The 114,292-nt window shown below is 73.0% G+C and carries 106 protein-coding genes and 5 tRNA genes (1 of these 111 cut by a window edge); 25 read left to right on the top strand and 86 right to left on the bottom strand.

Annotation, left to right across the window (positions count from 1 at the left end):
* From ruvB to pdxT, 5 genes are all read right to left on the bottom strand, one after another.
* A protein-coding gene (gene ruvB, locus E4P39_RS10500; RefSeq protein ID WP_135136465.1) for a Holliday junction branch migration DNA helicase RuvB crosses the window boundary here: on the bottom strand, positions 1-901 show its 5' portion. The gene continues 233 nt to the left of window position 1, outside the view; 901 of the gene's 1,134 nt are visible here — the first part of the coding sequence; its start codon is at positions 899-901; its stop codon lies off the left edge, out of view.
* A 157-nt stretch (positions 902-1,058) separates the two neighbouring features.
* The gene (ruvA, locus tag E4P39_RS10495; RefSeq protein WP_135136464.1) at positions 1,059-1,691 is read right to left on the bottom strand and encodes a Holliday junction branch migration protein RuvA; all 633 of its coding nucleotides are present in this window, start codon (positions 1,689-1,691) and stop codon (positions 1,059-1,061) included.
* On the bottom strand, positions 1,688-2,290 hold the full coding sequence (gene ruvC, locus E4P39_RS10490) for a crossover junction endodeoxyribonuclease RuvC (RefSeq protein WP_245159759.1): 603 nt from the start codon (positions 2,288-2,290) through the stop codon (positions 1,688-1,690). The genes ruvA and ruvC overlap by 4 nt, the downstream gene beginning before the upstream one ends.
* Before the next feature lie 75 nt (positions 2,291-2,365).
* Positions 2,366-3,118 carry a YebC/PmpR family DNA-binding transcriptional regulator gene (locus tag E4P39_RS10485; protein WP_135136463.1) on the bottom strand — a complete coding sequence of 251 codons (753 nt, stop codon included), beginning with the start codon at positions 3,116-3,118 and terminating at the stop codon, positions 2,366-2,368.
* Entirely contained in the window at positions 3,115-3,780 is a 666-nt protein-coding gene (gene pdxT, locus E4P39_RS10480) for a pyridoxal 5'-phosphate synthase glutaminase subunit PdxT (RefSeq protein WP_135136462.1), read from the bottom strand. The genes E4P39_RS10485 and pdxT overlap by 4 nt, the downstream gene beginning before the upstream one ends.
* 123 nt (positions 3,781-3,903) lie before the next feature.
* Here pdxT and E4P39_RS10475 point away from each other — a divergent pair, with 123 nt between their 5' ends.
* From E4P39_RS10475 to E4P39_RS10460, 4 genes are read left to right on the top strand one after another with little or no spacing between them, the layout of a single operon-like run.
* Complete coding sequence (locus E4P39_RS10475) at positions 3,904-4,416, top strand: pyridoxamine 5'-phosphate oxidase family protein (protein ID WP_135136461.1); 513 nt, start codon at positions 3,904-3,906, stop codon at positions 4,414-4,416.
* Between the two features lie 48 nt (positions 4,417-4,464).
* On the top strand, positions 4,465-4,854 hold the full coding sequence (locus E4P39_RS10470) for a nuclear transport factor 2 family protein (protein WP_135136460.1): 390 nt from the start codon (positions 4,465-4,467) through the stop codon (positions 4,852-4,854).
* Positions 4,851-5,378: a dihydrofolate reductase family protein gene (locus tag E4P39_RS10465; protein WP_135136459.1), complete on the top strand. Its 528-nt coding sequence runs from the start codon at positions 4,851-4,853 to the stop codon at positions 5,376-5,378. Before E4P39_RS10470 ends, E4P39_RS10465 begins: the two co-directional genes overlap by 4 nt.
* Before the next feature lie 5 nt (positions 5,379-5,383).
* A complete protein-coding gene (locus tag E4P39_RS10460) occupies positions 5,384-6,496 on the top strand; it encodes an endonuclease/exonuclease/phosphatase family protein (RefSeq protein WP_135136458.1) in 1,113 nt (370 codons plus the stop codon).
* Positions 6,497-6,571: 75 nt separating this feature from the next.
* Here E4P39_RS10460 and pdxS read toward each other — a convergent pair whose 3' ends face one another.
* The 9 genes from pdxS to E4P39_RS22900 all read right to left on the bottom strand — a co-directional run bounded on the left by pdxS (position 6,572) and on the right by E4P39_RS22900 (position 15,789).
* Positions 6,572-7,462, bottom strand: a complete 891-nt coding sequence (gene pdxS / locus E4P39_RS10455; protein ID WP_135136588.1) for a pyridoxal 5'-phosphate synthase lyase subunit PdxS — start codon at positions 7,460-7,462, stop codon at positions 6,572-6,574.
* Positions 7,463-7,559: 97 nt separating this feature from the next.
* Complete coding sequence (locus E4P39_RS10450) at positions 7,560-8,108, bottom strand: hypothetical protein (RefSeq protein WP_135136457.1); 549 nt, start codon at positions 8,106-8,108, stop codon at positions 7,560-7,562.
* Positions 8,109-8,119: 11 nt separating this feature from the next.
* Positions 8,120-9,331, bottom strand: a complete 1,212-nt coding sequence (locus tag E4P39_RS10445; RefSeq protein WP_135136456.1) for a glycosyltransferase family 4 protein — start codon at positions 9,329-9,331, stop codon at positions 8,120-8,122.
* A complete protein-coding gene (locus E4P39_RS10440) occupies positions 9,331-10,311 on the bottom strand; it encodes a phosphatidylinositol mannoside acyltransferase (RefSeq protein ID WP_135136455.1) in 981 nt (326 codons plus the stop codon). The genes E4P39_RS10445 and E4P39_RS10440 overlap by 1 nt, the downstream gene beginning before the upstream one ends.
* On the bottom strand, positions 10,308-10,931 hold the full coding sequence (gene pgsA / locus E4P39_RS10435) for a phosphatidylinositol phosphate synthase (RefSeq protein ID WP_135136454.1): 624 nt from the start codon (positions 10,929-10,931) through the stop codon (positions 10,308-10,310). The genes E4P39_RS10440 and pgsA overlap by 4 nt, the downstream gene beginning before the upstream one ends.
* Positions 10,932-11,483, bottom strand: coding sequence for an HIT domain-containing protein (locus E4P39_RS10430; protein WP_209306470.1), 552 nt, complete (start codon positions 11,481-11,483; stop codon positions 10,932-10,934). It lies immediately after the preceding gene.
* Positions 11,480-13,579 carry a threonine--tRNA ligase gene (gene thrS / locus E4P39_RS10425; RefSeq protein ID WP_135136453.1) on the bottom strand — a complete coding sequence of 700 codons (2,100 nt, stop codon included), beginning with the start codon at positions 13,577-13,579 and terminating at the stop codon, positions 11,480-11,482. Before thrS ends, E4P39_RS10430 begins: the two co-directional genes overlap by 4 nt.
* A 59-nt stretch (positions 13,580-13,638) precedes the next feature.
* The gene (locus tag E4P39_RS10420; RefSeq protein WP_167761750.1) at positions 13,639-14,718 is read right to left on the bottom strand and encodes a CapA family protein; all 1,080 of its coding nucleotides are present in this window, start codon (positions 14,716-14,718) and stop codon (positions 13,639-13,641) included.
* Between the two features lie 27 nt (positions 14,719-14,745).
* Complete coding sequence (locus tag E4P39_RS22900; protein WP_245159758.1) at positions 14,746-15,789, bottom strand: HNH endonuclease; 1,044 nt, start codon at positions 15,787-15,789, stop codon at positions 14,746-14,748.
* Between the two features lie 193 nt (positions 15,790-15,982).
* Between E4P39_RS22900 and E4P39_RS10405 the strand changes: the two genes are divergently transcribed.
* Positions 15,983-16,648, top strand: a complete 666-nt coding sequence (locus tag E4P39_RS10405) for a DUF4190 domain-containing protein (protein ID WP_209306469.1) — start codon at positions 15,983-15,985, stop codon at positions 16,646-16,648.
* 60 nt (positions 16,649-16,708) lie between these two features.
* Here the strand turns inward: E4P39_RS10405 and E4P39_RS10400 are convergent.
* The 4 genes from E4P39_RS10400 to E4P39_RS10385 all read right to left on the bottom strand — a co-directional run bounded on the left by E4P39_RS10400 (position 16,709) and on the right by E4P39_RS10385 (position 18,843).
* A tRNA-Val gene (locus E4P39_RS10400) sits at positions 16,709-16,780 on the bottom strand.
* A gap of 25 nt (positions 16,781-16,805) precedes the next feature.
* Complete coding sequence (locus tag E4P39_RS10395; RefSeq protein ID WP_135136450.1) at positions 16,806-17,183, bottom strand: PGPGW domain-containing protein; 378 nt, start codon at positions 17,181-17,183, stop codon at positions 16,806-16,808.
* A 158-nt stretch (positions 17,184-17,341) separates the two neighbouring features.
* A complete protein-coding gene (locus E4P39_RS10390; protein ID WP_245159757.1) occupies positions 17,342-18,193 on the bottom strand; it encodes an anti-sigma factor in 852 nt (283 codons plus the stop codon).
* Complete coding sequence (locus E4P39_RS10385; RefSeq protein ID WP_245159756.1) at positions 18,190-18,843, bottom strand: sigma-70 family RNA polymerase sigma factor; 654 nt, start codon at positions 18,841-18,843, stop codon at positions 18,190-18,192. Before E4P39_RS10385 ends, E4P39_RS10390 begins: the two co-directional genes overlap by 4 nt.
* 160 nt (positions 18,844-19,003) lie before the next feature.
* On the opposite strand from E4P39_RS10385, the gene E4P39_RS10380 reads away from it, so the two are divergent.
* From E4P39_RS10380 to E4P39_RS10360, 5 genes are all read left to right on the top strand, one after another.
* The gene (locus E4P39_RS10380; RefSeq protein ID WP_135136448.1) at positions 19,004-19,471 is read left to right on the top strand and encodes an SsgA family sporulation/cell division regulator; all 468 of its coding nucleotides are present in this window, start codon (positions 19,004-19,006) and stop codon (positions 19,469-19,471) included.
* A gap of 97 nt (positions 19,472-19,568) precedes the next feature.
* A tRNA-Gly gene (locus tag E4P39_RS10375) sits at positions 19,569-19,640 on the top strand.
* A gap of 41 nt (positions 19,641-19,681) precedes the next feature.
* Positions 19,682-19,752, top strand: a tRNA-Cys gene (locus E4P39_RS10370).
* A gap of 54 nt (positions 19,753-19,806) precedes the next feature.
* Positions 19,807-19,878: transfer RNA gene (locus tag E4P39_RS10365), tRNA-Val, on the top strand.
* A 118-nt stretch (positions 19,879-19,996) separates the two neighbouring features.
* Positions 19,997-20,776 (top strand): alpha/beta hydrolase family protein, encoded by a 780-nt coding sequence (locus tag E4P39_RS10360; protein ID WP_135136447.1) that lies wholly within the window; start codon positions 19,997-19,999, stop codon positions 20,774-20,776.
* Between the two features lie 16 nt (positions 20,777-20,792).
* On the opposite strand, the gene coaE is transcribed toward E4P39_RS10360, so the two are convergent.
* On the bottom strand, positions 20,793-21,389 hold the full coding sequence (gene coaE, locus E4P39_RS10355) for a dephospho-CoA kinase (RefSeq protein WP_135136446.1): 597 nt from the start codon (positions 21,387-21,389) through the stop codon (positions 20,793-20,795).
* Between the two features lie 179 nt (positions 21,390-21,568).
* On the opposite strand from coaE, the gene E4P39_RS10350 reads away from it, so the two are divergent.
* Positions 21,569-21,841: a hypothetical protein gene (locus E4P39_RS10350; RefSeq protein WP_135136445.1), complete on the top strand. Its 273-nt coding sequence runs from the start codon at positions 21,569-21,571 to the stop codon at positions 21,839-21,841.
* 123 nt (positions 21,842-21,964) lie between these two features.
* Here E4P39_RS10350 and rpsA read toward each other — a convergent pair whose 3' ends face one another.
* On the bottom strand, positions 21,965-23,443 hold the full coding sequence (rpsA, locus tag E4P39_RS10345) for a 30S ribosomal protein S1 (protein WP_135136444.1): 1,479 nt from the start codon (positions 23,441-23,443) through the stop codon (positions 21,965-21,967).
* A gap of 220 nt (positions 23,444-23,663) precedes the next feature.
* Here rpsA and E4P39_RS10340 point away from each other — a divergent pair, with 220 nt between their 5' ends.
* Entirely contained in the window at positions 23,664-24,518 is an 855-nt protein-coding gene (locus tag E4P39_RS10340) for a class I SAM-dependent methyltransferase (protein ID WP_135136443.1), read from the top strand.
* Here the strand turns inward: E4P39_RS10340 and E4P39_RS10335 are convergent, their stop codons facing one another.
* Positions 24,519-24,944: a GNAT family N-acetyltransferase gene (locus tag E4P39_RS10335; protein ID WP_280790847.1), complete on the bottom strand. Its 426-nt coding sequence runs from the start codon at positions 24,942-24,944 to the stop codon at positions 24,519-24,521.
* Between the two features lie 109 nt (positions 24,945-25,053).
* Positions 25,054-27,795 (bottom strand): DNA polymerase I, encoded by a 2,742-nt coding sequence (polA, locus tag E4P39_RS10330; protein ID WP_135136442.1) that lies wholly within the window; start codon positions 27,793-27,795, stop codon positions 25,054-25,056.
* A 107-nt stretch (positions 27,796-27,902) separates the two neighbouring features.
* On the opposite strand from polA, the gene E4P39_RS10325 reads away from it, so the two are divergent.
* The gene (locus E4P39_RS10325; protein WP_135136441.1) at positions 27,903-28,307 is read left to right on the top strand and encodes a PaaI family thioesterase; all 405 of its coding nucleotides are present in this window, start codon (positions 27,903-27,905) and stop codon (positions 28,305-28,307) included.
* Positions 28,308-28,313: 6 nt separating this feature from the next.
* On the opposite strand, the gene E4P39_RS10320 is transcribed toward E4P39_RS10325, so the two are convergent.
* Complete coding sequence (locus E4P39_RS10320) at positions 28,314-28,934, bottom strand: GNAT family N-acetyltransferase (RefSeq protein WP_167761747.1); 621 nt, start codon at positions 28,932-28,934, stop codon at positions 28,314-28,316.
* Positions 28,935-29,187: 253 nt separating this feature from the next.
* On the opposite strand from E4P39_RS10320, the gene E4P39_RS10315 reads away from it, so the two are divergent.
* The 3 genes from E4P39_RS10315 to E4P39_RS10305 are packed head-to-tail and all read left to right on the top strand — an operon-like array spanning position 29,188 to position 31,777.
* Entirely contained in the window at positions 29,188-30,084 is an 897-nt protein-coding gene (locus E4P39_RS10315) for an ABC transporter substrate-binding protein (protein ID WP_209306468.1), read from the top strand.
* A gap of 2 nt (positions 30,085-30,086) precedes the next feature.
* Positions 30,087-30,995 (top strand): amino acid ABC transporter permease, encoded by a 909-nt coding sequence (locus tag E4P39_RS10310; RefSeq protein ID WP_245159755.1) that lies wholly within the window; start codon positions 30,087-30,089, stop codon positions 30,993-30,995.
* A gap of 29 nt (positions 30,996-31,024) precedes the next feature.
* Positions 31,025-31,777, top strand: a complete 753-nt coding sequence (locus E4P39_RS10305) for an amino acid ABC transporter ATP-binding protein (protein WP_135136583.1) — start codon at positions 31,025-31,027, stop codon at positions 31,775-31,777.
* Between the two features lie 88 nt (positions 31,778-31,865).
* Here the strand turns inward: E4P39_RS10305 and E4P39_RS10300 are convergent, their stop codons facing one another.
* From E4P39_RS10300 to E4P39_RS10275, 6 genes are all read right to left on the bottom strand, one after another.
* Positions 31,866-32,582, bottom strand: a complete 717-nt coding sequence (locus E4P39_RS10300; protein ID WP_209306467.1) for an ABC transporter ATP-binding protein — start codon at positions 32,580-32,582, stop codon at positions 31,866-31,868.
* A complete protein-coding gene (locus E4P39_RS10295; protein WP_135136437.1) occupies positions 32,582-33,406 on the bottom strand; it encodes an ABC transporter ATP-binding protein in 825 nt (274 codons plus the stop codon). The genes E4P39_RS10300 and E4P39_RS10295 overlap by 1 nt, the downstream gene beginning before the upstream one ends.
* The gene (locus E4P39_RS10290; protein WP_135136436.1) at positions 33,399-34,583 is read right to left on the bottom strand and encodes a branched-chain amino acid ABC transporter permease; all 1,185 of its coding nucleotides are present in this window, start codon (positions 34,581-34,583) and stop codon (positions 33,399-33,401) included. Before E4P39_RS10290 ends, E4P39_RS10295 begins: the two co-directional genes overlap by 8 nt.
* Positions 34,580-35,569: a branched-chain amino acid ABC transporter permease gene (locus tag E4P39_RS10285; protein ID WP_135136435.1), complete on the bottom strand. Its 990-nt coding sequence runs from the start codon at positions 35,567-35,569 to the stop codon at positions 34,580-34,582. The genes E4P39_RS10290 and E4P39_RS10285 overlap by 4 nt, the downstream gene beginning before the upstream one ends.
* Before the next feature lie 91 nt (positions 35,570-35,660).
* Positions 35,661-36,821 carry a branched-chain amino acid ABC transporter substrate-binding protein gene (locus E4P39_RS10280; RefSeq protein ID WP_135136434.1) on the bottom strand — a complete coding sequence of 387 codons (1,161 nt, stop codon included), beginning with the start codon at positions 36,819-36,821 and terminating at the stop codon, positions 35,661-35,663.
* Positions 36,822-37,012: 191 nt separating this feature from the next.
* A complete protein-coding gene (locus tag E4P39_RS10275; protein ID WP_135136433.1) occupies positions 37,013-37,612 on the bottom strand; it encodes a response regulator in 600 nt (199 codons plus the stop codon).
* A 74-nt stretch (positions 37,613-37,686) separates the two neighbouring features.
* Between E4P39_RS10275 and E4P39_RS10270 the strand changes: the two genes are divergently transcribed.
* The 3 genes from E4P39_RS10270 (at position 37,687) to E4P39_RS10260 (ending at position 40,435) form a co-directional block, all read left to right on the top strand.
* Positions 37,687-37,760, top strand: a tRNA-Leu gene (locus E4P39_RS10270).
* Between the two features lie 126 nt (positions 37,761-37,886).
* Positions 37,887-39,476, top strand: coding sequence for an aminotransferase class V-fold PLP-dependent enzyme (locus E4P39_RS10265; RefSeq protein ID WP_245159754.1), 1,590 nt, complete (start codon positions 37,887-37,889; stop codon positions 39,474-39,476).
* Positions 39,477-39,523: 47 nt separating this feature from the next.
* A complete protein-coding gene (locus tag E4P39_RS10260; RefSeq protein ID WP_245159753.1) occupies positions 39,524-40,435 on the top strand; it encodes a DMT family transporter in 912 nt (303 codons plus the stop codon).
* An 11-nt stretch (positions 40,436-40,446) separates the two neighbouring features.
* Here E4P39_RS10260 and E4P39_RS10255 read toward each other — a convergent pair whose 3' ends face one another.
* From E4P39_RS10255 to E4P39_RS10175, 16 genes are all read right to left on the bottom strand, one after another.
* Complete coding sequence (locus tag E4P39_RS10255; protein WP_135136432.1) at positions 40,447-41,325, bottom strand: acyl-CoA thioesterase II; 879 nt, start codon at positions 41,323-41,325, stop codon at positions 40,447-40,449.
* Positions 41,322-42,752, bottom strand: coding sequence for a pyruvate kinase (pyk, locus tag E4P39_RS10250; protein ID WP_135136431.1), 1,431 nt, complete (start codon positions 42,750-42,752; stop codon positions 41,322-41,324). The genes E4P39_RS10255 and pyk overlap by 4 nt, the downstream gene beginning before the upstream one ends.
* Positions 42,753-43,006: 254 nt before the next feature.
* Entirely contained in the window at positions 43,007-44,494 is a 1,488-nt protein-coding gene (locus E4P39_RS10245; RefSeq protein WP_135136430.1) for a glutamate synthase subunit beta, read from the bottom strand.
* 104 nt (positions 44,495-44,598) lie between these two features.
* A complete protein-coding gene (gene gltB, locus E4P39_RS10240; RefSeq protein ID WP_245159752.1) occupies positions 44,599-49,293 on the bottom strand; it encodes a glutamate synthase large subunit in 4,695 nt (1,564 codons plus the stop codon).
* Positions 49,294-49,646: 353 nt separating this feature from the next.
* Positions 49,647-50,591: a prolipoprotein diacylglyceryl transferase gene (lgt, locus tag E4P39_RS10235; RefSeq protein WP_135136429.1), complete on the bottom strand. Its 945-nt coding sequence runs from the start codon at positions 50,589-50,591 to the stop codon at positions 49,647-49,649.
* The gene (gene trpA / locus E4P39_RS10230) at positions 50,588-51,412 is read right to left on the bottom strand and encodes a tryptophan synthase subunit alpha (protein ID WP_135136428.1); all 825 of its coding nucleotides are present in this window, start codon (positions 51,410-51,412) and stop codon (positions 50,588-50,590) included. The genes lgt and trpA overlap by 4 nt, the downstream gene beginning before the upstream one ends.
* A gap of 37 nt (positions 51,413-51,449) precedes the next feature.
* The gene (gene trpB / locus E4P39_RS10225) at positions 51,450-52,799 is read right to left on the bottom strand and encodes a tryptophan synthase subunit beta (RefSeq protein WP_135136427.1); all 1,350 of its coding nucleotides are present in this window, start codon (positions 52,797-52,799) and stop codon (positions 51,450-51,452) included.
* 43 nt (positions 52,800-52,842) lie between these two features.
* Positions 52,843-53,652 carry an indole-3-glycerol phosphate synthase TrpC gene (gene trpC, locus E4P39_RS10220; protein WP_209306466.1) on the bottom strand — a complete coding sequence of 270 codons (810 nt, stop codon included), beginning with the start codon at positions 53,650-53,652 and terminating at the stop codon, positions 52,843-52,845.
* Between the two features lie 208 nt (positions 53,653-53,860).
* Entirely contained in the window at positions 53,861-54,523 is a 663-nt protein-coding gene (locus E4P39_RS10215; RefSeq protein WP_135136425.1) for a Trp biosynthesis-associated membrane protein, read from the bottom strand.
* Between the two features lie 103 nt (positions 54,524-54,626).
* Positions 54,627-56,123: an anthranilate synthase component I gene (locus tag E4P39_RS10210; RefSeq protein WP_135136424.1), complete on the bottom strand. Its 1,497-nt coding sequence runs from the start codon at positions 56,121-56,123 to the stop codon at positions 54,627-54,629.
* A complete protein-coding gene (gene hisI / locus E4P39_RS10205; protein ID WP_135136423.1) occupies positions 56,120-56,485 on the bottom strand; it encodes a phosphoribosyl-AMP cyclohydrolase in 366 nt (121 codons plus the stop codon). Before hisI ends, E4P39_RS10210 begins: the two co-directional genes overlap by 4 nt.
* Positions 56,486-56,511: 26 nt before the next feature.
* The gene (locus tag E4P39_RS10200) at positions 56,512-56,952 is read right to left on the bottom strand and encodes a hypothetical protein (RefSeq protein ID WP_135136422.1); all 441 of its coding nucleotides are present in this window, start codon (positions 56,950-56,952) and stop codon (positions 56,512-56,514) included.
* Between the two features lie 477 nt (positions 56,953-57,429).
* Positions 57,430-59,118, bottom strand: coding sequence for an FAD-binding dehydrogenase (locus E4P39_RS10190; RefSeq protein ID WP_245159751.1), 1,689 nt, complete (start codon positions 59,116-59,118; stop codon positions 57,430-57,432).
* A gap of 10 nt (positions 59,119-59,128) precedes the next feature.
* Positions 59,129-59,632, bottom strand: a complete 504-nt coding sequence (locus E4P39_RS10185; RefSeq protein WP_135136421.1) for a hypothetical protein — start codon at positions 59,630-59,632, stop codon at positions 59,129-59,131.
* 101 nt (positions 59,633-59,733) lie between these two features.
* The gene (locus E4P39_RS10180; protein WP_245159750.1) at positions 59,734-61,554 is read right to left on the bottom strand and encodes an ABC transporter ATP-binding protein; all 1,821 of its coding nucleotides are present in this window, start codon (positions 61,552-61,554) and stop codon (positions 59,734-59,736) included.
* Entirely contained in the window at positions 61,551-63,326 is a 1,776-nt protein-coding gene (locus E4P39_RS10175; RefSeq protein WP_167761746.1) for an ABC transporter ATP-binding protein, read from the bottom strand. The genes E4P39_RS10180 and E4P39_RS10175 overlap by 4 nt, the downstream gene beginning before the upstream one ends.
* Positions 63,327-63,438: 112 nt before the next feature.
* Between E4P39_RS10175 and E4P39_RS10170 the strand changes: the two genes are divergently transcribed.
* A complete protein-coding gene (locus E4P39_RS10170; protein ID WP_135136420.1) occupies positions 63,439-64,050 on the top strand; it encodes a TIGR03085 family metal-binding protein in 612 nt (203 codons plus the stop codon).
* 4 nt (positions 64,051-64,054) lie between these two features.
* On the opposite strand, the gene E4P39_RS10165 is transcribed toward E4P39_RS10170, so the two are convergent.
* The 7 genes from E4P39_RS10165 to E4P39_RS10135 form a co-directional block, all read right to left on the bottom strand.
* Positions 64,055-66,667, bottom strand: a complete 2,613-nt coding sequence (locus E4P39_RS10165) for a polynucleotide kinase-phosphatase (RefSeq protein WP_135136419.1) — start codon at positions 66,665-66,667, stop codon at positions 64,055-64,057.
* Entirely contained in the window at positions 66,664-68,103 is a 1,440-nt protein-coding gene (locus E4P39_RS10160) for a 3' terminal RNA ribose 2'-O-methyltransferase Hen1 (RefSeq protein ID WP_135136418.1), read from the bottom strand. Before E4P39_RS10160 ends, E4P39_RS10165 begins: the two co-directional genes overlap by 4 nt.
* 77 nt (positions 68,104-68,180) lie before the next feature.
* Positions 68,181-68,552 (bottom strand): DUF6188 family protein, encoded by a 372-nt coding sequence (locus E4P39_RS10155; RefSeq protein ID WP_135136417.1) that lies wholly within the window; start codon positions 68,550-68,552, stop codon positions 68,181-68,183.
* Positions 68,549-69,346 carry an imidazole glycerol phosphate synthase subunit HisF gene (hisF, locus tag E4P39_RS10150; protein ID WP_135136416.1) on the bottom strand — a complete coding sequence of 266 codons (798 nt, stop codon included), beginning with the start codon at positions 69,344-69,346 and terminating at the stop codon, positions 68,549-68,551. Before hisF ends, E4P39_RS10155 begins: the two co-directional genes overlap by 4 nt.
* Complete coding sequence (locus tag E4P39_RS10145; protein ID WP_135136415.1) at positions 69,343-69,735, bottom strand: RidA family protein; 393 nt, start codon at positions 69,733-69,735, stop codon at positions 69,343-69,345. Before E4P39_RS10145 ends, hisF begins: the two co-directional genes overlap by 4 nt.
* Positions 69,732-70,463 carry a bifunctional 1-(5-phosphoribosyl)-5-((5-phosphoribosylamino)methylideneamino)imidazole-4-carboxamide isomerase/phosphoribosylanthranilate isomerase PriA gene (gene priA, locus E4P39_RS10140; protein WP_135136414.1) on the bottom strand — a complete coding sequence of 244 codons (732 nt, stop codon included), beginning with the start codon at positions 70,461-70,463 and terminating at the stop codon, positions 69,732-69,734. Before priA ends, E4P39_RS10145 begins: the two co-directional genes overlap by 4 nt.
* Before the next feature lie 45 nt (positions 70,464-70,508).
* Positions 70,509-71,363: a hypothetical protein gene (locus E4P39_RS10135; protein WP_135136413.1), complete on the bottom strand. Its 855-nt coding sequence runs from the start codon at positions 71,361-71,363 to the stop codon at positions 70,509-70,511.
* Between the two features lie 256 nt (positions 71,364-71,619).
* Here E4P39_RS10135 and E4P39_RS10130 point away from each other — a divergent pair, with 256 nt between their 5' ends.
* A complete protein-coding gene (locus E4P39_RS10130) occupies positions 71,620-72,219 on the top strand; it encodes a nitroreductase family protein (RefSeq protein WP_135136412.1) in 600 nt (199 codons plus the stop codon).
* 19 nt (positions 72,220-72,238) lie between these two features.
* Here the strand turns inward: E4P39_RS10130 and E4P39_RS10125 are convergent, their stop codons facing one another.
* Together E4P39_RS10125 and E4P39_RS10120 are read right to left on the bottom strand one after the other, a co-directional pair.
* Positions 72,239-72,787: a dihydrofolate reductase family protein gene (locus tag E4P39_RS10125; protein WP_135136411.1), complete on the bottom strand. Its 549-nt coding sequence runs from the start codon at positions 72,785-72,787 to the stop codon at positions 72,239-72,241.
* 123 nt (positions 72,788-72,910) lie between these two features.
* Complete coding sequence (locus E4P39_RS10120; protein ID WP_135136410.1) at positions 72,911-73,405, bottom strand: histidine phosphatase family protein; 495 nt, start codon at positions 73,403-73,405, stop codon at positions 72,911-72,913.
* Positions 73,406-73,467: 62 nt separating this feature from the next.
* Here E4P39_RS10120 and E4P39_RS10115 point away from each other — a divergent pair, with 62 nt between their 5' ends.
* A complete protein-coding gene (locus tag E4P39_RS10115) occupies positions 73,468-74,532 on the top strand; it encodes a molybdopterin-dependent oxidoreductase (RefSeq protein ID WP_135136409.1) in 1,065 nt (354 codons plus the stop codon).
* A 16-nt stretch (positions 74,533-74,548) separates the two neighbouring features.
* Here E4P39_RS10115 and E4P39_RS10110 read toward each other — a convergent pair whose 3' ends face one another.
* From E4P39_RS10110 to hisH, 3 genes are all read right to left on the bottom strand, one after another.
* Positions 74,549-74,785: a hypothetical protein gene (locus E4P39_RS10110; protein WP_135136408.1), complete on the bottom strand. Its 237-nt coding sequence runs from the start codon at positions 74,783-74,785 to the stop codon at positions 74,549-74,551.
* Positions 74,786-74,798: 13 nt separating this feature from the next.
* Positions 74,799-77,147: a M20/M25/M40 family metallo-hydrolase gene (locus E4P39_RS10105; RefSeq protein ID WP_209306465.1), complete on the bottom strand. Its 2,349-nt coding sequence runs from the start codon at positions 77,145-77,147 to the stop codon at positions 74,799-74,801.
* 81 nt (positions 77,148-77,228) lie between these two features.
* A complete protein-coding gene (gene hisH / locus E4P39_RS10100; RefSeq protein WP_135136407.1) occupies positions 77,229-77,867 on the bottom strand; it encodes an imidazole glycerol phosphate synthase subunit HisH in 639 nt (212 codons plus the stop codon).
* 211 nt (positions 77,868-78,078) lie between these two features.
* Between hisH and E4P39_RS10095 the strand changes: the two genes are divergently transcribed.
* Complete coding sequence (locus tag E4P39_RS10095) at positions 78,079-79,284, top strand: HNH endonuclease signature motif containing protein (protein WP_135136406.1); 1,206 nt, start codon at positions 78,079-78,081, stop codon at positions 79,282-79,284.
* A 45-nt stretch (positions 79,285-79,329) separates the two neighbouring features.
* Here the strand turns inward: E4P39_RS10095 and E4P39_RS22310 are convergent, their stop codons facing one another.
* The 4 genes from E4P39_RS22310 to hisD form a co-directional block, all read right to left on the bottom strand.
* Positions 79,330-79,506, bottom strand: coding sequence for a hypothetical protein (locus E4P39_RS22310; RefSeq protein WP_167761744.1), 177 nt, complete (start codon positions 79,504-79,506; stop codon positions 79,330-79,332).
* A 3-nt stretch (positions 79,507-79,509) separates the two neighbouring features.
* A complete protein-coding gene (gene hisB, locus E4P39_RS10090) occupies positions 79,510-80,106 on the bottom strand; it encodes an imidazoleglycerol-phosphate dehydratase HisB (protein ID WP_135136405.1) in 597 nt (198 codons plus the stop codon).
* Between the two features lie 78 nt (positions 80,107-80,184).
* Positions 80,185-81,291, bottom strand: coding sequence for a histidinol-phosphate transaminase (locus E4P39_RS10085; RefSeq protein WP_135136404.1), 1,107 nt, complete (start codon positions 81,289-81,291; stop codon positions 80,185-80,187).
* Positions 81,291-82,592: a histidinol dehydrogenase gene (gene hisD / locus E4P39_RS10080; protein ID WP_135136403.1), complete on the bottom strand. Its 1,302-nt coding sequence runs from the start codon at positions 82,590-82,592 to the stop codon at positions 81,291-81,293. Before hisD ends, E4P39_RS10085 begins: the two co-directional genes overlap by 1 nt.
* A 152-nt stretch (positions 82,593-82,744) precedes the next feature.
* Here hisD and E4P39_RS10075 point away from each other — a divergent pair, with 152 nt between their 5' ends.
* Entirely contained in the window at positions 82,745-83,581 is an 837-nt protein-coding gene (locus E4P39_RS10075) for an LON peptidase substrate-binding domain-containing protein (RefSeq protein WP_135136402.1), read from the top strand.
* 4 nt (positions 83,582-83,585) lie between these two features.
* Here E4P39_RS10075 and E4P39_RS10070 read toward each other — a convergent pair whose 3' ends face one another.
* The 14 genes from E4P39_RS10070 to E4P39_RS10005 form a co-directional block, all read right to left on the bottom strand.
* A complete protein-coding gene (locus E4P39_RS10070) occupies positions 83,586-84,248 on the bottom strand; it encodes a DUF2567 domain-containing protein (RefSeq protein WP_167761742.1) in 663 nt (220 codons plus the stop codon).
* Positions 84,249-84,339: 91 nt separating this feature from the next.
* Positions 84,340-87,900: a DNA polymerase III subunit alpha gene (gene dnaE / locus E4P39_RS10065; protein WP_209306464.1), complete on the bottom strand. Its 3,561-nt coding sequence runs from the start codon at positions 87,898-87,900 to the stop codon at positions 84,340-84,342.
* A gap of 355 nt (positions 87,901-88,255) precedes the next feature.
* On the bottom strand, positions 88,256-88,693 hold the full coding sequence (locus tag E4P39_RS10060) for a GNAT family N-acetyltransferase (RefSeq protein WP_135136400.1): 438 nt from the start codon (positions 88,691-88,693) through the stop codon (positions 88,256-88,258).
* Positions 88,690-89,472 (bottom strand): CPBP family intramembrane glutamic endopeptidase, encoded by a 783-nt coding sequence (locus E4P39_RS10055; RefSeq protein WP_135136399.1) that lies wholly within the window; start codon positions 89,470-89,472, stop codon positions 88,690-88,692. The genes E4P39_RS10060 and E4P39_RS10055 overlap by 4 nt, the downstream gene beginning before the upstream one ends.
* A gap of 37 nt (positions 89,473-89,509) precedes the next feature.
* Positions 89,510-90,457, bottom strand: a complete 948-nt coding sequence (locus tag E4P39_RS10050) for an RluA family pseudouridine synthase (RefSeq protein ID WP_135136398.1) — start codon at positions 90,455-90,457, stop codon at positions 89,510-89,512.
* Positions 90,458-90,503: 46 nt separating this feature from the next.
* Positions 90,504-91,073 (bottom strand): signal peptidase II, encoded by a 570-nt coding sequence (gene lspA / locus E4P39_RS10045; RefSeq protein WP_245159749.1) that lies wholly within the window; start codon positions 91,071-91,073, stop codon positions 90,504-90,506.
* A 134-nt stretch (positions 91,074-91,207) separates the two neighbouring features.
* Entirely contained in the window at positions 91,208-92,569 is a 1,362-nt protein-coding gene (locus E4P39_RS10040; protein ID WP_135136397.1) for a GH32 C-terminal domain-containing protein, read from the bottom strand.
* Complete coding sequence (locus E4P39_RS10035; RefSeq protein WP_135136396.1) at positions 92,569-93,897, bottom strand: glycoside hydrolase family 36 protein; 1,329 nt, start codon at positions 93,895-93,897, stop codon at positions 92,569-92,571. The genes E4P39_RS10040 and E4P39_RS10035 overlap by 1 nt, the downstream gene beginning before the upstream one ends.
* 54 nt (positions 93,898-93,951) lie before the next feature.
* On the bottom strand, positions 93,952-94,887 hold the full coding sequence (locus E4P39_RS10030) for a carbohydrate ABC transporter permease (RefSeq protein ID WP_135136395.1): 936 nt from the start codon (positions 94,885-94,887) through the stop codon (positions 93,952-93,954).
* A complete protein-coding gene (locus E4P39_RS10025; RefSeq protein WP_135136394.1) occupies positions 94,884-95,867 on the bottom strand; it encodes a sugar ABC transporter permease in 984 nt (327 codons plus the stop codon). The genes E4P39_RS10030 and E4P39_RS10025 overlap by 4 nt, the downstream gene beginning before the upstream one ends.
* A gap of 86 nt (positions 95,868-95,953) precedes the next feature.
* The gene (locus tag E4P39_RS10020; RefSeq protein WP_135136393.1) at positions 95,954-97,264 is read right to left on the bottom strand and encodes an ABC transporter substrate-binding protein; all 1,311 of its coding nucleotides are present in this window, start codon (positions 97,262-97,264) and stop codon (positions 95,954-95,956) included.
* A 109-nt stretch (positions 97,265-97,373) separates the two neighbouring features.
* On the bottom strand, positions 97,374-98,522 hold the full coding sequence (ugpC, locus tag E4P39_RS10015; protein WP_135136392.1) for a sn-glycerol-3-phosphate ABC transporter ATP-binding protein UgpC: 1,149 nt from the start codon (positions 98,520-98,522) through the stop codon (positions 97,374-97,376).
* A 191-nt stretch (positions 98,523-98,713) separates the two neighbouring features.
* Positions 98,714-99,352: a hypothetical protein gene (locus E4P39_RS10010; protein ID WP_135136391.1), complete on the bottom strand. Its 639-nt coding sequence runs from the start codon at positions 99,350-99,352 to the stop codon at positions 98,714-98,716.
* A gap of 5 nt (positions 99,353-99,357) precedes the next feature.
* Entirely contained in the window at positions 99,358-100,869 is a 1,512-nt protein-coding gene (locus E4P39_RS10005; RefSeq protein ID WP_135136390.1) for a potassium/proton antiporter, read from the bottom strand.
* A gap of 186 nt (positions 100,870-101,055) precedes the next feature.
* Here E4P39_RS10005 and ileS point away from each other — a divergent pair, with 186 nt between their 5' ends.
* Entirely contained in the window at positions 101,056-104,208 is a 3,153-nt protein-coding gene (gene ileS, locus E4P39_RS10000; protein ID WP_209306463.1) for an isoleucine--tRNA ligase, read from the top strand.
* 83 nt (positions 104,209-104,291) lie between these two features.
* Here the strand turns inward: ileS and E4P39_RS09995 are convergent, their stop codons facing one another.
* The 11 genes from E4P39_RS09995 to E4P39_RS09945 all read right to left on the bottom strand — a co-directional run bounded on the left by E4P39_RS09995 (position 104,292) and on the right by E4P39_RS09945 (position 114,171).
* Positions 104,292-104,837 carry a hypothetical protein gene (locus E4P39_RS09995; RefSeq protein ID WP_135136389.1) on the bottom strand — a complete coding sequence of 182 codons (546 nt, stop codon included), beginning with the start codon at positions 104,835-104,837 and terminating at the stop codon, positions 104,292-104,294.
* Between the two features lie 146 nt (positions 104,838-104,983).
* Complete coding sequence (locus tag E4P39_RS09990; protein ID WP_135136388.1) at positions 104,984-105,706, bottom strand: DivIVA domain-containing protein; 723 nt, start codon at positions 105,704-105,706, stop codon at positions 104,984-104,986.
* 94 nt (positions 105,707-105,800) lie between these two features.
* Complete coding sequence (locus tag E4P39_RS09985; protein WP_245159748.1) at positions 105,801-106,070, bottom strand: YggT family protein; 270 nt, start codon at positions 106,068-106,070, stop codon at positions 105,801-105,803.
* Positions 106,071-106,154: 84 nt separating this feature from the next.
* The gene (sepF, locus tag E4P39_RS23190) at positions 106,155-106,877 is read right to left on the bottom strand and encodes a cell division protein SepF (protein ID WP_135136386.1); all 723 of its coding nucleotides are present in this window, start codon (positions 106,875-106,877) and stop codon (positions 106,155-106,157) included.
* 65 nt (positions 106,878-106,942) lie between these two features.
* A complete protein-coding gene (locus E4P39_RS09975) occupies positions 106,943-107,692 on the bottom strand; it encodes a YggS family pyridoxal phosphate-dependent enzyme (RefSeq protein ID WP_135136385.1) in 750 nt (249 codons plus the stop codon).
* Between the two features lie 125 nt (positions 107,693-107,817).
* The gene (gene pgeF / locus E4P39_RS09970) at positions 107,818-108,549 is read right to left on the bottom strand and encodes a peptidoglycan editing factor PgeF (protein ID WP_135136384.1); all 732 of its coding nucleotides are present in this window, start codon (positions 108,547-108,549) and stop codon (positions 107,818-107,820) included.
* Between the two features lie 46 nt (positions 108,550-108,595).
* Entirely contained in the window at positions 108,596-109,873 is a 1,278-nt protein-coding gene (gene ftsZ, locus E4P39_RS09965; RefSeq protein ID WP_135136383.1) for a cell division protein FtsZ, read from the bottom strand.
* A 344-nt stretch (positions 109,874-110,217) separates the two neighbouring features.
* A complete protein-coding gene (locus E4P39_RS09960) occupies positions 110,218-110,823 on the bottom strand; it encodes a peroxidase-related enzyme (RefSeq protein ID WP_135136382.1) in 606 nt (201 codons plus the stop codon).
* Positions 110,824-110,844: 21 nt separating this feature from the next.
* The gene (locus E4P39_RS09955) at positions 110,845-111,648 is read right to left on the bottom strand and encodes an FtsQ-type POTRA domain-containing protein (RefSeq protein ID WP_135136381.1); all 804 of its coding nucleotides are present in this window, start codon (positions 111,646-111,648) and stop codon (positions 110,845-110,847) included.
* A complete protein-coding gene (gene murC / locus E4P39_RS09950; RefSeq protein ID WP_135136380.1) occupies positions 111,645-113,099 on the bottom strand; it encodes a UDP-N-acetylmuramate--L-alanine ligase in 1,455 nt (484 codons plus the stop codon). Before murC ends, E4P39_RS09955 begins: the two co-directional genes overlap by 4 nt.
* Before the next feature lie 13 nt (positions 113,100-113,112).
* Positions 113,113-114,171, bottom strand: coding sequence for a UDP-N-acetylglucosamine--N-acetylmuramyl-(pentapeptide) pyrophosphoryl-undecaprenol N-acetylglucosamine transferase (locus E4P39_RS09945; protein WP_245159771.1), 1,059 nt, complete (start codon positions 114,169-114,171; stop codon positions 113,113-113,115).
* Between the last annotated feature and the right edge of the window lie 121 nt (positions 114,172-114,292).

The following is a 114,292-nucleotide window of genomic DNA, read 5'->3' as shown; positions in this document are numbered from 1 at the left end:
GCGTGGACACGCCGACGGGTCCGCCACCGAAGCGCGTCACCAGCGCCTCGAGCACCGCCCGGTCGAGCCGGTCCAGACCGAGGACGTCGACGTCGTACAGCGCCAGCGCCGCCTGGGCCACCTCACGGGTCACCCGGCCGTCGGCCTCCACCTCGGCGTAGTCCCGGACCCGGCGCAGCAGCCGGTTCGCGATGCGGGGTGTCCCGCGGGACCGTCCGGCGATCTCCGCGGACCCGTCCTCGCTGAGCTCGACACCCAGCAGGCCGGCGCTGCGGCGCAGCACCTGCTGGAGGTCGGCCGGCTCGTAGAACTCCATCTGGCCGACGAAGCCGAATCGGTCGCGCAGCGGACCGGTGAGCAGTCCCGCGCGGGTCGTGGCGCCCACGAGGGTGAACGGGTTGATCTCCAGCGGGATCGCGGTGGCGCCCGGACCCTTCCCGACGACGACGTCGACCCGGAAGTCCTCCATCGCCATGTACAGCAGTTCCTCGGCCGGCCGGGCGATCCGGTGGATCTCGTCGATGAACAGCACGTCGCCGTGGCCGAGGTTGGAGAGCATGGCGGCGAGGTCGCCGGACCGCTCGATGGCCGGCCCGCTGGTGATCTTCACGGCGGTGCCGAGCTCGGACCCGATGATGAGGGCGAGACTGGTCTTGCCGAGCCCAGGCGGGCCGGAGAGCAGGACGTGGTCCGGCGGCCGCCCGCGACGCTTGGCCCCCTCGAGCACGAGGTCGAGCTGCCGGGCCACCTTGGGCTGGCCGATGAACTCGCGCAGGGAGTGCGGGCGCAGCGCCGACTCGACGACGCGTTCCTCGTCCCCGGCCTGCGGGGAGACGGCCCAGTCCTGCCCCAGTTCGCCGTCCACCTCCCCGGTCATCGCCCGGTCGAACGGGGTGCTCATGAGCTCATCCCTCCGCTCCCGCGGGGCGCTCCGCTCCTCGCTCGCTCTGACACCGGTCGCCTCCGCGGTCGCTCCGCTCCTCGCTCGCTGGCGCTCGCTGCGATGCTCACTCCCGGTCGGCTCCGTCGCTCGCTGCGATGCTCCCGCCCCTGTCCGCTCACGATCGTCCCAGCAACTGCAGGGCCTGCCTGAGCAGGACGGCGACCTCGACGCCCCCGGTGACGGCGATCTGCTCGTCCGCCACCGGCACGAGCTGGGCGACCGCGCCGTCGGCCTCGCGCAGGCTCCAGCCGAGCTGCACGAGGGCGGCGGCGAGCTGGTCCCGCCAGGGTGCGACCGGCGTCAGGGGCGGCAGGCCGGCGGGCGCGTCGAGCGAGGTGTCCGTCGTCGTGACACCCAGCCGGTCGCGCAGCTCGAGGACCAGCCGCTCGGCGCCCTTCTTGCCGATGCCGGGCACCTGCATGAGGGCCTTGAGGTCGCCCATCGAGACCGCGCGGCGGACCTCCCGGGGCGGGTGGATCGCGAGCACGGCCTGCGCCAGGCGGGGTCCGACACCGTTCGCGGTCTGCAGCAGCTCGAACAGCTGGCGCTCGTCGTCGTCGGCGAAGCCGTAGAGGGTGAGCGAGTCCTCGCGGACGATCAGGCTGGTCGCCAGCCGCGCGTGCTCGCCCACCTGCAGCCGGGCGATCGTGGCCGGCGTGCACTGGACGGACAGCCCGATGCCGCCGACCTCCACGACGGCACCGTCGGGCGACACGGCGGCGACCCGGCCGTTCACGCTGGCGATCACTTGGCCACTCCTGTCCAGCGGGGCAGCGTGCGGGTGGTCACGGGGGCCCCGATGCCCCGTGCCAGTGCGGCGACGCGGAGCCGGTCCTGCGCCGGGCCACGCCAGACATGGCAGACGGCGAGCGCGAGAGCATCCGCTGCGTCGGCCGGCTTGGGCGCGGCGGACAGGCCCAGGACCCGCGTGACCATCATCGTGACCTGATCCTTGTCCGCGCGGCCGCTGCCCGAGATCGCCGCCTTGACCTCGCTCGGGGTGTGCCAGGCGACGGGCCGGTCGGCCTGGGCGGCGGCGAGCGCCGCGACTCCTGCGGCCTGCGCCGTCCCCATGGCCGTGCCCTTGTTGTTCTGCGTGAAGACGCGCTCGATCGCGACGACGTCCGGCCGGTGCTCGCGGACCAGCGCCGTCACGGCGGTGTGCAGCTCGAGCAGCCGGAGTTCCAGGTCGAGTTCGGCCATCGTCCGGATCACCCCGACGCCGACGGCGGCGGGACGGGCCCCGGGAGAGCCGTCGACGACGCCCCACCCGCACCGGGTGAGGCCCGGGTCGATGCCGAGCACCCGCATGAACGTCTCCTCGTGACCGAACTGATGTTCGACCACGCTAGACGGCGACACCGACGTCCGCCCGGCACAACACGCCCGCCCGGGGGCCAAAAGCGTGCTTGTGGCCCTCGATCAGCCGATGAGCTCCATGACCTCGTCGGACACGTCGTAGTTGGCGAAGACGTTCTGGACGTCGTCGCAGTCCTCAAGGGCGTCGATGAGCCGGAAGACCTTGCCCGCGCTGTCCTCGTCGAGCTCGACGACGACGCTCGGGACGAAGCCGGCCTCGGCGGAGTCGTAGTCGATGCCCGCCTCCTGCAGCGCCGTGCGCACCGCCACCAGATCGGTCGGCTCGCAGACCACCTCGAAGGTGTCCCCGAGGTCGCGGACCTCCTCGGCCCCGGCGTCCAGCACGGCCATCAGCACGGCGTCCTCGTCGACCCCGTCGGCCTGCGGCACCACGATGACGCCCTTGCGGGAGAAGAGGTAGGACACCGAGCCCGGGTCGGCCATCGACCCGCCGTTGCGGGTCATGGCCGTGCGGACCTCCATGGCCGACCGGTTCTTGTTGTCGGTCAGGCACTCGATGAGGACGGCGACCCCGCCGGGGGCGTAGCCCTCGTAGGTGATGTTCTGGTAGTCCACCCCACCGGCCTCGAGGCCCGCGCCCCGCTTGACCGCGCGGTCGATGTTGTCGTTGGGCACAGAAGACTTCTTCGCCTTCTGGACGGCGTCGAACAGCGTCGGGTTGCCGGAGAGGTCGCCGCCGCCGGTGCGCGCCGCCACCTCGATGTTCTTGATCAGCTTCGCGAAGAGCTTGCCGCGCTTGGCGTCGATCCCGGCCTTCTTGTGCTTGGTCGTCGCCCACTTGGAATGGCCACTCATGAGCGGTGTCCTCTCTCGTCGCCGGCGCGCTCGCCGGCCCTCTCGGCCAGGTGGCGGCGGACGATGTCGACGAACAACGCATGCACCCGGCGGTCCCCGGTCAGTTCGGGGTGGAAGCTCGTGGCCACCAGGTCGCCCTGGCGGATGGCGACGATCTTACCGTCGGCCGGACCGCCCACGACCCGGCCGAGCACCTCGACCCCGTCGCCCGCCTCCTCGACCCAGGGGGCCCGGATGAACACCGCGTGCACCGGGCCGCCCTCGAGCCCCTCGAAGGCGAGATCGGACTCGAAGCTGTCGACCTGCCGGCCGAAGGCGTTCCGGCGGACCGTGACGTCCATGCCGCCGACGGTCTCCTGGTCCGGTGGTGCGTCCAGGATGCGATCCGCCAGCAGGATCATCCCGGCGCAGGAGCCGTAGGCGGGCAGTCCGTCGCGAACCGCCGACCGCAGCGGCTCCAGCAGGCCGAAGCGGGCGGCGAGCTTCACCATGGTCGTCGACTCACCGCCGGGGATCACCAGCCCGTCGACGGCGGCCAGCTCCTCCGGCCGCCGCACGGTCACCGCCTCGGCGCCCTGCTCCCGCAGCGCGGCCAGGTGCTCACGGACGTCGCCCTGCAGGGCGAGCACCCCGATGACGGGCCGGACGGTTTCGCTGGACACGACGGACCAGGCTACGGCGGGCCCGAGCCGGGTGGAGGTCCTCCCCTCGGGGTCCGGGGCCCGGGCGCCCCGACCCGACGGTCCCGCCGATGAATCGCCGCTCCTCCGGAGGTCAGAAGCAGCATGCAACCCGTACCCGAGCAGGACGTCCGTTTCGGCGATCCGGAGTCCCCGCCGACGCCATGGGGGGACGTCCGCCACGTGCTCGAGACCGCCGAGCTCTTCTGGATCTCCACGGTTCGCCGGGACGGCCGTCCGCACGTCACCCCGCTGCCGGCCGTCTGGGACGACGGCCGGCTCCACTTCTGCACGGGACCGGCGGAACAGAAGGCGGTGAACCTTGCGGGGAATCCGCACGTGGCGCTCACCACGGGCACGAACCGGTGGAAGGAGGGACTCGACCTGGTGGTCGAGGGCAGCGCCGTCCAGGTGACGGACGACGCCCGGCTGCGGACCCTCGCCGACCTGTGGCGCAGCAAGTACTCCGGCGACTGGGACTTCACCGTCGAGCACGGGGCGTTCCAGCACGAGGACGGCGGATCCGCCGTCGTGTTCGAGGTCGCGCCCACGAAGGTGCTCGCGTTCGCCAAGGGCCGGTTCGCGCAGACGCGGTACCGTTTCCCGACCGGCACCTGAGCTCACGAACCCCGTTGCGTCGCCGCCCGCACGTGGCAGCGTGGCCCCGTGGATCGCGACGGGGTGATGCGGTGGGTGGCGGACTACGAGCGCGCGTGGCGCTCCGGGGACGTCGCCGCGGTTCCTCGCCTGTTCACCGAGGACGCGAGCTACCGGACCTCGCCGTACGCGGAACCCCGGGTCGGCCACACCGCGATCCAGGCGTTCTGGCTGGACGACGAGGGCCGGACGTTCTCGGTGTCCGCGGAGCCGGTCGCCGTCGAGGGACGAGACGCGGTGGTCCGGTTGGAGGTGGAGTACCGCGATCCGGTCGCGCAGCAGTACCGGGACCTGTGGGTGCTGCGCTTCGCGCCGGACGGCCGCGTCGACGACTTCGAGGAGTGGGCGTACTGGCCGGGCAAGCCGTACTCCGCGGGCGCAGAGGCGGCCGGGGAATGACGACGGTCTTCGCCGGCGTGGCGGCCAGCCTGGACGGCTTTCTCCAGTCGGCGTCCGGCGACCTGTCCTGGATCGACGACGCCATGGCGCCGGGCGAGGACTACGGATTCGCCGCGACCGAGGCGCGCACCGGCGCGTACGTCATCGGCGCCGGCACGTACCGGGAGATGGGCCGCGCGGCCGGCGGCGGGGTACCGACGTACGTGGTGACCCACGACGCCGCCCTCGCCAGAGGCCGGAACGTCCGCCCGTACGCCGGGGACCTGGCGCGCTTGATCGACACCGTGCGGGCCGAGCTCGATCCCGGCAAGGACATCTGCGTCTTCGGCGGGGGACAGCTGGTCACCCAGCTCCTCGAGCTGGGCCTGATCGACGAGCTGGGGCTGGCGATCGTCCCCGTCGTCCTCGGGAGCGGTGTGCCGTTCTTCGGCGCGATGGGGTCGAGCACGAAGCTCGAGCTGATGGAGTGCCGCCCGTTTCCCTCCGGGATCGTGCTCCTGAACTACCGGGTGGTCCGGCCCTGAGCCGGATGCCCGTGCCGGAGTGGAGCATCATCCGCCGCGCTCCCCGCCGCTGGCCTGCCCTCGTCGTGGCGGTCCTCGCCACGCTCCCGGCCTGCTCCGCCGTGGCGGTCGACGGCTCCGGACCGCCGGTGACCGTCATGACCCGCAACCTCTACCTCGGCACGGGTCTGAACGACATCGTCGGGGTGTCGTCCCTGGTCGAACTCGTGACGGTGGCCGACGAGGACTGGGCGCACGTCGTGGCGAACGACTTCCCGACGCGGGCGGGGGCGCTGGCCGAGGAGATCGTGTCCGCCCGTCCGGACGTCGTCGGCCTGCAGGAGGTCACGCTGTACCGCGACCAGACGCCCGGCGATCTCCGGACGCATCCGGATCCGAACGCGACCCACGTCGTCCTCGACCTGCTGGCGGTCCTCGAGACCGAGCTGGACGCCCGCGGAACCCCGTACACGGCGGTGGCCACGTCGACCAACGCCGATCTCGAGGTCTCCCGGAGCGGCGTCGACGGCGGCCTCGTCGACGTACGGATCACCGACCGGGACGTGCTCCTCGTGCGCGCAGACGTGGCCGACCGGGTGCGCAATCCCCTGCAGGGTCACTACACGGCGGTCCGGATGCTGCCGTCCTGGCCGGAGCCGATCGCCTCGACCCGTGGCTGGGTCTCGATCGACTACTCGCCGGACCGGCGGGCGACGGTGCGGGTCCTGACGACGCATCTCGAGGTCAGCGGCCCGCGCGCCGGCCGGATCCAGGAGCGGCAGGCCGAGGAGCTGCTGACGCTCGTCGCGGCGAGTCCCCGTCCCGTGATCGCTCTGGGCGACTTCAACGCGCCGGTCGACGGTTCGGGCACGGACACCTACGCCCGCCTCACCGAGGTGCTCGACGACGCGTGGGGAAGCGCCCGGCCCGCGGACCCGGGTCCGACCTGCTGCCACGCCGAACTCCTCGACAACGCGGTCGGACAGGCCGACGACCGGTTCGACCTCGTGCTCGTCCCCGAGGGGTGGCGGATCCGGAGCGTGGCACGCACCGGCGCCGAGCCGTTCCGGACGGCCCCGCCGCCCCTCTGGGCGTCGGACCACGCCGGCGTGACGGCGCAGGTCACGATCCCCCGCTGAGTGCCTGTCGCGACGCCGTCGTCACGCCATCGCTACGCCGTCGCCGCCCCGAGGGCGGTCACGACGCGGCCGAGGTCACCAGCCGCGCGTGGCGTACCGCTCGCTCTCGGGGAGCGTGGAGACGTTGATGCCGACCATCGGCTCGCCGAGGCCGCGGGAGACCTTCGCGATCACGTCGGGGTCGTCGTGGAACGTCGTCGCCTGGACGATCGCGGCCGCGCGCAGCGCCGGGTCGCCGGACTTGAAGATGCCCGAACCGACGAAGACGCCCTCGGCGCCGAGCTGCATCATCATCGCGGCGTCGGCCGGGGTGGCGATGCCACCGGCGGTGAAGAGCACGACCGGCAGCTTGCCGAGCCGGGCCACCTCGGCCACCAGGTCGTACGGGGCGCGCAGCTCCTTGGCCGCGACGAACAGCTCGGTCTCGTCGAGGGTGCCCAGCGCCTTGATACCGGCGCGGATGGACCGCATGTGCCGGGTGGCCTCCACGACGTTGCCGGTGCCCGCCTCGCCCTTCGAGCGGATCATCGCCGCACCCTCGGAGATGCGCCGCAGCGCCTCGCCCAGGTCGGTGGCGCCGCAGACGAACGGCACGGTGAACGCGCTCTTGGCGATGTGGTGCGCCTCGTCGGCCGGGGTGAGCACCTCCGACTCGTCGATGTAGTCGACGCCGAGCGCCTGCAGCACCTGGGCCTCGACGAAATGCCCGATGCGCGCCTTGGCCATGACCGGGATGGAGACCGCACCGATGATGCCCTCGATCATGTCGGGGTCGCTCATCCGGGAGATGCCGCCCTCGGCCCGGATGTCGGCGGGAACCCGCTCCAGCGCCATGACGGCGACGGCGCCGGCGTCCTCGGCGATCTTGGCCTGCTCCGGCGTGACGACGTCCATGATCACGCCACCCTTGAGCTGCTCGGCCATGCCGCGCTTGACGCGGTCGGTGCCGGTGCCGGTGGAGGAGATGCTTTCGGGGGTCTCGGTGTGCGGGGTCTCGCCTGGCGTGGCCACGGGATGCTGCCTCAATGATCGACGGATAGCGGTAGCTCCATGGTACGGCCGCTCAGCGCCGCTGATTCCTGGCACCGTCCAGGCCGGGAGCGACGCCGTCGGCACGTTCGTCGATGTCGAAGAAGCGGGGCAGCGGATGGGAGGCGTGCAGCCGCAGGAGCCGGGGCAGCCGGCCGCGGCGCAGCGCCTGCAGGTCCCGCACGGCGTCGTTGTAGAACCGCCGGGCGAGGCCCACCCGGGTGGTCGTGCCGGTGAGGTCGCTCAGCAGCGCCGTCGGGACGCCCGCGGAATCGGCCGGCAGCTCGCGCAGCTCCCGGCCGAGGATGTTCTCGGCGAGTTCCCGGTCGCCGTCGGCGGGCGCTCGTGCGTCCGCCGCGAAGGCCGCGAGGTACTCCGCCCGCTCCTCCCCCACCGCGGCCGGGTAGTGGCGCGCCAGCTCCTCGGCCAGTCCCGCCCGCCGCTGCAGTTGGGTGTCCAGGGCCGTCCAGGCCTGCGCGACCCGCGCCTCGAGCCGGCGCAGCCGGGTGAGCGTCCAGGCCGTCCATGCGGCGAGGAGCAGGAACACCACGGCCACGACCAGCAGCCAGGCGTCGGGTGTCACGGGAGGTCAGGCTACTGCTGCCCCCGCCGCAGACCGGGGAACCAGGCTGCGGTCCCAGTCGGGGGGTCGTCGGAGAAGTCGTCCTCCTCCCCGGCCATCACCTCGCCGCCGCCGGCGGGGACGACGGTCTCGTAGACGGTCAGGATGCGCCGGGCCAGCACGTCCCAGTCGTACCCGGCCGCCACCGCCGCTGCGCGCCCGGTGAGCTCCGCCCGCCGGGCGGGGTCCGCGAGCAGGTCGCACAGCGCCCGCGCCAGCGCCGCGGGATCGCCGCGGCGGACGAGCACGCCGGCGTCCCCGTGCTCGAGCACGCGGGCGAACGCGTCCAGGTCGCTCGCGACGATCGGCGCCCCCGCGGCGAGCGCCTCGATGAGGACGACGCCGAACGACTCACCCAGCAGGTTGGGCGCGCAATAGATGTCCACCGACCGCAGGAACGCGGCCTTGTCGTCCTCCGACAACTCGCCGAGGAGTGCCACGTGGGCCTGCAGGTCCTCGCCGATCAGCTGCCGCGCCTCCGCCGGGTCCCCCCGCCCGGCGACGAGCAGCTGGGCCCCCGGGTACCTGCGGACGACGATGCGCATGGCGTCGAGCAGCACCGGCAGGCCCTTGCGCGGCTCGTCGTAGCGGCCCAGGAAGCCGATGGTCGGCCCGTCGACCCCGCGGGTGTGCCCCGGCAGCGACGGCCCCTCGGCGAACGCAGCGACGTGCACGCCGTTGGGGATGATCACCGCGTCCCCGCCGAGGTGCTCCACCTGGACGCGGCGGGCGAAGTCCGACACGGCGATCCGGCCGGCGATCTTCTCCAGCCACGGCCGGGCCATGGGCCCGACCGCCGCCAGCCACTTGGACCGGGTGGTGGCCGCGTGGAAGGTCGCCACGATCGGCCCCGTGGCGATCATGCAGACCAGCAGCGAGACCGACGGCGAGGCCGGCTCGTGCACGTGGACGACGTCGAAATGCCCCTCCCGCAGCCACCGGCGCACGCGGGCGGCCGAGACGGGGCCGAACTGCATGCTGGCCATCGAGCCGTTGTAGGGCACGGGTACGGTGCGTCCGGCCCAGGTGACGTGCTGGGCCGGCAGCGACTCCTCGCGCTCCGCGGGCGTCAGCACCTCGACGTGGTGCCCCAGCCCGCGCAGCGTCTCGGCGAGGTCGCGGACGTGGTACTGGACCCCGCCGGGGACGTCCCACTGGTACGGGCACACGAGGCCGATGCGCATCAGGCCGGCTCCCGCCGGCTCCGGGCGGGCGGATCGGGGGGCACGTCGGCCCAGATCCGCCCGAGCATGTGCCAGTCCTCCGGCCGCCGCGCGATGCCGGCGGTGAACGCGTCGGCGACCGCCTGCATCGCCGTCGACACGCGGTCCCGGAGCCGGCCCGGGCCCTGCACCGGGACCTCCGGGCAGAAGTGCACCGCCCACCCCGTGTCGGTGAAGGAGCAGACGACCGGCACGAGCGCGGCGCCGGTCTGTGCCGCCAGGAGGGCAGGCCCGGTGGGCAGGGTGGCCGCGCGACCGAAGAAGGTGACCGGCGTGCCCGTGCGGCCGAGGTCGCGGTCGACCAGCAGGCAGACGGTGCCGCCGCCGGCCACCCACTCGGTGAGCACCGAACTGCTGGGCCGCGGGCCACCGGTCAGCGGGACCACGCGGATGCCGAGGAACTCGCGGTAGGCGACGAACCGTTCGTAGAGCGACTCCGGCTGGAGCCGTTCGGCGACCGTCATGAACGGACCGCCGAGCCAGTCGACCAGCCAGACGGCGGCGGCGTCCCAGTTGCCGCTGTGCGGCAGCGCGAAGACGATCGGCCGGCCCTCCGCGCGGAGCCGGTCGACCGGCTCCTGGCCGAAGGTGACGGTGTTCCCGACGATCCGGCCGGGCTCGATCACCGGCAGCCGGAAGGCCTCCTGCCAGTAGCGCGCGTAGGAGCGCACGGCCCGGGCGGTCAGCGCGTCGAGGTCCGCCTCGCCCAGCGTGCCGCCGGTGGCGACCCGCAGGTTGGCCCGGAGCTGGCGCACGCCGCGGCCGTCCCGGCCCGCGGCCCAGCGGCCGGCACCGTCGAAGGCCGCCCGGGCCACCGACTCCGGAAGGAGCTTCACCGCCCCCCACCCGGCGGCGAAGCCGGCGTCGGTGAGCCGGGCGGTGAGCCGGGACCGCAGGCCGGGGGCGACCCCGACGGGGCCCGGCACGGCGGCCTCGCTCATGGCGTCTGCGGCGCGAGAGGTCCGGAGCCGGCCTGCCGGACGACGAGGAACCGCTGCCCGACGGTGATCGCGCTGACCACGAGCAGCACCCACAGCGCCACGTGCAGGGCGTACGGGATCCCCAGTCCGCTGAACCCGGTGCCCACGAGGACCAGGATCAGCCGCTCGGTGCGCTCGGCGACGCCGACGTCGCAGGAGAGCCCGACACCCTCGGCCCGCGCCTTGATGTAGGACGTGAGCACCCCGAGCACGAGGCAGAGCAGCGCGAGCAGGACGATGAGCCGGTTGTCCCCCGCCCCGGAGAACCACCACACCAGCGCACCGAAGATCGCCACGTCGGCCGCGCGGTCGCCGGTGGAGTCGAGGACGGCGCCGAACAGCGAGCCACCGCCGCGCGCCCGCGCGAGGGCACCGTCGAGCATGTCCAGCAGCACGAAGACCGTGACCGTGAAGGCGCCCCAGAACAGCTGCCCGGTGCCGATCAGCCCGACGGCGCCGGCCACGGCCCCGAGCGTGCCGGTGATGGTGATGGCGTCGGGCGTGACACCCGACCGGGCCAGGCGCCCGATCACCGGGGCGACGATCTTGGCGACCACGGGCCGCGCGGAGCCGCTGATCACTCAGGCCTCCCCGACCGCGACGGTCTGCGGCGACCAGGCGGCCGCCAGCAGCGCACGGGTCTCGGCGAGCACCTGCGGCAGGACCCGGGTCAGGCCGATGACCGGCATGAAGTTGGTGTCCCCGCCCCAGCGCGGGACGGCGTGCTGGTGCAGGTGGTCGGCGATGCCCGCGCCGGCCACCGATCCCTGGTTCATCCCGATGTTGAAGCCGTGCGCCCCGCTGACCGCGCGCACGGTGCGCATCGCCGTCTGCGTGAACGAGCCCAGCTCGGCGACCTCCTCGTCGGTGAGGTCGGTGTAGTCGGGCACGTGCCGGTACGGGACGAGCATCAGGTGGCCGGCGTTGTAGGGATAGAGGTTGAGGACGGCGTAGACCGACGTCCCGCGGGCCACGATCAGCCCCTCCTCGTCGCCCATCGTCGGGATCACGCAGAACGGGCAGTCGTGCGCTCCCGTCGGCTTGCCCTCGCCGCGGATGTAGGCCATGCGGTACGGCGTCCAGAGGTGATCGAAGACCGTCGCGGGACCGCCGTCGTCGTTGGGGGTGGTCAACGCTGCTCCGCAGGGGAACCGGCCGCCTCCGGCGACGGATTCGCCACCTGGATCTCGGCGGTGGGGTCGGTGTTGTGCCGTGCGGCCACCCACGCGGCGATCTGCTCGACGGCATCGGCCACCGGGACGCCGTTGCGCTGCGACCCGTCGCGGTAGCGGAAGGAGACCGCGCCGGCGTCGGCGTCGGTGGCCCCCGCGAGCAGCACGAACGGGATCTTCTGCTTGCTGGCGGTGCGGATCTTCTTCTGCATGCGGTCGTCGGAGTCGTCGATCTCGACCCGGAGGCCCCGCGCGCGCAGCTGCTCGGCGACGTCGAGCAGGTAGGGCACCTGCTCGTCGGTGATCGGGATGCCGACCACCTGCACCGGCGCCAGCCAGGCCGGGAACGCCCCGGCGTAGTGCTCGGTCAGGACGCCGAAGAACCGCTCCATCGAGCCGAACAGTGCGCGGTGGATCATGACCGGCCGCTGACGCGAGCCGTCGGCGGCCGTGTACTCGAGGTCGAACCGCTCGGGCAGCATGAGGTCGACCTGGATGGTCGACATCTGCCACGACCGGCCGATCGCGTCGCGGGCCTGGACCGAGATCTTGGGCGCGTAGAACGCTGCGCCGCCCGGGTCGAGCACGAGCTCGAGCCCGCTGGCCTCCGCGGCCTCCCTCAGCGCGTCGGTGGCACGCTCCCAGTCCTCGTCGCTGCCGATCGACTTCTCCGGGTTCCGCGTGGACAGCTCCAGGTGGAAGTCGTTCAGGCCGTAGTCGGCGAGCAGGTCCAGCACGAACTGCAGCAGCGACCGGATCTCGTCCTGCATCTGCTCGGGGGCGCAGTAGATGTGGGCGTCGTCCTGGGTGAACCCGCGGGCCCGGGTCAGCCCGTGCACGACCCCGGACTTCTCGTACCGGTAGACCGTGCCGAACTCGAACAGCCGCAGCGGCAGGTCCCGGTAGGACCGCCCGCGGGTCCGGTAGATCAGGTTGTGCATCGGGCAGTTCATCGGCTTGAGGTAGTAGTCCTGCCCCTGCCGGCGGACGTGGCCGTCGGCGTCCCGCTCCTCGTCGAGGTGCATCGCGGGATACATGCCGTCGGAGTACCAGTCCAGGTGACCGGAGGTCTGGAACAGCTGACCCTTGCTGATGTGCGGGCTGTTGACGAAGGAGTAGCCGGACTCCTCGTGCCGCTGGCGGCTGTAGTTCTCCAGCTCCCGCCGGATGACCCCGCCCTTGGGGTGGAAGACGGCCAGCCCGGAGCCGATCTCGTCCGGGAAGCTGAAGAGGTCCAGCTCGGCGCCGAGACGCCGGTGGTCGCGGCGCTCGGCCTCGGCCAGCCGCTCGAGGTGGGCCTTGTGGGCGTCCTTGCTCTCCCAGGCGGTGCCGTAGATGCGCTGCAGCTGCGGGTTCTTCTCGCTGCCGCGCCAGTAGGCGGCGGCCGACCGGGTGAGGCTGAACGCCGGGATGGTGCTGGTGCGCGGCAGGTGCGGGCCGCGGCACAGGTCGGTCCAGACGCGGTCGCCGGTGCGGGCGTCGAGGTTGTCGTACATGGTCAGCCCGCCGGAGCCGACCTCGACGGAGGCGCCATCATCCGAGGACGCGGCCTCGCCGCCCTTGAGCCCGATCAGCTCGAGCTTGTACGGCTCGTGCGCGAGCTCGGCCTTGGCGTCGGCGTCGCTGATCTCGCGACGGGCGAAGTTCTGCCCGGCGCGGACGATCTCCTGCATCTTCTTCTCGAGGGTGGTGAGGTCCTCGGGTGTGAAGGGCCGCTCCGGGTCGAAGTCGTAGTAGAAACCGTTCTCGACCGGCGGGCCGATGCCCAGGCGGGTGCCGGGGAACAGCTCCTGCACGGCCTGGGCCAGCACGTGAGCGGCCGAGTGCCGGATGACGGCGCGCCCGTCGGGACTGGCGGCCGGGACGGGTTCGACGTCGGCGTCGGCGTCGGGGGCCCAGGTGAGGTCCTTCAGGTCACCGGTCGCGACCTCCCGCACGACGACCGCGCCGTCCGGGCCCTTGAGCGGCACCCCGGCGTCCTTGAGCGCCTGCATCGCCGTGGTCCCGGCCGGCACCCCGATCGGGGCGGCGACGGTCGGCGAAGGCGCGGTGGACACAGGAACTCCTGGAGGGTCGGTGCGGAAACGGCCCCCCGAGCGTAGTGCGCCCCCTGCGGTCAGCCCGGGACGATGCCCAGTCCCGCCGCCACGGCTCCCCGCCGGTCGAGGACGGCGGCGACGCGCTCGAAGGTCGCCGGGTCGGCGGGCTGCACCGTCACCTGGTCCGGGGCCAGCACGATCGACAGTGGCACCGCCTCGGCCGACGTGACGGTGAACCGGCCGTCGTCCCCGCGGGTGAAGGTGAACCGGGCCAGCACCGAGTCCTCCGTCGGATAGCCGCGGGTGGCGTGCTCGGCGACGTGGTTGCCGAGGCCGTAGGCGGCCCACTCCCCCGCGATCGCCTCGATGGGCTGCACGACGTGTGCGTGGTGACCGAGGACGAGGTCGACGTCCGGCGAGGCGAGCAGGCTGCGGACGGCGGACTCCTGCGCCGGTGTCGGATCGCTGTCGTACTCGAGGCAGCAGTGCAGGCTGGCGACGACGACCTCCGCGCCGGCGTCCCGCGCCCGGGCAGCGGCGGCCAGCATCGCGCTCACGTCGGGCACGTCGGCGACGTCGACCGACCATTCCCGGTCGGCCGGGAGCGGCACGCCGTTGAGGCCGAACGTGGCCGCCACGTGCCCGACCCGGATGCCGTCGACGTCGACGATGCGCGGCTCGGTGCTCTCCGGCTCCGTGCGATAGGTGCCGGTCGCGGCGATCCCCGCCGCGTCGAGCGCCTCGAGCGTGCGCGCGAGCCCGTCGGTGCCGTCGTCCAGCGAGTGATTGGAGGCGGTGGAGCACAGGTCGTACCCCGCCCCGGCCAGCGCGTCGGCGATCTCCGGCTGGACGGCGAAGCTCGGATAGCCGCGGTACGGGCCGCCGGGCGGTGCGACCGGCGTCTCCAGATGGCAGATGGCCAGGTCGGCCGCGCCGATCATCGGGGCGACGGCGGCCAGCACGCCCGAGAAGTCGTAGGTACCGTCGCCCTGCCGTGCGCCGGAGGTGAGCGCGCGGTCCTGGTGGATCAGCACGTCCCCGGTCGCGACCAACGTGAAGCTGTCCGGAGCAGCGGGCACCGACGACGGGTCCGCGGAGGACCCGGCCGCCCCCGCGCAGGCGGTCAGCAACAGGACGGCCAGGACTGCCGGAACCACGGTGCAGGTCCTCGGCACGGCGGGCGATCAGAGCAGGACGGGGTCCCCGACGGCCACCACGCCGCCGGAACGCACGTTCGCGTAGACGCCGAGACAGTGCTTCGGCGTCCGTGTCACCTCCAGGACGACCTCGCCCACCGACACGAGGCGCCCCACCCAGGCGCGCTCGTCGTCGCCGTCCGGCAGGGAGAGCAGGAGGTTGGCGCGGGGATCGTCGGCCGAGCAGCCCTCCGGGACCTCACCCGCCGCGGCCCGGTCGATGGCCTGCCGGGAGACCAGGTGGACAGCAGCGACGTCGGCGGCGGACCCGCCCGATGCCGGCTGCAGCCGCACCGGACGGCCCAGGGCCGCCCCGATGGCCCGCTCGTCCGCCGGCAGGTCGCCGGTGGGCACGAGCGTCGCCAGCACCGGGGAGTGCTTGGCCCGGACCGGCTCGCCGGAGTCGGCGGCGACGACGGAATGGGCGCGGTCGCCGCGGGGCCCGGCCGGACCGATCTCGACGGTCGCCACCGGAGTCCCGGCCAGGGACTTCACGGGGTAGACCCAGACCTGCTCGAGCCGTCCGACCACTCGCCGTCCCGCGTGCACCACGTCCACGACGCTACCCACCGCCCTTGAGCTGCGGTCCGCGGTCGGTCCGAGGGCCGGCGCCCGCGGAGCGGAACTCTGCGCCGGGCGGGACGCCGAGATCAGGGCCGGGCCGGCGGCCCGTCGTCGCAGCCGCCGCAGCTGAGCGTCGAGGTAGGGGCGCGCCCGGCGCTGCCCGCCCTCCCGGCCGATCGCCTCGGCGAGGCGGGCCAAGGAGCGTTCGAGCCGCTGCCCGTCCGGGCGCCACCCGCGGCCGAGGCATTCCTCCAGCCACTCCACCGGGCCGCGATGGCCGCGTTCTGAATTGCACCGGCGGCAGGCCGCGACCTCGTTCTCCAGCCAGGACGGCCCGCCCTTGAGCCGGGGGACGACGTGCTCGGTGGTGGGTGCGACCAGCCCGCTGAAGCCGCGACCGCACCAGATGCAGGTGGGCCCGTCCCGCTGCACCGCCGCCCGGAGCCGGTCGGCCCGGTTGAGTGCCATCGCCTCCATCGTCCATGCCGAGGCGGTGCGGCGCATGCGCCTCGCGGGTCCGCTGGAGCGGGCGGGACGAGCGGGAGCCTCGATCCGGACAACTCGGCCTGTTGCGGAGCCGCGCGACACCGGTCCCCACCTACCGTCCCGGCGACATCCCATGCCGGCCACGTCGGCCGGCGCACCCTCGGAGGACAGCAACGTGACGCAGCAGACGCCGTACGAGTCGGCAGTTCAGGAGCAGCCGGCATACGGCCAGGGCGCTCCCGCCCACGCGCCCGGCCCGCAGAAGACCAACACGATGGCCATCCTCGGCCTGATCTTCGCCTTCGTCTTCAGCCCGCTCGGCATCGTGTTCAGCGCCATCGGCCTCAGCCAGATCAGGAAGCGCCGGGAGGGTGGCCGCGGACTCGCCATCGCCGGGCTGATCCTGTCGATCGTTTTCCTGCTCATCACGCTGGCGCTCGTCGTCTTCGCGTTCGCGATGGTCCAGGAGGCCGCGGAGACGGTCGCGGCCGAGGAGACGCAGGCCGCTGCCGTGGCCGAGGGACCGGGCGAGGACCCCCAGGGGGTCCTCGCGGCGTGTGAGGTCATCGCCCCGGCCCTGATCGGGTTCGACTCGAACGTGGCGACGATCAGCACCCCCGAGGAGTACGCGCTGCTCGTCACCGACGTGCGCACCACGATCGAGGGCGCGGCAGCCACCACCTCGGACGCCGCGTTCGTCCAGGACGTGCAGACGATGTCGGCCAACCTGCAACTGACCGCCGATGCCGTCAGCAGCGGCGAGGACCCCTCGTACCTGGATGCTGCCCTGACCGAGGACGACGCCCGCGTGGGTTCGGCCTGCGCCGCAGCCGGCTACTGACGCCCGTACGTCGAACGCCGGGCCGGCTCCGTCACGGAGCCGGCCCGGCGTTGCGTCGGGTGGGCGATACTGGGTTCGAACCAGTGACCTCTTCGGTGTGAACGAAGCGCTCTACCACTGAGCCAATCGCCCGAGCGGGTCCGATTGTGCCAGACGCTCAGCGCCAGAGCGGGACCCACCCCGGCACCCAGCCGGGCACGCCGGTCACGTGCAGGGTCACCACGAGGATGCCGTAGACGAACGCCGCCGTCGCCAGCCCGATGAGCACCCGGACCCACACCGGCCGGCCCTTCACCCAGTCCGTCCAGCGCTTCACGTGCCGCTTGGTGAACTCGAGCAGACGCTCGGCCAGCAGGAACTCGGTCGCCAGCACGAACAGGCCGGCGATGACCGTCAGCCAGCCCGGACCGGGCAGCGGGATGGTGACGAGGCCCAGGGCGACGATCGCGCCGCCGACGATGCCGACGCACACCCGGTAGCCGTGGTCCAGGGTGCGGCGCGACGCCAGCCGCCGTCGCCACCTCGACCGTGCCACCCGTTCCCGGAGGCTGTGCACGTCGTCCGCCTCGTACCGAGCGCGCCGCGCCTCGCTGCTCTCCCGTCCGGGACGAGCCGTGCCGCTCCCCCGCCCAGGACGCGCCGAGCTGCTGTCGGGCTGGGGACGCGTCGTCGAGGCGGCGGTCTCCGGCTTGCTCAGCTGGCCACCTCCCCGGTCGCGACGACCACCGTCGGTTCCGGCGGGGCCTCCTGACCGGGTTCGAGGCTGATGCCGTACATCGAGAAGCCGTCGAGGTCGGTCGACCGGGAGCCTACGGGCCGCACGTCCATCTGTGACCGGGTGACGTCGAAGGTGCCGAGAGGTGTCGGCGACCCCTCCCCCATCCCCCACACCACGTAGGTCGTCGCGTCGGCGTCGTTCACCGACAGCCCGTTGGTGACCACCTGCAACTCGTCGTCGCGCGCCACCACGGTGGCGACCGTGCCGCCCTTCGGGTCGACCTGCTGAAGAGGGGCGATCGTGGCCTGGCCGGGGCTCAGAAGGACGGCCATCACCTCCTCCTGCGACGCGACGGTCTCCTCGAGGCGTTCCTGGGACGACGCGAGGAAGACGTTCCACAGCCCCAGGCCCACGATCGCCGCGATCGCCGCGGCGACGAGGGAGGCCGGCAGCGCGCGGCGCCACCGGGAGCGTTCCCCACGGGGGTGCAGCGAGCGCACGGGTGCCGGCTCCTGGGCACCGCTCGGGGCGCCCTGCGACGGCGCCGCAGGAACGGCTTGCGCGGGCAGCTGTTCCGTCGTCTCCACGGCCGCGAGCAGGCGGGAGCGGAGATCCTGGGAGGGCTCGGCCTGCGGGAGGTCCAGGGCCATCGAACCCATCACCTCGGTCGTCTCGGCCACGGTGGCGGAGCACCGGGCGCAACCGGGCAGGTGGAGGGCGAACACCGCCTCGTCCTCCGGCTCGAGGGCGTGCAGGGCCCAGCCGACCGCCAGTTCGTCGAGGGTCTCGTGGTCGGGCATGGGCTCCCCGCCCCGGTTGCCGGTCATCGGGTCTGCCCGTCGACGGAGGACGCCCGGCCGAGCGCACCACCGGCCGGACCGGCACCGCTCGCGTCGCCGAGGGCGGCCTTCAGCCGGCGCATGCCCACGAGCATCCGCGTCTTCACCGTGCCCAGTGGTGCCCCGGTCAGCGCGGCCACCTCCCGCTGGGTGTAGCCGCCGTAGTACGCCAGGGTGAGCGCCTCACGCTGGGGCTGGGACAGCGACCCGAGGGCCGTTCGCACCTGTTCGGCGACCACACGCGTCCAGGCCTCCTCTTCCACGTCCCGTGTCGCCACCGGCTCATGCAGCGCGAGTTCCTCTTCGGCCAGGGTCTGCCGACGGCGCTGGGACTCCTCGCGTCTGACGGCGTCCACCGCCTTGTGGTGGACGACGGCCAGCAGCCAGGAGGAGAAGCTTCCCCGCGCCCGGTCGTAGGCGGCCGGATCGCGCCAGACGCTGAGGAACGCCTCCTGCAGCACGTCCTCCGCGAGCGACTCGTCGGCCAGGATGCGACGCGCCAGCGCGAAGGCCGGACGCCGGAACCGTTCGTAGAGATCGGCGACGGCCGTCCGGTCGCCCGCCCGGATGCGCCGGAGCAGTTCGGCGTCCGCGGCGGGGTCCTCGGGACGCCGCACCGGGGGACTCACGGCTCCCATGGTCACATGCGTCCTTCGCAATCACCCCGCCGTACGGTTCACCTACCCCTGGTTCGGGCATTGCCGGGGAGACGACGTGGCCGGCCGTGTGGCCGGTGTGACTGGTGTGAAGGAAGTGCAATGGGACGTACCCGATCGACGCGAAGGTCGTTGACCTGACATGCCGAGCCGATGGACTACCGGGTACTCCTGCCCCGTCACCCTTCAGCTGGTCGGTCCGCAGTCGTGGACCGAGGTGCCGGCGTTGCTCTGCTACGACGCGGCCGACCCGTTCGCCGTCCGGATCGCCTTCGGTGACGTCGGCGACGGGAACGGCGTCGTGGACCCGGACGACGGCGGCATCGCCTGGCTGCTGAGCCGCGAACTCCTCCAGACCGGCCTCGAGGGGCCCGCCGGCGAGGGCGACGTCCGGCTGTGGCCGGCGCACGCCTCCACCGACGTGCTGTTCCTCCACCTGCGGGCGCCGTCCGGAGAGGCACTGTTCGAGCTGTCCCGGGCGGCCGTCGCGGCCTTCCTCCGGCACACCGAGGCACTCGTGCCGTCGGGCACCGAGAGCGCACTGCTGGACCTCGACGACGAGCTGCACGTGCTGCTCACCAACGGCGGGACGGACTCACCGGGCCGCTGACCTGGCTCTTCGCGGCGACGGGCGGAGATCCGGGACGCGCGGAGACACCCCCCTGGTTGGAGCGGTCCGGCACGTCGGTTAGAGTTCTGCACACAGCGCGGATGTGGCTCAGTGGTAGAGCATCACCTTGCCAAGGTGAGGGTCGCGGGTTCGAATCCCGTCATCCGCTCGGAACCTCGGGCCCTGGTCGAGAGACCCGGGCCCGTGTGCGGTGGAGTGGCCGAGAGGCGAGGCAACGGCCTGCAAAGCCGTCTACACGGGTTCAAATCCCGTCTCCACCTCGTCTCCTCCGCGGAGCACGAGCGTGGAGGTGGGTCCGGTCGCACGACCGGGAAGGGCGATTGGCGCAGCGGTAGCGCGCTTCCCTGACACGGAAGAGGTCACTGGTTCGATCCCAGTATCGCCCACAAGCAGAGCCCCAGGTCACCGACCTGGGGCTCTCGCCGTTCCGGGCCCCGGTGCCGCGATCGCCGTCGCCCCGGATTCCACGTGCGTCGGCTCCCCCGCCCCGGGCAGGATCAGCGGATGGTCCACCTGCGCTGCGACTTCTTCTCCGAGGCGTTGAGCCTGAGCACGTCGATGACAGTCCTGCTGCCGCAGCGGACCACGACGCAGATCGGCATGGAGGGCGCCACGTCGGACGGCCCGCCACCCGTCCTGTACCTCCTGCACGGCCTCAGCGACGACGACACGATCTGGCTGCGCCGTACGTCCATCGAGCGATACGCCGCCCCGCTCGGACTCGCGGTGGTCATGCCGCAGGTGCACCGCAGCTTCTACACCGACCAGGCCTACGGCGGCCGCTACTGGTCCTTCCTCAGCGAGGAGCTCCCCGAGCTGGTCGGCTCGCTGTTCCGGGTCTCGGACCGCCGGGAGGACACGTTCGTGGCCGGCCTGTCGATGGGCGGGTACGGCGCGCTCAAGTGGGCACTGCGGCAGCCCGAGCGGTTCGCGGCCGCCGCGAGCCTGTCGGGTGCCGTCGACGTCGCGGGCCTGCGCACCGGACGGGAGCGCCCCGAGGACCCGCGGATGTTCGAGCGCATCTTCGGGAACCGGGGACCGACCGCGGAGGACGACCTCCGCCGGCTGCTCGAGGGGGCTGACGTCGACGACCTGCCGGCGCTCTACATCTGCTGCGGCACCGAGGACATGCTGATCGAGGACAACGTCGCCTTCCGGGACGAGCTCGTCGCCGCCGGAGCGAAGGTGGCGGCCGACTTCGGGCCGGGCGACCACGACTGGGCCTACTGGGACGACCGCATCCAGGACGTCCTCGCCTGGCTGCCGCTGGACACCCGCGCCTGAACCCGCAGGAGGGGGCTCAGCCGACGGCCGGCTCGACCCGCTCGGCCCAGAAGCGGTCCACCTGGGCCGCCAGCTCCGCCTCGGTGCCGCTGTTGTCCACCACGACGTCGGCCACCGCACGGCGCTGCTCGTCGTCGGCCTGGGCCGCGATGCGCGCCCGGGCGTCCGCTTCGCCGAGTCCGCGCCGGACCAGGCGCTGGACGCGGGTCTCCAGGTCGGCCTGGACCACGAGCACGAGGTCGTAGGAGCCCGTCTGACCGGACTCGACCAGCAACGGGACGTCGTGCACCACGACGGCGTCCTCGGGCGTCGCCGCGGCCAGCTCCGCGGACCGTGCCCGCACCAGCGGGTGGACGATGCCGTCGAGCCGCTTGCGGGCAGCCGGGTCGGCGAAGACGACCGCGGCCAGGCCAGGGCGGTCCAGGGACCCGTCGGCCGTCAGCACCTGCTCTCCGAACGCCTCGACCACCGCGGCCAGGCCGGGTGTTCCGGGCTCGACCACCTCGCGCGCGATCCGGTCGGCGTCGATCACGACGGCCCCCCGCTCGGCCAGGAGCGCCGACACGGTGCTCTTGCCCGATCCGATCCCGCCGGTCAGCCCGATGCGCAGCACGTACGGACAGTAGCCATCGGGGCCGACGGCGCCTGCGTCGAGCGGGCGGTCCAGCCGAACGTGGTCACAGAGCGGTAACGCACGCCCGACGCGCCCGGCGCGTCGCACCAGTCACACCAGTCACACGACCTAACGTCCGACGCGGCGATCTTCCCCCGCCGAGAGAGGCAGACCCGATCATGTCCCGTTCCACTCCTGCTGGCTCCCCGTCGACCAGCGCAGCCCGCCGCGGTGCCGGCCGGCACCGCCTCGGCTCGCCCACCGGGGTGCGCGTCGCCGACCTGCCGGCCGTGCGCGAGCGGATGCAGTTCCAGCGCCCGGCGCCCGCCCACCGCAGCTCGTTCCTCCAGTGGCTGTTCCAGGTCCCGCCGACCGGCCGGCACACGTGGAGCTTCCTCGCCGGCGCCGGTGGCCGCCCCCGCACGGCGTTCGCGATCATCCTCAGCCTCTGAGCGACGCAGAAGGGGCCCCGGACGTCGTCCGGGGCCCCTCTCGCGTGCCCTCGACACAGGCATGAAACACAGAGGCCCGGAACCAGAACGGTTCCGGGCCTCTGTGGTTCAGATCGTGTGCGCTTACTCTCCGCCGGCCAGCTTGGCCCGCAGGGCGGCGAGCGCCTCGTCACTGGCGAGCGTGCCACCGGCGCTGACGCCGGCGGACTCGCCACCGGCGGCGTCGGCGTCGTCGCTGGAGTAGTTCGTCCCAGCGGCGGCCTCGGCGTCGGCCTCCTTGGCGGCCGCGATCTGCTTGCGGTGCGCCTCGAAGCGGGCCTGGGCGTCGGCGTAGGCCTTCTCCCACTCCTCGCGCTGGGCGTCGAAGCCCTCGCGCCATTCGCCGGTGTCGGAGTCGAAGCCCTCCGGGTAGAGGTAGTTGCCCTCGGCGTCGTACGAGGCGGCCATGCCGTAGGCGGCCGGGTCGAACTGCTCCTCGTCGCCGACGACGCCCTCGTTGGCCTGCTTGAGCGACAGCGAGATCCGACGGCGGTCGAGGTCGATGTCGATGACCTTGACCAGGATCTCGTCGCCGACCTGCACGACCTGCTCGGGGATCTCCACGTGGCGCTCGGCCAGCTCGGAGATGTGCACCAGGCCCTCGATGCCCTCGTCGACGCGCACGAACGCGCCGAAGGGGACGAGCTTGGTGACCTTGCCCGGGACGACCTGACCGATCTGGTGGGTCCGGGCGAACTGACGCCACGGGTCCTCCTGCGTCGCCTTCAGCGACAGCGAGACCCGCTCACGGTCCAGGTCGACGTCGAGAACCTCGACGGTGACCTCCTGGCCGACCTCGACCACCTCGGACGGGTGGTCGATGTGCTTCCAGGACAGCTCGGAGACGTGCACCAGACCGTCGACGCCGCCGAGGTCCACGAACGCACCGAAGTTGACGATCGAGGAGACGACCCCCGTGCGGACCTGGCCCTTGGCGAGCTTGTTGAGGAACTCGCTGCGGACCTCGGACTGGGTCTGCTCCAGCCACTGACGACGGGAGAGGACGACGTTGTTGCGGTTCTTGTCGAGCTCGATGATCTTCGCCTCGAGCTCGCGGCCCACGTAGGGCTGCAGGTCGCGGACGCGGCGCATCTCGACCAGCGAGGCGGGGAGGAACCCGCGCAGGCCGATGTCGAGGATGAGGCCGCCCTTGACGACCTCGATGACGGTGCCGACGACGACCTCGTCGGCCTCCTTCTTGGCCTCGATCGTGCCCCAGGCGCGCTCGTACTGTGCGCGCTTCTTGGAGAGGATCAGCCGCCCTTCCTTGTCCTCCTTCTGGAGAACCAGGGCTTCCACCTCGTCGCCGACCTTGACGACCTCGTGCGGGTCGACGTCGTGCTTGATGGAGAGTTCGCGCGAGGGGATGACGCCCTCGGTCTTGTAGCCGATGTCCAGCAGCACCTCGTCCCGGTCGACCTTGACGATGACGCCTTCGACGATGTCGCCGTCGTTGAAGTACTTGATCGTCTGGTCGATCGCGGCGAGAAAGTCCTCGGCCGAGCCGATGTCGTTGATCGCGATCTGGGGGGTGCTGGAAGGACGGACCTGGGTGGAGGTCATGTGGTTGGTAGCTCCGGACGGGGGATGTGTAGGGACAGGACCACCCGCGGCCGGACGACCGCGGGGATGAACAGCGGGGAGAGCCGGCGCGTGCGTTCCCCTGTGGGGAGGAACGCGACAGACCTCTGGCGCACTCCCCATGGTACGGACGATCGGATCGCAGGGTCCACCTGGGTCGGCGGGGCCTCGGGGGCGGTCGGCGTGTCACGATCGGCGTGTCATGAGCGCCCTCCCACCCTCCGGTTCCGGTCTCCCGCTCGGCAGCGACGGCTATCCGGCGGCGGGGGGCGTGGCCCGCCGCCCGGCCGGGGACGCCGAGTCGATGCGGGCCAATCGCCGCTGGTGGGACGCGGCGGCTCCCGCCTACCTGGCCGAGCACGGCGACGACCTCGGCGACGCGGACTTCCTCTGGTGCCCTGAGGGGCTTCGCGAGGCCGACGCCGGGCTGCTCGGGGATGTCCGCGGCCGGCGGGTCCTCGAGCTCGGGTGCGGGTCGGCGCCCTGCGCGCGCTGGCTGCGGCGAGAGGGCGCCGACGTCGTGGCCCTGGACCTGTCGGCCGGGATGCTGGCCCGCGGAGCGGAGCTGAACCGGGCGACCGGGATCGACGTCCCGCTGGTGCAGGCCGACGTCGGCGCCCTCCCGATCGGCGACGGTGCGGTGGACATCGCCTGCTCGGCGTTCGGCGGGCTGCCGTTCGTCGCCGACGTCGAGGGCGCGCTGCGGGAGGTGGCGAGGGTGCTGCGGCCCGGCGGCCGGTTCGTGGCCAGCGTCAACCACCCGATGCGCTGGCCGTTCCCCGACTCCCCCGATCCCGAGGACCTGCAGATCGCCTCCTCCTACTTCGACCGGACCCCGTACGTGGAGACGGACGACGAGGGGGGAACGGTCTACGTGGAGCACCACCGGACCGTCGGTGACTGGGTGCGCGCCGTGGTCGGCGCGGGCCTGGTGCTCGAGGACCTCGTCGAACCCGAGTGGACGCCGGGCCGGACGGAGAACTGGGGCCAGTGGTCCCCCGCCCGCGGCGCGCTCGTCCCCGGCACGCTGATCCTGGTCTGCGCGAAACGGGACTAGCTACCAGAGGTCGCCGTCACGCCAGCCGCAGATCAACTCGACCGCCGGGTCGAGGTCGACGGTCACCGGCAGGACGAACAGGGAGCCGTCCTCCTCTGGGGTGGCCACCGCACCCGTCGGTGTCAGCGCGGCGCTGCGTCCCTGCCACAAGGTCCAGCCGCGGGAGAGGTACAGCGCCGCGCCGGCATCGGACGCGCTGAGCACCCCGAGGTCGTAGCCACCACGGATGATCTGCTCGAGCTCCGCCATGACCGCCGAGGCCAGCCCCCGCCGCCGGTAGGGTCCGGCCACCGCAACGGCCTCGACGTACCCGGCCCGCAGTGCCCGCCCACGGTGCAGCATGCGGCGCTGCACCACCGAGCCGTGCGCGACCAGCCTCTCCGCGTCGAACGCCAGGCGTGCATGCCTCCGAGGCCGTGGTCCCAGTCGGCGTCGGAGAACTCGCCGTCGAATGCCTCGTCGAGGAGCCGTCGGGCGGCGGCCAGGGTCGACCGGTCGAGCTGCCCGGTGTGGGCGAGGATGACGGTCGGCACGGTCAGTGCGCTGCGGCGTCCCAGCTGGGGCCGAATCCGACCGACACCTCGAGCGCCACCGACAGCTCCGCGGCGCCGGCCATCTCGCGGCGGACCAGCGCCTCCAACGCCTCCCGCTCGCCGTCGGCCACCTCGAGCACGAGTTCGTCGTGCACCTGCAGGACCATCCGTGAGCGCAGCCCTTCCGCGGCGATCGCCTTCTCCACGTTGAGCATGGCGACCTTGATGACGTCGGCGGCCGAGCCCTGGATCGGCGCGTTCAGCGCCATCCGCTCGGCCATCTCCCGCCGCTGCCGGTTGTCGCTGGTCAGATCCGGCAGGTAGCGGCGGCGGCCGAGGGTGGTCTCGGTGTAGCCGGTCTGCCGTGCGTCGTCGACGACGCCGTCCAGGTAGTCGCGGATGCCGCCGAAGCGCTCGAAGTAGGCGTGCATCTGGCCGCGCGCCTCCTCGGGCGTGATCCGCAGCTGTTGCGCCAGCCCGTAGGCGGAGAGTCCGTAGGCGAGGCCGTAGCTCATCGCCTTGATCCGGCGGCGCATCTCGGGGTCGACGTCCTCGATCGGGATGTCGAACGCACGGGAGGCGACGAACGAGTGCAGGTCCTCCCCCGACGTGAACGCCTCGATCAGTCCGGCGTCCTCCGACAGGTGGGCCATGATCCGCATCTCGATCTGGCTGTAGTCCGCCGTCATCAGCGACTCGAAGCCCTGGCCGACGACGAACGCCTGCCGGATCCGGCGCCCTTCGGCGGTGCGGATCGGGATGTTCTGCAGGTTCGGATCGGTCGAGGAGAGCCGGCCGGTGGCCGCGATGGTCTGCTGGAACGTGGTGTGGATGCGGCCGACGTCGTCCACCATCGGCAGCAGGCCGTCGATGACCGTGCGCAGCCGCGTGACGTCGCGGTGGCGCAGGAGGTGCTCCATGAACGGGTGCCCGGTCTGCTCGAACAACCACGTCAACGCGTCGGCGTCCGTCGTGTAGCCGGTCTTGTTCTTCTTCGTCTTGGGCAGGCCCAGCTCGTCGAAGATCACGGTCTGCAGCTGCTTGGGCGAACCGAGATTCACCTCCCGGCCGATCACCGCGTAGCACTCGGCCGCGGCAGCGGCGACGCCGTCGGCGAACTCGCGCTGCAGCTCGCGGAGGTAGTCGACGTCGGCGGCGATGCCGCGCGCCTCCATGGCGGCCAGCACGCGGGTGAGCGGCAGCTCCAGCTCCGTGAGCAGCCGGCCGGCGCTGCGCTCCTCGAGCATCGGCTCGAGGGCGGCCGCGAGGTCCTTGACCGCGGCGGACTTCAGCAGGTCGACCGCGGCGGCCTCCGCGGCCAGGTCGTCCTCCGAGGGGCCCAGACCGTCGAGGGTGAGCTGGGCCTCCTCGGCGGCGGCGTCCTTGAGCTCGCGACGCAGGTAGCGGACGGCCAGGTCGGCGAGGTCGAAGGACCGCTGGCCGGGCATGGCCAGGTAGGCAGCCAGGGCGGTGTCGCTGGTCTCGCCGGCCAGCTCCCAGCCCCGCGCCCAGATGGCCAGCAGTGGGCCCTTGACCTCGTGCACGGCCTTCGCCACGGCGGGGTCGGCGAGCCACGCCGCCAGCGCCTGCTCGTCGGCGACGTCCAGAGCCGGGCCGAGGTCGACGAACGTGGCGTGCCCGTCGGCGGCCGCGAGCGCGATGCCGTCGAGGGACCCGGTGCCGCGGCCCCACGAGCCGCGGAAGATCAGGCCGGTGCGGCCGGTCGCCGTGTGCTCCCGGAGCCACGTGCCGAGCTCGCCCTTCGGCGGTGCATCGATGGCGACGGCGAAGCCGCCCTCGACCTCGGGCTCGGCGCTGGTGAGCGTGGCGAACAGCCGGTCGCGGAGCACCCGGAACTGCAGGTTGTCGAAGAGGGTGTGGACCTCGTTGCGGTCCCACGGCTGGACGGCGAGCTCGGCGGGGCCGATCGGCAGCGGGACGGAGCGGTCGAGCTCGGTCAGCCGCCGGTTCTGCATCACCGAGGAGAGGTGCTCGCGGAGCTTCTCCCCGACCTTGCCCTTCACGGTGTCGACCTGGTCGACGAGCGCGTCGAGCGAGCCGTACTCACGGATCCATTTGGCCGCGGTCTTCTCCCCCACGCTCGGGATGCTCGGGAGGTTGTCGCTCGGGTCGCCGCGCAGCGCCGCGAAGTCGGGGTACTGCGCCGGGCTGAGCCCGTACTTGGTCTCCACCTCCCCGGGCGTGAAGCGGGTCATGTCCGACACCCCCTTCCGGGGGTAGAGCACGGTGACGTGCTCGTTCACCAGCTGGAGCGCGTCCCGGTCGCCGGTGGCGATGAGCACGTCCATGCCCTGTTCCACCGCCTGCACGGTGAGCGTCGCGATGACGTCGTCCGCCTCGTAGTTCTCGGCCGTGATGACCGGGACGTGCAGTGCCGCGAGCACCTCCTGGACGAGGCTGACCTGGCCGCGGAAGTCCGTCGGGCTCTCCGACCGGTTGGCCTTGTACTCGGCGAAGATCTCGCTGCGGAAGGTCTTCCGGCCGACGTCGAAGGCGACGGCGAGGTGCGTCGGCTGCTCGTCGCGCAGGATGTTGATCAGCATCGACGTGAAGCCGTAGACGGCGTTGGTCGGCTGCCCCGTGGTCGTGGAGAAGTTCTCGACCGGGAGGGCGAAGAACGCCCGGTAGGCCAGCGAGTGACCGTCGAGCAGCAGGAGCCGCGGGCGCGGCCCCGAGCTGGTGGGGGCGGTCGAGGGGGCGGGAGCGGAGACCGGAGCGGACATCGCAGCCGATCCTAGGTGCGGGGACCGACGGACCGGATCTGCCCGGGTCGAGGGCCGGTCGGGTCGCGCCGGATCGGTCGGGTCAGCGCACTGGCTACCGTGCCGGGGTGAGCACCCTTCCCCCGTCCTGGGCCCCGGCGGGCGCGAGCAGTCCGCTCGACGACAAGCTGGGCATCGAGATCATCGACTTCACTCCGGACCGGCTGGTGGCGACGATGCCGGTCGAGGGGAACCAGCAGCCCTTCGGGCGGGTGCACGGCGGCGCCACCTGCGCGCTCATGGAGACGATCGGCTCGTGGGCCGCTGCCCTCGGAGCCGGCCCCGAGCGCAAGGCGGTCGGCGTCGAGCTGAACGCCAGCTACATCCGGCCGGCGACCTCGGGCGTCGTCACGGCGGTCTGCACTCCGGTGCGACGCGGCCGCACCCTGGCCACGTTCCTCATCGACGTCCGCGACGACCAGGGCCGGCCGACCGCCAGCGGCCGGCTGACCTGCATGATCCTGCCGGCCTGAGGGGGCTCACCCCTCGGCGGCGACCCCGACACCGCGCAGCGTGCGCGGGGCGGGACGACGGCGCGAGCTGAGTGCCCGTCGCGGCGCCGGGACCGGCAGGCCGCTGCGCTGCCACGCCGCGAGGGACCGGGTGAGCGAGTCCAGGCCCACGATCCGGCGCGTCGTCAACGGGGCGAAGCCCATCCGGGCGAAGAACCGCTGCCGTTCCGCCTCGTGGCCGGCCACCGCCGCCACCACGTGCGCCGCGCCGGTCTCCTCGGCATAGCGGGCTGCGGCCGCGAGCAGCACCGCGCCCGCCCCCCGGCGCCGGTGCTCGCGGTGGACGACGAAGGTGTCGACGGTGACCTGCGGATTGCCGAGCACCAGCGAGAGCGGGTCGAGGCCCAGGACGGCGAGTCCGACCGGAACCTCGCCGCCGGCGCCCCCCGCCGCCGGGTTCGGGCCGGGCAGCACGGCGAGCACGACGCGGTGCTCCGGGTCCTCGAGCAGCCGGCGGAAGCCCGAGGCCGCCGCGTTGAGGCGGGTGTGCCCGGCGAGGACGTCCTCGGCGTGCGCGTCGGCCCGGTGCTGGCGCACGAGCGCGAGCACCGCCGGCAGATCGGCGACCCGCGCCGTGCGCGTGTGCACCCGAGACCGCGACGAACCGGTTCCTGGCACGAGGAGCCCTCCCCTGGACGGTGTGTGGAGAGTGCACCGCTGACCAGCCGCGATCACGGCGACGCGCCGGAAGAGCACGGACCGTGATCACATCGGGGACCGCCGGCCGGTTCCCGCCCCCGGCATGGTGACGGTCGTGCAACACGATCGAGCAGCCAGCTACCTGCAGGCAGCAGCGGGGGGTTACTTTCCCAGGAACGAACCCCCTCGAAGGAGCTGCACCGTGTCGACCCGATCTCTGCGCGTCTGGGGCCTGCTGGCCGCTGGAGCCCTCAGCGTCACCAGCCTCGCCGCGTGCGCTGACAACACCGCGTCCGAAGGATCGGGTGCGCCCAGCGCGGCGGTGACACAGGACGAGGAACTCGCCGGGCTGGTGCCCGACGGGATCGCCGAACGCGGCACTCTCACCGTCGGTACGGACCCCACCTACGCGCCCAACGAGTTCCAGGACGACGCGAACAAGATCGTCGGGTTCGACATCGACCTGTTCGACGCCGTCGCCGGCAAGCTCGGCCTGACCGCGGAGTACCAGGCGTCGACGTTCGACAACATCATCCCGAGCGTGCAGAGCGGCAGCTACGACGTCGGGGTGTCCTCCTTCACCGACAACGCCGAGCGCGAGGAGGTGGTGGACATGATCACCTACTTCGAGGCCGGGACGCAGTGGGCCCAGGCCGCCGGCGGGGACGTCGACCCGGAGAGCCCCTGCGGCCTCACCGTCGCGGTCCAGACCGGGACCGTGCAGCTGGAGGAGCTCACCGCCCGGTCCGAGGAGTGCACCGCAGCGGGCGAGGAGGCGATCGACATCCTCCAGTTCGACGACCAGGGTCAGGCCACCAACTCCGTCACGCTCGGCCAGGCCCAGGCCGTGCTGGCCGACTCCCCGGTCATGGCCTACGCCGTCCAGCAGAGCAACGGTGCCCTGGAGCTGACCGGCGAGGTCTACGACGCGGCCCCCTACGGCTACGTGGTGGGCAAGGAGAGCGGGCTGAGCGAGGCCCTGCAGGCCGCAGTGCAGTCGCTGATCGAGGACGGCACCTACGCCGAGATCCTGGAGACCTGGGGGTTGTCCGACGGGGCGGTGTCCGAATCGGAGATCAACGGCGCCTCCGGGACCTGACGGTGACTGATCCGAGCACCCCCATCAAGGCGGTTCCACTTCGCCGGCCGGGCCGCTGGATCAGCGCTGCAGTCCTGGTCACCCTGCTGTTCCTCTTCGCGTGGGGAGCGGCGACGAACGACGCCTACGACTGGCCCACCTACGGCAAGTACCTGTTCGACCAGCGGATCTCCGCGGCCGCACTGGTGACGCTGGAGCTCACGGTCATCGCGATGGTGATCGCCGTCGTGCTGGGGGTCCTGCTCGCGGTCATGCGCCTGTCGGACAACCCCGTGCTGCGCGGGCTGTCCTGGCTCTACCTGTGGTTCTTCCGCGGCACCCCGGTGTACGTGCAGCTGGTGTTCTGGGGCCTGATCACCTCGATCTACCAGCAGGTGCGGATCGGGATCCCGTGGGGGCCGAGCTTCGTCACCTTCGACGTCCGCGAGGTCGGCTCCGCCTTCATGTTCGCGTTCATCGGCCTCGGCCTCAACGAGGCCGCCTACATGGCCGAGATCGTCCGGGCGGGCATCCGGTCGGTCGACGAGGGGCAGACCGAGGCTGCCTCGGCCCTGGGGATGACGTGGCTGCAGACGATGCGGCGGATCGTGCTGCCCCAGGCCATGCGGGTGATCATCCCGCCGACCGGCAACGAGGTCATCAGCATGCTCAAGACCACCTCGCTGGTGGTCGCCATCCCGCTCACGACGGAGCTGTACTCACGGGCCCGTGCCATCGCCACGCCGATCTTCCGGGTCATCCCCTTGTTGCTCGTGGCCGCGACCTGGTACCTGGTGATGACGTCGGTGCTGATGGTCGCCCAGTACTACCTGGAGCGGCACTTCTCCCGCGGGTCGTCGCGCACCATGTCCAGCCGGCAGCTGGCCGCTCTGGCCAAGGCCCAGGAGCAGCCTCCGGGAGGCGGATCGTGACCGAGCCCGAGCAGTCGCGGCCCACCCCGATGGTGTCGGCGCAGGGGGTGCACAAGAGCTTCGGCGCCCTGGAGGTGCTCAAGGGCATCACGCTGGACGTCGCACCCGGTGAGGTGATGTGCCTCGTCGGCCCCTCCGGTTCCGGGAAGTCGACGTTCCTGCGGTGCATCAACCACCTGGAGACGGTGAACGCCGGCCGGCTGTACGTGGACGGCGTGCTGGTCGGCTACCACGAGCGCCGCGGCAAGCTGCACGAGATGCACCCCCGGGACGCCGCCCGGCAGCGGCGCACCATCGGCATGGTGTTCCAGCGGTTCAACCTCTTCCCGCACATGACTGCGCTGGAGAACATCGCCGAGGCCCCGGTGGTGGTCCAGGGGCGGCGCAAGGCCGAGGCAGCGACTCAGGCCCGGGACCTGCTGGCCCGCGTCGGACTGGCCGACAAGGCGCAGGCCTACCCGGCGCAGCTGTCCGGCGGTCAGCAGCAGCGGGTGGCGATCGCCCGGGCGCTGGCGATGCAGCCGCGGCTGATGCTCTTCGACGAGCCCACGTCCGCCCTCGACCCGGAGCTGGTCGGCGAGGTGCTGGACGTGATGCGGCAGCTGGCCGACGAGGGCATGACGATGATCGTGGTCACGCACGAGATGGGCTTCGCGCGGGAGGTGGGCGACCAGCTCGTCTTCATGGACGCCGGCGTCGTCGTCGAGGCCGGCCCACCGAGAGCGGTCCTGGCCGATCCGCAGCACGAACGGACGAGGGCCTTCCTGTCGAAGGTCCTCTGAGTGCGACGGGCCGGCCGACCTCAGGAGTGGGAAGGCGGGTGTCCGGACCGGACCGCTGACCGCCCCGATCCGTAGCGACGACGCCCGCTCAGACGTCGCCCCCGAGGTAGGCCGCGCGCACGCTGTCGTCCGCGGCCAGCTCCCGGCCCGAGCCCTCACGCACGACCTCACCCGTCTCGAGGATGTAGGCGCGGTCGGCGATGCGCAGCGCCTGCGCGGCGTTCTGCTCGACCAGCAGGATCGTCGTCCCCTGCTCACGGATGTCGGTGATGATCGCGAAGATCTGCTGGATGAGCTTGGGCGCGAGCCCCATCGAGGGCTCGTCGAGCAACAGCAGCTTCGGTCGCGACATGAGCGCCCGGCCGATGGCCAACATCTGCTGCTCACCGCCGGACATGGTCCCGGCCGCCTGATCGCGACGCTCCTGGAGACGCGGGAACAACGTGAAGACCCGCTCCAGGTCGGCCGTCCGGGTCTTCGCCCGGTCCGGGCGCGCGTACGCGCCCATGTCGAGATTCTCCACCACCGACATGCCCGGGAAGATGCGCCGCCCCTCCGGGGACTGGCTGATGCCCAGCGGTACCCGGGCGTGCGAGGGCATCGTGGTGATGTCCTTGCCCGCGAAGGCGACCGTGCCGGCGCGCACCTTCCGCAGGCCGGACAACGTCTTCATCGTCGTGGTCTTGCCGGCACCGTTCGCCCCGATGAGCGTGACGACCGACCCCTCCTCGACCGAGAAGCTGATGTCGCGGATGGCCTCGATGCGGCCGTAGTTGACGCAGAGCCCTTCGACCTCGAGCAACATCAGGCGGTCTCCTCCGTGTCGGCCTCGGTGCCCAGGTAGGCAGCGATGACCGCCGGGTCGTCGCGGACGTCCGCGGGTACGCCCTCGGCGATCTTGCGGCCGAACTCCAGCACGGTGACGCGGTCGCTCACACCCATGACCAGGCCCATGTCGTGCTCGATGAGCAGCACCGTCAGGCCGCTGTCGCGCACCCGGCGGATGAGGTTCATCAGCTGCGCCTTCTCCGCCGGGTTGAAACCGGCGGCCGGCTCGTCGAGGCAGAGCAGCTTGGGCTTCGTCGCCATCGCGCGGGCGATCTCGAGGCGGCGCTGCTCGCCGTAGGACAGGTTTCGCGCGAGCTCGTCGGAGCGCCGCTCCAGCCCCATGAAGCGCATCACCTCACGGGCCGTCTGCTCTCCCTCCCGCTCCTCCCTGCGGTGGCGCGGGGTGCGGAGGAGCGCATCGATGACGTTCGTGCGGTGGTGCGCGTCGGCGCCCACCAGCACGTTCTCCAGAGCCGTCATGTTGGGGAACAGCCGGATGTTCTGGAAGGTCCGGGCGATGCCGAGCCGGGTGATGGCGAACCGTTTGCGGTTGCCGAGCGGTTCACCGGCGAAGCGGACCAGCCCGGAGGTGGGGTGGTACACGCCGGTCATGACGTTGAAGCAGGTGGTCTTCCCGGCCCCGTTCGGCCCGATCAGCCCGAGGATCTCCCCCTCGCGCACCTCGAAGCTCACGTCGTCCAGGGCCTTCAGCCCACCGAACTGAAGACTGACGTTCTCCAGCGACAGCAGCGCGGACGACGTCGACGTTCCCGGCCCGCCGTCCGTCGGGGTCTCAGGCACGGGCGGTCCCCTCCTCCAGTGCGTCGAGTTCCTCTTCCACCGCTTGCACGCGCCGAGTTCGGCGCGGCGGGAGCAGACCCTGTGGCCGGAAGTTCGCCAACAGCAGCAGCGCGAGCCCGAAGACGAGCAGGCGCCATTCCTCGAAACCGCGGAACCGCTCGGGCAGGTACGCCACGACGGCGGCGCCCAGGATCACGCCCCACCGGTTGCCGGCACCACCGACGACGACCGCGGCGAGGAAGAGGATCGACAGCAGCAGGGGGAAGGAAATGGGATTGATGAAGCCCTGCCGGGAGGCGAACAGCGCGCCGGAGAGACCACCGATGAACGCGCCGGTCGCGAACGCCAGCAGCTTGAACCGGAACGTCGGGACGCCCATCAGCTCGGCGGCGTCCTCGTCCTCCCGGGTCGCCTCCCACGCGCGGCCGATGCGCGACAGCCGCAGCATCCGGTCCGCCCCGAGCACGAGGAAGATCAGGGTCAGCGCCAGCCAGTAGTACGGCGCCTGATCCGCGACGCCGAAGACCAGGAACTTCGTCGTGTTGTCCAGGTCGACGAAGGCCGTGAACCCGTCCCAGGACAGGTTGGGTATCTCGAAGAGCTCGAGACTGGGCGGCCGTGGGATCTTGGTGATCCCTCGCGCCTCACCCAGCCAGGCAGAGTTGAGCGCCGTCAGCCGGATGATCTCACCGAACCCGAGGGTGACGATCGCGAGGTAGTCGCCCCGCACCCGGAGCGTCGGCGCGCCCAGCAGGACGCCCGAGATCGTGGTGATGATCACCGCGAGGGGGATCAGCATCCACCAGGACAGCTGGGCCTGGAACGAGCCGAGGACGGCGACGGTGTAGGCGCCGACGGCGTAGAAGCCGACGTAGCCGAGGTCGAGCAGGCCGGCGTACCCGAGGACGACGTTGAGCCCCAGTGCGACCAGGACGTAGCTGGCCACGGTGAACAGGACGGCGCCGAAGTCGGTGTCCGGGGTGCTGAGGATCGGCAGATCCAGCAGCGGGAGCGCGTACAGCAGGAGCACCAGCAGTGCCATGAGCAGCACCTTGACCGGCGTGGGAAGCGCACCCAGACGGCGCCCGAGAGCCCCTCGGTCCCAGCCGCGCCTCTTCTGCGCAGCCGCCGGCTTGCGGGCGGCGGTCGCTCCGGCGGGAGTGGTCTTGTCGGTCATGCGCGGGCCCTCCCCAGGCTCTCGCCCAGCAGGCCGGTCGGGCGGAACAGCAGGATGACGACGAGCAGCAGGAAGGCGACGACGTCGCGCCATTGCGATCCCACGAGCGCCGAGCCGTAGTTCTCCGCCAGACCGAGCACGAAGCCGCCGAGCAGAGCGCCGCGGACGTTGCCGATGCCGCCCAGGACAGCGGCGGTGAACGCCTTGACGCCGAGCAGGAAGCCGGCGTCCCACCGGGTGACGCCGAAGCGCATCAGGTAGAGCAGCGCCGCCGCCCCCGCCATGACGCCGCCGACGAGGAACGTGGCCCGGATGACGCGGTCGCGGTTCACGCCCATGAGCGCCGCGGCCTCCGAGTCCTGCGCGACCGCCCGGATGCCGCGCCCCGTCCGGGTGCGCCGGATGAACTGGTCGAGTCCCACCATCATGAGGATGGCGCCGACGATGATGATCACGTCCACGTTGGAGACGGTGTAGCGCCCGATGGAGAACAGACCCTGGGTCTCCAGCGGATTCAGGAACCGGGTGTTGTCGCGCGCCGAGCGCACGAAGGGGTCCAGCGCGTCCCGGAGGCCGAAGAAGTCCACCACCCGGTCGCGGAGACCCATCAGCTCGGCGAGGAAGAAGCTGGCCCCGATCGCGCTGATCAGCGCGACCAGTTTCGGCGCCTCCAGCCGGAGAAGCCGGCGGTAGGCGACCCGCTCGAGGAGCAGCGCGATCCCACCGCTCACCGTCATCGCGGCGAGCAGCGCCAGCAGGAGCACCCCGATGGCGGTCAGCACCGGCCCACCCGGCGCGACGCCGAGGGCGACCGTGACCCATACGGCAGCGAAGCTGCCGTACATCCACACCTCGGAGTGCGCGAAGTTGATCAGCTGGAGCACGCCGTAGACCAGCGTGTAGCCGAGCGCGACGAGGCCGTAGACGGCGCCGAGCACCAGACCGGTCACGGTCAGCTCGACGATGTTGTTCAGGAGGAAGGACACAGGGCCTCCGGGCCGGAGAGAGGTGCGGCCGGGTCGCCCGTGACAAGGCGACCCGGCCGCACCCTAAGGGTCAGCGTCGATGAGGAACCGACTAGCCGACCTCGACCTCCTGATCGGCCACGATCTCGCCGCCTTCGACCTTGTAGGCCCAGACCGAGATGTCGGCCACCTCGCCGGTCTCGTCGAACTTGATCGGCTTGGTGATGCCGTCACCCTCGTACTCGTTCACCCACGTGAGCAGGGACTCGCGGTCGGTGTTCCCCTCGAGGATGCCCTCCAGGAAGACGTTGGCGGCGTCGTACGCCTCCGCCGAGTACGTCGCCGGAGCGGTGCCGAACGCATCCTCGAACGCGGTGAAGAACTCCTGCTGCTCCTCCGGCGGCAGGCACGGGCACGTGATGATCGTGCCTTCCGCGGCGTCGCCGGCGGCCTCGATGAAGCCCGGGTCCTTCACGCCGTCGGCCACCACGAAGGTGGCCTGGACGCCGGCGCCGCGCATCTGCTGGACCAGCAGTCCGGCCTCCGCGTAGTAGCCGCCGAAGAAGACGGCCTCGGCGCCGGAGTCGCGGATCGCGGTGATGGTCGCCGAGAAGTCGGTCTGCCCGGTCTGGATGGTGTCGGTGCCGACGACGACGTCCCCGAGGTCCTGGGCGACGATCTCGGCCAGGCCCGCGCCGTACTCGGACGCGTCGTCCACCACGAACACGCTCGCGCTCTGCAGCACCTCGCTGATGTAGGAGGATGCCGCGGGGCCCTGGCTGGCGTCATTGCCCAGGATGCGGTGGAAGGTGTCCCAGTCGTTCTCCGCCAGGGCCGGGTTGGTCGCCGACGCGGTGATCGTGGGCAGGCCACCCTCGGCGAAGATCGGGCCGGCGGAGTTGGACTCCCCCGAGAAGGCGGGGCCGACGACGCCGAGAACGGTGTCGTCGCCGATGGCCTGGGTGGCCAGGCCGGTGGCCTGGTTCGGGTCGCCGGCCGAGTCGTACTCCTCCAGGGTGACCTGGCAGTCCGCGTTCGCCTCGTTGTGCTGGTCGACCGCCAGCTGGACCCCGTTGCGGATGTTGATCCCGAGGTTGGCCGCGGCGCCCGTCAGGGCGCCGAAGAAGCCGATGGCGACGTCTTCGCAGGTGCCCGCCTCGGCGGCGGCGCCGCCGCCGGAGCCCTCGTCCTCGCCGCCGGTCGTGCCGCCGCAGGCGGTGAGCGCCAGCGCGGCCGCCAGCAGGGGTGCCCCCGTCTTCACCAAGAAACGCACGTGTCCTCCTGTACCGGGTCGGCGCTCCGCTCGTCGGCGCGCCAGACATCGCGCCGCCCCGACAGGGCGGCGCGGCAACACTAAGGGCAAGCGACGAAGCTTGGCGGACCGCTTGTGATTCGTGACCGTCTCGTGATCGCCCGCCTCCGTCGGGCTCCGTCGGACGGGTGACGGTCCCGCCACCTCGCCCCTCAGGCGGAGGACGACTCCGGCGCCGGATCCGGCGCGATGATGGACTGCGCCACTGCCTTCATCGAGGTGCGCTGGTCCATCGCGGTCCGCTGGATCCTGCGGAAGGCCTCGGCCTCGGTGAGCCCCTGGTCCGTCATGAGCAGGCCCTTGGCCTTCTCGATGACCTTGCGGGCCTCGAGGCGCTCCTCCAGGGTGCGCACCTCGCCGTCCAGCGCAGACATCTCGGCGAATCGCCCGCGGGCCACCTCGATGGCCGGTACCAGGTCGTTCTTCGAGAAGGGCTTCACCAGATAGGCCATGGCTCCGGCGTCCCGCGCCCGCTCCACGAGCTCGCGCTGGCTGAACGCCGTGAGGACGATGACGGGGGCGATCCGCGCCGAGGCGATCTGCTCCGCGGCCGACAGCCCGTCGAGCACCGGCATCTGGATGTCCAGGATGACCAGATCGGGGGTCAGCTCCTTGGCCAGGTCGACGGCCTGCTGCCCGTCCCCCACCTCGGCGACGACGGCGTAGCCCTCCTCCTCGAGCATCTCCTTGAGGTCGAGGCGGATGAGCGCCTCGTCCTCCGCGATGAGGACCCGGATCGTCTCGCTGCTCACGGGGCGGAGCCTAGCGACGTCGGGCCGCTGCCACCTCCCCGCTAGGCTTCCCGGGCAGCCGGGCTCCCCGGCGCGCCCCCGTACCCCAATCGGCAGAGGGAGCGGATTCAAAACCCGCGCAGTGTGCGTTCGAGTCGCACCGGGGGCACTGGATTTCTCGCGGTCCGGAGGACCGCACCGCGGCCAGGTGCCGTTCCCCTCTTGCGTGGAGCCCTTTCCAGCGCTCGTCCCGGGACCCTCCGGGCCCCACTCGTCGCGCCGATACGGTGACGGGGTGACCGAGCCTGCGCCGCACATGACGCCCGAGCAGTTCCGGCAGCACGGCCACGCGGTCGTCGACTGGATCGCCGACTACTGGTCCCGGGTCGGCAGCTTCCCGGTGCGGTCACAGATCTCCCCCGGCGAGGTCCGCGCCGCGCTGCCGCCGGCTGCCCCGGAGAACGGTGAACCCTTCTCGGCGGTGCTGGCAGACCTCGACCGCGTCGTCCTACCGGGCGTCACCCACTGGCAGCACCCCGGGTTCTTCGGCTACTTCCCGGCGAACACGTCCGGGCCTTCGGTGCTCGGCGACCTGGTGAGCGCCGGGCTCGGCGTCCAGGGCATGTCCTGGGTGACCAGCCCCGCCGCCACCGAGCTCGAGCAGCACGTCCTCGACTGGCTCGCCGGCCTGCTCGGCCTCCCGGAGTCCTTCCGCTCGACCGGAACCGGCGGCGGGGTGGTCCAGGACTCGAGCTCGGGCGCCAACCTGGTCGCCCTCCTGGCGGCGCTGCACCGCTCCAGCCGCGGCGCGACCCTGCGGCACGGCGTCGAGCCCGAGCGGGCCACGGTCTACGTGTCGGCCGAGACCCACTCCTCCATGGAGAAGGCCGTCCGCATCGCCGGCCTCGGCAGCGACGCCGTCCGGATCGTGGAGGTCGACGGTGACCTCGCCATGCAGCCGGGTGCGCTGACCGCGCGACTCCAGCGGGACATCGACCGCGGCTACACCCCCGTGCTCGTCTGCGCGACGGTCGGGACGACGTCGACGACCGCGGTCGACCCGCTCGCCGAGATCGGGCCGATCTGCCAGAGGTACGGCGTCTGGCTGCACGTCGACGCGGCCTACGCCGGCGTGAGCGCGATCGTCCCCGAGTTGCGCCCGCTGCAGGCCGGCGTGGAGTGGGCGGACAGCTACACCACCGATGCGCACAAGTGGCTGCTCACCGGCTTCGACGCCACCCTATTCTGGGTCGCCGACCGCGCGGCTCTCACCGGTGCGCTGTCCATCCTCCCGGAGTACCTGCGCAACGCCGCCACCGACGCGGGCGCCGTCGTGGATTTCCGCGACTGGCAGATCCCGCTGGGCCGCCGGTTCCGCGCCCTCAAGCTGTGGTTCGTGCTGCGCTGGTACGGCGCGGAGGGTCTCCGCGCCCACATCCGCTCGCACGTCGCGCTGGCGCAGGAGCTGGCCGGCTGGGCGAGCTCCGACGAGCGGTTCGACGTGGTCGCCCCCCATCCCCTGTCGCTGGTCTGCCTTCGCCCCCGCTGGGCCGACGACGTGGACGACGACGTGGCCACCATGACCCTGCTGGAGCGCCTCAACGACGGGGGCGAGGTCTTCCTCACGCACACCACGGTCGGCGGCCGGGCCGTCCTGCGGGTGGCCGTGGGATCGCCGGCGACCACGAGAGAGCACGTCGAGCGCGTCTGGACGCTGCTGCGCGAGGGGCACGACTGGCTGGCCGCCGACTTCGCCGCCGCAGCGGCCGAGCGGCAGGCGGAGCGGGCCCGCGCCGCGGCGGAGCAGGAGGCCCAGCGCGGCCGCGTCGAGGAGACCACCGCCGAACCGGACCGCAGCACCGCCCCGGACCCCAGCCTGGCCTGAGCGGAGGCACGGGTGCTGGACCGGCGCGAGATCCGGCCGGTCGGCCGGTGACCGTCCCCGCCCCCTCCCTGGGGCAGCGGCTCGGCCTGCCCGTGCTGTTCGTGGTGCTGTGGAGCACCGGGTTCGTCGGCGCCAAGTACGGGCTCCCCTACGCGGAGCCGTTCACCTTCCTGGGCCTCCGGCTGGTCGTCGCCGCGGCGCTGCTGGCCGCGCTGGCGCTGGCGATGCGCTCCGCCCTGCCCGCATCCCGGGCCGAGCACCGGCACGCGGCCGTCGCCGGGATCCTGCTGCACGCCGGGTACCTCGGCGGTGTCTTCTACGGGATCTCACTCGGCATCCCGGCGGGTGTGTCCGCAGTCATCGTCAGCCTCCAGCCGGTGCTCACCGCACTGCTCGCCACGCGGCTGCTGCACGAGCGCCCGAGCCGCCGGCAGTGGTTGGGTCTCGTGCTCGGCGTCGTGGGGGTCGCACTGGTGGTCGGACCCGGGATCGCGGCCTCCCCCGCGTCGGAGGCCCCGCTCCCGGTTGCGGGTCTGGTCTCGTGCCTCGTCGCCCTCGCCTCCGGCACGGCCGGCACGCTGTACCAGAAGCGGCACGGGGACGACGTGCCACTGGTGTGGGGCACGTCCGTCCAGTACGCCGCGGCCGCCGCCCTGCTGCTGGTCATCGCGGTCGGCACCGAACGGATGTCGATCCGGTGGACCGGGGACTTCGTGCTGGCCTTCGCCTGGCTGGTGCTGGTCCTGTCCCTCGGTGCCGTGCTGTTGCTCCTGCTGCTCCTCCGCCGGGGGACGGCGGCGGGCGTGTCCAGCCTCTTCTACCTGGTGCCACCCGCCGTCGCCGTGGAGGCCTACCTGCTGTTCGGTGAGGAGCTGACCGCGCTGTCCCTGATCGGGATCGGGATCACGGCGGCCGGCGTCGCGCTGGTCGTCCTGCCGCCACGACGGGGCGGCGGCTGAGCCGGCAGCGCTCAGTCCTTGTGCGACCGGAGGAGCCCCTCCTGCGCCACGGTGGCCACGTGCGTGCCGTCGGCGGCCCAGATCTGGCCGAAGCAGAGCGCCCGGCCCGCTGACGCCGCCGGGCTGTCCGTCGCGTACAGGAGCCAGTCGTCGGCGCGGACCGGCTGGTGGAACCACAGGGCGTGGTCGAGGCTCGCGCCCAGGAAGTCGCCCCAGCCCCCGCCGAGCCGCGCGAAGCCGGCCGACAGGAGCGTCAGGTCGCTGACGAACGTCAGGGCCGCCGCGTGCACCCCCGGGTCGCTGCCGAGCTGTCCGGCGACGCGGAACCACGTGTACGTCGTGGTCGCGGGTGGGGACTTCGGTGGCGCCGCGAACGGGTCCTCCATGAACCGCTGGTCCACGACCAGACCCATCGCCTCCATCCAGGAGGCACGCTCGCCGTGCCGGGCCACGATCTCCGCCGTTCCGGGGAGGGTCTCCGGGCGGGGGACGTCGGGCATCGGCAGGCAGTGCTCCGCGACGGCCTGCTCACCGGCGTGGTAGTCGGCCGTCAGCGCGAAGATCGCGACGTCCTCACCCTTGCGCCGCTGCCAGGCGACGACCCGGCGGGTGGTGAAGGACCGGCCGTCGCGGATGCGGTCGACGGCGTAACGGATCTCCTCCTGCGGATCGCCCGGTCGCAGGAAGTAGGAGTGCAGCGAGTGCACCCCGCGCTCGACGGGAACGGTCCGGCCGGACGCCGCGAGGGCCTGCCCGGCGACCTGGCCACCGAAGATCCGCTGGCGCTCCGTGCTGGGCGTCTGCCCGACGTAGAGGTCGGTCTCGCGCTCCTCCAGGTCGAGGACGGCGAGGAGGGCCGCAGCCTGGCTGTTCCCGGACCCACCCGTCACGAGTCGGTGCCGACCTCGTGCACGCGGATGAGGTTCGTCGAGCCGACGGTGTTGGGCGGGCTCCCGGCGACGACGACGACCCGGTCGCCCTCCTTGAGCCGGCCGATCGAGAGCAGCGAGAAGTCGACCTGCGCCACCATGTCGTCGGTGTGGTGGACCGACGGCACCAGGAACGTCTCCACGCCCCACGACAGCGCGAGCTGGCTGCGGACCCGGGCGTCGATCGTGAACGCGAGGAGCGGCTGCCCGGGGTGCAGCGCCGCCAGCTGGCGGGCGGTCTTGCCGGTCTGGGTGAAGGTGGCCAGCGCCTTGACCTCGAGGTCCTCGGCCACGTCCTTCGCCGCGCGGACGATCGCCGCCGACCGGGTCCGCAGGCGGCTGTCGGTGCGCCGGCGCGGGGGCACCGGGACCCGCCAGGTGTCTGTCTCGACGGCCTGGATGATCCGCTCCATGGTGCGGACGACGCCGACCGGATGGGCGCCCACCGAGGTCTCCCCCGACAGCATCACGGCGTCCGCCCCGTCGAGCACGGCGTTGGCCACGTCGGAGGCCTCGGCCCGGGTGGGTCGCGAGTTGGTGATCATCGACTCGAGCATCTGGGTCGCGACGATCACCGGCTTGCTGCGCTCGCGGGCGGCCTGGACGGCCCGCTTCTGCACGAGCGGCACCTGCTCCAGGGGCAGCTCCACCCCGAGGTCGCCGCGGGCGACCATGATGCCGTCGAAGGCGTCGACGATCGCCTCGAGGTTCTCCACCGCCTCCGGCTTCTCCAGCTTGGCGATGACCGGGACCTCGATGTCCTCCTGCCGCATGATGTCGCGGACCAGCTCCACGTCCGCGGGCGAGCGGACGAAGGACAGCGCGATGAAGTCGACCGACAGGTGCAGGGCGAACCGGAGGTCCTCCTCGTCCTTCTCCGACAGCGCGGGCACGCTCACGGCCACGCCGGGCAGGGACAGGCCCTTGTTGTTCGAGACCTCGCCGCCCTCCACCACGAGGCAGAACACGTCCGGCCCCTTCACCGACACCACGGTGAGCGCGATCTTCCCGTCGTCGACGAGGAGCCGGTCCCCGAGACGGACGTCGTTGTGGAGGTCCTTGTACGTGGTCGACACCCGGTCGGCGGTGCCCACCACGTCCTCGACCGTGATGCAGACCTGGTTGCCGGTCGCCCACATCACCGGTCCGTCGGCGAACGTGCCCAGCCGGATCTTGGGGCCCTGCAGGTCGGCGAGGATCGCTACGGCGTGGCCGGTCGCGTCGGAAGCCTCGCGGACCCGCCGGTACGCGGTGGCGTGGTCCGCGTGGGCGCCGTGGCTGAAGTTCAGCCGGGCGACGTCCATCCCGGCTTCCACGAGGGCGGTGATCTGCTCCGAGGAGCTGGTCGCGGGTCCGAGGGTGCAGACGATCTTCGCGCGGCGAGACATGACGAGAACGCTAGTGGGGTGGGCTCGGTCTCACCGGACGGCCCCACGTGCCGACAGCGCTGGTCGCGCCGAGTGGGGCCCGCAGGGTCCCGCGCAGGCGCGACGGACTCGCTCAGCGCAGCCGGGTCCCGCCGAGTGGGGCCCGAAGGGTGCCGCGCAGGCACGACGCAGCGGCTCACCGCAGCCGGGACGGCAATGGGCCGCGGTGCGATCCGGAGGATCGCAGTGTCATTGCGATCCGGAGGATCGCAGTGTCATCGCAGCGCGACGGCCGTGGGCGTCACCGGGCGCGGCAGCATGGAGTTGCCGGTCAGCCAGACGTCGGCGGCGGCCGCGGCGGCGCGGCCCTCGGCGATGGCCCACACGATCAGCGACTGACCGCGACCGATGTCGCCGGCCACGAAGACCCCGGGCAGGGTGGCCATGAACTCCTTGTCGCGGACGACGTTGCCCCGGCCGTCGACCTCGACACCGAGCGCGTCCACGAGGCCCTCCCGCTGCGCCCCGGTGAAGCCCATGGCGAGGAAGACCAGATCGGCCGGGAGCTCCCGCTCGGTGCCCTCGACCTTCTGGAACCGGCCGTCGACCCGCTCCACGTCGTGCAGGAGCAGGGCCCGCACGTTGCCCGAGTCGTCGCCGAGGAACCGCTCGGTGTTGACCGAGTAGAGCCGCTCCCCGCCCTCTTCGTGGGCGCTCGAGACACGCATGATCATCGGATAGGTGGGCCAGGGGTTGGTCTCCGCCCGGCGGTCCGGCGGGGTCGGCATGATCTCCAGCTGGGTCACCGACGCGGCGCCCTGCCGGTGCGCGGTGCCGAGGCAGTCCGCCCCGGTGTCACCGCCACCGATGATCACCACGTGCTTGCCGTGCGCGTTGATCGGCGGGTCGTCGAGCTCACCGAGCGCCTGCAGGTTGCCGTAGGGCAGGTAGTCCATGGCCATGTGGATGCCGGCGAGGTCCCGGCCGGGGACCGGCAGGTCACGGCCGACGGTGGCCCCGCCCGCGAGGACGACGGCGTCGAACTCGGCTCGCAGCGCGTCGGTGGACAGGTCGCCGTCGTTGTCGCCACCGACGTCGACGCCCGTCACGAAGCGCGTGCCCTCGGCGCGCATCTGGTCCAGCCGCCGGTCGAGGACGGCCTTCTCCATCTTGAACTCGGGGATCCCGTAGCGGAGCAGCCCGCCGATGCGGTCGGCCCGCTCGTAGACCGTCACGTCGTGGCCGGCGCGGGTCAGCTGCTGTGCGGCCGCCAGCCCGGCGGGACCGGAGCCCACGACGGCGACCTTCTTGCCGGTGCGCTCGGCCGCGGTCTGGGGCTGCACCCATCCCTCGATGTAGGCGCGGTCGATGATCTCCCACTCGATCTGCTTGATCGTGACGGGCGACTCCTGGAGGTTCAGCACGCAGGAGCCCTCGCAGGGGGCGGGACACAGCTTCCCGGTGAACTCCGGGAAGTTGTTCGTCGAGTGCAGCCGCTCGATGGCCTCCTGCCAGTCGTCGCGACGGGCGAGGTCGTTCCACTCCGGGATCAGGTTGGCGACCGGGCAGGCGTGGTGGCAGAACGGGATGCCGCAGTCCATGCAGCGCGCCGCCTGCTTGCGGACGGCCGCGACGGGGAAGACCTCGTCCTCCCCGTTCTCGCGGGTGAGGTAGACGTCCTTCCAGTCCAGGATCCGGATGTCGACCGGACGGCGCGGCGGCAGCTCCCGGTCGTACTTCAGGAATCCGGTGGTGTCAGCCACGAGCTGCCTCCAGAGAGATGGTGCCGGATGCCACCTTCGCGCTTTCGGTACAGAAAGCGGCGCGGGGGGCGGCAGCTTTCTGTACCGAAAGCTGGAAACGACGGTCAGCCACGAGCGGCCTCCATCACTGCGAGGTCGACGTCTGTCCCGTTGGCCTCGGCCATCCGCTGGGCGTCCAGCGCCCGCTTGTAGTCGCGCGGCATGATCACGCTGAACTGCTCCGACCAGCGGCCCCAGTCGGCCAGCAGGGCGTGCGCCACCGGCGACTCGGTCTCGGCCGCGTAGCGCACGAGCACGTCGCGCAGCCACTGGGCGGACTCGCCGTCCAGCGGCTCGATGTCGACCATGTCGGTGTTGACCCGGTGGCGGGCGAGGTCCAGCACGTATCCGATGCCGCCGGACATGCCCGCGGCGATGTTGCGTCCGGCCGCACCGAGGATGACCGCCTGACCACCGGTCATGTACTCCAGCGCGTGGTCGCCGACGCCCTCGACGACGGCCAGCGCACCGGAGTTGCGGACGCAGAACCGCTCCCCCACCCGCCCGCGCAGGAAGATCTCCCCGCCGGTGGCGCCGTAGCCGATGACGTTGCCGGCGATGACGTTGTCCTCGGCGGGGAAGGTCGCCTCCCGGGACGGCCGGACGACGATCCGGCCGCCGGACAGGCCCTTGCCGACGTAGTCGTTGGCGTCGCCGAAGAGCCGCATCGTGATCCCGCGCGGCAGGAACGCGCCGAAGGACTGGCCCGCCGAGCCGCCGAACGTGAGGTCGATCGTCCCGTCGGGCAGGCCCTCGCCACCGAAGCGGCGGGTGACCATCGACCCGAGCATCGTGCCGACCGTTCGGTTGACGTTTCGGACCGGCAGCTCGAGGCTGACCGGCCGCGCGTCGAGCAGCGCGCCCTCGCAGAGCTGGATGAGCGTCTGGTCGAGGGCGACGTCCAGGCCGTGGTCCTGCGACCGCACCCGGTGCAAGGGCGCACCCTCGGGCAGCTCGGGGACGACCAGCATCGGCGAGAGGTCCAGCCCGGCGGCCTTCCAGTGGTCCACCGCCTTGCGGGTGTCCAGCAGCTCGGCGTGGCCCACGGCCTCGTCGATCGACCGGAAGCCGAGCTCCGCCAGGTACTGCCGCACCTGCTCGGCCAGGAACTCGAAGAAGGTGACGACGAATTCCGGCTGGCCGGTGAACCGCTTGCGCAGCTCCGGGTTCTGCGTGGCGACACCCACCGGGCAGGTGTCGAGGTGGCAGACCCGCATCATCACGCAGCCGGACACCACCAGCGGCGCGGTGGCGAAACCGAACTCCTCGGCACCGAGGAGGGCGGCGACGACGACGTCCCGGCCGGTCTTCATCTGCCCATCGACCTGCACCACGATCCGGTCGCGCAGGCCGTTGGCGAGCAGCGTCTGCTGCGTCTCGGCCAGGCCGAGCTCCCACGGGGAGCCGGCGTGCTTGAGCGAGGTCAGTGGTGCCGCGCCGGTGCCGCCGTCGTGACCGGAGATCAGGACGACGTCGGCGTGCGCCTTGCTGACGCCGGCCGCGACCGTCCCGACGCCCACCTCGGAGACGAGCTTGACGTGCACCCGCGCCTCGTTGTTGGCGTTCTTGAGGTCGTGGATGAGCTGCTTGAGGTCCTCGATCGAGTAGATGTCGTGGTGCGGCGGCGGGCTGATCAGGCCGACGCCCGGCGTCGAGTGCCGGGTGCGCGCCACCCACGGGTAGACCTTGCTGCCCGGCAGCTGGCCGCCCTCGCCGGGCTTGGCGCCCTGGGCCATCTTGATCTGGATGTCGTCGGCGTTGACCAGGTACTCGCTGGTGACCCCGAAACGGCCGCTGGCCACCTGCTTGATCGCCGAGCGGCGCAGGTCGCCGTTCGGGTCGGGGGTGAAGCGGTCGGGGTCCTCGCCGCCCTCACCGGTGTTGGACCGGCCGCCGAGCCGGTTCATGGCGATCGCGAGGGTCTGGTGCGCCTCGGCCGAGATGGAGCCGTAGCTCATCGCGCCGGTGTTGAACCGCTTCACGATCTCGCTGACCGGCTCGACCTCGTCGAGAGGCACGGGCGGGCGGACGCCGGTCTTCAGCGTGAAGAGCCCGCGCAGGGTCGCGGCCTCCTCCGACAGGTCGTCGACCGTCTTCGTGTACTGCTCGAAGACGTCGTACTGCCGCGAGCGGGTGGCGTGCTGGAGCAGGAACACCGTCTCGGGGTTGAAGAGGTGCACCTCGCCCTCGCGGCGCCACTGGTACTCGCCGCCGGTCTCCAGCGTGCGGTGGGCGGTCTCCGTCGGGTTCCGCGGGTAGGCGCGGCGGTGGCGCATCGCCACCTCCTCGGCGAGCACGTCGATGCCGACGCCTCCGAGCGGGCAGGAGGTGCCGGTGAAGTACTCGTCGACGATCTCCTGGGACAGCCCGACGGCCTCGAAGATCTGCGCCATGGTGTACGAGCCGACGGTGCTGATCCCCATCTTGCTCATGACCTTGAGCACGCCCTTGCCGAGCGCCTTGACCATGTTGCGCACGGCCTGCGCCGGCTCGACGCCGGTCAGGGCGCCGTCCCGGATGAGGTCCTCGATGGTCTCGAACGCGAGGTAGGGGTTGACCGCGGCAGCGCCGTAGCCGAGCAGCAGCGCGACGTGGTGGACCTCGCGGCAGTCGCCGGACTCGACGACGAGGCCGACCTGCATGCGGGTCCGCTCGCGCACCAGGTGGTGGTGGACGGCGGCCGTCATCAGCAGTGACGGAATGGGGGCGCGCTGCTCGTCGCAGTCGCGGTCGGAGAGCACGATGACCCGCGCACCGGCCGAGATCGCCTTCGACACCTTGGTCCGCAGCGACTCGATCGCCTCGGTGAGGGCAGCGCCGCCGCCGTTGACGTCGAAGTGGCCGGTGATCCGGACGGCGGCGAAGCCGGGCAGGTCGCCGTCGTCGTCGATGTGCAGGATCTTGGCCAGCTCGTCGTTGTCGATCACCGGGAACGGCAGGTGCACCTGGCGGCAGGAGGCCGGCGAGGCCTGGAGCAGGTTCTGCTCCGGCCCGAAGGTCCGGCCGAGGCTGGTGACCAGCTCCTCCCGGATCGCGTCCAGCGGCGGGTTGGTCACCTGGGCGAACAGCTGCCCGAAGTAGTCGTAGAGCTGCCGCGACCGGTCCGACAGCGCGGCGATCGGGGTGTCGGTGCCCATCGAGCCGATCGGCTCGGCGCCGCTGGCGGCCATCGGCGTGATGAGGACCCGCAGCTCCTCCTCGGTGTAGCCGAAGAGCGTCTGCCGGCGGACGACGGACTCGTGGCTCGGGCGGGCACGACGCCGCTCGGGCAGGGAGGGCAGGTGCACGAGACCGGCGTGCAGCCAGTCGTCGTAGGGGTTCTCCGCCGCCAGGGCGCCCTTGACCTCCTCGTCGGAGACGATCTTCCGGGCGGCGGTGTCGACGAGGAACATCCGGCCCGGCTGCAGCCGGCCCTTGGCCACGATGTCGGCGGCCGGGATGTCGAGGACGCCGACCTCGCTGGCCAGCACCACCAGGTCGTCCTTGGTCTGCCACCAGCGGCCGGGACGCAGGCCGTTGCGGTCGAGCACGGCGCCGATGACCGTGCCGTCGGTGAACGCGACGGCGGCGGGGCCGTCCCACGGCTCCATGATCGAGGAGTGGAACCGGTAGAAGGCCCGGCGGGCCGGGTCCATCTCGTCGTGGTTCTCCCACGCCTCGGGGATCATCATCAGGACGGCGTGCGGCAGTGAGCGCCCGGACAGGTGCAGCAGCTCCAGCACCTCGTCGAAGGTGGCCGAGTCGCTGAAGTCGCTGGCGGTCACCGGGAAGATCCGCTCGAGGCCCAGCTCGGACGCCGGGCCGGCCGGGCCGTCGAAGAGCTCCGTCTCCAGCTTCGCCTCGCGGGCGCGCATCCGGTTCCGGTTGCCCTTGATGGTGTTGATCTCGCCGTTGTGGGCGATCAGCCGGAACGGGTGGGCGAGCGGCCAGCTCGGGAAGGTGTTGGTCGAGAACCGGCTGTGCACGAGGGCGATCGCCGACTCGTAGCGCTCGTCGCGCAGGTCGGGGAAGAACGCGGGCAGCTGGTCGGTGGTCAGCATGCCCTTGTAGGTGATCGTCCGGGAGGACAGCGACGTGATGTAGAGCGAGCTGCCCGCCTCGACGGCGGCGCGCTCGGCCCGCTTGCGGAGCACGAAGGACCGCCGCTCCAGCCGCGTGACGCCGTTGCAGACGACGTTCCCGCCGAACGCGACGGCGTCGGCACGGGCCCCCATCGTCTCGGCCACGAAGAGCTGGGCGAAGTGCGGCATGACCGCCCGCGCGGTCGGGCCGACGTCGGCGCCGTCCGGGTCGACGGGGACGTCGCGCCAGCCCAGGACGGTCAGGCCCTCCTCGTCGGCGAGCTTGGCCACCTCGTCGTACCGGGCGGCCCGCTCCGACTCGTCGGTGGGCAGGAAGGCGATCCCGACGGAATACTCCCCAACCGGCGGCAGGTCGAAGTCGACGCTCGCCCGCAGCAGGGCGTCGGGGACCTGCGTCAGGATCCCCGCGCCGTCGCCGGAGTTGGGCTCCGACCCGGCGGCGCCGCGGTGGTCGAGGTTGTGCAGCGCGGTCAGGCCCGCGGCGACGATCGACCGGGAGCGGCGCCCGCGGGCGTCGGCCACGAAGGCGACGCCGCAGGCGTCCTTGTCGTTCGCCGGGTCGTAGAGACCGGTCGGGGCGGGTAGGGCGGAGAAGGGCACGGCCGGGGGCACGGCCGAGAAGGGCACGCCGGAGGGGCGTGCCGTACGTGCAGCGGCGGGGGCGGTGATCTCGGACATGTCACTCCCGTCGTCGGCGGCCGTTCGCACCTCGGAGCGAGGTCACGGACGGGGGCTGGTGCCCGGGCCGGTGGTCAGAGGGCGGTACAGGCGGCACGTGCGGAGGGTCCGTCCGGGAGGGGCGCGTACGTCCCGGCCCGGCGCAGACTCGCGAGCCCGCCGGTGGATGGCCGGAGGGCTGTCGTCCGCGGGGCGACGCTGGCCCGGTTCCGACGAGGTCGACCCGGCCAGGATCGCCGGCGGGTCTGCTCGCAGGGTACACAGCGGTAACACCGGTCCCACACGCCCAAACCCGAGGTGCGGCGAGTCGGCAGGATCGGTGCGGGAACTGGCCGGAGGACGGCGTCCCCGGCTCAGCCGGGGGGATCGGAACGGCGGGGCTCCCCGGCCGCTGACGGGCCCGGCCCGTCGGCCGTCCCGGCGGGGACGCCCGCGTCGTCCTCGTCCCCGGCGGCCACCTGCGCCCGGTCGAGGACCTCCCTCGGGCGGCCGCGTTGCCACACCATGTAGGCCACCGCCAGCAGGCCGACCGCGATCGCGGTGAAGACGTTGAGGCGCACGCCGAAGAAGGTCTCGGCCGGGTCGGTGCGCAGCAGCTCGATCCACAGCCGGCCGGTGCAGTAGGCCACGACGTAGAGCGCGAAGGCCCGGCCGTGGCCCAGCCGGAACCGGCGGTCGGCCCAGATGACCAGCGCGGCGGCGGCCAGGTTCCAGAGCAGCTCGTACAGGAACGTGGGATGGAAGGAGCCGGCCACCACCGGCTCCCCGGCGGCGTCGAGGACCGCCCGGCCGCCCTGCCACTCGTAGATCGTCAGTGCCCAGGGCAGATCGGTGGGGCCGCCGTACAGCTCGTTGTTGAACCAGTTGCCCAGCCGGCCGATCGCCTGCGCGACGAGCAGCCCGGGCGCGACCGCGTCGGCGAAGGCCGGCAGCGGGATGCCGCGCCTGCGGCAGGCGATCCACGCGCCGACCCCGCCCAGGGCGATCGCGCCCCAGATGCCGAGGCCGCCCTCCCAGATGGCGAACGCCCGCAGCGGTTCCCCGCCTTCGCCGAAGTACGCCCGCGGACTGGAGATCACGTGGTAGAGCCGGCCGCCGAGGATCCCGAACGGCACGGCCCAGACGGCGATGTCCAGCACCTCGCCCGGCGCTCCGCCGCGGGCCACCCAGCGCTTCTCGGTGAGCAGGACGGCCGCGACGATGCCGGCCACGATGCACAGGGCGTAGGCGCGCAGCGGCAGCGGCCCGAGCTCCCAGACGCCCTGGGTCGGGCTCGGGATCGCGGCGAGAACGGTCATGCCTTGCCTTCCGACCGGCCAAGATGGCCATTGTGGCCCTTCACACCACGGGCGAGGTCCTCGGTGAGACGACGGACGCCGTCGGTTCCGCGGCCCTCGAGGAGCTCGCGCACGTAGGCCGAGCCGACGATGACGCCGTCGGCGAAGGCGGCGACCTCGGCGGCCTGGTGCCCGTTCGAGACGCCGAGCCCGACGCAGACGGCCAGGTCCGGCCGGGCCTCGCGGGTCCGGGCCACGAGCTTCTCGGCGGCATCCCCGACCGTCGCCCGCGTACCGGTCACGCCCATGGTGGAGGCCGCGTAGACGAACCCGCGGCAGGCGGCCGTCGTCGAGCGGAGGCGCGCCTCGGTCGACGACGGCGCGACGAGGAACACACGGTCGAGGTCGGCCCCCTCGGCGGCGCCGAGCCACGCGGCGGCCTCGTCCGGGATCAGGTCGGGGGTGATCGCCCCCGCTCCCCCGGCGGCGGCCAGGTCGGTGGCGAACCGGGGGACGCCGTACCTCTCGATGGGGTTCCAGTAGCTCATGACCACCGGCACCGCCCCGGCGGCAGCGACCGCCTCGACCGCCCGCAGCACGTCGGTCATGCCGACGCCGGCCCGGACGGCGACGTCCACCGCCTGCTGGATGACCGGGCCGTCCATGCCGGGGTCGCTGTAGGGCACGCCGACCTCGACGACGTCGGCCCCCGCCTCGACGGCGGCGACCATGGCCGCGATGGAGCCCTCGACGTCCGGGTAGCCCACGGGGACATACGCGATCAGCGCCGCCCGCCCCTCGGCCTTGGCCGTGCCGATGCGCTCGGCAAGTTGACTGCTCACGCCGCCGTCCTCAGGGCCGAGATGGCCGCTGTGGCCCTCATGCCGATTCTCCTGCGTCGGGGCCGGCCACCGCGTCGCCCTGGGTCACGGCGCCCTCGGTGGGCTGCTGGTCGGTGTCCAGGCCGGGACCCGGGTCGACCTCCTCGCGGTCGCCGAGACCGAACCAGCGCGACGCCGTCTCGACGTCCTTGTCCCCCCGGCCGGAGAGGTTGACCAGAAGCAGCGCCTCCGGCCCCAGCTCCTGACCGAGCACCATCGCCCCGGCCAGGGCGTGGGCGGACTCGATCGCCGGGATGATGCCCTCCGTCCGGCAGAGCAGGGCGAACGCCTCCATCGCCTCGGCGTCGGTGACCGGGCGGTACTCGGCGCGGCCGATGTCGTGCAGGTAGGAGTGCTCCGGGCCGACGCCGGGATAGTCCAGCCCGGCGCTGATCGAGTGCGACTCGATGGTCTGCCCGTTGTCGTCCTGCAGCAGGTACGAGCGCGCCCCGTGCAGCACGCCGGGCGAGCCACCGGTGATCGTGGCCGCGTGCCGCCCGGTGTCCACGCCGTCGCCGCCGGCCTCCAGGCCCACGAGCCGGACGCCGTCGTCGGGCACGAAGGCGGTGAAGATGCCGATGGCGTTGGAGCCGCCGCCGACGCAGGCCAGCACCGCGTCGGGCAGCCGGCCTTCGCGCTCGAGCACCTGCGCGCGCGCCTCGTCGCCGATCACCCGCTGGAAGTCCCGGACCATCGCCGGGAACGGGTGCGGGCCCGCCACCGTGCCGAAGACGTAGTTCGTCGTCTCCACGTTGGTCACCCAGTCGCGGAACGCCTCGTTGATCGCGTCCTTGAGCGTGCGGGAGCCGGTGGTCACCGGGATGACCTCGGCGCCGAGCAGCCGCATCCGGGCGACGTTGAGCGCCTGGCGGCGGGTGTCCTCCTCGCCCATGTAGACGGTGCAGGACAGCCCCATGAGCGCCGCGGCGGTCGCCGTCGCGACGCCGTGCTGCCCGGCCCCGGTCTCGGCGATCACCCGCGTCTTGCCGATCCGCTTGGTCAGCAGCGCCTGGCCCAGCACATTGTTGATCTTGTGCGAGCCGGTGTGGTTGAGGTCCTCGCGCTTGAGCAGGATCCGGGCGCCGCCCGCGTGCCCGGCGAACCGCGGCACCTCGGTGATCGGGCTGGGCCGCCCGGTGTAGTCGCGCTGGAGCGCGTCGAACTCGGTGAGGAACGCCGGGTCGACCCGCATCGCCTCGTAGGCCTCGGTCAGCTCGTCGAGCGCGGCGATCAGCGCCTCGGGCACGAAGCGGCCGCCGAAGACGCCGAAGTGACCGGTCGCGTCCGGCCAGCCCGGCCGCGCCGGCAGGACGCGTTCCCCGGGCGGCTGCAGCGAGCTGGTCGTCATGGGGCCAGTGTCCCGCGCCGACCGCCGGCCGGACCGCAGGGGGTCAGCGGGTCGTGCGCGGGGTGGCCGGGTGCGAGCCCGCCGTCACCAGGTCGGCGACGGCCTGGCGGGCGTCGCCGGCGGTGACCAGACCCTCCCCCACCAGCACGGCGTCGGCGCCGGCGGCCGCGTAGCTGATCAGGTCGTGCGGCGCCCGCACGCCGGACTCGGCCACCTTGACGATCCCCGACGGCAGCCCGGGCGCGATCCGCTCGAAGGTCGACCGGTCGACGTCGAGGGTGGTCAGGTCGCGTGCGTTGACACCGATGACCGAGGCTCCCGCGGACAGTGCCCGGTCGGCCTCCGCCTCGGTGTGCACCTCCACCAGCGCCGTCATGCCGAGGGACTCGACGCGTTCCAGCAGCCCGAGCAGGGCGTTCTGCTCCAGCGCCGCGACGATCAGCAGGACGACGTCGGCACCGTGCGCACGTGCCTCGTGCACCTGGTAGGTGGTGACCACGAAGTCCTTGCACAGCACCGGGACGTCGACGACTGCACGGACGGCGTCGAGGTCGGCGAGGGTGCCCCCGAAGCGGCGCCGCTCGGTGAGGACGCTGATCACCCGGGCGCCGCCGGCGGCGTACTGGGCGGCGAGCTCGGCCGGGTCGGGGATGGCGGCGAGGTCGCCCTTGGACGGGCTGCGCCGCTTGACCTCGGCGATGACGCCGACACCCGGCGCCCGCAGCGCGGCGAGCGCGTCGAGGGCGGGAGGCACGTCCAGCGCCGCCGCCTTGACCTGGTCGAGCGGGACCAGCGCCTCGCGGGCGGCGAGATCCTCGCGGACGCCGGCCACGATGTCGTCGAGCACGCTCATCGGGTCTCCTCGCTGGCGCCCGTCGACCCGGCGAGCGACGCTGCTGCGCCCCTGCGCGACCTCGCAAGCTCGGTCACGGCCGCTCGCCCTCGCGGTCAACTGCCTGTCGCACGTCGGTCCCCTCACCAGCCGATCGGTGGGCCCACTCTAGAGAGCGCACGGGCCCCCTCCGGCCGGGGGGCGGGTGCAGCGGCCCGGACCCGTTCCGCTAGAAGCGGGCGCCGGGCGCCGGATCGGTCGGGTCCTCGCCCCTGTCGAGGGCCCGCCAGGCGAGGTGGGCACGCTCTTCGTCGGTCTCGGGCCGGGGCGCCGCCGCCCGTCCGCCGACCGGTGACGCCGTCCGCTCGTAGCGGCGTCCCATCGCCGGCCAGTGGCGGCTCCGGAGCACGGTCAGCAGGCCTGCGCCGGCCCCCAGGACCCCCGCGACGACGGTCGTGGCGGGCCAGAACGCGGAGATCCCGGACACCGGCGTCCCGACGACGACCGGCACCTCGGCCGCGGCGTCGCGCAGGCCTCCGGCCAGGGCACGGCCCGCGGTCCACGCCACGGCGGTGCCGCTGATCGTCATGAGCACCCCGACGGCGGTCCGCCCGCTCGCCCGCACGGCGAGCAGGGCGACGGCCGCGGCCAGCAGCACCAGTCCGGCAGCGGGGACCAGCGGGGCGTACGTGGAGCCGGCCAGCACCCCGGTGACCGGGGGCAGCGGAGCCGGGCGCACCGCGGAAAGCGTCGCCCAGGTCTGCCCACCGGCGAACAGCGCGAGGCCACCGGCGACGGCGGACGCGAGGACGGCGACGGTCAGCTCCCGGCGCTCGCTCGGTTTCGTCGCTTCGCTCCCGCGGGCCGCTCCGCCCCTCGCTCGCTCTTTCACAGTCGCCTCCGCGGTCGCTCCGCTCCTCGCTCGCCGGCGCTCGCTGCGATGCTCACTCCCTGTCGGCTCCGTCGCTCGCTGCGATGCTGACCGCCCTGTCCGCTCACCGGATCTCCCGGAGGCCCTCGGCCGTCGCGATCGCGGAGAGCACCGCCCGCGCCTTGTGCCGGGTCTCGGCCTCCTCGGTCGCGGCGTCGCTGTCGGCCACGATCCCCGCCCCGGCCTGCACGTAGGCCCTGCCCTGGTGCAGGACGGCGGTGCGGATCGCGATCGCCATGTCCATGTCGCCGCTGGCGTCGACATACCCGACCGTGCCGGCGTAGAGCGCCCGGCGGGTCGGCTCGAGGGAGTCGATGATCTCCATCGCCCGCGGCTTGGGGGCCCCGGAGACCGTGCCGGCGGGGAACGTCGCGTCGAAGACGTCCAGTGCGTCGTGCCCGTCGGCGACCTCGCCGGCCACCGTCGAGACCAGGTGCATGACGTGGCTGTACTGCTCCACGCGCATGAAGTCGGGCACCTCGACCGTCCCTGGCACGCACACCCGGCCGAGGTCGTTGCGGGCGAGGTCGACCAGCATGACGTGCTCGGCGCGCTCCTTCGGGTCCGCGAGCAGGCTCTCGGCCAGCCGCACGTCCTCCTCCTCGGTCGCGCCCCGGGGACGCGTGCCGGCGGGCGGGTGGACGACGGCGGAGGACCCCGTGACCGTGACCAGCGCCTCGGGCGAGGACCCGACGACGTCGAACGGCGTCTCGCGGCCGGCGAAGCGCAGCAGGTACATGTACGGCGACGGGTTCGTCGCCCGGAGCACGCGGTACAGGTCGAGCGCGTCGACGGTCGTCTCGAGCTCGAACCGCTGCGCCAGCACGACCTGGAAGGCGTCGCCGGCCCGGATGTGCTCGCGGATCCGCTCGACGCCGTCCTCGAAGACGCCCGGCTCCATGTTGCTGTGCACGGCCGGTGCCTCGACCGGCTCCAGCACCGCCACACCGGGCGGCACGGCCTTGGTGAGGTCGGCGGCCATCGCGTCGAGCCGGGTGACCGCGTCGTCGTAGCCACCGCCGTCGCGCAGGGCGTTGGCGATGAGCAGGACGGTGCCGTCGGTGTGGTCGAGGACGGCCAGGTCCGTGACCAGCGTCATCGCCAGCTCCGGCATGCCGAGGTCGTCGGTGCTCGTGTCGGGCAGCCGCTCCAGCCGCCGGACGACGTCGTACCCCAGGTAGCCGACCAGCCCACCGGTGAGCGGGGGGAGGCCGGGCATCCGGGGCGAACGGAGCCGGCGGGCCAGCGTGCGGACGGCGGCCAGCGGATCGCTGGGCAGGTCGTCGGTGAGGCCGGGCACGGCGTCGCCCAGCCACTGCGTGGCGCCGTCGCGCTCGGTGAGGACGCCGGCGCTGCGCACCCCGACGAAGCTGTACCGCGACCAGCGCTTGCCCTGCTCGGCCGACTCCAGCAGGACGGTGCCGGGCCGGTTGCCGGCCAGCTTGCGGTAGATGCCCACGGCGGTCTCGCTGTCGGCGAGCAACCGGCGGGTCACCGGTGTGACCGGCTGGTCCAGCCGGCCGAACTCCTCGCGGGTCGGGCTGGTGACGCCGAACCTCATCGCCCCGCCACCTGGACGGCGGGCAGCCCGCGGTGGAAGCAACTGCGCTCGCCGGTGTGGCAGGCCGGGCCCTCCTGGTCGACCAGCAGGAGCAGCGCGTCGCCGTCGCAGTCCAGCCGCACGTCGCGCACCCACTGGCGGTGCCCCGAGGTGTCGCCCTTCACCCAGTACTCCCCGCGGCTGCGCGACCAGTAGGTCGCCCGGCCGGTGGTGAGAGTGCGGTGCAGCGCCTCGTCGTCCATCCAGGCGAGCATGAGCACCTCGCCGGTGTCGTGCTGCTGCACCACGGCGGCCACCAGCCCCGCCGGATCGCGGCTCAGCAGCGTGGCGACCGCGGGGTCGAGTGCGGAAGCGGCGGACATGCCCCCAAGTGTGCCGTGCGGCCCGGTCAGGCCCGCGCGGTGCCGTCGAACCAGGCCTTGCCCGGCCCGAGCAGGACCAGCCCGAGCCCGACCAGCGGGGCGACGGCGAAGACCAGCGCGACGGACGCGAAGGCGCCCTCGCTGATCGTGCCCGGCACGTCCCCCAGGACCGTGAGCAGGCGGATCCCCCAGTACAGGGCGAGGACGACCTGGACGGCGTGCCCCGCCAGGAGCAGCAGCCAGGCCACCTGCGTCCGCCGGGTCAGTCCCGCGACGCCGGCGCCGACGAGCAGGACGGCGGAGAGCAGCCCGAGCACGGCCAGGACGTTGCCCTCGGAGGCGAGCGCCTGCGCCGTGCCCGACGCGGAGGTCCCGGTCTGCTCGGCGGCGAAGCCGACCAGCGACACCGCGAACCACACGTAGAGCGAGGCCAGGACGACCAGCGCGGCCTGCACGAGCGCGAGCACGGCCGAACCGATCACCTGGCCGGGCCGCCGGGGACCCGGCGGCGGGCCGGGAACCCAGGGCCCCGAGGGGCCGTAGGGCGACGGGGAGCCGTACGACGGGGGTCCGTAGGGCGACGGGGCGCCGTAGGGCGACGGGGCGCCGTACGACGGAGGTCCGTAGGGCGGGGGGCCGTAGGGCGAGGGGTAAGGAGCGGGCCCGTACGGCCCGAACCCGTACGCCGGTGCCGGCGGGCCGGTCGCCGGGGGCCCGGCGTAGGGCGGGCCGGGTTCGGTCGGCGTCGCCGGGTCGGCCCAGGGGCTCCCGCCCGAGGTCACAGCGTCACCGGTTCGCTTCCGCGGACCGCTCCGCTCCTCGCTCGCTGGCGCTCGCTGCGATGCTCACGGCCCTGTCCGCTCACAGCGTCACCGGTTCGCTTCCGCGAACCGCTCCGCTCCTCGCTCGCTGGCGCTCGCTGCGATGCTCACGGCCCTGTCCGCTCACAGCGCGGCCGCCACGGCGCGGCCGGCCACCCGGCCGGAGAAGAGGCAGCCGCCGAGGAAGGTGCCCTCGAGCGACCGGTAGCCGTGCATGCCCCCGCCCCCGAACCCGGCGATCTCGCCGGCGGCGTACAGGCCCGGGAACACCTCGCCGCCCGGGCGCAGCACCCGGCCCGACAGGTCGGTCTCGAGCCCCCCGAGGGTCTTGCGGGTGATCAGGTTCAGCCGGACGGCGACCAGCGGCCCGGCCTCCGGGTCGAGGATGCGGTGCGGCGGAGCCACGCGGATCAGCTTGTCGCCCAGGTAGTTGCGGGCGCCGCGGATCGCCGTGATCTGCATGTCCTTGGTGAACGGATGGGCGATCTCGCGGTCGCGGGCGACGATCTCCCGCTCCAGCGTCGCGAGGTCGAGCTCCGGCGTCCCCCCGGTGATCCGGTTCATCCCGGCCACCAGTTCGGGCAGCGTCGGGGCGACGACGAAGTCCTCGCCGCGGTCCAGGAACGCCTTCACGGGCGCCGCGACACCGGCCTTGACCCGGGTGGCGAGCAGCCGGACGTCCTTGCCGGTGAGGTCCGGGTTCTGCTCCGAGCCGGAGAGCGCGAACTCCTTCTCCACGATCTTGTGCGTCGCCACGAACCAGGTGTGCTCGTAACCGGTCGTCCCGATGTGCGCCAGCGTCCCGAGGGTGTCGAAGCCCGGGAAGAGCGGTACCGGCAGCCGCTTGCCGGTGGCGTCGAACCACATCGACGACGGGCCGGGCAGGATCCGGATGCCGTGCTGCGCCCACACCGGGGAGTGGTTGTGGATGCCCTCGGTGTAGTGCCACATGCGGTCGCCGTTGACGACGCTCGCACCGGCGTCCTCCGTCGCGAGCAGCATCTGCCCGTCGACGTGCGCGGGGACGCCGGACAGCAGCCGCTGCGGCGCCGGGCCCAGGCGGGCCGGCCAGTTCCGGCGCACCAGGTCGTGGTTGCCCCCGATGCCGCCGGCGGTGACGACGACGGCCTGGGCGGCGATCTCGAACGACCCGACCTCGGCGCGCGAACTGGCCTCCCCCCGGGCGACGCCGCTCGGCTCCAGGACCGCACCGCGGACGCCGGTGACCGCGCCGTCCCTCACCTCGAGCCCGGAGACGCGGTGCCGGAAGCGCAGGTCCACCAGTCCGGCGTCGACGGCCGCCCGTACCCGGCGGGCGAACGGCGCCACGACGCCCGGGCCGGTCCCCCAGACGATGTGGAAGCGCGGCACCGAGTTCCCGGGTCCGGTGGCGGTGTACCCGCCGCGCTCGGCCCAGCCGACCACGGGGAAGAAGCCGATGCCCTGCTCCTTGAGCCACGCCCGCTTCTCCCCCGCCGCGAACTGCAGGTAGGCCTCGGCCCACCGGCGCGGCCAGTGGTCGCAGTCGCGGTCGAAGCCGGCCGTGCCGAACCAGTCCTGGCGGGCCAGCTCCAGCGAGTCGTGCACCCGCAGCCGGCGCTGCTCAGGGGAGTCGACGAGGAAGAGCCCGCCGAAGGACCACCATGCCTGGCCGCCGAAGGACGCCTCCGGCTCCTGCTCGACGAGCACCACCCGCTTGCCGGCGTCGGCCAGCTCCGCCACGGCGACCAGGCCGGCCAGCCCCGCCCCCACGACGACGACGTCGGTCTCGATCCGGGTGCTGCCCGCCGGGGGATCGCTCTGGGTGCTCACTCCCGCGACGCTAGTGGGCGGACCCCGGCTCGCGCCGTCCCCCCGCGGGGCGACGTCCCCGGCCGGAACGGGTCCACTCCCGGACCGGACGCCGCAGCGCCAGGACCAGACAGCCCACCGGGGCGACCAGGAGGGCCATCGCGCCGAACAGCGCCGAGCCGCCGCCCAGGATGGCGAACAGCACCACCACCGCCAGCAGCGCCAGCAGCGGCAGCGCGGCGGCGACCGCCAGGAACAGCCAGCCGCGACGGACGCCGAGGAACACCGCCGTCGCGGCCGCGACCGCGAGGACGCCGAGCAGGACCGGGACGAGCAGATAGCTGTCCCAGCCCACCTCGGGCGTCCAGAGCAGCCACAGCAGGTACCCGTCCACGGCGGCGACCAGCAGGCCGAAGATCGCAGCCAGTGACGCGGCGAGCGGCCGCTCCTGCGGGGTCGCGGACGTGCCTGCCCGTGCGGCGGGCCGCGGCGAGCGACGCGCCGGGACCCGGCTCCGGGAGGACGACGACGGCACGGTCCGAGCCTAGGACGCCGACCGGGGGACGGGCCGCGGCCCGGTGGTGGTCGCGGTCCCCGAGGTGCCCGCCCCTCCGCCGGGGCGGCCCGGTTTCGTCCTCAGGCGACGGACTCCGGCTGGCCGGTCGAGGAGCGGCGCCACGAGGCGTGCAGCCGGGCGTAGGGGCCGTCGGCGTCCACCAGCTCGTCGTGCGAGCCGCGCTGGACGACGCGGCCGGCATCCACCACCAGGATCTCGTCGGCCCGCTCGGCGGTGGAGAGGCGGTGGGCGATGGTGAGCGTCGTCCGCCCGTCGGTGAGCCGGTCGAGGGCGTGGGTCAGCCGCCGCTCGGTGGCCGGGTCGACCGCGCTGGTCGCCTCGTCGAGCACCAGCAGGTCGGGATCGGCGACGTAGGCGCGGGCGACGGCGACCAGCTGCCGCTCCCCCGCCGACAGCGACTCGCCCCGCTGCCCGACGTGCGTGGCGACGCCCTCGGGAAGCCCCTCGAGCCACGTGCCCAGGCCGAGCTCCTCGAAGGCGACCGCCACCTGCGCGTCGGTCATCCCCGGCCGGCCGTACCGGACGTTGTCGGCCACCGTGGCGTCGAACAGGAAGCCGTCCTGCGGGACCATGACCACGCGGGTGCGCAGCGAGTCGAAGGCCACCTCGTGCAGCGGCACCCAGCCCCCGGCGTCCGAGCCGAGCAGCACGCGGCCCTCCACCGGGTCCATCAGGCGGGTGACCAGCTTGGCGAACGTCGTCTTCCCGGACCCGGTCTCCCCCACGATCGCCACCCGCCGGCGCGGCTCCACGGTGAGCGACACGTCGTCCAGGGCCTTGGGCGCGGCCGGCGAGTACCGGAAGGAGACGCGGTCGAAGCGGACGCCGAGCGGGCCGTACGGGAGCGCGTGCACGCCGTCGGGGTCGCCGAGGGCCGGGTCGCGCACGTCGGGCTCGGTGTCGATCACGTCGAGCACCCGGCGGAACCCGGCCACGGCGTTCTGCGCCTCGTTCAGCACCTCGCTCGCGGTCTGCACCGGGGCCACGAACAGCGTGACCAGGAAGAGGAACGCCACGAGCGTGCCGGCGGAGATCTCCCCCGCGAGCCCGAGCAGCACGCCGACGACGACGACCGCCGCGTTGGCGAACGCCGCCACGAACTCACCGCTCACGAACACCGCGGCGGTCGTCTTCTGGGCGTCGACCTGCGCGCGGTAATGGCGGTCGATCGCGCCGTCGATGCGCTCCGCCGTCCGCGCCCGGACGCCGTAGGCGCGCACCGTGGGCGCCCCGACGACCGACTCGGCCACGGCCGCGAGCACGTCGCCGACCCGCTCGCGGACCACGCCGTAGGCGGCGGCCAGGCGCTTGGCGAACCAGCGCACGGCGATCCCCAGCGGCACGAAGCAGGCGAGGACCAGCAGGGTGAGCTGCCACGAGTAGAAGCTCATGACGACGGTGGCGACGACGAGCTGACCCACGCTGATCAGCCCCAGGACCCCGCCCCACTGCATGAACACCGACAGCTGGTCGACGTCGCTGGTCACGCGGGACACCAGCGAGCCGCGCCGCTGGCCCTGCTGGTGCAGCACCGACAGGTCGTGCACGTGGCGGAAGGCACGGATCCGCAGGCCGGCCAGCGCGGTCTCCGTCGTCCGGAACAGCCGTACGTTCATCCGGTAGACGGCGACGGCGGTGATCACCACCACCGCCGCGCAGACGAGGACGAGCTGGGCGATCAGGCCCAGATCGGGGTCGCCCGAGGCCAGGCCGCGGTCGATGACCTGCTGGACGGCGATCGGGACGACGACCCGGCCGGCGGTGGCGACCAGGGCGAGCGCGAACGTGGCCGGGAGACCGCGGCGGAACTCGGGCATCATCCGCAGGCCGCGGCGGAGGGTGGCGAACGCGCCCTCGGGCCGCTCCACGATCTCGCTCACGCGGGCACCTCGGCCTGCGAGTAGGCGCGGACGAGGGCCGCGTAGCCCGGCACCTCGGCGAGCAGCTCGTCGTGGGTGCCCCGCGCGAGCGCGCGGCCCTGCTCCAGCCACACCACCTCGTCGGCGAGGGCGATGGTGGCCTGCCGGTAGGCGATCACCACCACCGTCGCGGGGGTGTCGCTGTCCCGCAGCGCGTCGAGGATCCGTGCCTCGACGGCGGGGTCGACGGCGCTGGTCGCGTCGTCCAGCACCAGCAGCCGGGGCCGGCGGACGACGGCGCGGGCCAGCGCGAGCCGCTGCCGCTGACCGCCGGACAGCGACGCGCCGCGCTCGCCGACCCGGGTGTCCAGGCCCTCGGGCAGCGCCGCGACGAAGTCGTCGGCGGCCGCCACGCGCAGCGCCGCCCAGACCTCGTCGTCGCCGAAGGGTGCGCCGAGGGTGACGTTGCCCCGGACGGTGTCGTCGAAGAGGAAGGCGCCCTGCGCGACGAAGGCGGCCGTGGTGCTGACCTCGCCCTCGCGGAGGCCGCGCAGGTCGACGCCGTCGAGCAGGACGTGGCCGTCGGTGGGGTCGACCAGGCGGACCAGCAGCCCGGCCAGGGTCGACTTGCCGGAGCCGGTGGGCCCCACGACGGCCACCGTCGTCCCCGCCGGTACGTCGAAGGTGACCCCGTCGAGCGTGGGGCGGTCCACGCCCGCGAAGGTGAAGCCGACGCCGGAGACGTCGAGCCCGGCGCCGCCGGTCCCCGCGGGCGCGGCGTCCGGCCCGTACGGCGTCTCCCCGGTGGCGTCCAGGACCGGCGTGACCCGGTCGAAGCCGGCGAGAGCGCGGGGCAGGTCGGCGAGCACCCAGCCGATGGCCCGGATGGGCAGGACGAGCAGGGTGAAGAGGTAGGCGATGGCGACCAGCTCGCCGGCGTCGGTGCTGCCGTCGGCCACGCGACCGGCCCCGATGAGGAGGACGACGAGGGTGCCGAGGTTCGGCAGCGCCTCCATCATCGGGTCGAACAGCCCGCGGACCCGGCCGACGGCGACGAGGCCGTCGCGCAGCTCCTCCGCCCGCGCGCCGAACCGCTCGGTCTCCGCCGCCTCGCGACCGAGCGTCTTGACCACCAGCGCGGCGTCGAAGCTCTCGTGGGCGATCTCGCTGACCTCGGCCCGGAGCTGCTGCGCCCGCTGCATGCGCGGGCTCATCACCTGCGAGTACACGATGTTGGCCACGAAGACGAGCGGGAAGACGACCAGTCCGACGAGCGCGAGCAGCGGATCGGTGAGGAACAGCACGACGACCGTGATGGCGATCATCACCAGCGCCCCGCACGCGAAAGGCAGCGGCGCCACGAAGAACCAGGACGCCTCCACGTCGGAGTTGGCGTTGGAGAGCAGCTGGCCGGTGGGATGGCGCTGGTGCCAGGACAGCGGCAGGCGCAGGTACTGGCCGGTGACGCGGCGGCGGTAGTCGGCCTGCAGCCGGTAGCTCATGATCCCGGCGAAGAGACGGCGACCGACGATGCCGACGATCTTGAGCAGGGCGACGCCGATGATCGCCAGCGATGCCAGGGCCAGCGCCGCGGTCGTCGTGGCTCCGTCCGCGAACGAGGGCAGCAGCACCCGGTCGGTGATCTCGCCGATGACGTAGGCGCTGGCGACCGTCATCGCGCCGTAGAGGCTGCTGGCCACGACGGCGAGGGTGAACATGCCGGGTTGCTCGACGATCGACCGCAGCACATGGCGGAGCCCGCGCCGCACCACGGCGTCTCGGCGGCGGGCCACAGGTCTCCTCCATGATCGGACGGCGAGGTTCCGATGCTACGCGTTCGTTAGTGCTGCTAATCGCCGTTCGCGGGGCGGCTGCCCGGCGTCGGCTCCTCGGTAACCTCCGGCGATGACCGCCTCTTCCCCGCCGCTCGCGGCCCGCGAGCGCGCGGCGCTGGCCGACCTGCTGGACGAGCTCGGCCCGGACGCCCCGTCCTGCTGCGCCGGCTGGACCACTGCCCACCTCGCCGCACACCTCGTCGTCCGCGACCGCCGGCCCGACGCCATGCTCGGCTACGGCCTGGAGGCCGCCGGTCTGGGCGGCCCGCTCGCGGCGTGGGCGCACGCGGCCGAGGACCGGCTCCGCGCCGGGACGCCGTACCGCGCGCTCGTCGACCGGGTGCGCGTCGGACCGCCGGCCTGGCTGCCGACCAGCTGGCCGGCCGTCGCCTCCCTGGTCAACGTGTCCGAGTTCGCGATCCACCACGAGGACGTGCGGCGGGCCCAACCGGAGTGGACGGTCCGCGAGCTGTCGCGGGAGGACCAGGACGCCGTCTGGACCGCGACCGCCTTCTACGCCCGCCGCGCCGCCGGTCGCCGCGGCGTGGTGCTGCGCCGCTCCGACGTCCCGGACGCGGAGCGGCGCGTCGGGGCGGGCGGCCGGGTGGTGGCCGGCGAGCCGATGGAGCTGCTCCTGTGGGCGGCCGGCCGGAAGGACGTCGCCCGCGTCGAGGTGTCCTGATCGGTCACAGGCGGGGGTCGACCGGCTCGGACTCCAGCGCGAGGACGGCGAAGACGCACTCGTGCACCCGCCACAGCGGCTCGCCGCGGGCGGCCCGCTCCAGCCCCTCGATCCCGAGCGCGTACTCCCGCTGCGCCAGCCCGCGCTTGCGCCCGAGGTTCCGCTCGCGCAGCCGGTCGAGGTTCTCCGGCCGCGTGTAGTCGGGGCCGTAGATGATCCGCAGGTACTCCCGGCCGCGGACCTTGAGGCCCGGTTGGACGACGCCCCGCCGTCCCCGGGTCAGGTTGGCCGCGGGCTTCACCACCATGCCCTCGCCACCGGCGGCGGTCAGCTCGGTCCACCAGGCCGTCGCCGCCTCCTCGCTCACCGGGTCGGTCAGGTCGACGTACCGGTGGGCGGTGCCGCGCACGAGCTCCGGGTCGGCGGCCGCCAGCCGGTCGGCGACCGCGAGGTGCCAGGCGTGCTCCCGCTCGGCGAAGGTCGCCCCCTCCGCCGCCAGCACCTGGAACGGCGCCACCGAGATCCCGGACAGGCCGTCGGTCGGCCAGCAGTAGCGCCGGTAGGCGTCGGTGAAGGCGGCCGCGTCCCCGGCGCGCTGCCGCTGCCGGTCGAGGAGGGCGCCGACGTCCAGCCCCCGGGCCGCCGCCCGCTCCAGCTCGGCGACCGCCGCCGGCACCGCGGCGCGGGCGGCCGCGCCCACCGACGCGTACTGGGAGCGGATCAGCTCGCCGGCCTTCGCCGACCAGGGCAGCAGCTCGGTGTCCAGCAGGACCCAGTCGCTGCCGAGCTCGTCGAACAGCCCCGCCTCCTCCACGGCCGCCGCCAGCCGCGCCAGGACGGCGGCCGTCAGGTCGGGCGCGAAGAACGACCGTCCGGTGCGGGTGTGGACGGCGCCGCGCCGCTCGACCGGGCGGTCCGGGTCGCCGAGCACGTCGTCGCGGCGGACGAGCGCGACCGCGCGGGAGCCCATGTGCTTCTCCTCGCAGACCACCCGGTCGACGCCCTCGTCGCGGTAGTGGGCGAACGCCTCGGCCGGGTGCTCGAGCAGCCCGGGCAGCTGCGACGTCGCGACCGGGCTCATCGTCGGCGGCAGGTGCAGCAGCTGCTGCGGGGCGAGCGCGAAGCGGCTCATCACCTCGATCGCCGCGGCCGCGTTCTCCTCGCGGACGGTCACCCGCCCGGCCAGCCGCGTCTCGACCACGCGCTTGCCGAGCACGTCCTCGATGTCCAGCACGTCCGCGTCGCGGGCGGGCTGCAGCGGCGGGGCCGCGCCGTCGACGAGGAACGGCCGGGCCGGCTCGTAGTAGGTCCGGGCCGCCGGGACGGCGACGAGTTCGCGCTCGGGATAGCGCAGCGCGGTGAGCTTCCCGCCGAAGACGCAGCCGGTGTCCAGGCACATCGTGTTGTTGACCCACTCCGGCTCGGGCACCGGCGTGTGGCCGTAGAGCACCATCGCGCGGCCCCGGTAGTCCTTCGCCCACGGGTAGCGGACGGGGAGCCCGAACTCGTCGGTCTCACCGGTGGTGTCCCCGTACAGCGCGAAGGACCGCACCCGGCCGCTGGACCGGCCCTGCAGCTTCTCCGGCAGCCCCGCGTGCACGACGACGAGGGCACCGCCGTCGAGCACGTAGTGGCTCACCAGCCCGTAGCAGAACTCCTCGACGGCGCCGCGGAACTCCTCGGGTTCGGCGGCCAGCTGGGTGAGCGTCTCCTCCAGGCCGTGGCTGATCTGCACGTTGCGCCCCCGCAGGGCACGGACCAGCTTGTTCTCGTGATTGCCCGGCACGCAGAGCGCGTGCCGGGCGGCGACCATGCCCATCACGAGACGCAGGACGCCGGGTGAGTCCGGCCCGCGGTCGACCAGGTCGCCGACGAAGACAGCGCGGCGTCCGTCCGGGTGGACGGCGTCGACCGGCCGGCCGCGGTCGTCGCGTGTGATCGTGTAGCCGAGGCGGCCGAGCAGTTCCTCGAGCTCCGCGCGGCAACCGTGGACGTCGCCGATGACGTCGAACGGCCCGGGATCCTCCCGCCGGTCGTTGTACTGCTTCTCGTAGGTCAGGACGGCGGCCTCGACGTCCTCCGGTGACCGCAGGACCAGCACCTTGCGGAACCCCTCGCGGCCCAGCCCGCGCAGTCCGCGGCGCAGCTCCGAGCGCTGCCGGCGGATCACGGCCGCGGACAGCTCGCGGTCCGGGCGGGCGGCGTTGCGCTCGATGCAGACCGACTCGGGCAGGTCGAGGACGATCGCGACCGGCAGCACGTCGTGGTCCTTGGCGAGCCGCACGAGCGACGCGCGGTCCTCGCGCCGGACGTTGGTGGCGTCGACGACGGTCAGCCGGCCGGCCCGGAGCCGGGTGGCGGCGGTGTAGTGCAGGACGTCGAACGCGTCCGGGGTGGCCGCCTGGTCGTTCTCGTCGTCGGCGACGAGCCCGCGGAAGAAGTCGCTGGACAGCACCTGGGTTGGGGCGAAGTGCCGCCGGGCGAACGTCGACTTGCCCGAGCCGGAAGCGCCGACGAGGACGACGAGCGCGAGGTCGGGGATGGCCAGCGCGCGGCCGCCCCGGCCGTCGGTCTCCTCGGCCGCGTCCTCGGGACCCTGGACGTCGTCGGCGCTCATGCGGCGTCCTCGCCGGCGACCGCGGCACTGCGGGTGAAGACCGCCATCTGCGTCGGTGGACCGACCTCGGGGTCGTCCGTCCCCACCCCCAGGAAGCGGACGGCGTAGCCGCGCCGTGCCGCCACCCCGGTCGCCCACCCGGCGAACTCGGCGCGATTCCACTCGAACCGGTGGTCGCGGTGCCGCATCCCGCCGGGCAGCAGCGCCTCGTAGCGCACGTTGTGCTCCACGTTCGGCGTCGTGACGATCACGGTCCCGGGGGCGGCGTCGGCGAAGACGGTGCGCTCGAGGGCGGGCAGCCGGTCGGGATCGAGGTGCTCCACGACCTCCATCAGCACCGCCGCGTCGTAGCCGCGCAGCCGGGCGTCGGTGTAGGTGAGTGCGCCCTGCAGGAGCGTCACCCGGGCCCGCTGCCGGTCGGGGAGGCGGTCGAGGTGGAGCCGGCGTGCGGCCGCCTCCAGGGCCCGGTGGCTGACATCGACGCCCACGATCTCGGTGAGCGCGCCCTCCTTCAGCAGCGCGGCCAGGAGGGCCCCACTGCCGCAGCCGAGGTCGAGCACGCGCGCGGCGCCGGAGGCGCGCAGGGCGGCGACGACGGCCCCGTGCCGCTGCAGCACGAGCGGCACGGGGCGCTCGTCCTGCTCGTCGCCGCTCCCGGCGGTGACGACGGCGTCGTCGAGGCTGTCCGGCTCGAGGTCGTCCACCTCGGCGAGCCGGGACATCGCCGCCCGCGCGAAGGAGACCCGGTGCGCCAGGTAGCGGCGGGTGACCAGGTCGCGGTCGGGGTGCGTCGCCAGCCAGCCCTCCCCCGCCCGCAGCAGCTTGTCGATCTCGTCGCTGCTCACCCAGTAGTGCTTGGCGTCGTCGAGGACGGGCAGGCCGACGTACAGGTGGTTGATCGCGTCCGCGACCCGCTGCGTGCCGGTGAGGCGCAGGTCGACGTACCGGGAGTCGCCCCAGTGGGGGAACGTCTCGTCGAGCGGCACCGGCCGGGCCCCGACCGTCCAGCCCAGCGGGGCGAAGAACCGCTGCGCCATCTCGACGCCGCCGCGGCAGGAGAGTGCGGGCAGGTGGATCTCCAGCGGCAGGGCGACGTCGACGAGGTCGGGCCGCTCCTTGCTGACGCCGCGGCGCGCGCTGGCGAAGGCCTTGCCGAGGGCGACCGCGAGCAGGCTGGACGCCGCGTACGGGCGGTCGTTCACGTACTGCCCGAGGCTGAAGCCCTCGGTCGCGGTTCCGCGGGCGTTCCGGACCAGGGCTATCGGGTCGACGTCCAGCAGCAGCGCGACCGTGCAGCGCTCGTCGCTCGCCTCGGGGTAGAAGACGTGCACCCGGCCTGCGGAGACGTCCACCGACTGCGCCCGCTCCGGGTTCTTGTGCAGCAGAAAGCCCAGGTCGGTGGCGGGCCGGTGGGTGGTCGACAGGGTCAGGAGCACGGCTCAGTCTCGACGGACGGTCCCGTGAGGTCCAACCGGTTTGCCCGGAGCGCCGCCGTCCTCAACTCGCCCGGGTCCTACCTGAGGCCCCAGGTCTCGACGTCGCCGTCCGGCATGCCGACGGCCTTCGAATCGTCTGATCCGTTGTACGTCCAGGCTTCGAACTCATGACCCGGGTGAACGAGCATCGAGAAGTCGCCGTCGATGCGAAGTTCGAGGCCACCGCCGTCCAGCACCCGCAGGGCCGTGACCCGCCGGCGCACCTGCCGCACCAGGACAGCCGCGTGCGGGGCGACGTGGGAAGGGTCCACCCTCTCGGTGGTCGACCCGTCGACGGTGAGGTCGAAGGGCCCTTCGACGCGTAGCTCGCTGCCTTCTGCCGTCAACAGCGTCACCGCCCGGTCGAAAGCCACCCGGGAGATCTCCTCACCGACCCCCGGGAGGCTCACGATCCCTCCGGATGGTCGGCTTCCCGGCGGACCGGGATCCCGGCCGCCGCGAGGCCGGCCTTCACGTCGCCGACCCGCAGGACGCCGAAGTGGAAGACGCTGGCGGCCAGGACCGCGTCGGCACCGGCCTCGACCGCGGGCGGGAAGTGCTCGACCGCGCCCGCTCCCCCGCTGGCGATCAGCGGCACGCTCACCTCGCGGCGGACCTTCTGGATCAGCTCGGTGTCGAAGCCGGCGCGGGTGCCGTCGGCGTCCATGGAGTTGAGCAGGATCTCCCCCGCGCCCAGCTCCGCGGCGCGGATGCACCACTCCACGGCGTCCAGGCCGGTCCCGCGCCGCCCTCCGTGCGTGGTGATCTCGAAGCCGGAGTCGGTGGCCGCGCCGTCCTGGCAGCGGCGGGCGTCCAGGGACAGCACGAGCACCTGGTTGCCGAACCGGCCGGCGATCTCGGCGATCAGCTCCGGCCGGGCCACCGCCGCGGTGTTGACCCCGACCTTGTCCGCGCCCGCGCGCAGCAGCCGGTCGACGTCGTCGGCGCTGCGCACGCCCCCGCCGACGGTGAGCGGGATGAACACGCTCTCGGCCGTGCGGCTGACCATGTCGTAGGTGGTGGCGCGGTCGCCGGAGCTGGCGGTGATGTCCAGGAAGGTCAGCTCGTCGGCACCCTCGGCGTCGTAGACGCGGGCCATCTCGACGGGGTCACCGGCGTCGCGGAGGTCGACGAAGTTGACGCCCTTCACCACCCGGCCGGCGTCGACGTCGAGGCACGGGATGACCCGCACGGCGAGAGTCATGCCCCCGCCCAGCGCACGGCGTCGGCCTCGATCTCCACGAGCATCGCCGGGTCGATCAGCGCCGCGACCTGCACCATCGTGGTGGCCGGCCGGACGTCGCCGAACACCTCGCCGTGGGCGCGGCCGACCTCCTCCCAACGGGCGATGTCCGTGACGAAGATCCGGGTGCGGACGACGTCGTTCATGGTGAACCCCGCCCGCTCCAGCGCCGTCGTGATGATCTTCAGGGCCTGGCGGGTCTGCGCGGCGGCGTCCCCGGGGTGGGCGACCGCGCCGTCGACCACGGAGGTCGTGCCGCTCACCCACGCGGTGTCCCCCCGGACGACGACCCGGCTGTAGCCGACGATGCCCTCCCAGGGCGCGCCCGGGCCGATCCGGATGACGCTCACGAGCCCTCCTCGGTGACGCGCAGCGCCTCCGGCAGGGTGAACGCCCCGGCGTAGAGGGCCTTGCCGACGATCGCGCCCTCGACCCCGATCGCGCTCAGCCCGGCCAGCGCCCGGATGTCGTCCAGGGAGCTGACCCCGCCCGAGGCGATCACCGGCCGCGGGGTGGCGGCGCAGACCTCCCGCAGCAGGTCGAGGTTCGGACCGCGCAGCGTGCCGTCCTTGGTGATGTCCGTGACGACGTAGCGGGCGCAGCCCTCGGCGTCCAGGCGGGCGAGGGTCTCGTAGAGCTCGCCGCCCTCCTTGGTCCAGCCGCGGGCGGCCAGGCGGGTGCCCCGCACGTCGAGTCCGACGGCGATCCGGTCGCCGTACTCGGCGATCGCCCGGGCGCACCACTCCGGCGACTCCAGGGCGGCGGTGCCCAGGTTGACCCGACGGCAGCCCGTGGCCAGCGCGGCCGTCAGCGACTCGTCGTCCCGGATGCCACCGGAGAGCTCGACGTCGACGTCGAGCTCACCGACGACACGCGCCAGGAGCTCCCGGTTGCTGCCGCGGCCGAAGGCGGCGTCGAGGTCGACGAGGTGCACCCACTCGGCGCCGTCCCGCTGCCACTGCATCGCGGCCTCGAGCGGGTCACCGTAGGAGGTCTCGCTGCCGGCCTCGCCCTGCACCAGGCGGACGGCCTGGCCGTCGGCGACGTCGACGGCGGGGAGCAGCTGCAGCTTCGGCACGGAGGACAGCCTAGGGAACGCGCCTTGCCGGTCTCCCTCGCGACCTCAGCCGCGTTGGCAACGGTCCGCTGCCGATTCCAGGTCGGCGTCCGAGGTCGCGGGCAGATGAGTCAAGGTGACGTTCTGCGCCTCGATCCGAAGCACCGTTCGCGATGCGCAGTCGTAGAGCGCGTTCACGCCCTCGGCCGAGCCGAGGAAGAGCATCACGGGGCTCTCCTTACCCGACCCGGCCGGACTGCCGGTCATGTCCACCGTGACGTACTGGGGCACGACGCCCACTGCCGTCGCGGCAGCCCCCCAGCGCCCCTCGTCCCGCATCTGCACAGCGGACTCCCTCACCGCCGAATTCAGTGCGATGGACGCCGACGCGATCAGCAGCGCCACAGCTACGCACCCGACGATCGACCCCATGCGGTGTCCGGCGACCTTCCGGAGCAGGGCACACGCGCCTCCGGAGAGCAACACGAAGAGAACGAACGCGAAGGGCCCGTCGAGATCGACGGGCCTGAGCGCCCGCTCGCTGTAGGCCTTCGCGGCGTCGAAGGCAACCAGGCTGACCGCGAGCGCAACGGCCTGCGGCGGGGGCGCCCACCGGAGGACCACGTCTTCGGTCCCCGGCCCGACGGCCCGGGCAGCGCGGGGGAACCGGCGGAGCAGCTCCCGGCGCGCCCAGGCGAGGGACACGAGCAGGCCGAGCGCGGCGGCCGCGACGACCAGCAACAAGATGACGAACGGGCCCGACATGACGGCCACCACCGTGGCGGGGACCACGGACATCCGGCCGAACGCCTGGGGCCAGGAGATCCCGACGTCCTCGGGCGTGAGGCCGAATGAGCCGTAGAAGGTGGAGTACGCCCCGTAGTACAAGCCGTACATCACGATGCCGGCGAGGCCGACCACGACCGCGGCGCGCTCCCATGACGGACGGGAGCCTGACCCCGCCGCGGTCACCGCCGGAAGCCGTAGCGGCCGTGCCACGGCGGCACCACCCGGGCCGTCGGACCGGGGCACGGGTACCTGCCCGGCAACGGAACCCTCCGCGTCTAGCTGGCGCTCATCGACTGTGGTCATGCGGGCCTCCCGTGCGAAGCCTCAACCGCCGAGATGACCATGCCCGGCAGGTACGACAGTTCCGCGAGTGCGGCAGGGTGGGGGCGTGGAGTTCGCCGACGTCGTCCGCCGCCGGCGCATGGTGCGCGACTACGACCCCGACCGTCCGGTGCCGGCCGAGGTGCGGGAGCGGCTGCTGGAACACGCGATCCGGGCGCCGTCGGCGGGCTTCAGTCAGGGCTGGGCGTTCCTGGTGCTGGAGTCGCCCGAGGAGCGGGACCGCTTCTGGGCGGCCACCACCGACGGGGGCGCCCCCGACCGCTGGCTGACGCGGATGCGGCGCGCGCCGCTGCTGATCGTCCCCCTGTCGAACAAGTCCGCCTACCTCGACCGCTACGCCGAGCCGGACAAGGGCTGGACCGACCGCGACGAGGCACGCTGGTCGGTCCCCTACTGGGACGTCGACGCCGGCATGGCCGCCCTGCTGATCCTGCTCACCGCCGTCGACGAGGGGCTCGGGGCCTGCTTCTTCGGGATCCCCGGCGACCGGGGAACGGCGTTCCGGGCCGCCTTCGGGATACCCGGGGAGTTCCGGCCGGTCGGCTGCCTGTCGATCGGCTACGCCGGCGCCGAGGACCCGCGGTCGCCCTCGCTCCGCCGCGGCCGCCGCGGCGTCGAGGAGGTCGTGCACCGCGGCACCTGGTGACGCGGCGGCCGGGCACGGGTCAGGCAGGCGCCGCGGGCGCGTACCGCAGGTGCAGCACGCCGCTGGGCAGCGTCGCGCTGGAGATCAGCTCGAGCGGCACCGTCGGGGTGTCCTCGAAGAGCCGCTGGCCCTTGCCGACCGCGATCGGGTGCACGAGCAGGTTGAATTCGTCGAGCAGTCCGTGGGCGAGCAGCCAGCGCACGGTCGTGGCGCACCCCGACATCCCGATGTCCCCGTCGTGCCGCTCCTTGAGTGCCCGCACCTGGTCCGGGTCGTCTCCCACGACAGTGGTGTTGTTCCAGACGCTGCCCTCGATCGGGCGATGGGTCAGGACGTACTTCGGCAGACCGTTGATGAAGGACGAGAACGGCACGTCCGCCGCCTGAGCGGGCCAGTACTCCGACCACTCGTCGTAGAGCCGTCGCCCCAGGAGGAAAGCGCTCGTCGTCTGCATCCCTTCGCCGACCACGCGCCCCATCTCGTCGTCGAAATACGGGAAGTGCCACTCGTGGGGCGCCTCGACGACGCCGTCGAAGGCGATGAAGAAGTTCGAGACGATCCTGGCCATGTGCTGCTCCCGGGGTTCGTGGCTGTCGACAGCTCAGACGGCCCAGGCCCCACCGACTCATCGCTCCGCAAGGGTGCGCTTCCGCGACGCCTGGCCGGGGGTGGGACGCCTGGCCGGGGGTGGTCAGTCGCCCGGCACCGCGAAGTCGCTGAGCGTGGCCGCGCCCGGCACCAGGGCGGCGAACGATCCGGGCAGCCCGAACACCGCGACGCCGCCGGCCGGGAATCCCCTGTCGACGGCCCGCCGGGCCTCGGGGTCCCCCTCCCCGCCGTCGAGGACGGCAGAGAGCTCCCCGATCGACGGGTTGTGGCCGACGACGGCCACGGTCCGGACGTCGTCCGGGGTCTCCTGGATGGCAGTGAGCAGGTCCTCGACGGTGTTGTCGTAGATCCGCGGATCGACGATCGGTTCCAGCGGCAGCCCGGTCAGCTCCCAGGTCTGCCGTGCCCGGAGCGCGGGCGAGGCGAGCACCCGGTCGGGCACCACCCCGGCCTGCTCCAACCACGAACCGATCGCCGCGGCCTGCCGCGCGCCGCCCGCCGTCAGCGGCCGGTCCGCGTCGACCGAGCCGGCGGCAGCCGTGGCGTGACGGACCAGCAGGAGACGGCGCGACGGCATCCGCCGAGTCTGGCACCCACGGCCGACCCCGGGTGTCGGCGAGCGCGGCGCACACTGGCGGCGTGCCCCGCGCGCTGCCCCTGCGGCTGCCCCGCTCGGCGGGGCGGCGGACCAATCTCGGCGTGCTGAGCCTGCTCGTGCTCGCCGGCAGCACCGGACTGCTCGCCTACGGCGTCGGGGTGGCCGGGCCGTCCCGGTGGGTGGTCGCCGTCCACGGCGCGGCCGGACTCGGCCTCCTGCTGCTCGTTCCCTGGAAGACCGTGGTCGTCCGCCGGGCACGCCGGCTGCCGCCCGGCCGGCGGGCCCCGACGGCCGCCGTGTCGCTGGGGGTCCTCGTCGCCCTCACGGTCCTCACCGGGGTGCTGCACGCCGCCGGGGCTGCCGGGCCGTGGTCGTTCCTCGCCGGGCTCGGCGCACTGCACGTGCACGTCGGTGCCGCGGTGGGCAGCGCGCTGCTCGTGGTCGCGCACGCCTGGGGCAGGCGTCAGCGGCCCCGCGCCACGGACCTGTCGCGACGCTCGCTGCTCCAGACCGGCGGGCTCGGACTCGGTGCCGCCGTGCTCTGGGGAGCGACCGAGGGCGTGCTCCACCTGACCGGATCCCCGGGTGCCGGCCGCCGCGGGACCGGGTCGCACGAGCGCGGCACCGATGACCCGACCGCGATGCCGGTCACCCAGTGGTTCACCGACACCGTGCCCGACCAGTCCTCGGACGGCCTCGTCATCGTCGCCGGAGGCCGGCGGCTCCGGGTTTCGGTCGCCGACCTCGACCGGGGCGACGAGGTGCGGGCCGTCCTGGACTGCACCGGGGGGTGGTACGCCGAGCAGGACTGGGCCGGGATCCGGCTGGACCGGCTGCTGGCCGAGGTGGCCCGCGACGGCCTCCCCGAGGACGGCAGCGTCGACGTCGTCTCGCGGACCGGCTACCGGCGGCGTCTGCCGCTGCGGGACGCGGGCAGTCTCCTGCTGGCCACCCGGGCCGCCGGGGAACCGCTCTCGCTGGGGCACGGCGCGCCGGTCCGGCTCGTGGCGCCCGGCCGGCGGGGGTTCTGGTGGGTCAAGTGGGTGCGCCGGATCGAGGTCGTCGACGCGTCCTGGTGGGCGCAGCCGCCCTTCCCGCTGCAGTGACCGCCGACGCCAGCCGTCAGTCGCCCCCACCACCGCCGCCCCCGTCCCCACCGGAACCGCCGCTGTCCCCGCCGGATCCGGCTCCGCCGTCATCGCCGCCATGGCCCCCGGGGGCAGCACCGCCGTCGCCGCGGTTCGGCTTTCGCTTCTTGCGCGCCTCGAAGGGGGCGGTCATCGACTGGACGACCACCCCGATCGCCACGACCGCCACGAGCGCCGCGACCGCCACGATCAGGACGATCTCGCCGTCCATGCCATACCTCCGTTCAGCCGAGGTCGGTGGACGCCGACACCACGACCAGGTCCGAGCTGTGGGTGCCGGCCGCGTCGACGCCGTCCGGACGAGGCTCGAAGCCGGGCAGCCCGTCGAGCCCGTCGCTGCCGTCGATCACCCGGAGGCGGACCGGGCCGCCGCCCGCGACGGCGAACGACGCCTGGAGGCCGTCGTCCGGAGGCGCGTGGAAGGTCACCCAGAGGCGGTCCCCGCCCAGCGCCGGCTCCGCCACCGGGCGGCCCGCGAGCCGCCCACCGGTCACCGAGCCGCCCTCGACGCTCAGCTCGAGGGCCAGGAGTCGCACGCCGGATCGCTGCGGCGTGACCCGGACGGTGATCTCGCGATTGCCGCCGACCACACTGTCCGAGACCGTCTCCACCACCGGCGCGGGCAGCGGCGCCGGCTCGGCGGCACCCGACACCACGTCGGCGCCGGCGAGGTACGGGAAGTCGACCGGCAGGGCGCCCCGGCTCGACACGTAGCGCCCGGTGTACTCGCCCGGCTCGTGCTCCGTGCTGGCCCACCACGCCTGCCCGCTGTCCGTGTCCAGTGCGTAGACCAGCTGGCTGGGCACGGGATGGCCGGCGTCGAACCTGTCGACGAGCAGGCCCACGCCCGCGCAGGACGCGGCCACGACGACGGCGACGGCCGGCACCGCGGCCGAGGCGAGCCGGCCACCGCCGTCCGCGGACCGCTCCTCGTCGGGGAACAACAGCTCGACCGCGGGCAGCAGCGCGACGGCGAGCATCGTGGCCAGGAAGGCCGGCGCGGCGCCGGAGGACAGCCCGAGCGCCGGGAAGAAGAGCGCGACCGTCGGGGCCAGGACGAGGACGGCGACCGCGCCGGCGACCAGCGCCGCGCCGGCCCGGGCCACGCGCGAGGTCGTCAGGACGGCGACGACGCCGGCCAGTGCCCCGGCGAGGGCCGGCCAGGCGGCCAGGTACGAGCCGCCGGGGGCGAACGCCGCCAGTACCGCGGCAAGGACGGCCAGCCAGATCAGCGCGCCCGAGGCCAGCGCCGCCGGCCCCACCCGCCGACGCAGCACCGCGTACCAGAGCAGCACCACGGCGGCGACCAGGGCGAGCGCCGCCAGCCGGAACCAGCCCGGCCGCCACGGATCGAGCATCGATGAGTAGTCCGGGCGGACCGCCACGAGGAGCGACCACGCTCCCTGGACGGCGAGCGGGGCGAGGACCAGCGGGACCAGTGCCAGCACGGTGCCGCCCGCCGTCCGGCCCCAGGTGCTCTCGGCCCGTCGGACGGCGACCGCGACGAGCAGCACCACCGCGGCCAGTGCACCGCCGGCCAGCGGCCACACCCAGGCACCCGGGTAGCGGACCAGCTCGCCGAGCACCGGGAAGTAGGTCGCGTCCTGCGCGCCGGGCCGGGCCAGGGCGCCGAGGTCGCGGCCGGCCAGTTCGCGGGCGACGGCCAGGGCGTTGTCGCCCATGGCCTGCAGCGTTCCGCGGTCCAGCCGCTCGGGCAGGTCCTGCGGGGTGTGGTACGCGGCCGCGCCGTCGATGAACGCGGTGTTGAGCCCGGTGAAGTCCCCGTCGCCCAGCAGCACGCTGAAGTCGGTGTCGTTCGGCAGCGTGCGATAGACCTCGACGGCGAAACTGCTGGCCACCGGGTGCGGTGCAGCCGCCGCGAAGGCGTCGGCGAGGTCGGCGTTGCCCTGCGAGGTCTCGAACATGATCGGCGGTCCCGTCGTGCCCCGGGCCTCGAAGTTGAGGACGACGCCGCCCTCGGCGGCGAGCGGGTGCGAGGTCGCGAACGCCTCCGCGCCGCAGAGGCACGCCTCCTCCGCGTCGGTGAGGACGACGACGACGTCGTTCCGGAGCTGCGGCCCCTGGCTCAGCGCCCGCACCGCCTCCAGCACCGCCGCGACCCCGGCGGCGTCGTCCGCGGCCCCGGGGCCGGTCTCGACGGAGTCGTGGTGGGCCATGAGGACGAGCCGGCCGGTCGAATCACTGCCCCGCAGGAGTCCGACCACGTTGCGCACGCGGGCCATCTCGGTCGCGCCCGGCCCCGACTGCCAGGTGCCGACGGCGTTCTGCACGCGGGTGTCGAGCCCCAGGTCGGTGAGGGTGGCGACGAGGCCCTCGACGACCCGGCCGTTGGCGGGACTGCCCGCAACGTGGGTCCCGGCCGCGACCTCCTGTACGTGCTCGAAGGCCCGGGCGGCGCTGAACTCGCCAGCGGGGGCGGTGATCGGCCGGGGATCCGGAGGCGCCAGTGCGACGACGCTCCAGGTTGTCAGCCCGAGGAGGAGTGCGGCGACCAGCAGGCCGGCGAGGCGCCCGCTTCCTCGCCGGCTCCGTGAGGACCGCCGTGCCGACACGTCGGCCTCCTGGGTGCGCCGGGACAGGACGGCGTCACCCTAGGTGGCGAGGGACGTCCTGATCGTTGCGGCGTGCCGTCGTCAGGAGAGTGTCGTGAGCCAGTTGGTCAACAGCTGCGCGCCTGCGTCGCCGCTCTTCTCCGGGTGGAACTGCGTGGCCGACAACGCCGTGTTCTCGACACCGGCCACGAACCGCTCGCCGTGCTCCGCCCACGTGACCAGGGGCCGGGGCAGCGGGCTCGGCTGTCCGTCGGCCGCGAGCGGGAAGTCGCGGACACCGTAGGAGTGCACGAAGTAGAAGCGCTCGCCGGCCAGTCCGCCGAACAGGACACTGCCCGCGGGTGCCTCGACGGTGTTCCAGCCCATGTGCGGCAGGACCGGCGCCTTCAACTGCTCCACGACGCCGGGCCACTCGCCGCAGCCCTCGGCGTCCTGACCGTGCTCGACGCCGCGGTCGAACAGGATCTGCATGCCGACGCAGATGCCGAGCACCGGTCGCCCCCCGGCCAGCCGCCGGTCGATGATCCGCGGGCCGTCGACCGCGCGCAGGCCGGCCATGCAGGCGGCGAAGGCGCCCACCCCGGGGACGACGAGGCCGTCGGCGTCAAGCGCCGCCTGGGGGTCGGAGGTGACCGTTACGTCGGCACCCACCCGCTCGAGCGCGCGCTCGGCCGACCGCAGGTTGCCCGACCCGTAGTCGAGGATGACGACCTTCTTCACGCTGCCCACGGTACCGAGCAGCGGCGCGGGGCCCGCGGGATTCCCATGCCTCCGGACGGTCGGCGGGCGAGTACGCCGCTGCCGCCAGGATCGTGGGCGCACAAGGGCTACCGCAGATCTGTGGACAGGCGTCTGACCTGGGGATTCAGGTGGTCCACTGACATCCGGAGGGGTATCCTTCGAACAGTTGATCGAAGGCCGAGGAGGTGCCGTGAGCGAGCTGCTGTCGGCCCTCGACGCGCTCGCCGCCGACGACCTGCACGCGCAGCCCGCCGGTACCCAGCTGGAGCGGATCGCCGACCTGGTGCGGGCGCGCAACCGCCTCGACGCGCTGCTGGCCCGGCGGGTGCGCACCGCGGAGCTCACCCAGGCCGCGGAGCACGACGGGCTGAAGTCGATGGCCTGGTGGCTGCGCGGGCACCTGCGGCTCTCGGCGAGCGCGGCGAGGCAGATCGTGCGGAACGGCCGGACCCTGGAACACCTGCCGGCGGTGGCCGCGGCCTGTGCGGAGGGCATGGTGACCGCCGAGCAGGTGGCGGTGCTCGCCCCGGTCGCCAAGCCGAAGAACCTGGCCGCCGCCGCGGAGCGGGGTGTCGACCTGACCGCAGTGGATGCGGTGCTGGCGGAGACCGCGGCCACCCGGCAGCACGCGCAGCTGGGCGGGGTGGTGCACCACTACCTGTCCCGCCTGGATCCCGACGGCACCGAGCCCGACCCGACCGAGGGCCGGTCGCTGTCGATCGCCCGGCACGCCGACGGCAGTCGCAGCTTCCGCGGCGACCTCGACGCCGTGGGTGGGGAGAAGTTCGAGGCGATGCTGGAGTCCTTCGTCCAGGCGGACCGGCCGGCCGGTGACCGGCGCACCAGATCCCAGCAGCTCGCCGACGCCCTCGTGCAGGCCGCCGACGTCGCGCTGGCCTCCGGGCGGTTGCCGACCCTGCGCACGGTCAAGCCGCACGTGATCGTCACGATCCCGCTGGCAGACCTGGTCGACCCCTTCGACGCACCGGGCGTCGCACGGACCGGATTCGGTGAGGACATCTCCGCCGCCCGCGCCCGCGCGCTGGCCTGCGACGGCAACGTCACCCGCATCGTCATCGGCCCCGAGGACCAGCCGATGAATCTCGGCCGCACCCATCGGGTCGTGCCACCGTCGCTGCGCCGGGCCGTGGAGCTTCGGGACAAGCACTGCGTGTTCGCCGGCTGCCACGCCCCGGCCTACTGGTGCGACGTCCACCATCTGCTCGAATGGATGCTCCACGACGGAGAGACATCGGTCGAGAACTCAGCCCTGCTCTGCGAACGCCACCACACCAAGGTCCACCACGGGTTCTCGGTCGTTCGAGATACCGGCGGCCGATGGCACACCTACCGCCCCGACGGCACCGAGATCCTCGTCCACCCGCTGATCGTCTAGCGGACCGCGGTCGGTCGACGACCGCCGGCAACCGTTCCTCGTCGGTCAGACCATGCGGAGGATGGCCGCCGCGCTCGCGATCACCGCGGCGACGAGGAGCGACACGGCGAAGAACACCTGCGGGCCGGTGCGGCCCGCGGCGTCGGAGTCGGCCTTCCACACGCTCCAGGCGCCGCCCAGGAGGAACCCGCCGAGCAGGAGCAGGACGAGCGCGAACGTCACCGGCTACAGAGCGCCCTTGGTGGAGGGGACGTCGCCGACGCGGGGATCGATCGCGACGGCGGTGCGCAGCGCCCGGGCCAGGGCCTTGAACTGGCCCTCGACGATGTGGTGGGCGTCGCGGCCGGCGTAGAGCACCCGCACGTGCAGGCTGATCCGGGCGTTGAAGGCGAAGGACTCCAGCACGTGCGCGGTGAGGCTCGTCGGATAGTCCGGGCCGATCATCGGCGTCATGTTCTCGGGCTCGGAGTGCACGAAGTACGGCCTCCCCGAGAGATCGACCGCGGCCTGCACGAGCACCTCGTCCATGGGGATCGTGGCGTCGCCGTAGCGGGTGATGCCGCGCTTGTCGCCCAGCGCCTCGGCGAATGCCTGGCCCAGTGCGATCGCGACGTCCTCCACCGTGTGGTGGGCGTCGATGTGCAGGTCGCCGTCCGCCTGCACGGTGAGGTCGATGCCGCTGTGCTTGGACAGCGCGGTGAGCATGTGGTCGTAGAACCCCACGCCCGTACGGATCGAGGACGTACCGGTGCCGTCGAGGTTCAGCTCGACGACGAGCTTGGTCTCGCTGGTGGCCCGCTCGACGCGTGCTGTGCGGTTCATGGGCTCAGTCTCCCAGAGTGGTGCGGTGCTCCGGCGCGACCTCACCCAGGGTGGTGGCCGGACGCACGTGTGCGGCCATCAGGTCCGGCCACCGTGCTCGGCGACCACAGCCGCCAAGGCCGTGAGGAAGGCGGTCGTCTCCTCGGCCGTGCCCGCGGTGACCCGCAGCCAGCCGGGCAGCCCGACGTCCCGGACGAGGACGCCACGGTCGAGCAGCGCCTGCCACGCGGCCCGCGCATCGGCGAAGTGCCCGAACAGCACGAAGTTGGCGTCGCTCGCGACGCTGGTCAGGCCCAGCCCCGGCAGCGCCGCCACGATCCGGTCGCGCTGCTCCTTGACCGCGTCGACCGTCGCCAGCAGGGCCTCGGTGTGCGCCAGCGCGGTGCGGGCGGCGGCCTGGGTCAGCGAGCTGAGGTGATAGGGCAGCCGGACGAGCTGCAGCGCGTCCACCACGGCCTCGTCGGCGGCGAGGTAACCCAGCCGCAGGCCGGCCATCCCGAACGCCTTGCTCATGGTACGGCTCACGATCAGCCGAGGACGGCCCGGCAGCAGCGTGAGCGCCGACGGGGTCCCCGCCCGCGCGAACTCGGCGTAGGCCTCGTCGACGACCACCACGCCGTCGGTTGCCGCGTAGATGTCGCAGACCGTCTCGAGCTCGACCGCCGTCCCGGTCGGGTTGTTGGGACTGGTGACGAAGACGACGTCCGGCCGCACCTCCCGCACCTGCGCCGCCGCGGCCACGGCGTCGATCGTGAAGTCGGCACGGCGGTGCCCGTCCACCCACGACGTCCCGGTGCCCGCGGAGATGATCGGGTGCATCGAGTACGACGGCGTGAAGCCCAGCGCCGTCCGCCCCGCCCCGCCGAACGCCTGCAGGATCTGCTGGAGAACCTCGTTGGAGCCGTTGGCCGCCCACACCTGAGCCGGCCGCACGGACGCCCCGCTGGTCCGGGTGAGGTAGGCGGCCAGGTCGGCGCGCAGCTCGAGGGCGTCGCGGTCGGGGTAGCGGTTGAGCTCCAGCGCCGCGTGTCCGAGCGCCGTCCCCAGGTCGGCGAGCAGTTCGGCGGGCAGCGGGTACGGGTTCTCGTTGGTGTTCAGCCGGTGCTTCGCCGGCAGCTGGGGGGCGCCGTAGGGCGTGCGGCCACGCAGCTCCGGCCGCAGCGGGAGCTCCTCGAGCGAGCCCATCAGCGCTGCCGGACCCGCACGGCCGCGCCGTGGGCGGGCAGGTCCTCCGCGCCGGAGAGGGCATCGATGTGCGCGGCGACGTCGGCCAGCGCCTGCCGGTCGAACTCGACGACGTGGATGCCGCGCAGGAAGGACTGCACCGACAGTCCGCTGGAGTGCCGCGCGCACCCGCCCGTGGGCAGCACGTGGTTGGAGCCCGCGCAGTAGTCGCCGAGGGAGACCGGCGACCACGGACCGACGAAGATGGCCCCCGCGTTGCGGACGCGCATCGCGACTTCGTGCGCATCCCGGGTCTGGATCTCAAGGTGCTCCGCGGCGTAGGCGTCGACCACCCGCACGCCCGCGTCGAGGTCGTCGACGAGGACGATGCCGGACTGGCTGCCGCCGAGGGCCGTGGCGATCCGGTCGGAGTGTTTCGTGGCCGCGACCTGCCCGGGCACCAGGGTGAGGACGTCGTCGGCGAGCCGCTCGCTGGTGGTGACCAGCACCGCCCCGGCCAGCGGGTCGTGCTCGGCCTGGCTGATCAGGTCGGCGGCGACGTGCGCGGGGTCGGCCGTCTCGTCGGCGAGGATCGCCACCTCGGTGGGGCCGGCCTCGGAGTCGATCCCGATCAGCCCGCGCAGCAGCCGCTTCGCCGCCGTCACGTAGACGTTGCCCGGCCCGGTGACCATGTCGACCGGCTCGCAGGAGCCGGCGCCGTAGCCGAACACGGCGATGGCCTGCGCGCCGCCGACGGCGTAGACCTCGGAGACCCCGAGCAGGGCGCAGGCGGCGAGGACGCCCGGATCGGGCAGCCCGCCGTGGTCCCGCTGCGGTGGGGAGGCGACGGCGAGCGACTCGACCCCGGCGATCTGCGCCGGCACGACGTTCATCACCACGCTGGACAGCAGCGGCGCGAGACCACCCGGCACGTACAACCCGACGCGGCGGACGGGCAGCCAGCGCTCGGTGACGGTGCCGCCGGGGGCGACCTGCGTGGTGACGTCGGAGCGACGCTGGTCGGCGTGCACCCGCCGCACCCGGTCGATGGTCTCCTCGAGGGCCGCCCGCAGCGCCGGGTCGCACTCGGCGAGCGCCCGGTCCAGTGCCACCTTCGGCACGGCGAAGTCCTCGGCGTCCACCCCGTCGAGCCGCGCGGTGATCTCCCTGACCGCCTGCGCGCCGCGGATGCGGACGTCCTCGCACAGCGGGCGGACGGTGGCCATGACCGAGTCGATGTCGGTTCCGGCGCGCGGCAGCAGTCCGCCGAGCACGCGGGGCCCGGGGAGCGCGGATCCACGCAGGTCGATGCGGGCGAGCACGGGGTTGCCTCCGGGATGGTGGGCGGGAGGAAGCTGAGCGCGGGCGGCGGAGCTGCGGCGTGGTGCGACAGAGCCTCCAGCGTAGCCAGCGCGACCGCGGGCGCCGCCGCCACCGGGGCGGGCAGCTGTGCTTCGGCCCGTACGCTGCGGGGATGGGCGAGCTGATCCCGTTGTTCCCGCTCGGGACGCCCCTGTTCCCCGGCGTCGTGCTGCCGCTGCAGATCTTCGAGCCGCGGTACCGCCGGTTGATGCGGGACCTCATGGCGCTGCCCGAGTCCGGCGACCGGCGGTTCTTCGGTGTGGTCGCGATCCGGCAGGGCTGGGAGGTCGAGCAGGTCGCGCCCGCCGAGGCGCTCTACGACATCGGCTGCACCGCCCGCCTCCAGGCCGTGCGGCCGCAGCCCGACGGCGCGTTCCGGATCGTCACGGTCGGCGGGGACCGGTTCCGCCTGCTGGACGTGGTCGTCGGCGAGGACCCGCCCTACCTGCAGGGCGAGGTGGAGTGGCTCGCCGACGAGGAGGCCGCCGAGGAGGCGGCCGGCGACTCCGACGGCATCACCGCGGCCACCGCCGGCAGCCGTCCGGGACCGGATGCCGCCGGCAGCCTGGAGGACGTCGTGGCGTCGGTGGCCCGGGAGTCCATGCAGGTGCTCGCCCGGGGGGTGCGGACGCTGTTCACCCGGTACGTGGCCGAGGTGGCCGGGCTCAGCGTCGGCCGGGGCGACGCCGGCCCCGGCGAGGCGGTGAACGCCGAGACCGCCGTCCTGGTCAAGGCCGTGGCCGACGATCCCACCGCCCTGTCCTACCTGGTCGCGTCCGCGGCGCTCCTGACCACCGAGGACCGGCAGGCGCTGCTGGCCGAGTCGGCCACCCGGCGCCGGCTGGCGGCCGAGTCGCGGCTCCTCCGCCGGGAACTGACCATGCTGACGACGCTGGGCGCCGTGCCCGCCCCGCTGCACGAGTTCGCCACTCCGATGACGGTGAACTGACCGCTCAGGCCGGTGGCCCTCCGGGCGGGACGTCGACCAGCGGCCGCTCCGGACCCGCGAACGGGCTTCCGTCGGCCGAGGACAGCCGCTCCTCGGGCCCTGGGCGGCCCCGGGTCCGGCCGAGGCCGTCGTCGTGGGCGGTGAGCGCGCCCACCACGTACGCCAGGACCGCCATGAACGGGCCGACGGCGAGCGCTGCCGGCGACCCGAGCCCGAGCGGCGTGGTGACGAGGCGGCCCACGTCGGCGATCTGCTCCTCGGTGGGTCCGGCGCCGAGCAGCGCGCCGAGCTGCCAGGCGATCAGTGCCGAGGCCAGCGCACCGACGGCGAGCGCCACGACCGTCGCCACTCCCCTGCGGCTGCGGAGCCGCCACGCCGCAGCGCCGGCGATCAGGCCGACGGCGGCGAGCACCAGGACGAAGACCCCGTCGTCGGCCACCAGCAGCTCGATCGAGGGCGTACCGACCGGCTCGGGACCGGCCTCGGTGATGCGGAAGTCCGCCCGCGGCGCCAGCCCCCACCACGCCAGGCCGGCCGGGACGCCGGCGAGGGCGAGGACCAGGACGAGGCGCAGGGACGACCGGACGTCCGCCCGGACCTCCGGCCATCCCCGCCAGTAGGCCTCCGCCGGCGGACCCGGATCGAACGTCGGCAGCGGGTTGCTCACCTCCCCAGTGAACATCGGCCCGCTGCCGGGCGTGCGGTCGGCGCCGGTCCCCTCCGCCGGGACGCCGCTGCCGGGGCTCAGAAGCCCACGCTCACAGCAGGGCCACGCTGGTCGGCCCGAGCAGCGCCTTGATGTCGCCCATCAGCGCCGTGCTCGGGCGCACGCGCAGCCCCTGGTCGAGCCGCAGCACCGTCTCGCGGCTGCCGTTCACCAGCTTGAGCTGGACCTCCGTGGTGCCGGGGTGGCTGCCGAGCACCTCCTTGAGCCGCTCCACGACGGGAGGCGTGCAGCGCGCCGCGGGCATGGACACGAGGACGGGCCCGCGTGGGCCCTCGGTGAGCTCGGGGACGGACACCTCGGAGGCGAACAGGGACGGCTGGTCGTCCCGCCGGCTGATCCTGCCCTTGATCACCACGATCTGGTCGCGGACGATCTTGTCCGACACCTGCGCCCAGGTCTTCGGGAAGAAGAGCACCTCGATACCGGATTCGAGGTCCTCGAGGGTCGCGATCGCCCACGGGGCGCCCTGCTTGTTGGTACGCGGGCCGACCGCGGTGAGGATGCCGGCGATGGTGACGTTCGCGCCGTCCTCGACCCCGCCGGCGTTGATCTCGGCGATGGGTGTGTCGGCGTGCGAGGTGAGCACGTGCTCCACGCCGTGCAGCGGGTGGTCGGACACGTAGAGGCCGAGCATGTCGCGCTCGAAGACCAGCCGCTCGGACTTCGACCAGTCCGCGGTCGGGATCGTGATGTCGAGCGCCCCGCCGAACGGGTCGTCGGCCCCACCGTCCCCGCCGAAGCCGCCGAAGAGGTCGAACTGGCCCTCGGCCTCCTTGCGCTTGAGGCTCATCGCCATGTCCACCGCGTTGGCGTGGACGGTGACCAGGCCCTGCCGGGAGTGGCCGAGGGAGTCGAACGCCCCTGCCTTGCACAGCGACTCGATGACCTTCTTGTTGCAGGCCACCGCGTCGATCTTGCGCAGGAAGTCGGCGAAGTCCTTGAACGCGCCCTGCCCCTCGCGGGCCCGGACGATCGCCTCCACGACGTTGTGCCCGACGTTGCGGATCGAGGCGAGCCCGAACCGGATGTCGGTGCCGACGGCGGTGAAGTCCGCCGACGACTCGTTGACGTCCGGAGGAAGGACCTTGATGCCCATCCGGCGGCACTCGGCGAGGTAGATCGGCCGCTTGTCCTTGTCGTCGCCGACGCTGGTCAGCAGGGCGGCCATGTACTCGGCCGGGTAGTTGGCCTTGAGGTAGGCCGTCCAGTAGGAGATCAGCCCGTACGCCGCCGAGTGCGCCTTGTTGAAGGCGTAGTCGGCGAACGGGACCAGGATGTCCCACAGCGTCTTGACCGCCGCCGGGGAGAAGCCGTTGGCCTTCATGCCGGCCTCGAAACCGACGTACTCGGCGTCCAGCACCGACTTCTTCTTCTTGCCCATGGCCCGGCGCAGCAGGTCGGCCTTGCCGAGGGAGTACCCGGCGACCTTCTGCGCGATGGACATGACCTGCTCCTGGTACACGATCAGGCCGTAGGTCTGGCCGAGGATCTCCTCCAGGGGCTCGGCCAGCTCCGGGTGGATCGGCGTGACCTCCTGCTGGCCGTTCTTGCGCAGCGCGTAGTTGGTGTGCGAGTTCGCACCCATCGGGCCGGGCCGGTAGAGCGCGCCGACGGCCGAGATGTCCTCGAAGTTGTCCGGCCGCATCAACCGCAGCAGCGACCGCATCGGGCCGCCGTCGAACTGGAAGACGCCCAGGGTGTCGCCACGGGCGAGCAGGTCGTAGGTGTTCTGATCGGTCAGGTTCTTGCTGACCTCGTCGAGGTCGATGGCGTCCTTGCCGTTGATGACGATGTTGCGCAGCGCGTCGTCGATCACGGTGAGGTTGCGCAGGCCCAGGAAGTCCATCTTGAGCAGACCGAGCGTCTCGCAGGTCGGGTAGTCGAACTGCGTGATCACCGCCCCGTCGGACTCGCGCCGCATGATCGGGACGCTGTCGATCAGCGGGAACCGGCCGATGATCACCCCGGCCGCGTGCACGCCCCACTGGCGCTTCAGGCCCTCGAGCTTGCGCGCCTGGTCGATGACCTCCGCGGCGCCCGGGTCGGACTCGTAGCGGGCCCGGAACTCCGAGGCCTCCTTGTAGCGCTCGTGGGAGGGATCGAAGATGCCCTTGAGCGGGATGTCCTTGCCCATGACTCCGGGCGGCATCAGCTTGGTGAGCTCGTCGCCCACCGAGTAGGGGCGGTCGAGCACGCGGGCGGCGTCCTTGATCGCGGCCTTCGCCTTGATCGTCCCGTAGGTGACGATCTGGCTGACCCGCTCCTCGCCGTACTTCTCCGACACGTAGCGGATGACCTCACCGCGGCGGCGGTCGTCGAAGTCGATGTCGACGTCGGGCATGGAGACGCGCTCGGGGTTGAGGAACCGCTCGAAGATCAGGCCGTGGGCCAGCGGGTCGAGGTCGGTGATGCCCATCGCGTAGGCCGCCAGCGAACCGGCGGCCGACCCTCGGCCGGGCCCGACCCGGATGCCCTGGTCCTTGGCCCAGTTGATGAAGTCCGCGACCACGAGGAAGTACCCCGGGAAGCCCATCTGCGTGATGATCCCGACCTCGTAGTCGGCCTGCTTGCGCACGTGGTCCGGGATGCCGGTCGGCCAGCGCTTGTGCAGCCCACGCTCGACCTCCTTGATGAACCAGGACGTCTCGTCCTCGCCCGGGGGCAGCGGGAACCGGGGCATCAGGTCGGCGCCCTCGGTGAACTTGATCTCGCACTGCTCGGCGACCAGCAGCGTGTTGTCACACGCCTCGGGCAGGTCGGCGAACAGGGCACGCATCTCCGCGGAGCTCTTCAGGTAGTAGCCGTCGCCGTTGAAGCGGAAGCGGTTGGTCTCGTTCAGCCGGGAGCCGGTCTGGATGCACAGGAGCGCGTCGTGGGCCTGCGCGTCCTCCTTGTGCGTGTAGTGCAGGTCGTTGGTGCCCAGCAGCGGGATGCCGAGGTCCTTGGCGATGGCCAGGAGCGCGGGCTTGGTCTTCTTCTCGATCGACAGGCCGTGATCCATGATCTCGGCGTAGAAGTTCTCCTTGCCGAAGATGTCCTGGAAGTCCGCCGCCGCCTGCCGGGCGCGGTCCTCCTTGCCGGCGCGCAGCCACATGTTGACCTCGCCAGAGGGGCAGCCGGTCGTGGCGATGAGGCCCGTGCCGTAGCGCTCCAGCAGGTCGCGGTCGAAGCGCGGCTTGCGGTACTGGCCCTCGAGGCTGGCCAGCGAGGAGATCCGGAAGAGGTTGTGCATCCCCTCCGTCGTCCGAGCCAGCAGCGTCATGTGCGTGTACGCCGCCTTGCCGCGGTTGGAGCCGCCGTCCCCCTCCTCGTCGATCAGGTTGTCGCCGAAGTCGAACGGCGACCGGTCGAACCGCGAGCCGGGCGTGTAGTAGCCCTCCATGCCGATGATCGGCTTGACGCCGGCGTTCGTGGCCTGCTTGTAGAAGTCGTAGGCCCCGAAGACGTTGCCGTGATCGGTCATCGCCAGGGCCGGCATGCCCTGGGCCGCGGCGGCCGCCGTCACCTCGGGCAGCTTGGCCGCGCCGTCGAGCATCGAGTACTCGGTGTGCACGTGCAGGTGCACGAACGAGTCGGGCGAGGGGGTGCTCACGCGCACTCCTCGCGGGCGCTCGTCGAGCCCGCTCGCGGGGCTGCCGTGCTCATGCGTTCACTCGCAAGCTCGCTCACGGTGCGGTCGATGCTCCTCAGTGGTCGTGCGTGCCCGGCCGTCGGAGAACCGCGGCGGGGCGACCGGCGGGGAAGACCGGCGGGCGTGTGCGGGTACGACTGTGCGGTCTCGGGTGCCGGTGGACCGGCTCCCCAATCCTCGCACTGAGAGGTGTGTAGTCCGAGGGTCTGACAGAACGTGTCTCGTCACAGCCGGACCGATCCGTCACACCCTGCCCACTGGCGCGGTCCCGCCTCCGCGACCACGTCCCCGGTACGCAGGGAGAGGGCGGCATCCGCTACTCGGGCAGGCTGCGCCGCATGGTGATGTGCGCGATACCGGCCTCCTCGTACACCTCGCCGACCGCGGCGTAGCCGGCCCGTTCGTAGAACCCCCGGGCCGTCAGCTGTGCGTGCAGCTCGACGTCGGCCACCCCGCGCAGGACCGCCTGGCGGTGCAGCTCCGCCAGGACGGCTGCCGCGTGCCCCCGCCCGCGGGCGGCGGCGTCGGTCGCCATCCGGCCGATCGCTGCGGTCCGCCCGGAGGCGAGGAGCCGCCCGGTGGCCACCACGCGGCCGGCGGCGTCCCGGCTCAGCACGTGCACGGCGGTGGCGTCCGCCGCGTCCTGCTCGATCTCGGCCGGCACGCCCTGCTCGGCCACGAAGACCCGCGTCCGGAGGGCAGCCACCTCCGGCAGGTCCGCCGCTGTCGCGACCACCGCCGTGGGGGCGCTCACCCGGACACCCGTCCGACCGGCAGGACACGCGAGGGTACGAGCAGGAAGCGCAGGTCGATCAGCGCGTGGAGCAGGACCGGCAGGAGCAGCGAGCCGGTCTGCAGGTACACGGCGGCCATGATCCCCCCGAGCACGCCGGTGGTCGTGATGCCGACCCACCCCTGGTAGGCGTGCGCCAGTCCGAAGGCCAGCGCGGCGACCCCGACGAGGACCCCGGTCGACCACCCTTCGCCCACGGCGGCGGCGACGGCCAGGAAGAAGCCGCGGTAGAGCCACTCCTCGCAGATCCCCGCGGTGACGCCGACGACGGTGAACAACCGCCGCTCCCCCGCGGTCCGGGGCAGCAGCGCGAGCGTGGCGTGCGCGGCCGGCTCGCTGTGCCGCCCCTCACCCGGCCGTCGCACCGGCTCGGCCGCCTCGAGCAGCGCGCCGCCGCGCAGCGCCCGCGTGGACACCACGACGAAGACCAGGACGAGCAGAACCACCACGGAGGTCACGGGCCCGGGCCACTGCACCGGCCAGACGAGGCCCACCTGGCCGGCGTCCACCCCCGGGGCGGACAGCCAGATGACGAGCGCCAGCACCGCCAGCCCCCACTCGAGCACCAGCAGCCGGCGGTAGAACGAGCGCCGGGCCTGGGGATCGGACCGCAGCCGGCCCTCGAAGCGCCGGTGCAGGACGTGCCCGACGACCGGCTCGCCGAGGATCAGGTAGGCCGCGACGACGACGGCCGCCAGCGCTGCCGGACCGAAGTCGGCGAGCGAGCCCGGCAGGCTCATGGCCGGGCTCGCAGGCTCGCCCTCGGGGGCCGCATGGTCAGGTCTCGGCGCGGAGCACGGTCAGCGCGCCGGCGAGGTCGGGCGGGTACTCGCTGGTGAACTCGACCCAGCGGCCGTCGGCCGGATGGGGGAAGCCCAGCCGGACGGCGTGCAACCACTGCCGGTCCACGCGCAGCCGCGCCGCGAGCGTCGGGTCCGCGCCGTACATCGTGTCGCCGACGCAGGGATGGCGCAGGGCGGAGAAGTGCACGCGGATCTGATGCGTGCGGCCGGTCTCGAGCCGGATGTCGACGAGGCTCGCGGCGGGAAAGGCCTCCATCACCTCGTAGTGGGTGATGGACGGCCGGCCGCCGCTGACCACCGCGAACCGCCAGTCGTGGCGGGGGTGGCGGTCGATCGGGGCGTCGATGGTGCCCCGGGACGGATCGGGATGGCCCTGGACGAGCGCGTGGTAGCCCTTGGCGACGGTGCGTTCCTTGAAGGCCGCCTTGAGCGCGGTGTAGGCCCGTTCGCTCTTGGCCACCGCCATGACACCGGTGGTCGCGGCGTCCAGCCGGTGCACGACGCCCCGCCGCTCCTCGGCCCCCGACGTGGAGATGCGGTACCCCGCCGCGGCCAGCCCGCCGATCACGGTCGGGCCGTCCCAGCCGGGGCTCGGGTGCGCCGCGACGCCCACGGGCTTGTCCACCACGACCAGGTCGTCGTCGTCGTACAGGACGTGCAGGCCCTCGACGACGCGCGGCGCCGTCGGCTCCCGCGGCGGCGGGGGCAGCTCGACCTCCAGCCAGCTGCCACTGGTGAGCCGATCGCCCTTCCCGCGCACCCGGCCGTCGACGACGACGTTGCCGGCGTCGGCGACCTCGGCGGCCACGGTCCGCGTCAGCCCGAACAGCCGGGACAGCGCCTGGTCGACCCGCTGGCCCTCGAGCCCGTCGGGCACCGGGAGGGCGCGGTGCAGGCTCGCGGAGCTGGTCACGTCGCCCATTGTGACGGGCGGGTGCGACGGCGGCGCGCAGCCGGCAGGCGCACGGTCAGCCGGGCCCCGCCCGGCCGTCTCCCGTCGTCGCACCGGCGGCGTCCTCGGGGCCGCCCCGGGACCCGTCGAACTCCACGCCCCGCAGCGCCAGGAAGGCGCCCAGGAAGCCGCCGCAGACGATGGCGGAATCGGCCACGTTGAAGACCGGCCAGACCCGTCCGTCCGGCGCCAGCACCGACAGGAAGTCGACCACTCCCCCGCGCAGGAAGCCCGGATCGCGGAACACCCGGTCGATCAGGTTGCCCAGGGCACCGCCGAGGACGAGACCGAGCGCGACCGCCCAGCCGGTCGAGTACATGCGGCGCGCCGCCCGCACGATGACGACGGCCACGACCACGGCGATCATGCTGAAGAGGACCGTCGCACCCTCGGCGAAGGAGAAGGCGGCGCCCATGTTCCGCAGCTGCGTGAGGTAGAGCAGACCACCCAGGACACGGATGTCCTCGCCCGGTTCGACGGTCGCGACCACGATGACCTTGGTGATCAGGTCGCAGAGCAGGATGCCCGCGGCAAGGAGGAGCAGCAGGCGCGTCCGCGGCCGTCTGCCGGCGAGGCGGTCGTCCACCGCATCAGGATGCTCGGACAGGACGCGCTCCTCGCCTCGGCGGGCGCCCCGGCGGGCCCCAGCAGGACCTGACGATAGTCGCGCGCGGACCACCGGCAGATCTCCTCCGCCCATCGGGCACGGCGCGCGGCGGTTCAGCCGGTCGCCGGCGCCATCCCGTGGATCACCAGCCGGTGCAGCTCCGCGCCCGCCGCCCCGGCCGAGACGGCCAGGGTGAGCTCGCCTCCCGGCGGGCGGAGCCGCGCCGCGGCAACTCCACCTCCGCCGAAGACCTCCACCACGCCGGCGTCCACGAGCAGCCGCAATGACAGTCCGCCGTCGGCCTCCGGGTGCAGGGGCGTCCGCGCATCCGGTCGGCCGGGCACCGTGAGCCGGAGCTCGGCGGCGTCCGGGTCGGCGACGAGCGTGAGCAGCCGTCCGCCCGCCTCGTCGAGCGTGAGGACCAGCGGTCCGCCCGCCGGGTCGGCCCGCAGGTCGACGTCCGCATGGGCGGCCAGCGGCCCGACCACCACGGCGGCCCCCGCGAGGGACGCCGGACCGAGCGCGGCCTGCACCTCGGTGCGCAGCGACTCGACGTCGGGATGCGGCGCGACGGTGACCCGGTCCCCCTCGCGCGCCAGCAGCCACGGGACCGACAGCGCCCCCGCCCGGACGCCGTCGCCGGCATCGGCCTCCTGCACCCAGGAGAGCGCGCACCGCCGGCCCCGGGAGTCGGCGAAGGCGGTCGTGGCGTAGAAGGGGTCGGTGGCGAGCCACTGCCAGGACCGGGGAGCGAACCGGCGGCCGTCGTAGTCGCCGAGGGCGCAGGCCACTCCCCCGGGCACCTCGTCCCAGACGGAGACGATCAGCGCCCAGGCGCCGTCGAGCCGGAAGAGCTGGGGGCACTCCCAGACCGTGCCGCCCGGTCCCGGCAGGTTCGGCTCCGGCTCGGCGAGCACGCCGTCCGCCCGCCACGTCCGCAGGTCGGGCGACGAGTACTGCAGCACCGACGGGCGCCCGTCGGTGCTGCCGGCGCCGACGGCCATCCGCCACTCGTCGCCGTCCCGCCAGACGAAGGGGTCGCGGACGTGGGCGAGCCCCCGGCCCGGTTCCGGCGCGGGGAGCACCGGCCCGGCCGGGTCGCGGGTCCAGCGCCGCCACTCCGCATCGCCCTCGGCCAGGGCGATCCGGCCCATTCCCGGGGCGTCGGCCAGCACGCTGGTGTAGACGATCACCGGCCGGCCCTCGTCCACCACGACCGAGCCCGACCAGCAGCCGGTCTCGTCCGGCCCCGGTTCGAGCGCGGTGCGCGGATCCCGCCAGCGGACCAGGTCCGGCGAGGTCGCCTGCCCCCACCGGATCGCCGGCGTCCAGAGGGGGGCCTCGGGGTTGAACTGGTAGAAGAGCTCGTACCGGCCACCCTCGGGACCGTCGTGCCAGGTCACGCCCAACGGGTCGTTGATCCAGCCGGCCGGCGCGGTGAAGTGGTAGGCGGGCCGACCGGGGTCGGTCGGCATCAGCGCACGAACGGCGTGGTCAGTCCTCCGCGCAGCAGCCGGCGGGTGGTCTCGAGCCCCCACTCGTCCAGTTCGCGGAGCCGGTCGCTGCTGGCGCGCAGACCGCTGCACTCCTCGACCACGGTCGCCCACTCCTCACGGCGCTCCACGTGCGGTCCGGCGACCAGACAGTCGGCGTCGTTGACCCAGAACCGGCCGTGCTGCCATGCCCGCCCTCGGCTGTTCTGCGCCGCGGCCCGCTGGGAGGGCTGCGAGAGGTCGCCGTCGAGCGGCTCGAAGTGGTGGCCGATGTCCGGGCCGATCCGCATCGCGTCGACGAGGCCCACGCTGGGCAGGATCGGCGCGCCGCACCCCAGCAGGTAGGCGTCCGGACCGATCGCCTCGCGGATGACGCGCAGGCCGTGCCGGTACGCCTCGACGCCTGTGACGTCCGCGGCCCGGCCACCCTCCATCGCCCCGGCGTAGATGAAGTCGATCTTGAAGTAGTCGATGCCCAGGTTCCGGAAGGTGCCGAACACCTCGCGGAGGTACTCCTCGGCTCCGGGCCGGGTGACGTCGAGGGCCGCGAGCTGCTGGTCCGGCCATCCCGTGCCCGGGCTCGCGTCCCGGACCAGCCAGTCGGGATGCTCCCGGGCGAGCACCGAACGCTCGCCCACCAGGAACGGCGCCACCCAGATACCGGCGCGCCGGCCGGCCCCGCGGATGTGGTCGACGATGGCACCGAGCGAGGCGAACCGCTCGGACAGCAGCAGCCAGTCGCCGATCTCCGCCTGGTAGCCGTCGTCGATCTGGACCACGTCGATCTCGAGGTCCAGCTCCGAGATGGCGCTCAGGTTCTCCTCGATGTCGCCCTGGGTCACGTGCTCGAAGTAGTGGTACCAGGAGCACCACGCGGTGGGCGGGGGCCGCAGCGGGCCGACGCCCTCGGCGGCGGCGAAGCCGTCGGCCCAGCGGGCGAGAGCGGTGTCGAGGCCCGTTCCCGCATCGGAGACGGCGACGTCGATCTCCCCGTCGGCGCTCACGGTGATCCGGTCGCCGGAGACCTCCGCCCGGATCGACGGGATCGGCCCCGCGGCCGAGCGGGCGGCGAACACGCGCACGCCCTCTCCCGTCCCCGGGTCGACGGCGAGCAGGCCCTCCCCCCAGAAGGCGTCCTCCGGAGCGGTGCGCTCGGGCCGGTAGTTCCCGATCCGGCGCAGGTCGCTCACCGGACGGAACGGTCGCGAATCGAGCCGGTAGGCCGTAGTGGGGCTCCACGACTGCCAGCCGTGCTCGTACACCCGGGCGCGCTCGCGGTCCACGGCGACGGTGGCGACGACGTCAGCCATCGTGCCGTGGACCGTCCTGCGAACGCCGGTGGGAAGGACCCGGCACGGCCGCCGTCAGCCCTTGACCGCGCCGGCGGTCATGCCGCGGACGAAGTACCGCTGCAGGGACAGGAACACCAGGATCGGGACGATCATGGTGAAGAGCCCGCCCGCGGTGAGCAGCTGCCACCCCTGCCCCTGCTGACCGAGCAGCTGGACGAGGGCGATCGTCAACGGCTGGTTGTTCCCGGGTCCGACGAAGACCAGCGCGTTGAGCAGGTCGTTCCACACCCAGAGGAACTGGAAGATCGCGAACGACGCGAGCACCGGCGTCGACATGGGCAGGATCAGCTTCCAGAAGGTCTGGAAATGGCTGGCCCCGTCGATCTTCGCCGACTCGATCACTTCCCTGGGCAGCGTGGCCATGTAGTTGCGGATGATGTACACCGCCAGGGGCATGCCGAACCCGACGTGGGCCAGCCAGACGGCGGGGAACGTGCCGTTCATCCCCAGCGTCCCGTAGATCTTCAGCAGCGGGACGAGCGCCACCTGGGTGGGCACCACGAGCAGGCCGACGATGACGATCAGCAGCAGGTCGCGGCCGGGGAACTGCATGAAGGTGAACGCGTAGGCGGCGAACGCGGCGATCAGGATCGGGATGATCGTCGCCGGGATGGTGATCGCCAGACTGTTGACGAACGCCTCTCCCATGTTTGCCCGGGTGAAGACCTCGCTGTAGTTCTCGAAGGTCAGCCGGGTGAAGTTGGCCGGCGTGGTGAAGATCGTCCACCAGCCCGACGTGGTCGCATCCTCCTGACCGCGGAAGGACGTGATCGCCAGGCCGAACGTCGGGACCACCCAGGCGATGCAGATCAGCGCGAGGACGATCCGGACCCACAGCGGCGACTTGCCCACCTCGGCGACCCCACGACGGCGCCCCGCCTTGCCCGCGTACGGCGTCTCCTTGGGGAGCTGGACCGGCGTGGGCGTGACCGCCTGCGTTCCGCTCATCGGGCGGCCTCCTCGGCACGGAACTGACGGACCTGGAACACCAGGACCGGGATCATGATGATGAGCAGCATGACGACGATCGCCGCGGCGTAGCCGGCGTTGTTGTTCGTGAACAGCTGGTTGAAGAAGTCGACGGCGATGACGTTGGTGTTGAAGTTGCCGTTGGTCATCACGTAGACGATGTCGAAGGTCTTCAGCACGCCGATCAGGACGGTGATGAAGACGGTGATCAGCGTCGTCCGGATCTGCGGGATCACGATCCGGAAGAAGATCGCGCCCTCACCGGCGCCGTCCAGGCGGGCCGCCTCGAGGGTCTCCGTCGGCACGCCCTTGATCGCGGCCGAGAGGAGGACCATCGCGAAACCGGCCTGCAACCAGAGCAGCATGACCATGAGCAGCAGGCTGTTGAACCGGAAACCCGAGATCTGCAGCCAGTTCACCGGCTCCCCGCCGAAGCCGGTGACGATCCCGTTGAGCAACCCGATCTGGTCCTGCGTGGGCGGGTTGCTGGCGTAGACGAACCGCCAGATGGCGCCGGCGCTCACCGCCCCGATCGCCATCGGGAGGAAGATCAGCGTTTTCGAGAACTTCTCGCCCTTCGGCTTGAGCCGGTCGGCGAGGGTCGCGATCAGCAGGCCGAGGATGATCGCCCCCGCCGGGACGATCAGGATCCAGAGGAACGTGTTGAACAGCGTGTTCTGGAAGCCCGAGGAGCCGAGCAGGTTGATGTAGTTGTCGAACCCGACGAACTCGGTGCTGCGCGCATTGGCGAAGCTGTAGACGAACGTCTGGATAGTCGGATAGATCAGGTAGAGGCCGATGGCCGCCAGCGCCGGCAGCAGGTACAGGTACGGCTTGACCCGGTCCTCCCACTTGCCCGGCAGGAGTTCGGCCAGCTTGTTGAGCAGGTAGTAGAGGACGATCGCGCCGGCCACGCCACCGAGGACGGCGAGCAGAGCGTTGAGGACCTTGATGGTCACGGGGAGCCTCCCGTCGGGGGCGGGCGAGGACGAGGGATCCGGGGTGCCGGGCGGCGAACCGCCCGGCACCCCGGCTACTGCTCAGCTCACTGCGGCCAGCTGGCCTCGATGTTGTCCAGGGCCGTCTTGGCGTCGGTGCCGCCGCTGATGTAGGCGGTCATCTCCCGCCAGAAGGAGCCCGAACCGACCTCGCCCGGCATCTGGTCGGAGCCGTCGAACACGAACTCGGTCGACGAGTAGGCGATGTCGCCGATGGACTTCATCACCTCGTTCGCGTACAGGCTGGTGTCGAAGTCGGTGCGTGCGGAGAACCACGTGCCGTTCTCGGCGTAGCCGTTCGTCCCGAACTCCGCCGAGGAGAGGAACTGGACGAGCTTCTGAGCGGACTCGTTCTCCTGGCTGAAGATGCCGGCCAGGTCGCCGCCGCCGAGCACCGGCTTGTCCTCCGCGGTCAGGCCCGGCATCGGGAAGACGCCGACCTGGTTGTCGATGTCCGCGATGACGTCGTCCGGGAAGTTGCCCGGCGTGGCCACGAAGTTGCCCTGCCGGTACATGTAGCAGCCCGGGGGCTCGTCGAACATCGGGTTGGCCGCGGTGTTGAAGTTGCTGCTGGCGATCGACTGCCGGCCACCGTTCGTCCGGCCCTCCTCCAGGAGCAACCCCTCCATCTGCTCCAGGACGTCGACCACCTGCGGGTCGTTGAACGGGATCTCGTGATTGACCCACTCGTTGTAGGTCTCGCTGCCGTAGTTGATCAGCATCAGGTTCTCGACCCAGTCCGTCGCCGGCCAGCCGGTGGCCGCCTCGGACTCGATGCCGAAGCACCAGGGCGTCGTGCCGGTGGCCGCGATGCCCTCGGTCAGCGCCTGCAGGTCCTCGAGGGTCGCCGGCGGCTCGGTGAGGCCCGCGGCCTCCGCAGCCCCCTTCGGGTAGAAGACGATGCTCTTGACGTTGATGCTCATCGGGACCGCGTACTGCGTCCCGTCCACCTGCCCGGTCTCCAGCGCACCCGGGATCATCGCGTCCAGGTCGGCCTGGTCCACGACGTCGGTGAGGTCGGCCAGCAGGCCCTCGCCGGCGAGGTCGGTCATGATGCCCGGCTGCGGGAAGAGCGCGACGTCCGGCGCGTCGTTGCCCTGCACGCGGGTGTTGATCAGCTGGTTGAAGTTGCCCGTCTGGGAGAACTCGACGGTGACGTCGTTCTCCGCGGCCCATGCCTCGACCTCGGCCTGGAAGCCCGCCTCCTGCTCGCCGGCGAAGGCGTACATGACCTCGATGGTGTTGCTGGTGTTGCCGCTGCCGCCGCCACCACCGCCGCCTTCGCTCAGGCAGCCGGCCGTCAGGACGGCGGCGGCGCCGAGCGTCGCGGTCGTGGTGAGAGTCGATCTGATGCGCATGTGCACTCCTTCGGACACTTGCTTGGTCGAGGGAACTCCCGGTCAGCAGACTCAGCTGACACCGGGGTGGACGTGTGGCTGGTCGGGGCCGGAGGCCGTGGACAGGTGGTCAGGCCTGGGAGACCCGGGAGGCTCCGCTGGTGACGCGTGCGGCGGCGTCACCGGAGACGCGGAGTCCGCTCCCGGCCGAGAACACGTGCGCCTCGTTCGGGTCGATCTGGATGTGGATGGTCTCGCCCTTCATGGGCGGCTTGCGGGCGTCCACGCGCAGGGTGATGAGCTTGTCGCCCTCCTTGGAGCGGGTCGTGTGCAGCGTGCCGTAGGCGAAGGCGTCCGAGCCGAGTTCCTCGACGACGACCACCTCGAACGGGAAGCCCTCGCCCTCGCCGACCAGCTTCACGCTCTCCGGCCGGAACCCGAGCGTCGCGCTCTTCGAGCCGTCGGCCGCCAGCGCCGACATCGTCTCCCGCGGGAGCGGGAACGACCGGCCGCCCAGGACCGCACCCTGACCGTCGAGGTCGACGTCGATCAGGTTCATCGCGGGGGAACCGATGAAGCCGGCGACGAAGACGTTGTCCGGACGGTCGTAGAGGTTGCGCGGGGTGTCGACCTGCATCAGGTAGCCGTCCTTGAGCACGCACACCCGGTCGCCCATGGTCATGGCCTCGACCTGGTCGTGGGTGACGTAGACGGTCGTCGTGCCGAGCCGGCGCTGCAGCGCGGCGATCTCGGTGCGGGTCTGCACGCGGAGCTTGGCGTCGAGGTTGGACAGCGGCTCGTCCATCAGGAACGCCTGCGGGCTGCGGACGATCGCCCGGCCCATCGCGACGCGCTGCCGCTGACCACCCGACAGCGCCTTCGGCTTGCGGTCGAGGTAGGTCTCGAGGTCGAGGATCTTCGCGGCGTCCTCGACGCGCTTGCGGATCTCGTCCTTCTTCATGCCGGAGATCTTCAGCGCGAAGCCCATGTTGTCGGCGACCGTCATGTGCGGGTAGAGCGCGTAGTTCTGGAAGACCATCGCGATGTCGCGGTCCTTCGGCGCGAGGTGCGTGACGTCCTTGTCCCCGATCCGGATCGCCCCGTCGGTCACGTTCTCCAGCCCGGCGAGGGCACGCAGGGATGTGGACTTGCCACATCCCGACGGGCCCACCAGGACGAGGAACTCACCGTCGGCGATGTCGAGGTTCAACGCGTTCACCGACGGCCGCTCGGCACCCGGGTACTGCACGGTCGCGTTCTCGTACGTGATGGCGGCCATGTGGCGTCCTCTCAGCTGTGCCTATTCACCGAGCACATGACCGCTCGCGACCGGCGGAAATCCGCTGGTCGTGGCGTCGCCCGGTGCGTCCTCCGGAACCATGGCACGCAGGTGTGAGGGACGCCACAGGAGTGGCCCCCCTGGGGGTTTCCGTTATGCAGCGGTGACCCGGACCGCCCGGACCCGGTCTCCTAGCCGTCGCCCGGGGAGCGCAGGACCGGCCCGGACAGCTCGTGGTCGCGCAGGTCCGGGCGCACCCCGCAGAGCGTCGCCGCGACGTCCAGGACCGGGGTGGCCGGCCGCAGTGCGACGGGCCGGGACGTCGAACCGCCGTCGTCCCGGCGGACCCCGATCTCGCCGTCCAGCGACGGTCGCGCCTCGCCGGCGCCCGGGACGCAGGTGAGCCGCACCGACAGCGGGATCTCGATCTGCTGCCCGGGTGCGACCGGCCGGGCACCGTCGTCCCGCATGCGCACCTGCACCCCGTCACCCGCGGCGGTCACCGACGTCACCGACACGGGGAGGGGGCCGTCGTTGCCGACCAGCACGAAGAAGCCCACCTCGCCTCCGGGCCGGTTCGTCGACGAGCTCCAGACGCCGACCGTCGCAGTCAGCTCGACGGCCTGCCGGAGCTCGCGCTCGGCCATCCAGTTCCGGACGAGGGCGACACCCCCGCCGAGCAGGACGAGGACGGCGAGCCCGACGACGAGCCGGCGGCCGCCGCGCGGCAGCGCCGCCCACCGGTCCGCCCACCAGGAGGGTTCCGTCCCGCCCTCGAACAGCTCGCCAGGGGTCAGGCCGGCGGCGGCCGGCTCGCCTTCGGTGCGCACGGCTCTCAGTCGAGCTCGGTCGCAGAGCCGGTCTCGCCGCGCCAGCTGGCCAGTCGCCCCGCCCGGCTGACCGCGCGCAGCCGCCGCTCGGCCTCGGGGCGCGACCGCCGGGCAGACACCAGGAGCGCCTGGTCGCCGCGCATGAAGCGGGTCGTGTGGTCGGGGACGAAGGAGCGCCCGTCCCGGACGATCAGCACCACGGCGGCGTCCGCCGGCAGGCGCAGCTCCGGCAGGTACACGCCGTGCAGCCGGGACCGGGGAGGCACGGTCATCTGCATCAGGTCGGCGTCGAGCTCGTCCAGAGTCGTGGACTCCACCGCGACGTCGCGCGGCGTCAGCGGAGTGGCGATCCCCAGGCGGCGGGCGACCCACGGGAGCGACCAGCCCTGCACCAGCGTGAAGACGACGACGAGCACGAACACCGTGTCGAAGACGAACGCCGCCCCCGGCACCTGCGCGGTCAGCGGGAAGGTCGCCAGCACGATGGGAACCGCCCCCCGGAGGCCCGCCCAGGAGATGAAGATCTGCTGGGCCCACGGGAACCGGAACCAGACCAGGCTCACCACCACCGACAGCGGGCGGGCCACCAGCAGCAGCGCGCCCCCGACGAGCAACGCCGGGCCGACCGCGTCGTCCAGCCGGCCGGGCGAGACCAGCAGCCCCAGCAGCACGAACAAGCCGATCTGGGCCAGCGAGGCCATGCCCTCGGCGAAGCCGATCGACGCCGACCGGTGCGGCAGCTTGGCGTTCCCGAGGACGAGGCCGCACAGGTAGACGGCGACGAAGCCCGAGGTGTGCAGCAGATCGGCCGAGGAGAACGCGAGCACGCAGAGGGCGAGGGTGGCCAGGGGGTAGAAGCCCGACAGCGGCAGCGCCGAGCGACGCAGCAGCTGGACCCCGCCGAAGCCGATGAGCAGGCCGACGATCGTGCCCCCCAGCAACTCCCCCACGATCTCCAGGGCGGTCACCCACCAGGCGTGCGTCTCGCCGCCGGTGAGCTGCTCGGCCAGGACCGCGACGAGGAGGATGGCGGGGGCGTCGTTGAGCCCGCTCTCCGCCTCCAGCGACGCCGCCATGCGACGCGGTAGGGGCAGCCGGCGGAGCGTGGCAAAGACGGCCGCGGCGTCCGTCGAGCTGATGACCGCCGCGAGCAGCAGGGCGTACCCCCAGCTGAACTCGAGCAGCCAGACCGTGATGGCCGCGGTCACCCCGACGCTGACCACGACGCCGACGGTCGCGAGGGTCAGGCCGGGCCCGACGGCCCGGCGCACGTCGCCCCAGCGGGTGGTCAGGCCACCTTCGGCGAGGATCACCACGAGGGCCGCCACGCCGAGGGTCTGCGTGAGCGAGAAGTCCTCGAACTGGACTCCGGCGCCCCCCTCGCCGAGGGCGATGCCCAGTGCGAGGTACAGCAGCAGGCTGGGCAGGCCGGCCCGGTCGGCGACCCGGAGGGCGATCGCCGCCACGAGGACGACCATCGCGCCGATCGCGAGGGCCACGGTGACGTCGGTGTTCACCGGGCTCCCCTCATGGGAGTCAGTCTTTCCTACGGCGCCGGCTCAGGCTCGGAGCGCCTGGCCGCCCGGCCGGAACCCCGCCGCCGGCGGCCCGGCGGGGCGCGGGCGGGCGGTCGACCCGTGCCCCGCCGGAGGCGTCGGGTTCCCCACCGGAGGTGTGTTTGGCGGCTCGGGGAGAATGGGCCCGTGAGTGTTCCCTCCCCCGCCGGTCCGTTCGCCGCGCTGCCCCCTCAGGTCGACCTGCCCGCGCTGGAGCAGGGGATCCTGGCGCGGTGGGAGGCCGACAAGGTCTTCGCGCGGTCGCTGGAGGCCTCGGAGGGGCGGCCGCAGTGGAACTTCTACGAGGGACCGCCCACGGCCAACGGCCGCCCCGGCACCCACCACATCGAGGCGCGGGCGTTCAAGGACGTCTTCCCCCGGTTCAAGACCATGCAGGGCTGGCACGTCCCCCGCCGCGCCGGCTGGGACTGCCACGGCCTGCCCGTCGAGATCGCCGTCGAGCAGGAGCTCGGCTTCGCCGGCAAGCCCGACATCGAGCGGTACGGCATCGCCGAGTTCAACGCCCGCTGCCGCGAGTCGGTGGAACGGCACGTCGGCTCGTTCTCCGACCTCACCCGCCGCATGGGCTACTGGGTCGACCTGTCCACGGCCTACTGGACGATGGATCCGGCCTACATCGAGAGCGTCTGGTGGTCGCTCAAGCAGGTCTTCGACAAGGGGCTGCTGGTCGAGGACCACCGGGTCGCGCCGTACTGCCCGCGCTGCGGCACGGGGCTGTCCGACCACGAGGTCGCCCAGGGCTACGAGACCCTCACCGACCCGTCGGTCTACGTCCGGCTGCCGGTCACCAGCGGCGAGTGGGCCGGGAAGGCCGACCTGCTCGTCTGGACGACGACGCCGTGGACGCTGCCGTCGAACACGGCCGTCGCCGTCCACCCCGAGGTCACCTACGTGGTCGCCCGGCGCGGGGACGACACGGTCGTCGTGGCCGAGCCGCTGCTGGCGTCGGTGCTCGGCGACGACGACGTCGAGGTGCTGGCCCGCACCGTGGGGCGGGACTGGGAGCGGACGACCTACCAGCGCCCGTTCGAGCTCGTCGAGTTCCCGGACGACAACGCGCACTACGTCGTCCTCGCCGAGTACGTGACGACCGAGGACGGCACGGGCCTGGTGCACCAGTCCCCCGCCTTCGGCGCCGACGACCTCGCCGTCTGCCGGAGCTACGGGATGGCGGTGGTCAACCCGATCGACGGCACCGGCCACTTCCTCGGCGACGTCCCCCTGGTGGGCGGGCACTTCTTCAAGGCCGCCGACCCGACGCTGGTGGAGGACCTGAAGAAGCGCGGCGTCCTGTGGCGGGAACAGCGCTACGAGCACAGCTATCCGCACTGCTGGCGCTGCCACACGCCGCTCATGTACTACGCGCAGCCCTCGTGGTACATCCGCACCAGCGCGATCAAGGACAAGCTGCTCGCCGAGAACGACAGGACGAACTGGTACCCCGAGAACATCAAGACGGGCCGCTACGGCGACTGGCTGAACAACAACGTCGACTGGGCGCTCTCCCGCGACCGGTACTGGGGGACGCCGCTGCCGATCTGGCGCAACGACGCCGACCCCACGCGGCTGGTCGCCGTCGGCTCGCTGGCCGAGCTGTCGGAGCTGACCGGCCGGGACCTCTCCGACCTCGATCCGCACCGGCCGTTCATCGACGACGTCACGTTCATGCTGCCCGGCGAGGAGGGCACCTTCCGCCGGGTCCGGCAGGTCATCGACGCCTGGTACGACTCCGGGTCGATGCCGTTCGCCCAGTGGGGGGCTCCGCACCGCAACAGGGAGCAGTTCGAGGCGGCCTACCCCGCGCAGTTCATCTGCGAGGCGATCGACCAGACCCGCGGCTGGTTCTACACGCTGATGGCCGTGGGCACGCTGGTGTTCGAGAAGAGCTCCTACGAGAACGTGCTCTGCCTGGGCCACATCCTCGCCGAGGACGGCCGCAAGATGAGCAAGCACCTGGGCAACATCCTCGAGCCGATCCCGCTGATGGACCGGCACGGCGCGGACGCCGTCCGCTGGTTCATGCTGGCCGGCGGCTCGCCGTGGTCGGCGCGGCGCGTGGGCCACGAGACGCTGTCCGAGGTCGTGCGCAAGGTGCTGCTCACCTACTGGAACACCGCGAGCTTCTTCACCCTGTACGCCGAGGCCAACGCCTGGGATCCGGCTGCGTCGCCGGCCCCGGACCGCGCCGGGCGTCCGCTGCTCGACCGCTGGGCCCTCGCCGAGCTGGCCTCGGTCACCTCCGCGGTGACCGACGCGCTGGAGGACTTCGACACCCAGGGCGCGGGCCGGCTGCTCGCCGGCTTCGTCGACGACCTGTCCAACTGGTACGTCCGCCGGTCCCGCCGCCGCTTCTGGGACGGCGACCCGGCCGCCCTGGCGACCCTGCACGAGGTGCTCGACGGCCTCACCCGGCTGATGGCTCCGTTCACCCCGTTCGTCACCGAGGAGGTGTGGGCCCGCGCGGTCGCGCCGGGGCTGGTCGACGCCCCCGACTCGGTGCACCTGGCCTCCTGGCCCGCGGTCGACGAGGCGGCCCGCGACGACGAGCTGGTCCGCCAGGTGGCCCTGGTGCGCCGGCTGGTCGAGCTCGGACGCTCGGCCCGGACGTCGGCCAAGGTCCGCACCCGGCAGCCCCTGGCCCGCGCGGTCGTCGCCGCGCCGGGCTGGGCGGCCCTCCCGCGCGATCTGGTGGCCGAGGTCGCCGACGAGTTGAACGTGACCGAACTGGTCGAGCTGTCGGCGGTCGGGGAGCTCGTCGACGTGAGTGTCAAGGTCGACTTCCGCGCCGTGGGACGCCGGCTGGGCAAGCAGGTCCAGGCCGTGGCGACGGCGGTCGCCGGCGCGGATGCTGCGGAGCTGACCGCCGCCTACCGGGCCGGCACGGCCTCGGTCGAGGTCGACGGCGACCCGGTCCAGCTCGAGGACGGCGATCTGATCGTCACCGAGACGCCGCGCGAGGGCTGGACCGTGGCCAGCGGCGGCGGGCTCACGGTCGCCCTGGACCTGACGCTCACCCCGGCCCTGGAGCGGGCAGGTCTCGCCCGCGAGGCGGTCCGGCTCATCCAGGAGGCCCGCAAGACCAGCGGCCTGGAGGTCAGCGACCGCATCGAGCTGTGGTGGACCGCCGAGGGCGCCATGTCCGAGGCGCTTCCCGAGCACGCCGCCCAGATCGCCGCCGAGGTGCTCGCGGTGTCCCTGCACGCCGGGACGCCGGGCGACGGCCCGGGCATCGAGGGCCCCGAGGGCTCCCGCTTCTGGCTGGCCCGCGCCACCAGCTGAGGCCGCCCCCCCCCCGCTTTCGGTACCGAAAGCGGGGAGGGAGGCGCACGCTTTCGGTACCGAAAGCGGAGAGGGGGCCGGGGTCAGGTGCCCGTGGCGTGCCTGCGGGCGCGGGCGCGCTGGGCGAGGTTCCGGTCGGGCTCGCACACCGCGCACGGGGTGAACCCGTCGGTGCGCGCCTCGTCGACGGGCAGCGGGATCGGTGTCCGGCCCCGGAGGTGCACGCAGTCGGCCAGGTGGTAGCGCGGGTGCTCGTCGAGGACGAGCACCTCGTCCTTGAGGTCGACGACCAGCAGCAGGTCGGTGACCTCGACCTCCTCCACGTCCGGGTCGGGCAGGTCCTCCGGCGGGGCCGCGGGCCCGGCAGGAGCGGCCGCGCCGGCCGGCTCCGTGGCACCGGCCGGCGCCGCCGTCCCCTGGCCCGGCGTGGCCGCCGGGGCCCCGTTCGCCGCCGCCGGAGTGCCACCGGACGCGGCCGCCGAGATCCGGCGCCGGGCGACGACCAGCAGCACCGCCGCGACCACGCAGGCGGCGACACATCCCCAGTAGAGCGCGGTGGCGCCGGTCAGGATGCCGGCGACGAAGAGGCCCAGGCCGAGGAGCACGAGCAGTCCGGCAGCCAAGATCACGGTGGGCACTCTAGGACGGAAGGGAATCGGCCCGCCCCGTTCGCGCGCGGCGCGCCGCCGTCCCCGCCCCCGGGAACGCGAGAGGGCCCCCGGACGATGTCCAGGGGCCCTCTCGTCGACTGCCGCGACGGGGTGGTTCGCCGAGGTCAGGCGCTGGCGTGCTGCCGGCTGTTGGCCGAGGGCTCGGCCGAGCCGCGGCTGTCCAGGTCACGCAGGTGCGACTCGAGGTAGGACCGCAGACGCGTGCGGTACTCGCGCTCGAAGGTCCGCAGCTCCTCGATCTTGCGCTCGAGGCTGCTGCGCTTCTCCTCGAGGCCGCTCATCGCCTCGGTGTGCCGGCGCTCGGCGTCCTGCTCGAGGCTCGCCGCCTTGGCGCGCGACTCGCGCTCCAGGGTCTCGGCGCGGGTGCGGGCGTCGCCGATCATCGAGTCGGCGCGGTGCTTGGCCTCGGCGACCATCTGCTCGCTCTTGGCGCGCGCGTCGGTCATCAGTCGGTCGCTGTTGCTCTTCGCGCCGCTGAGCATCTGCTCGGCCTGGGTCTTGGCCTCGTTGACGTAGCGGTCCGCGGTCTCGGTGGCCAGCGCGAGCATGCGGGACGCGCGGGCGCTGTCGTCCTCCCGGGGCGCGACGGGCGGCGGGGGTGCCGCGATGGCCGCCGGTGCAGCCACCACGGGCTCCGGACGCTCCTCGACCCGCGCGACGACCCGGCTCGCGGCGGAGCGCAGCTCGTTGTTCTCCTCGATCAGCCGGGCGAGCTCGGCCTCCACGACATCGAGGAAGGCGTCGACCTCGTCCTCGTCATAGCCCCGTTTGCCGATCGGCGGCTTCTTGAAGACGACGTTGTGCACGTCGGCAGGCGTCAGTGGCATCGCGGGTCACCTCGGGTCGAACGGCAGGAACAGGGACGTACTCGGACGGGGGTGGTGCGACCACTCCCATTCTGCGGCTCTGATCCCGGGGGAGTCAGCCAAGTCTGATCGCCAGGGAGTCGGCAAAGCTCCTGAGGAGCACCACGGCGATCAACAGCACCATAAACCCGAGGTCCAGTCTGATGGACCCCAGGTTCAACGGCGGGATGACCTTACGGACCGCCTTCAGCGGCGGGTCGGTGGTGCTGTAGACGACCTCGAGCCCGGCGGCGACGAGCCCGGAGGGCCGCCAGCTGCGCGCCAGCACCATCACCCAGTCGACGACGAAGCGCGCGAACAGCAGGATCAGGAAGACGAGCAGCACCGACGAGACGATCTGCAAGAAGAGAGCCACAGTCCTCGTTCGTTCGGGGCACCTCGCGTGCCGTGTCCATCGTCGCGCCCGAGATCAGGACTGGTTGAAGAACCCACCTTCGCGGATCCGGGCCTTGTCCTCGGCGGTCACGTCGACGTTCTGCGGGCTGAGCAGGAAGACCTTCGCCGTGACTCGCTCGATACTACCGCGCAAGCCGAAGGACAGACCGGCGGCGAAGTCGACGAGTCGCTTGGCGTCGGCGTCGTCCATCTCGGTGAGGTTCATGATGACCGGCATCCCGTCGCGGAAGCGCTCGCCGATGGTGCGCGCCTCGTTGTAGGTCCGCGGGTGCAGCGTGGTGATCCGGTAGGGCTGCGGGGCCGGCGCGGGCGCGGGCGCCGGGGCCTCGGCCACCACGGGCTCACGGACGGCGAGCTTCGCGGCCGTGGCTCCGACCGGTCCACTGCCGAGCGCACCGTTGCCCGCTCCGCCGCTCATCGCACCGACCCGGACCGGGCCGGCACCCGCCGCTGCTGGGGCGAGGCCGAGCGGCCGGGCCGTGCCGGCGCGGCGCACGGACACGGGCTCGGGCTCGCGGACCGGCGGCAGGGCCGGGGCCTCGAGGTCCTCGACGTAGTTGCCCGTCGGGTAGTCCGTGTCGTAGGGCCCCTCGTAGCGGTCGTCCGCGTATCTCCCGTAACGGCGGTCGTGTTCCGGGTGATCTGCGACTCGGGCGTCGTACCGGCCGTAGCCGCGGGCGTCGTCGTCCTCGACGAGCCCCAGGTAGATACCCATTCTCCGCATGGCTCCAGCCATCGGACCTCCCCCTCTGCTGGTGTCCTCAGCGTCGCGTCTGTACGGCAATCGTCAAGGGCCCCCGGTTACGTCCGGGGCGTCTGTGGCTCGTGTGACTGGTGAGCTTCGATTCCGGAGACTAGGGGCCGATTCCCGAAGAGCGCGGTTCCGACACGCACGATCGTCGCGCCCGCGCTGATCGCGGCCTCGAGGTCGCCGCTCATCCCGGCCGACAGCTCGACCGCCTCCGGATGGTCCGCCCGGACCCGGGCGGCCACGGTCGCCAGTCGCCCGAACGCCGACGCCGGGTCCTCGCCCCGGGGCGCTACGGCCATGAGCCCCCGGAGCCGGAGGCCGGGAGCTGCGGCGACCGAATCGGCCAGCCCCGGGATGTCCTCGGGGGCCGCCCCGCCGCGGGGTGCCGTGGCCCCGGCGTCCGCGACACCGGCACCGAGGTCCACCTGGAGCAGGACCTCGACCGCTCGGCCGGTCTCCCGACCCGTCCGGTCGAGCACCCCCGCGAGGGACGGCCGGTCGACCGAGTGGACGACCGCGCCGAGGCGTGCGACCGCGGCGGCCTTGTTCCGCTGGAGCTGGCCGACGAAGTGCCATCGCACCGGGAGCTCGCCCAGCTCGGCGGCCTTGGTGATCAGCTCCTGCGCCCGGTTCTCGCCGAAGTCCCGCTGGCCCAGCCCGGCCAGCGCACGGACGTCGTCGGCCGGCCAGGTCTTGCTGATCGCGAGCAACGCGACCGAGGCAGGGTCCCGCCCGGCCGCGCGGGCCGCGGCGGCGATCCGTTCGCGGACGCCGCGCAGGTTCTCCTCTAGCCGGGCCACGCCGTCGATCCTCTCAGCTCCCGATGTCCGCTTTCGGTACCGAAAGCGGAGGACGACGGCCCCGCTTTCGGTACCGAGAGCAGGAACGCGCACTGGCCCGGGAGTGGGCCCGCCAGGGCGGGACGTCAGCCCAGCCAGACCAGACCGGCCTGCCGCCCGGTCACCCCGTCCCGGCGGTGGGAGAAGAGGTGGGGGTCCTCGACGGTGCACCGCGGATCCTGGACGACCTCGGGGATGCCCGCGCGGGTCAGCAGCTCGGCGAGACCGGCACGCAGGTCCAGGCCCGGCGTGCCCCGGCGGGTGGCCACGGCGGCGGCGGGGACGACGCGGGCCAGCTCGGCCTGCATGGGCTCGGGCACCTCGTAGCAGGCGCCGCACACGGCCGGCCCGAGGAGCGCACTGACGTTGCGGGCCCGCGCCCCGAGGCTCGCCATCGCCGAGAGGGTCGCGGGGACGACGCCCCGGCGCACGCCCTCGCGGCCGGCGTGGACCGCCGCGACGACCCCGGCGACGGGATCGGCCAGGAGCACCGGCACGCAGTCGGCGACCAGCACGCAGAGCACCAGGCCCGGGGTGCTGGTGACCACGGCGTCGGTCTCGGGAAGGGGCCCGTCCTGCGGCCCGTCGACGACCACGACTCCTGGGCCGTGCACCTGGGACATCCAGACGAGGCGGTCGGCCGGCACGCCCAGCTCCCGGGCCACGCGCCCGCGGTTGGCCGCGACGTCGGCCGGGTCGTCGCCGACGTGGTCGCCCAGGTTGAACGAGTCGTACGGGGACGCGGACCGGCCGCCCCGCCGATCGGTGACGACCCTGCGGGGTCGAGCCGACGGCGGAGCGGCCGGGGAGGAACTCACGGGGCGCCCGGACCGGACGCGCCCGCTGCCGGGCACGGACCGGGCGTCACTGCTTCAGGAACTCCGGGATGTCGAGCTCTTCCTCGAAGTCCTCGTTCGACAGCGGGCGACGGCCGTGCGCCGCGCCGGCCATCGGCGGCAGCGGCGGCACCGTGATGCCGCCCCCGACCGGGGGCAGGGGGGCGCGGGTCGGCGCGGACGCCACCGCTCCCCCGTCGGCCTGCACCGGCGCCGACTGCTGCGGTGCCGACCGCTGTCCCACGGGCTGCGGTACCGCCGGGACGTTCACGGGCCGGCGGTACGGGGGCAGGCCGGCGGGCGCCGCCCCTGCCGCTGCACCCGGCACCGCCGCGGCGGCGTCCTTGCGTGTGCTCGGACGGCCGCTGTCGAACCCGGCCGCGATGACCGTGACCCGCACCTCGTCACCCAGGGCGTCGTCGATGACGGCACCGAAGATGATGTTGGCGTCGGCGTGCGCGGCATCCGAGACCAGCGAGGCCGCCTCGTTGATCTCGAACAAGCCCAGGTCCGAGCCGCCCGAGATCGACAGCAGGACGCCGTGCGCGCCCTCCATCGAGGCCTCGAGCAGCGGGCTGGCGATCGCCTGCTCGGCCGCGAGCAGCGCCCGGTTGTCACCCCGCGCGCTGCCGATGCCCATCAGCGCCGAGCCCGCCCCGGACATGACCGACTTGACGTCGGCGAAGTCCAGGTTGATCAGGCCGGGCGTGGTGATCAGGTCGGTGATGCCCTGGACACCGGAGAGCAGCACCTGGTCGGCGGTGCGGAACGCGTCCATCACGCTGACGTTGCGGTCCCCCAGCTGCAGCAGCCGGTCGTTCGGGATCACGATGAGCGTGTCGCACTCGTTGCGCAGCTCCTCGATGCCCGATTCGGCCTGGACCGCACGGCGCTTGCCCTCGAAGGCGAACGGCCGGGTGACCACACCGATGGTCAGGGCGCCGAGCTTGCGCGCGATCGACGCGACGACGGGGGCGCCGCCGGTGCCGGTGCCGCCTCCCTCGCCCGCCGTCACGAAGACCATGTCGGCCCCCTTGAGGACCTCCTCGATCTCCTCACGGTGGTCCTCAGCGGCCTGGCGGCCCACGTCCGGCTGCGCCCCGGCACCCAGACCTCGGGTCAGCTCGCGACCGACGTCGAGCTTGACGTCGGCGTCGCTCATCAGCAGGGCCTGGGCATCGGTGTTGATGGCGATGAACTCGACCCCCTTGAGGCCGACCTCGATCATGCGATTGACCGCGTTCACCCCGCCGCCGCCGATGCCGACGACCTTGATGACCGCTAGATAGTTGTGCGGAGGTGTCATGCGGCGCTCCCCAACTGGACCCTCATCCTCAAGTTCAGCGTTACAGTTATGTCAACTTGCTCGACCTGGACGAAGCTAGGGGCGTCCGGAGGACGCCACAAACACCCTCCCCGGCTCGGCGTGTCGGTGGGACCGGATCGCACGAACCTCTGGCGACTCGTTGGTCACTTGGGCACCACGAGGTGTGACGACCCGCGCCGGAAACGTCTCATGCCCGGGTGCAGACCCGGCTCAGGAGCGAGACCGGGAACTCGTCAAAGAGATGTTGCGTGTCGGGCGTGTCGCGCTGGACGGCGTGTCGATCGCGGGGCTCACGTGCTCCTTCCTCCTCGCCGCCTCCCAGCTCAGGCGCGCGGCACCCGGCCGAGGAGGTAGAACTCCGGGTTCGGCGGGATCGCCGCCCAGTGGGCGAGCCGGTTCGACAGCGCGAACAAGGACACGATCGCCCCGACGTCCCACACGTCGTCCTCGGTCAGTCCGTGGCCCCGGAGGTCCGCCAGGTCCTGGGCCGTCACCGTCGCCGGCTCGACCGCGAGCCGCACCGCGACCTCGACGACCGCGTGCATCCGTGTGTCCAGGGGCGCCTTGCGCCAGTCGACGGCGACCTGGTCGGCGAGGTACGGGTCCCGGGCCCGGATCCGGGCGATGGCGCCGTGGGCCACCACGCAGTAGAGGCAGTCGTTGGCGGCACTGGTGGCCACCACGACGACCTCGCGGTCGGCCTTCGACAGGCCGGGCGTCTCCTTGTCCATGAGCGCGTCGTGCAGCGCGAAGAACGCCTCGGCCTCCGCCGGGCGCCACGACAGCGCGCCGAAGATGTTCGGCAGGAACCCCGACTTCTCCTCGACCGCGTCGAACCGCTCGCGCAGCTCCGGCGGCAGGTCCTTCCGGAGCGGAACGGGGAACCGGCTGATGGGGGCGGCGGGCTCGGGGAGCGGGGACGTCGGCATCCGGCCATGCTGCGCTCCGAGTCAGCGCAGCACCACCGCGTCCGGGGTGCTGAGGTCGATCGTGCCGGCCGGCTCCAGGTCCTCGTCCGCCATCCGGTCGAGCAGTGCGGTCAGCACCGTGGCCTTCTTCCCCGACTCGGCCGGGCCGCCCCAGCGCACCAGCGTGCCGTCGGTCAGCGTGAGCGTGATGTCCTCCGGACCGGCCACCGTGGCGCCGTCGATCCCGTCCCGGACCTCCTCGGGCAGGGCCACGAGCGCCTGGAGTGCGGCCATGGTGGCGGGGTCGTCCGGGCCGGGGTCCGCGACGTCGAGCGGGACCACCCCGGGCGGGGGTGCCCCCGTGATGGTGTCGAACAGCACGCCGTCGGCGTCGACGAGCGACCGTCGTCCGACCTGCCCGACCACCGCCACGGGGATGCGCTCCACCACGGTGATGACGACGCTGCGCGGCCAGCCACGGGTCACCTCGACGGCGGCGACCTGAGGCAGCTGCGCGACCCGGGCCTCGACGTCCCGGACGTCGACCCGCAGGAGCGGCGTCCCCGCCTCGATGCCGGCCGCCTTCCGCACCTCCTCCGCCGAGACGCTGCCCGCGCCGTCCACCTGCACGGTGCCGACGGCGAGGACCGGCCCGGTCCACAGGAACCACAGGGCCGCCGCCAGCAGCAGCACCGCCGCGGCCAGCCGCAGCGCGCGCCGGCGGCGTGAGCTGGGCCGGGGACGGCTGCGGCGCGCCCGCGGGGTCGCCGGCGTCGACGGTCGGCGGTCCTGCGTCCGGCGGCGGCCGCCGATCCGGTCCCGCGTCGTCGTGCCCGTGCGGCTCACCGGAGCGCGCCCGCCGGGTGGTCCCCTCCGGGCTCGTGGCTGCGCAGGGCCTCCAGCACCTCCGGACCCACCATCGACACGTCGCCGGCACCCATGGTCATCACCAGGTCGCCGGGCCGGGCGCGCGCCGCCAGGGCGGGGGCGGCTGCCGACCAGGACGGCTCGAACAGGACACGGCCGGCGGGCAGCGGCACCGCATCGGCGACCATCGCGCCGGTCACGCCCGGCACCGGGTCCTCGCGGGCGCCGTAGATGTCCATGACGACGACCTCGTCGGCGAGCCCGAGCGCGCGGCCGAACCCGTCCGCGAACTCCAGGGTGCGGCTGTAGAGGTGCGGCTGGAAGGCCACGACCAGCCGGCCGTCGCCGGCCACCGCCCGGGCGGCCCGCAGCTGCGCGGTGACCTCGGTGGGGTGATGGGCGTAGTCGTCGTAGACGCGCACACCCGCGGCCACGCCCTTGAGCTCGAAGCGGCGGTGCACGCCGCCGAACCGGGCCAGTCCGTCGATCAGCCCGTCCGCGGGCAGCCCCAGTTCGAGCCCGGCGAGCAGCGCCGCGGCGCTGTTGCGCGCCATGTGCTCGCCCGGCAGCTGGATCCCTACCCGGCCCAGCTTCCGGCCGTCGAGGACCGCGGTGTAGCTGGTGCCGTCCTGCGCCACCTGGAGGTCGAGCAGCCGGAGGTCGGCGCCCTCGGCCGTGCCGTAGGTGCGCAGCCGCGCCTTCGTCGGCACGGTGCTCAGCCGGGCGGCGCCAGGATCGTCGGCGCAGAGGACCAGGAACCCGTCGGGGTGCAGCGTGCCGACGAACGTGTCGAACGCGGCCTCGACCGCGGCGAGGTCCCCGTAGTTGTCCAGGTGGTCGGCCTCGACGTTGGTCACGATCCCGCCGAAGGGCGCGAGCAGCAGGAAGGAGCGGTCGCTCTCGTCGGCCTCGGCGACGAAGACGTCACCCTCGCCCGAGTGCGCGTTGCTCCCCGACTCGTTGAGGTCGCCACCGATCGCGAAGGACGGGTCGGCGCCGCAGGCCTGGACGGCGACGGTCAGCATCGAGGTGGTCGAGGTCTTGCCGTGCGTGCCGGCGACGGCGACGCTGCGCCGACCGGCCATCACCGCGGCCAGCGCCACCGCCCGCGGCAGGACGGCGAGCCCGCGTTCCCGGGCGGCGACGAGCTCGGGGTTGTCGGGTCGGATGGCCGTGGAGACCACCAGGGTGTCGGCGTCCCCGAGGTTCGCCGGGTCGTGACCGACCGCCACCCGCGCGCCGAGCGCGCGCAGGGCCAGGAGGGTGGGGGTGTCCCGTCGGTCACTGCCGGATACGCGCACCCCGCGGGCCAGCAGGATGCGCGCGATGCCGCTCATCCCGGCCCCGCCGATGCCGACGAAGTGCACCGCCCCCAGCTCGGGAAGGCTCGGCACCGGCGCCGTCCACGCCGCCACGTCCGCGGCGCTCATCGTCCGACGCCGCTCATCGGGCCACCGCCAGCACGATGTCGGCCAGCCGCTCGTCGGCGTCGGCGACCCCCGCGGCCGCGGCATGCCGCGCGTAGCCGGCCAGCGCGGCCGGGTCGGTGAGCAGCGGCACGAGCGTCGACCCGATCCAGTCGGAGCTGAGGTCGGCATCCTCGACGAGGAACCCACCGCCGGCCTCGACCATGGGCAGCGCGTTGCGCCGCTGCTCGCCGTTGCCGATGGGGAGCGGGACGAAGGCCGCCGGCAGTCCGACGGCGGACAGCTCGGCCACGGTCACCGCCCCGGACCGGCACAGCGCGAGGTCGGCGGCGGCGTAGGCGAGGTCCATGCGTTCCAGATAGTCCACGACCACGTAGGGCGCGCTCCCCGCGGGGCGCGGCGGGACCGTCACGTCGGTGTTCTTCGGCCCGCGGGCGTGCAGCACCTGGACGCCGGCCGCGGTGAGAGCATCGGCGGCGCCGGCCGCCGCCCGGTTCAGCGAGGCGGCTCCCTGCGAGCCCCCGAAGACCAGCAGGGTCGGCCGGTCCGCGTCCAGCCCGAACTCCGCCCGGGCCGCGGCGCGGGAGGCGGCGCGGTCCAGCGACGTGAGCGCCCGGCGCAGCGGCATGCCGACGTGCTCGGCCCGGTGCAGCGGGGTCCCCGGGGCGGTCACCGCCACGCGTGCGGCCAGGCGGGCGCCGATCCGGTTGGCCAGCCCGGGCAGCGCGTTCTGCTCGTGCACCACGACCGGTATCCGCGCCCGTCCCCGTCCGCCACGACGAGCGGCGAGGTACGCCGGCAGGGCGACGTAACCGCCGAAGCCGACGACGACGTCGGCCTCGAGCTCGTCCAGGACGGCGCGCGTCTCCGCGACCGCCCGCCACACCCGGGTCGGCACGCGCAGCAGGTCGACGGTGGGCTTGCGGGGCAGCGGGACCGGCGGGATCAGCCGCAGGTCGTAGCCGCGGGCCGGGACCAGGCGGGTCTCCATGCCGCGCGCGGTGCCGAGGCAGGTGATGCGGACCGGGGTTCCCCCGTCGGCGCGGCGGCTCAGCGCGTCGGCCAGCGCGAGCATGGGCTCGATGTGCCCGCCCGTGCCGCCACCCGCCAGGACGACGCTCCGGGGCCGCTCGGGCGTGCTCACCGCGGCCCCCCGGGTCGGCGTGGGGTGCCCGCCGGCGGCTGCCGCCGGGCGG

Origin of the sequence: Blastococcus sp. CT_GayMR19 (genome assembly GCF_004570385.1) — a bacterium.
In the GTDB taxonomy this organism is placed as follows: Bacteria; Actinomycetota; Actinomycetes; order Mycobacteriales; family Geodermatophilaceae; genus Blastococcus_B.
The sequence above is the reverse complement of the archived record's forward strand: the minus strand, read 5'-3'. Positions and strand labels throughout refer to the sequence as shown.

Coding starts and splice junctions, on each gene's coding strand:
- E4P39_RS09960 (WP_135136382.1), bottom strand. CDS start 110,823: ATGCCGACGTCCCCGCTCCCCGAGCCCGCCGCCCCCATCAGCCGGTTC.
- lgt (WP_135136429.1), bottom strand. CDS start 50,591: ATGACCGTTCTCGCCGCGATCCCGAGCCCGACCCAGGGCGTCTGGGAG.
- E4P39_RS10170 (WP_135136420.1), top strand. CDS start 63,439: ATGACCGCCTCTTCCCCGCCGCTCGCGGCCCGCGAGCGCGCGGCGCTG.
- E4P39_RS10475 (WP_135136461.1), top strand. CDS start 3,904: ATGCAACCCGTACCCGAGCAGGACGTCCGTTTCGGCGATCCGGAGTCC.
- E4P39_RS10020 (WP_135136393.1), bottom strand. CDS start 97,264: ATGCGCATCAGATCGACTCTCACCACGACCGCGACGCTCGGCGCCGCC.
- E4P39_RS10350 (WP_135136445.1), top strand. CDS start 21,569: ATGTCCCGTTCCACTCCTGCTGGCTCCCCGTCGACCAGCGCAGCCCGC.
- E4P39_RS10340 (WP_135136443.1), top strand. CDS start 23,664: ATGAGCGCCCTCCCACCCTCCGGTTCCGGTCTCCCGCTCGGCAGCGAC.
- E4P39_RS09945 (WP_245159771.1), bottom strand. CDS start 114,171: ATGCTCGCGCTGGCCGACGCGCTGAGCCGCCGCGCCGACGGGGGAACC.
- E4P39_RS10385 (WP_245159756.1), bottom strand. CDS start 18,843: ATGGGAGCCGTGAGTCCCCCGGTGCGGCGTCCCGAGGACCCCGCCGCG.
- hisB (WP_135136405.1), bottom strand. CDS start 80,106: ATGAACCGCACAGCACGCGTCGAGCGGGCCACCAGCGAGACCAAGCTC.
- ugpC (WP_135136392.1), bottom strand. CDS start 98,522: ATGGCCGCCATCACGTACGAGAACGCGACCGTGCAGTACCCGGGTGCC.
- E4P39_RS10210 (WP_135136424.1), bottom strand. CDS start 56,123: ATGAGGTTCGGCGTCACCAGCCCGACCCGCGAGGAGTTCGGCCGGCTG.
- sepF (WP_135136386.1), bottom strand. CDS start 106,877: ATGGCTGGAGCCATGCGGAGAATGGGTATCTACCTGGGGCTCGTCGAG.
- hisF (WP_135136416.1), bottom strand. CDS start 69,346: ATGACTCTCGCCGTGCGGGTCATCCCGTGCCTCGACGTCGACGCCGGC.
- E4P39_RS10055 (WP_135136399.1), bottom strand. CDS start 89,472: ATGAGCCTGCCGGGCTCGCTCGCCGACTTCGGTCCGGCAGCGCTGGCG.
- E4P39_RS10440 (WP_135136455.1), bottom strand. CDS start 10,311: ATGAGCGAGGCCGCCGTGCCGGGCCCCGTCGGGGTCGCCCCCGGCCTG.
- E4P39_RS10040 (WP_135136397.1), bottom strand. CDS start 92,569: ATGCCGACCGACCCCGGTCGGCCCGCCTACCACTTCACCGCGCCGGCC.
- trpC (WP_209306466.1), bottom strand. CDS start 53,652: ATGAGCGTGCTCGACGACATCGTGGCCGGCGTCCGCGAGGATCTCGCC.
- hisI (WP_135136423.1), bottom strand. CDS start 56,485: ATGTCCGCCGCTTCCGCACTCGACCCCGCGGTCGCCACGCTGCTGAGC.
- E4P39_RS10445 (WP_135136456.1), bottom strand. CDS start 9,331: ATGCGCATCGGCCTCGTGTGCCCGTACCAGTGGGACGTCCCCGGCGGG.
- murC (WP_135136380.1), bottom strand. CDS start 113,099: ATGAGCGCCGCGGACGTGGCGGCGTGGACGGCGCCGGTGCCGAGCCTT.
- polA (WP_135136442.1), bottom strand. CDS start 27,795: ATGTCCGCTCCGGTCTCCGCTCCCGCCCCCTCGACCGCCCCCACCAGC.
- E4P39_RS10050 (WP_135136398.1), bottom strand. CDS start 90,457: ATGGGCGACGTGACCAGCTCCGCGAGCCTGCACCGCGCCCTCCCGGTG.
- E4P39_RS22900 (WP_245159758.1), bottom strand. CDS start 15,789: ATGGCACTCAACCGGGCCGACCGGCTCCGGGCGGCGGTGCAGCGGGAC.
- E4P39_RS10300 (WP_209306467.1), bottom strand. CDS start 32,582: ATGTTGCTCGAGGTCGAAGGGCTCTGCGTCAACTACGGCCGCATCGAG.
- E4P39_RS10485 (WP_135136463.1), bottom strand. CDS start 3,118: ATGAGTGGCCATTCCAAGTGGGCGACGACCAAGCACAAGAAGGCCGGG.
- rpsA (WP_135136444.1), bottom strand. CDS start 23,443: ATGACCTCCACCCAGGTCCGTCCTTCCAGCACCCCCCAGATCGCGATC.
- E4P39_RS10290 (WP_135136436.1), bottom strand. CDS start 34,583: ATGACCGACAAGACCACTCCCGCCGGAGCGACCGCCGCCCGCAAGCCG.
- ftsZ (WP_135136383.1), bottom strand. CDS start 109,873: ATGACACCTCCGCACAACTATCTAGCGGTCATCAAGGTCGTCGGCATC.
- E4P39_RS10380 (WP_135136448.1), top strand. CDS start 19,004: ATGCCGAGCCGATGGACTACCGGGTACTCCTGCCCCGTCACCCTTCAG.
- E4P39_RS10460 (WP_135136458.1), top strand. CDS start 5,384: ATGCCCGTGCCGGAGTGGAGCATCATCCGCCGCGCTCCCCGCCGCTGG.
- E4P39_RS09990 (WP_135136388.1), bottom strand. CDS start 105,706: ATGCCACTGACGCCTGCCGACGTGCACAACGTCGTCTTCAAGAAGCCG.
- E4P39_RS10360 (WP_135136447.1), top strand. CDS start 19,997: ATGGTCCACCTGCGCTGCGACTTCTTCTCCGAGGCGTTGAGCCTGAGC.
- gltB (WP_245159752.1), bottom strand. CDS start 49,293: ATGTCCGAGATCACCGCCCCCGCCGCTGCACGTACGGCACGCCCCTCC.
- E4P39_RS10165 (WP_135136419.1), bottom strand. CDS start 66,667: ATGAGCGCCGACGACGTCCAGGGTCCCGAGGACGCGGCCGAGGAGACC.
- E4P39_RS10035 (WP_135136396.1), bottom strand. CDS start 93,897: ATGGCTGACGTCGTCGCCACCGTCGCCGTGGACCGCGAGCGCGCCCGG.
- E4P39_RS10030 (WP_135136395.1), bottom strand. CDS start 94,887: ATGAGCGGAACGCAGGCGGTCACGCCCACGCCGGTCCAGCTCCCCAAG.
- E4P39_RS10125 (WP_135136411.1), bottom strand. CDS start 72,787: ATGGCCAGGATCGTCTCGAACTTCTTCATCGCCTTCGACGGCGTCGTC.
- E4P39_RS10465 (WP_135136459.1), top strand. CDS start 4,851: ATGACGACGGTCTTCGCCGGCGTGGCGGCCAGCCTGGACGGCTTTCTC.
- E4P39_RS10120 (WP_135136410.1), bottom strand. CDS start 73,405: ATGCCGTCGCGCCGTCTCCTGCTGGTCCGTCACGCCACGGCTGCCGCC.
- E4P39_RS10085 (WP_135136404.1), bottom strand. CDS start 81,291: ATGGGCTCGCTCGAGGAGCTCCCGCTGCGGCCGGAGCTGCGTGGCCGC.
- E4P39_RS10305 (WP_135136583.1), top strand. CDS start 31,025: ATGGTGTCGGCGCAGGGGGTGCACAAGAGCTTCGGCGCCCTGGAGGTG.
- pyk (WP_135136431.1), bottom strand. CDS start 42,752: ATGTCTCGCCGCGCGAAGATCGTCTGCACCCTCGGACCCGCGACCAGC.
- E4P39_RS10110 (WP_135136408.1), bottom strand. CDS start 74,785: ATGGACGGCGAGATCGTCCTGATCGTGGCGGTCGCGGCGCTCGTGGCG.
- E4P39_RS10075 (WP_135136402.1), top strand. CDS start 82,745: ATGGGCGAGCTGATCCCGTTGTTCCCGCTCGGGACGCCCCTGTTCCCC.
- trpB (WP_135136427.1), bottom strand. CDS start 52,799: ATGACGACCAGCTCGCTGCAGCCGCCCGGGGAACGCGTCCTGCCGGCG.
- E4P39_RS10390 (WP_245159757.1), bottom strand. CDS start 18,193: ATGACCGGCAACCGGGGCGGGGAGCCCATGCCCGACCACGAGACCCTC.